This is a genomic window from Curtobacterium sp. Leaf154 (assembly GCF_001424595.1).
GTDB lineage: Bacteria > Actinomycetota > Actinomycetes > Actinomycetales > Microbacteriaceae > Curtobacterium > Curtobacterium poinsettiae.
In genome coordinates this window covers 225,977-339,577 of record NZ_LMOS01000003.1, presented here as the reverse complement: position 1 = coordinate 339,577, position 113,601 = coordinate 225,977, and the positions used below count along the sequence as shown (strand labels likewise).

Here is a 113,601-nt window from a genome sequence, read left to right as displayed (position 1 = left end):
CGCAAGGCCATCGCCACCGCGATGACGACGTCCGCGTTCACGGCACCGCACGTGTCGCTCTTCGTCGACGTCGACGCGACCCACACGATGGAGTTCGTCAAGCGGCTCAAGGCCTCGCCGACGTTCGCCGGCGTGAAGGTCTCGCCGCTGCTCATCGTCGCGAAGGCCGTCATCTGGGCCGTCCGCCGCAACCGTTCGGTGAACTCGACCTGGACCGACCGCGAGATCATCGTCCACCACTTCGTGAACCTCGGCATCGCCGCGGCGACCCCCCGCGGGCTCATCGTGCCGAACATCAAGGACGCGCAGGACATGTCGCTGCTCGAGCTGGCGCAGGCGCTCGAGGAACTCACCCTGACCGCCCGCGACGGCAAGACGACGCCGAAGCAGATGGCGAACGGCACCGTCTCGATCACGAACATCGGCGTGTTCGGCATGGACACCGGCACCCCGATCCTCAACCCCGGCGAGGTCGCGATCGTCGCCATGGGCACGATCAAGCCGAAGCCGTGGGTCGTCGACGGCGAGGTCCGCTCGCGCATGGTGACGACCATCGGTGCCTCGTTCGACCACCGGGTCGTCGACGGTGACGTGGCCTCCCGCTTCGTGCACGACGTCGCTTCGGTGCTCGAGGAGCCCGCGCTCCTGCTCGACTGAGCGCCGGTCAGCGGCTCTCTCGTCGGTCGTTCCGCTTCGTGAGCAGAAATGGTCGGGTTGCTTCGAGCCACTCGACCATTTCTGTTCCCCATCTGCGGGCTTCCGCAAACGTCGCGTGGTGTTCACACGGATGTCGGGGGTCGGCGGCATGATCAGTGCATGGTCCACCAGCTCCTGACCCCCTCGCAGGAGATCCGAACGGATCGCCTCCTGCTCGCCCCGCTGACGCCGGCCGACATCGACGACGTGCACGCGCTCTTCTCGGACGCCCGCACGTGGCAGCACCTGCCCACCGGACGGCACGTGGCGCGGAGCTCGAGTGTGGACATGGTCCAGCGCAAGATCGGCGGTCGTGCGCGGCACGGCCTCGGGTCGTGGGCTGTCCGCAGCGCCTCGGACCACGCCTTCGTCGGCGTCGGGGGGATCGACATGACCGCCGGCGGGGTCTGGAACCTCGGCTACCGCCTGGCGCCGGCCGCCTGGGGGCAGGGTTTCGCGTCCGAGATCGCGCTCGCTGCCGTCCGTGCCGCCGGCGACACCGCTCCCGACGTCCCGGTGACCGGCCGGGTGCTCACGAACAACCCTGCTTCCGCCGCTGTACTGCGTCGAGCTGGGCTGTCGCTGGTGTGGCAGGGGGCTCCCGCCGCGCAGAACCGTGCGGCCGCCGGCGTCGAGGGGCAGGTCTGGACCGATCGGCTGCTCTCCGACGAGCAGTTCGCCTGGCTCGTCGCCAACGCCTGACCCGTCAGCGAGCGGGTCCACTGAGCGTGATGCTCCGTGCGGCGCGCGCTTCGACCGATGACGAGTGTGTCGCGATCAGGACGGCCGCTCCGTCGGCCGCCAGTTCGTCCAGCAGGTCGAGCACCATCGCGGCGTTGCCGTCGTCGAGGGCACTCGTCGGCTCGTCCGCGAGGATGACCGACGGACGCTTCACCAGGAGCCGTGCCATCGCGACGCGCTGCTGCTCGCCGCCGCTGAGCTCGTGGACCCGGTCGGTTCCGCGTCCGGCCAGACCGACACGTTCCAGGGCCTCACCCGTCCGGAGGCCTCGGTGTCTCCGCCGTCCGTCCGGCAGGCGAACCACGTCGACGTTCGACTGGACCGTCATGTCGGGTACCAACCCGAAGTCCTGGAACAGGTACCCGAGGTGGCGCCGCCGGATCAGTCGTGCTCGCCGCTCGTTCGAGCCTGCCGACTCACCGTTGATCCGGATCGTGCCGCCGTCGAGCGCATCGATGTGCCCGACACAGTCGAGCAGCGTCGACTTCCCGCAGCCGCTCGGCCCGACCAAGCCGACGATCTCACCCCGTGCCACATCGAACGTCAGGTCGTGCCACAGTGCATGGCCTCCGCGACGCTTCGACGCGTTCCGTACCTCGATCATCGTGATCCGTTCCCTCGGTTGCGTGCAGTCCTCCGTGCCGTGACGGCCATGACGACGAGGCTGGTGGCGCTCACCGCCGCGAGTGTCACGAGGGCGAGCGCCGCGGCGACTCCGGCCGACTGCACGACCGGGTCGAGTGCCGATCTGAGCCCGCTTCCGTCCGGCCGTTGCGACCACCAGGTGTTGACGACGGCGATGACGGCGATCGATACCAGGCCGGCTTCGATCGTCAACAGGCCAGCATCGGTGCGGACGGGCGAGACGCCACTGGTGAACTTCGCGAACATCGCGCGGCCGTGACGGCGTCGGTGCGCGATCGTGGCGACCATACCGAGCATGACGCTGACGGCGAGGGTGCTGACCAGGGTGCCCGTCCCGATCGCCACGGTCATCGCTGCATGCCGTGCCTGTTCCGCCGCAGACTGACCCACCGCGACGACCGCGCTGAACTCGGTGCGGAGGCCCGATGCGCCGATCGACCGCTCGGCGGCAGCACGGGATGTGAAGACGACGTCTCCGGTCGACAACCACGATCCGAGTTCATCGGCCGAGAAGACGTCGCCCGGTGTGGGGACGACCACGATCACGGCGTCTTCGAGCCACGCGCGCGACGACGCGTCGTCCGGGTACGAGTAGACCTGCTGACGTGCCAGCGTGCCACCGGTGACGTGCTCGAGGAGGGCCGCGGGTGCGTCCCGCAACTGCCATTCGGTCAAGCCCTCGACGAGCCGCTCGCGGGAGAGGCCACTGTCGGCGGGCATCCACACGGCGATCTCCGCGCCGTCGGTGGTGATGCGGGCCCCGTCCTCGGAACGGACGTCCTGCAGGTCGAGGTAGCCCTGGTCGACGACGAGCGCAGGGACCGTGGACTTCCCGCTGCCACTCGACACCTCGACCGCAGCGGCGAGGAACGCATCACGCCGTTCGAGTGCCCCGCCGGCGAAGTCACCGATGCTGTCCCAGTAGGCCTGCTCCTCGACCGGGCGCGGATCCGGGGTGACCCAGAGCTGGACGGTTTCGCCGGCCGCCCGCAGATCCCGTTCAGCCGTCCCCTGTCGTGCGGTGGTCACCGCGCCGGTCAGTTCGAAGACGGCCGCGACGAGCACCAGCAGCGCGGGCACCCGCGCGATCTGTGCGACGAGCAGGAGCGCGCCCGCTGGTCGAGCGCCTCGCAGTGCGCCGACCAACGGCTGTCGGCACGCGACCACCGTGCCCATCGTGTGCGCGACGACGACCGGTACGAGCAGCCCCACGCAGAACGCGGAGATCGCGACGGCGAGGGTCGCCGCCGAAGCGAGCCCGTTGTAGAACCAGAGCCCGATGGCGGCGACGGGTACCCCGATGGCGGTGACGAGCACGGCGGTCCGGAGCTCAGCCAGTTCCTGGATGACGATGGCGGCTGTGGTGTCTCCGTGCAGTCGGCGGACTGCGCTGCGGCGAGGGGCCCCGACGGTCGTCATCAGACAGAGCGCCACGCATCCCGAGACGAGTGCTCCGACCAGGGCCAGGGTCTGATCCAGGCCGTCGGTGACGCCGATGCGTTGCAGGAGCGGCACGCGCTCCACGCTGACCTCGTACCCGGCGTCGGCCAGTGCGCGCACGGTGGCTCGCCGAGCGTCGTCGTCCCCGAATACCGAGTACGAGCCGGTCGGGTCGAACTGGTCGAGTTCCGACATCGGACGGACGGTGGTGACCATCGACCTCGTGAAGTCCTCGTACCCGTCGAGGAGCCAGCCGGCACCGCGGCTCGAAGGCGCGTCGGTGACGAGCGCCACGCGGCGCGTCGTCGGAGCCGCGCGGTCCGCCACCATCCGCGCGATCGTCGCGTGCTCGGCCTCGGCGACCTGCTCGAGTGCGGTCGCGACCCGCTGGTTCGATCCGGTCTCGGCACCGGCGGCAGCGGTCACCACGGACGAGGCGCCCACGATGCCGGCTTCGCTGACCTGCACCAGGCCGACGAAGCCCAGGACGGAAGCCAGGAGGGGTGGGACGAGGTAGGCGAGCGTCACCGAGCGGATGTTCATGGTCCCCCTTGCGGCGAGCGTGAGCCGGAGCGGACGGTCGCTCGGGACCGCCCGCTCCCGGTCTCAGCAGTTGTGGTAGTACGCCTTGTTGCCGCTGCGTGCCTTCGGTGTCATCGCCATCGCGTACCGGCCGCCTGGCACGTTCGTGACGCGCTTCGACTTCTTGCCGACCGCAGTCGCGCCGTGGCACCGCTTCTCGCGGAAGTAGTTCGACCAGGTGTCGTCCTTGCCGACGCCCCACTGCCAGAAGCTCCCGCCCCCGCCGTCGTTGTTGGTACCGATGCCGCTGGTCTCACCGCTTGCACTCCCGCCGGATGCAGCGACGGCCACTCCGCCGGCTTCCGACCCTGATCCCATGACCTCGAACTGCGCAGCTGAGGCCGCCGTCGCAGTGCCCGTGATCAGGCCGACGGTGAGACCGAGGCCGACGAGCATCTTCGTTCTGGACTTGCGCACGACTGTTTCCTCCCATGTGCCCCCCGATGAGGCTCGACCGATCGTGGCAGCCATGCACAACTGATGTCAAGAATCTGAAATGCATGTGTCACCGAGACCGGGTTGGCTGACGTTGGTCTTCCCGGCCTGACTCGCTACTGTGATGGGGACTGGTCATGTCCGCGCATGACCACCGCCCAGGACCAGCAACGGAGCACGAGGGACGCATGACGAGCCGCATCACCGAGGGTGCCGAACCGAAGCACCAGCAGCTGCGGCGCATCCTGCTCGACCTCGTCACCACGCGGCTGGCTCCCGGTGCTGCGATCCCGTCCGAACGGCAGCTCATCGCCGAGTACGGCGTCTCACGGATCACCGTGCGTGAGGCCCTCGGGCAGCTGGTCAACGAGGGCTACCTGGAGCGCGTCCGTGGCAAGGGCACCTTCGTGGCGCACCGGCCCGTGCAGTCGACGCTGCACCTCGCCTCGTTCACCGAGGAGATGCGGGCGATGGGACACGAGCCGACCACCGTCGTGCTCGTGCGCGAGGAGCGGGTGCCGCCGGCCGACACTGCGGCGGCCCTGCGGATCGACCCCGACGTGCCGGCCTTCCACGTGAAGCGCCTGCGGATGGCCGATGGTGCCCCGGTGTCGATCGACGACGCCTGGCTCGTGGCCGATGCGTTCCCGGGCCTGCTCGACCACGACCTGTCGGGGTCGGTGTACTCGATCATCGCCACGGAGTACGGCACCCCGATCGACCGCGCGCAGCAGACCGTCGCGGCGAACCCGGCGGCCGACGACGTCGCGACGCTGCTCGGCACGAAGACCGGAGCGCCGGTGCTCGAGTTCGACCGGGTGTCGTACGCGGGGGAGCGGCCCGTGGAGCACACCCGCAGCTGGTACCGCTCGGACCGCTACCGCGTGCAGATGGAGGTCACCGCGACCCCCGCGGTCGCGTAGTCCGCCCGACAACGCGAAAGCGACTGTGTGCTGCGGGTGTTCCGCAGTACCCAGTCGCTCTGGCGAGGAAGAACCCCTAGACCTCGTACAGGGTGTCGCCGTCGAGCACCGTGGTGCCGACGGTTCCCTGGTCGATGCTGTCCGGCGTCGAACCGAGCACGACGACCGGGCAGATCGGCGAGTACCCGGCAGCCGAGATCACCGAGGGGGTGAACCGGACGACGGGGTCGCCGGCGGTGACGGTGTCGCCCTCGGTCGCGAGGAGCTCGAAGCCCTCGCCGGCGAGCTTCACTGTGTCGATGCCGACGTGCACCAGGACGTCGGCACCAGCGGCACCCTGCAGGGCGAATGCGTGCGGGTGCAGCTTGACGATGGTGCCGTCGACGGGGGCCACCGCGGTGACCGCACCCTCGACACCCGTCGGGTCGACCGCGACGCCGGCGCCGACGAGCTGCCCGGCGAACACGGGGTCGGGCACGTCGGCGAGGGCGACGACCGGTCCGCCGAAGGGGGTGCGGACGACGGTCACAGTTCGTCCTGGATGTCCTGCGCGAGGTTGTCGGCGACCGTGCCGACGATGACCTGCCAGCCGGTGCCGCCACCGACGACGGCCTGGGCTCCGGCTGCCTGCAGGGCGGCCTTGTCGACCAGGTCCCCGTCCTCGACCTCGACGCGGAGGCGCGTGATGCAGCCCTCGACCTCTTCGATGTTCTCGGCGCCGCCGAGTGCGGCGATGATGTCGGCTGCCTTGATGTCGGCCATCGTTTCCTCCTCGTTAAGGGTTTGCGTCGCAGGTTGACACCGGACCGCTCTCGGATCAGACTACGGAACTGGTCATGACCGGACAGGACCGGACCTGGCGACACCGCCGAGGTTACCTGCGCTGGCTGCACGACTCAACTCACCCCGACAGCTCCACCCAATGACGAGAGGACCTCCGATGAGCGCCACCACTGCCGCGGATGTGCCGGAGAAGAAGAAGCCGAAGAAGCAGTCACGGCTGTTCGCACAAGCCCAGCGCCTCGGACGGAGCCTGCTCCTGCCGATCGCGGTCATGCCCGCCGCGGGCATCCTGCTCCGCATCGGCCAGCCAGACCTCCTCGGGGCGATCCCCGGCTTCGGCAAGTGGGCCGGAGTCATCTCGGCTGCTGGCAACGGTGTCTTCAACTGGCTGCCGTTGCTCTTCGCGGTGGGCATCGCGATCGGCTGGGCGAAGAAGTCGGACGGCACCACCGCCCTCGCCGCGGTCGTCGGCTACATGGTCATGTTCGAGGTCTGGAAGGTGATGTCGCCGATCGTCCTCGACGGCGTGAAGGACGCCAACGGCGACCAGGCGATGATCAACTTCGGGGTGCTCGGCGGCATCGTGATGGGGCTCGTCTCCGCGGTCATGTGGGAGAAGTTCCACCGTACGAAGATGCCCGACTTCCTGGGGTTCTTCTCGGGCCGCCGCCTCGTCCCCATCCTCACCGCGGTCGCGGGTCTCGTCATCGCCGTCGCGATGTCGTTCGTCTACCGCTACTTCGACATCGCGCTGACCGCGGCGGGGACGGCCGTGGCCGACAACGCCGTCATCGGCGGCGGCATCTTCGGCTTCGTGAACCGCATGCTCATCCCGATCGGGCTGCACCAGCTGCTCAACTTCTTCCCGTGGTTCCAGCTCGGCAGCTTCACGGGCGCGGACGGCGTGATCTACCACGGCGACATCGCTCGGTTCCTCAACGGCGACCCGACCGCCGGCATCTTCCAGACCGGCTTCTTCCCGATCATGATGTTCGCGCTGCCCGCCGGTGCCCTGGCGATCTGGCGCAACGCCAAGCCGCAGAACCGCAAGCTCGTCGGCGGCATCATGATCTCCGCCGCACTGACCTCGTTCGTGACGGGCATCACCGAGCCGCTCGAGTACTCGTTCATGTTCGTCGCGTTCCCGCTCTACGTGATCCACGCGGTGCTCACGGGTACGTCCCTCGCCCTGGTGAACGCCCTGGGGATCCACGACGGCTTCTCGTTCTCGGCCGGTGCGATCGACTACGTGCTGAACTTCGGCAAGGCGGACGGTGCGATCTGGCTCATCCCGATCGGCCTCGGCTACGCGGTCGTCTACTACTTCCTGTTCAGTTTCGTGATCAAGAAGTGGAACCTCCGCACGCCCGGGCGTGAAGAGGACACGATCGCCGAGAACACGATCGACGCGGCCACCAAGCCGTAGACGCGAGCGTCTCTGAAACGGGAGGCCCGGTGCCAGCTGGCACCGGGCCTCCCGTCCGTCTCGCGGTCGCGCTGAGAGCCCTCATAGCGGTTTTGACAATCGTTATCAGTAGGCGTTAGCGTCGTGCCATGCACAACCGCCTCCTCGCCCTCCCGCTCGTCGCCGGCGCCGCCGCGCTCGCCCTGACCGGGTGCGCCACCTCATCTGCCTCGGGGGAGGCCACCAGCAGCGACGGCACGATCAACGTCGTCGCCTCCACGAACGTCTACGGCTCGATCGTCAAGAGCATCGGTGGCGACGCCGTCACCGTCACGAGCATCCTGAGTGACCCGTCGCAGGACCCGCACTCCTTCGAGTCGAGTGCCCGCACGCAGCTCTCCGTGTCGAAGGCCGACCTGCTCATCGAGAACGGTGGCGGCTACGACGACTTCATGACGACGCTCGCGAACGCCTCGGACACCAAGGCCGACACGATCAACGTCGTGAAGCTCTCCGGCCTCGACAAGGGCGGGAGTGCCGAGTTCAACGAGCACGTCTTCTACAGCTACCCCACGATGGTGAAGCTGGTCGAGGCGGTCACGAAGGACCTCAGCGCACTCGACGAGAGCGGCAAGGACGCGTTCCAGAAGAACGCCGCCACGCTCACCACCAAGCTCCAGGACCTCGAGTCCCAGACCGACGCCGTCAAGAAGCAGGACGCCGGCGACAAGGTGGCGTACACCGAGCCGGTGCCCGGGTACCTGTTCGACGCGATGGGCCTCGAGAACGAGACCCCGCCCGCCTTCTCCGAGGCCATCGAGGAAGGCGACGACGTCCCGCCGGCGGCCCTCCGCGACACCCTCGCGCTGTTCACCGGCAAGCGCGTGCAGCTCCTCGCCTACAACAACCAGGCGTCGAGCCCCGAGACCGAACAGGTCCAGAAGGCCGCCGAGCAGAACGACATCCCCGTCGTCGGTGTCACGGAGACGCTCCCCAAGGGGCAGGATTACGTCTCGTGGCAGCAGGCGAACATCGACGCGGTGAAGGCAGCGCTCCAGAAGTGACGACCTCGACCGCAGCAGCGGCGACCCACGGCCCGGCGACCACCTCGGTGGACGACCGGGCTGCGGCTCGTCCGGTCCTCGCGCTCCGCGACGCCGGGTTGTCCTACGGCGCCCGGAAGCTCTGGGCAGGCCTCGACCTCGACCTCGCGCCGGGGGAGTTCGTCGCGGTCCTCGGGCCGAACGGCGCCGGCAAGACCTCACTGCTCCGAACGGTCCTCGGGCAGCAGCGGCTGACGAGCGGGACGATGTCGTTCCTCGGGCAGCCCGTGCACCGCGGCCACCGGAAGATCGGCTACATCCCGCAGCAGCGCCTGATGGAAGCCGGGACACCCCTGCGCGCACGGGACATGGTCGCCCAGGGCGTGACCGGACACCGATGGGGCATCCGGCGGGCCTCGAAGGCCGACCGGGCACGCATCGACCGGGTCCTCGACGAGGTCGGCGCCACCGCGTTCGCGGACGCCCCCGTCGCCGAGCTCTCCGGTGGCGAGCAGCAGCGCACGCGTGTCGGGCAGGCCATCGCCGCCGACCCCGCCCTGCTGCTCTGCGACGAACCCCTCATCTCCCTCGACCTGCGGCACCAGCGCGGGATCACCGAGCTCATCGACCGCGAGCGCCGGCAGCGCCAGGCCGCCGTGCTCTTCGTGACCCACGACGTGAACCCGATCCTCGACGTCGTCGACCGCGTGCTCTACATCGCCGGGGGCCGGTTCCGGATCGGTTCGCCCGACGAGGTCCTGCGCGCCGACGTCCTGAGCGACCTGTACGGCACGCCCGTCGACGTCGTCCGCACCATGGGGCGCATCGTCATCGTCGGGGCGAACGAGGCCCACGAGCACCACCCGGGCGAGGTCGACCCGCACGCCGACCAGCCCGACGACGGGCGGATCTGATGGACCTGCTGTCGACCGTCTTCTCGTTCCAGGACTACGGCCAGCTCCTCGTGCTGGTGCAGAACTCGATCTGGGCCGGCGCGGTGCTCGGCATCGTCGGCGGGCTCATCGGCCCGTTCGTCGTCGCCCGGAACATGCCGTTCGCCGTGCACGGCATCTCGGAGCTCTCGTTCGCCGGAGCCAGTGCGTCGCTGCTGCTCGGGGTGAACGTCGTCTCCGGCTCGCTCGTCGGCTCGGTCGTCGCCGCCCTGCTCATCGGTCTGCTGGGCTCCAGGGCCCGGGAACGCAACTCGATCATCGCCGTCCTCATGCCGTTCGGGCTCGGGCTCGGCATCCTCTGCCTGGCGCTCTACAAGGGCCGTGCCGCGAACAAGTTCGGGTTGCTCACCGGGCAGATCGTCTCGGTCGACAACCCGCAGCTGACGGTCCTGATCGTGGTCGCCGCGATCGTCGTCGCGACGCTGCTCGTCATCTGGCGTCCGCTGATGTTTGCCTCGGTCGACCCCGACGTGGCTGCGGCCGCGGGGATCCCGGTCCGCACCCTGGCGATCGTGTTCATGCTCGTGCTCGGACTGGCCACCGCCGTGTCGGTGCAGATCGTCGGGGCGCTGCTCGTGCTGTCCCTGCTCGTCACCCCGGCCGCCGCGGCGCTGCGCCTCAGCTCGCACCCGGTCGTCGTGCCGGTGCTGTCGACGGTGTTCGCGGTGACGTCGGTCGTCGGTGGCATCCTGCTCGCACTGGGCGGCGGACTGCCGATCAGCCCCTACGTGACGACCATCTCGTTCGCGATCTGGGTGGTCTGCCGGATCATCGGGTCGCGACGCGACAAGCGGGGACGCAACCGTGTCGCCGGCCGGGGCCAGCGTGGCGGGGACGAGCCGGGCCTCCCGGCAGGGACGACGTCGACAGCCGGTCGGAAGGAAGAGGTGCCAGCATGAACGCCGTGCAGAAGACGAAGCGGAACACGTGGCAACGCGAAGCGGTGCGCGGCGCCCTCGACTCCACCGAGGGGTTCGTCAGCGCGCAGGCGCTGCACCAGCACCTGCGGGACGAGGGCTCGACCATCGGCCTGGCCACCGTCTACCGGGCGCTCGCCGACCTGGCGACCGAGGGCGGTGCCGACTCGCTGCAGCAGGACGGCGAATCGCTGTACCGGGCCTGCACGACGGCCACGCACCACCACCACCTGATCTGCCGGAACTGCGGTCGGACCGTCGAGATCGAGGCGGACCCGGTGGAGCAGTGGGCGCAGGACGTCGCCGCCGCCAACGGGTTCACCAACGCCAGCCACGTGGTCGACATCTTCGGCGACTGCGCCGTGTGCACGGCCGCCCGCGCGACGGACCCGACCGGCGAGTAACCTGCCCCGCATGCACGTCATCCTGGTCCCGGGGTTCTGGCTCGACGCGAGCGCGTGGGACGACGTCGCCCCGGTGCTCCGCGAAGCCGGGCACTCGGTGCAGGCCGTCACCCGCGACGGTGACACGCTCGACGAACAGGTGGCTGCCCTGGTCGCGATCCTCGACGACGTCGCGTCGGCCGACGAACCCGTCGTCCTGGCCGGGCACTCCGGCGCCGGACCGATCGCGTACATGGCTGCCGACCAGCGCCCGTCGCTCGTCGCGCACCTGCTCTACGTCGACACGTTCCCGGGGCCCGAGGGCGGGTGCGTCAACGACGAGCTGCCCGTGGTCGACGGGGCCGTGCCGCTGCCGTCGTGGGACATCTGGGAGCCCGCCACGGTCCGGGGCATGACGCCCGAGGTGCGGCAGGACGTCGAACACCGGGCGATCCCCGAGCCTGCCTCGGTGCCGTCGGACCGGTTCCACTACGCCGACACCGCACGGCACACGATCCCGGCGACGATCATCACCTGCGAGATCCCCGCCGCCGAGCTGCTCGCGATGGTGGCGGACCACCAGGCCTGGGCGGCCGAGCTCGTCGCGACCGAGGAGCTCTCCATCGTCGGGCTCGAGACCGGCCACTGGCCGATGTTCACAGCGCCGCAGCAGCTCGGTGAGCTCATGGTGCAGGCGCTCGCGCCGAAGCCGACGCAGGCCCCGTAGGGCCGCGGGGCCGGGCGCCGGGCGCACTCGAACGCCGTGGGCGCGACCAACGCGGCCACGTGAACGGCCCTGTCCAGCCGCCACGGGCCTCCAGGCCTGGAGGCCCGGCTTGCGACACGCCCGGTCGTCGCGTAACGTGGACCCCTGGTTCTCCGCGTCCGCGCGGCGGACCCGTTGTTCCAAGCCCTCCGACCGTCGCGAACGCCGCGGTCGCGCGGTGTCCGGCTCTCCTTCGACAGGGGATGCGGACCTGGGCGGTGCACACAACCCCCTCGCACGGCCACTCCGGTGGCACTGCGCGTGTGCACCAGGCAAGTGAACTTGGGTGCGGCCGTCCGGTCGCACGGTACTCAGGAGGAAACCATGGCAGCAGTGTGCCAGGTGACCGGCGCCGTTCCCGGCTTCGGTCACAACATCTCGCACTCGCACCGCCGGACGAAGCGTCGCTTCGACCCGAACGTGCAGAAGAAGACGTACTACGTGCCGTCGCTTCGTCGTAACGTCACGCTCACGCTCAGCGCGAAGGGCATCAAGGTGATCGACGCACGTGGCATCGAGTCCGTCGTCAAGGATCTCCTTGCCCGTGGGGAGAAGATCTGATGGCGAAAAAGGGTCAGGACATCCGTCCGATCATCAAGCTCCGCTCGACGGCGGGCACCGGGTTCACCTACGTGACCAAGAAGAACCGTCGGAACAACCCCGACCGACTCGTGCTGAAGAAGTACGACCCGGTGATCCGCAAGCACGTCGACTTCCGTGAGGAGCGCTAAGCATGGCGAAGAAGAGCAAGATCGCGAAGAACAACCAGCGTGCCGTCATCATCGCGCGCTACGCCGAGCGTCGTCTCGAGCTGAAGAAGGCCCTCGTGGACCCGAACGGCACCGACGAGTCGCGTGAGGCCGCCCGCGTGGGCCTGCAGAAGCTGCCCCGCGACGCATCGCCCATCCGCTACCGCAACCGTGACGCCATCGACGGCCGCCCCCGCGGCCACCTCGGTGAGTTCGGCATCAGCCGTGTCCGTTTCCGTGACATGGCCCACCGCGGCGAGCTCCCCGGCATCACGAAGAGCTCCTGGTAAGCACTCGCAGTACCCGACGCCCCGTCACCTCCAGGTGGCGGGGCGTTCGCTGTGTACGGGGTACACGCGACCGTTCATTCGTCACATCTGCCCCTCCCGCACCCCCTCGGAGCCCCGACAACCCCGGAAATCCGGGCGAGTCGGCGGTTTTCATCCCCTGCGGCTGGTAGGTTCAACTCCGGTTCCGCCGGGCCCTCGGCCCACTGGCACCGTGGCACGGGGCACCCGCTCCGGGCGCCGGACGACATGTGCGTCCGACCGATACTGCAAGAAGTCCGAGGAGGACATCCATGGCTGACAAGTCACTGAACCGCACCGAGCTCGTCGCTGCCGTCGCCGCTGAGTCCGGCCAGAGCCAGGCCACCGTCAACGGCGTCGTCGACGCGCTCTTCAGCGTCGTCTCGTCGTCCGTCGCCGACGGCACGAAGGTCACGATCCCCGGTTGGATCGCCTTCGAGAAGACGCACCGCGCCGCCCGCACCGGCCGCAACCCGCAGACGGGTGACGCCATCGAGATCGCCGCGAGCGACTCGGTCAAGGTCAGCGCCGGCTCGAAGCTCAAGGCTGCGGTCAAGTAAGACTGCTCCGCACATCGAGAGGGACGGCTTCGGCCGTCCCTTTCGTCGTTCCCGGGGCCGTCACGGCCTGGAGGCCCGTTGCGGTTTGCACAGATCGGCCCGCCCCGTTCGGTGGCAGGGTGGGCACCGCCTAGGCTTGACGGGTGAATCGGATCGCGCGCATCGCCGGTCCCGCCGTGCTCCTGCTCGTCGGGTTCGTGGCGCTGCTCACGGCACTCGTCATCGGCGGGGGAGCGAACCCCGCGCTCATCGCCGACCCCGGGCCCGTCGTCCGCTTCGGGCTGCCGATCGCTCGGCTCGTCGTCGACCTGTCCGCGGCCACGACGATCGGCGGGCTCGCGCTGGCGACCGTCGGGCTGTCGCGTTCCGGACCCGAGTGGAACCGTGCGATCGACGTCGCGGCCGGGGCGAGTGGCATCTGGACGGTCGCGTCGGCCGTCGCCACGTTCTGCACGTTCCTCAGCGTCGCCGGTTCGCGCATCAGCATCGACGAGCAGTTCGGGCAGTCGATGGGGGTCTTCCTCACCGGCACCGAGCTCGGGTTGGCCTGGCTCGTGACCGTCCTCGTCGCCGCGGCCGTCACGGTGCTCTGCTTCGCAGTCCGTTCGCGGGGCATGGTCGCCCTGACCGCCGCGGTCTCGATGATCGGCCTGATCCCGCTCGCACAGCAGGGGCACGCCGCCGGCACCGCGAGCCACGACGCCGCCGTCACGGCACTGGGGCTGCACCTGGTCGGTGCGGCGCTGTGGGTCGGTGGGCTCGTCATGCTCGTGCTGCTGCGCGGGGTGCTGCCCGGCGACCGGTTGGCCGCGGTCGTGGCCCGGTACTCGAGCATCGCCCTCGGGTGCTTCGTGCTCGTCGCCGTCTCCGGCACCGCGTCGGCGCAGATCCGCGTCGGGGCGCTGTCGAACCTGTTCACCCCGTACGGCACGCTCGTCCTGGTGAAGATCGGCGCGATCGTCGCCATGGGGGTCCTCGGCGCCGTGCAGCGTCGTCGGGCCATCCGCGCCCTGACCACCTCGCCCGGTCGGCAGCGGCCCTTCTGGACCCTGATCGTCGTCGAGCTCGCGGTGATGGGCGTCGCCTCGGGCTTCGCGGCGGCACTCGGGCGCACGGCCACCCCCGTTGACCAGATCGCCCTGAGCAAGACCACCGACCCGAGCCCGGCGGAGCTCCTGACCGACGACCTGCTGCCGCACGCACCCGGTGCGTGGGGCTGGCTGACCCAGTGGAACATCGACCTGTTCTGGCTGATGGCCGCCGTGCTGCTCGCTGCGACCTACGTGGCCGGCGTCGTGCGACTGCGGCGGAGCGGCGTGCGGTGGCCGGCACGACGCTCGATCGCCGCAGCCCTGGCGATCGTGTCCCTGGTGGTCGCGACCTCGGGCTCGCTGCACCAGTACGACCGGTTCCTCATCTCGGCCAACGTCGGTGCCCACGTGCTGCTCGGCCTGGTGGTCCCCGCCCTGGTGTGGGCGGCGGCACCCGTCGCGCTCATCCGTGCGGCCGTGCACCCCCGGCACGACGACAGCACAGGGGTGCGCGAGTGGACGGACGTCATCGTCGAGCACCCGTCCGTCCGGTACCTGGCGCAGCCGTTCCCCGCGTTCCTGCTCGCGGCGGCGGTGTGGTGGGCCTTCTTCGCCACCGATGCCGTCCGGTGGTCGGTGAGCGACCCCACCGGTCGCACCGTCAGCGACGCCGTGTTCCTGCTCGTCGGGCTGCTGGCCGTCCCCACGCTCTGCACCCCGGTCCCGGTCGGGCAGCGGCGTCCGACCACGGCTGCCGCGGTCGTCCGGATCGTCGGGGCCGTGGTGATCGCGGCGGGCACGGTGTCGCTCGGCATCGCGATGCGCGGCCCGCTCGGGCTGCTGCAGGCCTCGTGGTTCGGCGCGATGGGCCGGACGTGGGGGCCGGGTCCGCTCGTCGACCAGGCCCGGGCCGGCCTCGTGTTGATCGTCGCCGGCACGCTGCTCCTGGCGACCGTCGTCGTGGTGGTGCTCGTGCGGCTCCGGCGAGACGGAGCGGCCCCGGGGGATGCGGCCGCCCCCGCTGCCACTGGCGCTGGCACTGGCACTGGCACTGGCACTGGCACTGGCGCTGCCGTCGCCGCTGGCGATGCTGTCGCCGCCGACGCTCCTGACGCCGGGGCGACCGTGCCCGACGTCCCCGCTGCCCGCGCCGACCAGGACGACCTGGACTTCGACGACGGCAGCGACGACCTCGAACCCTCGCCCGGAGCGGACGCCCGATGAGCATCGAGCTGAGCGACGAACAGCGCGCGGTCTTCGAGTACATCGAGCACACCCGCGACCACGTGTTCATCACCGGCCGGGCCGGCACGGGCAAGTCCACGCTGCTCAACCACCTGTCGTGGAACACCGAGAAGCAGGTCGTCATCTGTGCCCCGACGGGGGTCGCCGCGCTCAACGTCGGCGGCCAGACGATCCACTCGCTGTTCCGGCTGCCGATCGGGCTCATCGCCGACGCCGAGCTGCGGCAGGGCCCGGACACCCGCAAGCTCCTCAACACGATCGACACCCTGGTCATCGACGAGGTCTCGATGGTCAACGCCGACCTGCTCGACGGCATGGACCGATCGCTCCGCAAGGCCCGTGGTCGGCAGCTCGAGCCGTTCGGCGGTGTGCAGGTCGTGATGTTCGGCGACCCGTACCAGCTGCCCCCGGTGCCCGGCGATGCCGATGAGCGCGCCTACTTCACCGACCACTACCGGTCGATGTGGTTCTTCGACGCCAAGGTGTGGCTCGAGGCCGAGCTCAACATCATCGAGCTCGCCACCGTCCACCGGCAGCGCGACGACGCCTTCGCCGCGATGCTCACCGCCGTCCGGCACGGTCGGGTCACCGCGGACATCGCCGAGCAGCTCAACACCGCCGGAGCGCGCCCGGCTCCGGACGACGCCATCACCCTGGCGACCCGCAACGACACCGTGGCGCGGATCAACAAGGCGGCCCTCGAGCGGCTGCCCGGCAAGGTGAAGACCGCCAAGGCCGACGTCAACGGCGACTTCGGCGGACGGAACTTCCCCGCCGACGAAGCCCTCGAGCTGAAGCCCGGCGCGCACGTGATGTTCCTGCGCAACGACGCCGACCAGCGCTGGGTCAACGGCACCCTCGGCATCGTGACCGCCATCCGCGACACCGTGTGGGTCGACGTCGACGGGGAGTCGTTCGAGGTCCAGCCGTCGGTGTGGGAGAAGTTCAAGTACTCGTACGACGCGGACAAGAAGGAACTCAAGAAGGACACGGTCGGGGAGTTCCAGCAGTTCCCGCTCCGGCTCGCCTGGGCCGTGACCATCCACAAGTCCCAGGGCAGCACGTACGACCGCGCCGTGGTCGACCTCGGCAACCGGGTGTTCAGCGCCGGCCAGACCTACGTGGCGTTGTCGCGGCTGACCTCGCTCGAGGGGCTGTTCCTGACGCGCCCGCTCCGCCCGCAGGACATCATCGTCGACCTGGACGTCCGACGCTTCATGTCCGAGGCACCGCGCATCGTCGCCACCGAGCTCGAAGCCCCGAAGGCGAAGCCCGACGCCGACGTTGACGCCGACGCCGACGCGGACTGACCGGAAGCTGACCAGCGCGTCGGACTGACCCGGTCGGTCTTCTGCATCGGCTTCGCGCCGAGGAACGTCGGTGCGGGCATGCCTGCGTGCTTGTCGCACGCTGCCGGGCGGTCACGACTCCCCGTTGGTCCTGCGTCGAGTGGTCACTCGTCGTCGCCTGGACGCTCCGCATCCGACAGTTCGTGACCGACCGGCGCACCTGAGCGGGGAGTCGTGACCGGCCCGCGCGCCCGCACCGGCCCCCACACGCGATGCCCGCACCGGCCCCGCACACGCGACGACGCCCGCCTGCCGGAGCGGCAGACGGGCGTCGGGAAGTGCAGTCGAGCGGAGGCGTCAGGCGCGCGCGGCACGCAGCGCGCGGAGGTTCTCCTTGTCGGCACCGAGTGCGGTGAGCAGCAGGATCACACCGACGATCGCGTGGAAGACGTTGTCCGTGGTGTTGAGCGCGAAGACGTTGGCCGAGGTGTCCACGAAGACGAAGCCGTACACCGCGAAGACCACGAGCAGGACCCCGACGAGCAGGTTGCCGTTGCGGGAGCCGATGGTGTTGCCGAGGCCGGTGATGAGCAGGACCACGGCGAGCAGCACCCACACCAGGCAGAGCGCCGGGTTCACGCCGAACGCGTTCCACAGCATGCCGCCCTGGCGGTTGAAGAAGCCGGGGTCGCCGTCGGCGGCGAAGAAGAAGCCCAGGACGCCCCAGAGTGCGAGGACGCCGCCGGCCGTGAGTGCGAGCCCCCGGTTCGGCGAGGCGGTGATGCCCGGTTCCTTGATGGCCACTTCGGTTTCCTCCTCGTACACTGCCGACGCGACGTGCGTCGGTCCCGCGTGGTGCGACGGCCCGGCGGGGATCACCGATCCCGTCGTCGTGGCGCGGAGTGCGCGGCCGACAGGGGTGCGGTTCCCAGCCTCCGGCCGGTGCTCCAACGGTATCGTGTCGGACCCCGACCGACCCAATCGCAGCGCCGCTGCCAGTCGTGCGAGGAGCCCGACGACGACCACTCCGAGGAGGACCAGCCCGGTGACCTTGACACCCGAGCGCAGCGCATCCGAATCGCGTGGACCGTTGGTCTCGCGGCGGGTGCGGTGGGCTGCGCTTGCGGCTCTGGGGTTCGTGATCGTGCCTCTCGTCTACGGGGTCGCGGTGCTGACCCCGGTCGGTCAGAAAGCGGAGGACGCCGCGCTCGGCGGGGTCCGGGAGTCCGACCTGTTCAGCTCGGACACTGCCCTCAACGTCATCTCGGTGCCGGTGATCCTGTTGCTCGTCGTCGTGATCGTCGCCGTGGCGTTCGCCAGACGGCGGCTCTCGGTGGGGCTCGGCGCGGGGGTCGTGGTGCTCGCGTCGGCGGCCACCTCGACGCTCGTCAAGCGTATCGCCGTGCGCCCGGAGATCGCCCAGTCGACGACGCCGAACTCGTTCCCGTCGGGGCACGCGACGATCGCGCTGGCGGCGCTGTTCGCGGTCCTGATGGTCACGCCTCGTCGGTTCCGCCCCTTGGTGACCATCGTCGGCGCGGGCTACGCGGTGTTCGTGGCGAACCAGACCGTGGTCTACGGCTGGCACCGGGTCAGCGACATCATCGGTGCCTGCGCGATCGCGGTGTTCTGGCTCGGGATCGTCCGCGCGGTGGGCCCCCGGGTCGACCGCGGGCTCCGGGGTGACCGTGACGGTCGACGAGGCCCGCGGCGGGTGGTGAGCGTCGTGCTCCTCGTGGTGACCGGGGCCACGCTGGCGATCGGTGTCGCGGCGCTCGTGGTCGGGCTGGCCGGTGACGGCGCGTACGACCATGCCGCGATTCTGCTCGCGGGGCGGCTGGCGTCCAGTGCGAGCGTCCTGGCGGTGGTCACCGCGGTCTGGTTCCTGGACGGGATGCACCACGCCGCGCGCACCGACCCGGCCACGTTGCGGTCCGCCGGCTGACCCGGGGAGCCGAGCCGGGCCTCCAGGCCGCGCGACAGTAACGACCGACGGGCGCGAGCATGGCGGGAATGCCACGCCGTGCGCTACGTTGTACCGAGCAAGTCGATGCAAACGCATCGATATCGCGAAAGGCGGCGCAACATGCAGTTCGGCATCTTCACGGTCAGTGACGTCACGACCGACCCCACGACCGGCACCACGCCGGACGACACCCAGCGCGTCCGCGACATCCTGACGATCGCCGAGCACGCCGACCAGGCCGGCCTCGACGTCTTCGCGACCGGTGAGCACCACAACCCGCCGTTCGTGGCCTCGTCGCCGACCACGTTGCTCGCCTACCTGGCCGCGAAGACGAAGGACATCACCCTGTCCACGTCGACCACGCTGATCACCACGAACGACCCGGTTCGCATCGCCGAGGAGTACGCGATGCTCCAGGTCGTGTCCGACGGCCGCATGGACCTCATGATGGGGCGCGGCAACACCGGCCCGGTCTACCCGTGGTTCGGGCAGGACATCCGTCAGGGCGTCAACCTGGCGATCGAGAACTACGCGCTCGTCCGCCAGCTGTGGGAGAACGACGTCGTCAACTGGCAGGGCAAGTTCCGCACGCCGCTGCAGGGCTTCACCTCGACCCCGCGTCCGCTCGACGGTGTCCCGCCGTTCGTCTGGCACGGCTCGATCCGCACGCCGGAGATCGCCGAGCAGGCCGCGTACTACGGCGACGGTTTCTTCCACAACAACATCTTCTGGCCGATCCAGCACACCGAGCAGATGGTCGGCCTGTACCGCCAGCGCTTCGAGCACTACGGGCACGGCCGCGCCGACCAGGCGATCGTCGGGCTCGGTGGGCAGTTCTTCGCGCGGAAGAACTCGCAGGACGCGATCGACGAGTTCCGGCCCTACTTCGACAACGCCCCGGTCTACGGCCACGGCCCCTCGATGGAGGACTTCACCGCCCAGACCCCGCTCACCGTCGGTTCGCCGCAGCAGGTCATCGACCGGTACGCCGCGATGAAGGACCACGTCGGGCACTACCAGCGCCAGCTGTTCCTCATCGACCACGCCGGCCTGCCGCTCAAGACGGTGCTCGAGCAGATCGACATCCTGGCCGGCGAGATCGTGCCCGAGCTCCGGAAGCTCAACGACGAGGGGCGGCCCGAGGGCGTGCCCTCGAACCCGCCGAGCCACACGGAGCGTGCGGCCGCGGCGCTCGCCGCCGGAACGGTCGGCAGCGACCACGTCGCCGCCGAGGACGAGTGGACGGGCGCGTCCGTCTGATCGCCTGACCACCTGACGGACGGGAGGCTGGGTGCCAGCTGGCACCGGGCCTCCCGTCCGTCCCGGCGCGCGTCCAGGGCGCTGCGTCGTGAAAGCGACAGCCCTGCGGATGGCGCTGCCGTCACCTTCGCGAGAGCGACAGTTGCCCGCGGATCATCCGCGGAGATCTGTCGCTTCCACGAGGGGAGTGGCGCGCTCCGCGGCGGGGCGTGCCGGAACCAGCTTGAGGCCGACGACGCAGCCGACGATCCCGGCGATGAACAGCAGACGCAGCACGGTGACGGGTTCGGCGCCCGTCGCCATGCCCCAGAGCACCGTGAGGGCGGCGCCGGTCCCGGTCCACACCGCGTAGGCCGTGCTGATCGGGATGTGCTTGAGCACGTAGCCGAACGCGACGAGGCTGATCACGATCGTGACGCCGAACACGATCGTCGGTCGGAGCTCGGTGAACCCGTCGCTCTCGCCGAGGGCGGTCGCCCAGACGGTCTCGAGTGCTGCGCTGACGAACAGGACGATCCACGCCACGTCAGCTCACCACCTTGAGGCCGATGACGCACGCCACGAGACCGAAGACCAGGGAGAGTCGGGCGAAGGACGCGGCTTCCTGGCGGCGGAGGATCGCGACGACCACGGTCAGGGATGCGCCGATGCCGACCCAGACGGCGTACGCGGTGCCGACCGGGATGGTCTTCATCGCGAACGCCAGCCCCACCATGCTCAGGGCCATCCCGGCGACGAACACGATCGTCGGGACGACCTTCTTGAAGCCGTTCGAGGCGCTGAGGGCGGTGGCCCAGACGGCTTCGAGCACGCCGCTGAGCACGAGGATTGCCCATGCCATGACGATGTCCTTTCCTGCGGGGGTCGTTGTGGTTCCCGTTGTCGTACGACTGTGCGACAACGACCTCGACGGTAGCACGAGTTGGTACGACTGTGCGAGTATGGCGTCGTGGCCAGGAGCATGGACGTCGACGAACGGCGCCGCACCGTGTCCGAGGCGGCGTGCCGGGTCCTCGCCCGCGACGGCCTCGGGGCACTGAGCGTCCGGAACGTCGCCGCCGAGGCCGGGCTGCCGCCGAGCACGGTCCGCTACACGTTCCCGACCCAGGCGAGTGTCCGGTCGCACGCGCTCGAGCTGGTGTTCGACGCGACCGCGGCCCGGGTCGACTCCGTGCCGCGGGACCTGCGCGGGACCGCCTACGCGCACGCGGTCCTGCTCGAGCTGCTGCCCCTCGACGAGGAGCGGCGCATCGAGCTCGACGTCTACCTCGGCCTCGGCACCGCCGCCCTGACCGACGCCGAACTCCGGCCGTTCCACGACCGGGTCGTCGACGAGATGCGCCAGTGGTGCGCGCAGATCCTCCGCGCGGTCGGCGTGCCGGACGCTGCCGTGCCGTACGAGACCCGGCGGTTGCACGCCCTGGTGGACGGGCTCGCGATGCACATCGTGCGGGTCGACCCCGGTGGTGACGCCTCGTGGGCGATCGACACGCTGGACCGACACGTGGCAGGGATCGCCCGGGTCTGACCGCTGCCCGGAGCGCGTGCACGGTGCCGGGTCCGCGAACCCGTGCGGCGTTGGTGGCTCCGTGCGGCGCTCCATACCTGCACCGAGCCGGCAACCCTGCACGGGGTGACCAGACTCGCACGGTGCGAGGGGCGCGCAGCCCCGGGCAGGACGCGTCGCCTATCCTGTCCCGGTGACGACGACCACGCGGCCGCCGCAGCGCACCCGGAGCCTCACCGGCCCCGGCCTGGTGCTGCTCGCCGTCGTCGTCCTGCTGGGCATCCGGCTGTTCTCCCCGAGCATCGGGACGACCGGGCTGCCCGACGTCGTGCAGGACTTCCTGACGCTGGCGATCAGCGTCGTCGTCGAGTCCCTGCCCTTCGTGGTGCTCGGCATCGTGCTGTCGATCGTCGTCGAGGTCTGGGTACCGGTCGGTGCGCTCGAGAAGGTCCTGCCGCAGAACGCCTTCGGTCGTCGGGCCGTGATCTCCCTGATCGGGATGCTGTTCCCGGTGTGCGAGTGCGGCAACGTCCCGCTGGCCCGCGGTCTGATGATGCGCGGATTCACGCCGGCCGAGGCGGTCACGTTCCTGGTCGCTGCCCCGATCCTCAACCCGCTCGTCATCATCAGCACCGCGCAGGCGTTCGGTTGGTCGGGGTGGATCCTCCCGGTGCGCATCGTCGGTGGCTTCGTCGTCGCGAACCTCGTCGGCTGGATCGTCGCCGCGCACCGCCGTCCGGCCGACCTGCTGCTCCCCGCCTTCGAGGCCCGGTGCCGTGCGGCCGTGGGAGCGCCCCGGGGCCTGCACCGCTGGCGGCAGAGCGCCGCGCAGTTCGGCGGCGAGACTGCGACGATGATGCCGGCACTGTTCGTCGGTGCCGGGCTGGCCGCCGCGATCCAGGTCGCCGTGCCCCGCTCGACCCTGGTCGCGATCGGCTCGAACCCGGTGCTGTCCGTCGCGGCGATGATGCTGCTGGCGATGACCGTGTCGCTCTGCTCGAACGTCGACGCCTTCTTCGCGCTGTCCTTCGCCTCGACGTTCCTGCCGGGGTCGATCACGGCGTTCCTGATCATCGGGCCGATCATCGACGTCAAGATGATCGCCCTGCTGCGCACGACGTTCCGGGTCCGCTTCCTGGTGCTGCTGTCCGTCGTGTGCGTCCTGTTCGCCGGAGCCGTCGGGTTGGTGATGAATGTCCTCGTCTGATGCACGCAGCAACGCGCCCGCGTACCTGGGCCTCGGGTCGGTGCTGGCCGTTGCGCTCTGCACGCTGTGGCTGGCGCTGGTCGGGCAACTCGACCTGTACATCAACCCGCGCTACTCGGTGTTCACGGTCGTGCTCGCCGCCGTCGGGGTGCCCGCGTCGATCGCCGGCCTGGTGGTCATCGCCCGCGGGCACGGCCACACGCACGGCGATGACGCGGACGAGCACGAGCACGAGCCAGATGGCGATCGGGGGCGGCGCGGACTCGGCCGTCGTCGCGCCGTCCGCGTCGTGCTCGGCAGTGCAGCCGCCATCGTCACCGTCGGTGTCACCGTCGCGATGCTCGTCCTGCCCCCGACGACGCTGTCCGCCCGCACCGCACAGCAGCGGAGCGTCGACTCGGCGACCCTGTCGAACGCCACCGGTTCCGAGGCAGCGGTGTCCCTGCTCGGCAGCGAGGGCGTCGACACCTCGGAGTACGGCGTCAAGGACTGGGCTGCCCTGATCCGGCAGACCACCGACACCACGGCACTCGTCGGCAAGCAGGTCGAACTGACGGGCTTCGTGGTGCCCGGTGACGACGGGTCGTTCACCCTGACCCGCTTCGTGATCAGCTGCTGCGCCGTGGACGCGCAACCCGTCGGCCTCAGCGTCGTGCCCGGCGACGACGACGGTAGTGGTGGCGGCAGTGGCACCGTCCCCGACGAGGGGAAGTGGGTCACCGTCCGCGGCGCCCTCGCAGCGAACCCGGACCAGTCCGCCGACGCCCGCATCGTCGTCAAGGCCGCGAAGGTCACCGAGGTCGCGCAGCCCAAGGACCCGTATGAGTACTGAGACGGGCGCGAGCTCCGAGGGGCGCCGCGAGCGCCGCCCGGTCGCGCACCGGTTCCACCGCCGGTACGTGGCCGTCGTGGTCGTCCTCGCCGTGGTCGCCGCGCTCGCCGCGGTCGTCGGCTCGCAGCAGGGTCCGCGGCTCCGCGACGTGTCCTACGACGCGACCGGGCTCGTCACGAGGCCGGCCCAGCGGATCATCCTGACGGCGAACCAGGCACTGCAGAAGGTCGACGCCGCCGACGTCCGGGTCAGCCCGGCTGCGGCGCACACCGTGACCTCGAGCGGCAACACCATCGCGGTCGAGTTCGCCGGGCCCCTGGCCTACGACCGCGACTACACCGTCACGGTCGCGGGTGTCCGGGCACCGGGACAACGTGCCACGTCCGACCTGACGGCGGCGATCCGCACCGGCAGCACCGACGTGCTCGCCCTGGTCCCCGGGCAGGCCGGCGCGAAGGACCGCATCGTCCGGCGATCCCTCGACGCGGGCGGCGCCACCACGGTCTACGAGGGCACCGCGATCTCCGAGTACGCCCGGCTCGGCCGCTCCCTGGTCGTCGTGAGCGGCACGGACGCCAGCTCGTCCGTGGACATCGTGGCGTTGAGCGGTGGCGTGCAGGACGCCGATGCCCCCGTCGAACACCTCACCCTGCCGACCGCCGAGGGCCGCGTCACGGCGCTCCACGTCGCCGACGACGGTGCCTCGTTCGGGTTCGAGTACGCCGACACCTCGACCGGGCAGTCCCGGAACACCGGTCTGTACGTGGTCGACATGACGGGCACCCACATGCCCACGGCGATCGCGGCGAACGGCAAGCCGAAGACGGGCGCCGTGCCGATGACGGTCGGGCAGTGGGCCTACGTCCCGCGCACCGAGAGCGCGCTGGTCCGGACGGGCAGCGACGACCTGGTGCTCGTCGACATGAGCGGGCGTGCCGACCCGGTCCGGCTCGGCAGCGCCACCTACCTGCACGGCTTCGTCGGCACCGGCACCACCGCCGTCGTCGAGACGGGCACCGGGATCGAGCGGCTTGACCTGACCGACGGGTCGAAGTCGGCGCTGCAGGCGCCCGCCGCGAGCACCGATGCGGCCGTCCTCGGCCGCATCGCCCAGCTGTCCGACGACACGTACCTGCGGGTGCTGGGGGACGTGCGGTCGGACGGCACCATCGCGGCACGGATCGTGCGTGTGGACGGGGGACGGGCCTCCCGGCTGCCGGTGACGATCCCGGACGACGCGAGCGTCACCGCGGTCTGCCCGTCCCCGAACAGCCAGTTCGTCGCGGTCGCGACGAAGTCGGCGACCGGCGAGCTCGTGAGCATCGTCGACGCGGCCTCCGGCGCGCTCGAGGCGAGCATCGACGCGGGCTCCGTCGACTGGTGCGGCGCGCTGCCGTCCGGTGACGAGGTCGGCTGACGGTCCCGAGACGACAGACTGGAGGCCCGGTACCAGCTGGTACCGGGCCTCCAGTCGTTCAGGTGGTGACGACTACGCCAGCGTGGCCGCGTCGATCACGAAGCGGTAGCGGACGTCCGAGGACAGCACGCGCTCGTAGGCCTCGTTGATCTGGTCGGCGCTGATGAGCTCGGTCTCCGGGAGGATCCCGTGCTCGGCGCAGAAGTCGAGCATCTCCTGGGTCTCCTGGATGCCGCCGATGGCGGAACCGGCCCAGCTGAGCCGACGCGGGATGAGCGCGAAGGCCGGCACCTCGAGCGGCTCGGACGGAGCGCCCACGTTGACGAGCGTGCCGTCGACCTTGAGCAGGCCGAGGTAGGCGCCCATCGGGATCTTCGCCGAGACGGTGTTGATGATGAGCTCGAAGGAGTTCGCGAGCTTCTCGAACGTCTCCGGGTCCTTCGTCGCGTAATGGGCCTTCGCGCCGTAGCGGAGCGAGTCGGCTTCCTTCGAGGTGGTCTGCGACAGGACGGTGACCTCGGCGCCGAGCGCGACGGCGATCTTGACGGCCATGTGGCCGAGCCCGCCCATGCCGACGACGGCGACCTTGGTGCCGGGGCCGGCGTTCCAGTGGTGCAGCGGCGAGTAGGTGGTGATGCCGGCGCAGAGCAGCGGCGCGACCTTCTCGATGTCGAGCGACTCGGGGACACGGAGGACGAAGTCCTCGTTCACCACGACGGCCTGCGAGTAGCCGCCCTGGGTGATCGAGCCGTCGGCCGGGTCGACGCTGGCGTAGGTGCCGATGTTGCCCTTGAGGCAGTACTGCTCCTGGCCGGCGACGCAGTTCTCGCACTCGCCGCACGAGTTCACCATGCAGCCGACGCCGACGCGGTCGCCGACCTTGTGCTTGGTGACGTTCTCGCCGACCTCGGTGACGTGGCCGACGATCTCGTGGCCGACGACCTGCGGGTACTGGATGGGGCCCCACTCACCGCGGACGGTGTGGATGTCCGAGTGGCAGATGCCGGCGTAGGCGATGTCGATCGCGACGTCGTCCGGGCCGACGTCCCGACGGGTGATGGTGGTCTTGACGAGCGGCTCGGTCGCTGACGGTGCCGCGTACGCGTTGACGGTGCGCAATGATCTCCTCGTGGGGGTGGTGCGTTGCGGGCCGGTTCCGGCCCGGAACCAGTCTGCGCGCCCCCGCGGCCGTGTGGGAGGTACAACCAGGACACCCCTGGTGCCGTCGGACGGGCGCGTCGCGGCGGCGTGGGGGTGCTCACGCCGTTCTGCTCCCGACCTTCTGCTCGCGGCGTTCTGCTCGCTCAGGCGAGCCAGGCCAGCCGGGCCAGCCGCTGCCCGGCGATCGTCGCGAAGCGCAGGGGGTCGGCGAGGGCGTCGTCGGGTTCGCCGGTGGTCTGCGTCGCGAGCACGGTCAGCGACGCGGCGGCCGCGTAGTCGTCGAGCGGGGCCTCGATCGCGCCGGCGACGAGCATCGAGCGGGCACCGGGAGCGTGCGCCGCGGTCAGGTCGCGGACCACCGAGGGCACCTTGCCGACGGCGCTCTGTCCGTCGAAGCGTCCCTCGCCGCTGATCACGACGTCGGCGGCGTTCACGTCGGTACCGTTCACGATGTCGTTGCCCCCGAGCAGTGCCGGCAGCCCGAGGACCTCGGCGACGGCCGCTGCCCCACCCGCGAGCGTGGCGCCCCACACCAGCAGGCCGAACCCCACCCCACCCGCGGCTCCGGCGCCCGGGGTGCTCGGGTCGACGTCGGGGAAGCGCGCGGCCCAGATGGCGAGCCGGTCGTCGAAGGACGCCACACGGTCGGGCGTGATGCCCTTCTGCGGGCCGAAGACGGCGGCGGCACCGGTCGGGCCGAGCAGCGGAGAGGTGACGTCGGTGAGCACGGTGACCCCGAGCGGCGGGAGCAGCCGGAGACCGCCGGTGCCGGTGCCGCTCTGCTCTTCGTCGAGGCCGAGCGCCTCGAGCACCGGACGCCCGCCGTCGGTGGACGCGCTGCCGCCGATGCCGAGCACGAGCCCCGTCGCACCGGCGTCGAGCGCGGCGGCGATCGCCTCGCCGAACCCACGGCTCGTCGCCGTGTCCGGCATCGGTGCATCGAGCAGGGGCAGGCCGCTCGTCGCCGCGAGCTCCACCACGGCACGGCCGTCGGGCAGTCGCAGCCAGTGGGTGTCGACCGGGGCCCCGGCCGGCCCGGTCACGGTGACGGGGACCCGGACGGATCCGGGGACGGCGGACTCGAAGGCGTCGAGGGTGCCCTCGCCACCGTCGGCCATCGGGACGAGCACCACGTCGTCGTCAGGGCGTTCGGCCAGCCAACCGTCGCGGACCGCCGCAGCGATCGACGCCGCCGTCGCGGTGCCCTTGAACGAGTCCGGAGCCACGATGATGCGCACGGTTCCACCGTAGTGGCCGGTCGCGGGACGCCGGCGTGCGCGCGTGTGTGAGACGCCGGCGTCTGTGCGTGTGTGAGACGCCGGTGTGTGCGCAGAACGCCTCGTTGTCCGCGAGACGCCTCCGTATTCGGCGGCGTCTCGAGGCCATGGCGGCGTCGAACGAACACGACGGCGTCCATCGACCGCGCCGGCGTGCGTCGAACGAACACGCCGGCGTGCGTCGAACGAACACGCCGGCGTCTCGCGAACGACCGCGCCCCGACGCGTCAGGGCGCGGGCACCGGCTCCGGCAGGGCGAAGCGCGGGTGCGGCACTCCGCCCGTCGCGAGGTCCGCGAGCATCTCGCCCAGCAACGGCGCGAACTTGAAGCCGTGCCCGGAAAACCCCGTCGCCACGGTGAGCGGCCCCACGCGGTCGATGACGAAGTCCTCGTCGGGGGAGTTGTCGTACAGGCAGCTGATGAACGTCGGCTTCGTTGCGTCGACCCCCGGCACGTACCGCGCGACGTACGCCTGCAGCCGCTCGGCTTCGGCGGGTACGGGCGTGAAGTCGCGGTCGTCCGGGTCGACCACGGGCCCGGTGCCGTGGAACCCGACCTTGACGCCCTCGCCGGGCGTCAGCAGCCCGTAGACGTCGTCGCCGTCGGCCCAGTGCACGAAGCTCGGCCAGGCCTCGTCCGGCAGGTGGCTGGGGAAGTGGGCGGGCTGCTCCTGGGTGACGCGGATGGCCGGGAGGCCCGTCCCGCGTCCGGTAAGCAGCCCGCCGACGAGCGTGGGGGCCCACGAGCCCACCGCGGCCACCACGGACGCGGTGCGGACCGCGGTGCCGTCGGACAGTGTCACGGTGACGTCGTCACCGTGGTCGTCGAGCCCGGTGACCCGGGTGTCGAAGCGCAGGTCGGCGAGGCCGGTCCGTTCGGCCAGGGTCAGGAAGGCCTCGACCGTCCGGTCGGAGCGGATCCGCCCCGCCGACGCATGGGTCAGCACGTGCCCCTCGAACGCGATGCCGGGCCAACGTGCTGCCGCCTGCTCCGGCGTCAGCGACTCGTGGGGGATGTCCGCGTCGGCCAGGGTGGCGGCGATCGCGTCGACGACCTCGGGCCGCCCGTGGTCGACCGCGCCCGTGCGGACGATGAGCTCCTCGCCGGCGGCCTTCTCGAGCCCTTCCCACAGCGCCAGTGTGCGGGTGGTCAGCGCGACGTACTCCGGGTCGGCGTAGCCCTGCCGGAAGATCCGGGTCGCACCGTGCGAGGAACCGAGGTGGTGGCCGCGGGCGTGCTGCTCGACGAGCAGGACGCGCTCGCCGCGGGCCGTCAGGGCGTACGCGGTCGCAGCACCGACGACCCCGGCGCCGATGACGACGTGCGTCGCCGGTGCGGGGATGGTCATGTCGAGAGCGTAGTTGGGTGCGCCGACCCCGACACGACCGTCCCCGTCAGCGGCCCGAGGTCGGCACCGTGGTCCCGAGGCCTCGTTCGCGAGCGACTTCGAGCACCAGGGCGGCGACCGCCAGGTCCTGCGCACCGAGCCCGACCGAGTCGAACACCGTGACCTGGTCGTCGTCGACCCGGCCGGCAGCACGTCCGACGATGACCTCGCCGAGTTCGGCCGGGTGCAGGTCCTGCGGGACCGCGCCCTCGATGACGGCCTCGAGCAGGTCGCCCGACTTCGACCAGGCTGTGGCCCGGCTGTCGACGAACACCGTCCCACGCGCCATCGCGGGGCCGTCGAGCTCGCGGTGGGTGGGGCGCGGACGGGCGCCGACGGCGTTCACGTGCTGGCCCGCGTGCAGCCAACCGCCCTCCACGACCGGGCGTACCGACGGCGTGAGCGTGCACAGGACGTCGCACTCCTCGGCCACCTGGCGGGGACCACCCACCACGGTGCACCGTCGTGCGAGGTCGTCACCGACGGTCTCGAGGAACCGACCGGTCGTCGCCGCGGAACGCGACCAGAGGAGCACCCGTTCGAAGGACCGGACCTTCGCGAACGCACGCAGGTGCTCGACGGCGAGGTTCCCGGCGCCCACGAACCCCAGCGTCGTGCTGTGCGATCGAGCGAGGTGCTGCGTGGCGACGACCGAGGCTGCCGCCGTCCGCGCGCGGGTGATGTCCTTGCCGTCGAGGACGCCCAGGCACTCGCCGGTCATCGCAGACGACACCAAGATGCTGGACCGCTGGGTCGGCAGACCGCGGGAGGCGTCGTGCGGGATGTCGGCCATGAGCTTCACCGCCACCAGACCCAGCCGGTCGGACCGCACCGCCATCGGCAGGAAGAGCGCATCGTCGGCACCCGTCAGGGCGACCGGGGCCGGCTGCTGCATCCGGCCTGCTCCGAGGTCGGCGTGGACGGCTTCGACGGCTTCGAGCACATCGACGTCCTCGAGCGCAGCAGCGACGTCGGACGCCCCGAGGACGAGCGTCACGAGACGGCGACGGCGCTCGGCGAACCGAGGAGTTCGTCGGACGACGGGATGTGCGTCGTGAGTCCGCCGTCGAACAGGATCCGCATCCACCGGTCGGACGCATCACGGTCCACGACGGCGGAGTCCCACACGCCGCCCGCCGCCATCTCGTCGGCGGCTCGTCGGAGCAGCGACTGGTCCTTGTCCGGCCAGCGGGCTGCGAGCACGGCGGTGATCTCCGCGTCGGCGTCGCCAGCGGTGATCCGCTGCATGGCCGCAGCGATGCCGTCCATGAACCGTGGCACGCGGTCACCGAGTTCCTCGATACGGTCGGTGCGGGTGTAGTAGACGCTGTTCGGCATCACCCCGCCGGCATCGAGGTGCCGGAAGACGATCGACCCGCCGCCAGCCGCCACGAGTTCCTCGGCGGACACGAGGTCGAGGATGATGGCGTCGCCGAGGCCGCCTCGGTAGAGCTCCACGAGCATGCCGGTCGACAGGTCGCGGACGAAGCGGGTCGCTGCGACGTCGAGACCGGCTTCGCGGACGAGCCCCGCCGTGAACTCGTAGGGCGCGCTGCCTCCCGCACCCGGCGCGAGCACGACCTTCCCCGCGAGCCAGTCCAGGGTGATCGGGGCGGTCTCGTTCCGCGCCACGATGGTCATCGGGAAGGCGTGGTTCAGCTGGCCGACGACGGACAGTGCGCGAGCGGTGCCGGCGTACATCGCCGGCACCCAGAGGCCCCCGAGCGCGAGGTGGGCTGCACCCGAGTCGATGTCGTCGAGGACGCCAGTCCACGGGTCGCAAGCGGTGGCGGTCACGGTGAGTCCGCGTTCGGCGAAGAGGCCGCCCAGGTCGGCGACGTACTCGGGCAGGTAGTTGAGGCCGTTCGCGGTCGCCGAGATCTGCAGGGTGTCCATGGTGGTGCTCCGTTCGTGGGGTGCGGCGTGCCGGGCGTTGCGCGGCACGCCGCTGGATCGTGTGGGTGGATCGGGTGGATCGAGTGGTTCAGGTGGACCTGGCGGTGAGGACGTTCTCGTTCACGTCCTCGAGGGAACGACCGCGCGTCTCGGGGGCGAACCGCGACGCGATCACGAGCACCGCGTACATGGCTGCCGCGAGTCCGAAGACACCGGCGAAGGCCCAGGCACCGTAGAGCGCGATCGCGGCGAAGGGCATCACGGCGCCGGCGATGTTGCCGATCCCGTTCACGATCGAGGCGCCGGACGCTCGGATCGCCGTGGGGTAGACCTCGGCGGTCCAGGCTGCGAGTGTGGTGTTCGTCAGCATCGTGAAGAACTGGAACAGTGCGCCGAGGGCGAGGATCGCGCCGGTGTCGTTCCCGAACGCTGCGAACGCCAGTGCGGTCAGACAGCCCAGGACCCCCGCGGTGGCGACCAACGGTCGACGCCCGATGCGGTTCGCGAGCAGGGCGGCGGCGGTGCACCCGAGGAGCGAGCCGACGTTCATGATCATCGTGTACAGCAGGCTCTGCGAGACGGAGTACCCGCGTTCGACGAGCAGCGTGGGCATGAGGAAGTTCAGCGTGACCTGCACCCCGAAGGCCATCCACGACGCGACCCCGATGGCGATCGTCCGGCGCAGGACCAGCCGGTGGAACACCGCTGCGGGTGAGGCGTGCAAGGACACCGGCGGGAGATCTGCGGGGCTGAGCCGGACGGGGCCGACGGCGTCCGCGGGCGGCGTCAAGGTGTTCGAGGCGAGGACCGCGAGCGAGCGGTTCGCGTCGTCGATCCGCCCCTTCGAGAGGAGCCAGCGCGGCGTCTCGGGCAACTTGCGCCGGTACAGGACGACGAACAGCGCGGGGAGCGCCAGGATCACGAAGCTCCAGCGCCAGACGTGGTCGTCGCCACCGAGCGGGACGGCCAACGGGCCGAGGAGGAGCAGGAAGAGGCCGTAGGAGATGAAGTTCCCGATGCCGCCTGCACCGACGTTGATCGTGGCGATGAGTCCGCCCCGGTACCGGGTCGCGACCATCTCGGACAGCATCGCGATGCCGATCATGAACTCACCGCCGACGCCGATGCCGACGATGAAGCGGCTGACCAGCAGCATCTCGAAGTTCGGGGAGACAGCGCTCAGCAGGCCGCCCAGCGTGTAGACGAGCAGGTTCAGGCCGAGCGAGAACCGGCGGCCGTAGCGGTCGGCGAGCCAACCGGCGAGGAGCCTGCCGACCAACCCGCCGACGACGGTCGCGGTGTTGATGGTGGAGAGCTGGACGTCGCCGATCGCGAGGGAGGCCTTGATGTTGGTGGCCATCGCGCCGACGGAGTTCTGCTCGAGGGTGTCGAAGAACTCACCGGCGAGGATGAGCATGAGGACCCAGAACTGGGCTCGTGTGAACCCGATCGAGTCGAGTGCGGAGCCGACGCCTCCGGAAGGCTGGTCGGTGGTGGTGCGTGTTGGTGCGGTGGAGCGCGTTACAGCAGACATTCGTAACTCCAGCGGGGAAGAGTGAGCGGTGCACCGTGCGGTCACTCTTTTGTATACGAAAAGCTGTTTCGGGCTGGTTTCGACTTCGAGACGTTTCGTGACGCATCCGGCTCCAACCGCACCGGATCAGACATGCGGTCGAAGTCGCCGACTGCGCGCGAACTGCGGTCGTATACGTTCTACGCGCTGAGTTCGCGGTAGATCGCTTCGTCGCGACGCAGGTGCTCGTCCATCAGCAGCCCTGCCTGAACCGATGCTCCCCGCAGGATCGCGTTCGCGACGGCGGCGTGGTCCCCGCTGCTCGCGGCGACCTCTTCACGCGTCACGCGCTCGAAGGCCCAGGCGGTCTGGTGGATCAGCTGTTCGATCATCGTCTCGAGTCGGGTGTTCCCGGACGCTCGGGCCACCAGGCCGTGGAATGCGAACCGGGGCGACTGGGCCTCGACCTCCTGGTCGGAGCGGCCCTCGTGGCCGACTGCCCGGAGCAGGGCCGCGCAGTCGCCGCCCGTCCGGTCGGCCGCGAGCTCGGCGGCCAGGACCTCGAGCCCGCGCCGGATCTGCATCAATTCGATGACGACCTCGGTTGAGGAATCCGCGACCCGGACGCCCTTGAACTTCTCGGCGACGACGAAGCCCTCGGTCTCCAGCTGTCGGAGGGCTTCGCGGACAGGGACCCGGGAGACGCCGAAACGCTCCGCGAGCACGTCTTCCTTGAGTCTCGAGCCACGTGCGAGCGAGCCGCTGATGATCTCGGCCCTGATGGCCTTGAGGACCGATGCCGGCTTGGACTCCACGGCTTGATCGTAGTTGGAGCGAGTGACGGGAATCGAACCCGCGCTACCAGCTTGGGAAGCTGGAGTTCTACCATTGAACTACACTCGCGCGCCCCGCAGAACGGGACTCGGCAAGCCTAGCGGATTCTCGCCTGGAAGCCAGCCGACCGCGCACCGTACGCCGTCTGCCGGGCGCGTGTCGTGCCTCCCGAGTCTCCGCTGTGAGGGTGCCGACTCGACGGACAGGTGTCGGACCCGTGTGTACCGTCCAGGGAGTTCCAGCCCCGAACCGAGGAGGACCCGGATGGTCAGGCATCCCCTCATCGACGACGTGGTCGGCCCGGCGATCGTGGTCGAGTCGGCCTCGCCCGTCGTGTGGCTGACCGACGCGCTCGCCTCGTTGCTCCGCCGGTCGGCGGACGCCGGGCGGACGGTCGTGCTCCGCACCGGACGGTCTGCGGCGATCACCCCGGCGCTCCGGCACGCACTCGGCGCGTACGGTGCCGCGTGGGCCGTGTCCGACTTCGACGGGACGCTGCGTGACGGCCGGACCGGTGTCGCTGCCTCGGACATCGAGGACTTCGTGCACCGCGGCCCCGAACTCGTGGGCACACCGTCGCCCGAGCACCCGGTCTCGGCCGACTCGGTCCGTCAGATCAGCATCGACCTGACCCTCCGGCACCATCCTGGCCGCGCGGTCGACATGGGCTCGGCGATCGAGGCCCTGTGCCACACCGTCGGCACCTGCCCGACCCGGTGGGGCACCGCAGAACCGCTCACCGTGCCGTGGGACCGCTGGGTCGTGACGCAGTACGCGAAGCACGAGGCACCCGGCATCTCGACCTCGTACGCCGTCGGCGAGGGCTTCTCGGCGACGATGACCGCGCACCTGGTCGGCGGGGTCGTCGTGGAGACGATGTCCGCCGTGCTCACCGTGCCCGAGGAGAACACCGACCCGGGCCTGGCGAACCGCATGTTCGACGCCGTGCAGCGGGTCGCCGACCAGGTCGTCCCCGTCTTCGGCGTCGTCATGCAGCGCCGCGGTGACGCCGACCACCTGGTCCGTGCCGTCTCGCACGGAGAACCGTCGCCGCTCGCCGTCGTCGTCGGGCCCGAGGCCGCCGGCTTCCTGGACCGTGACGGTGTCTGGCCGCCGCCGCGCACCACGACCGCGACGTTCGCCGCCGGAACCGGCTCGTCCGGTCGCCCGGACGCCGACACCGACGGCGGCATGATCGTCCGCTTCGAGGACGGCTGGGAAGCGCTCGAGTCGTTCCTCGACCGCATCGACGAGGACCGCTTCCTGCAGCTGGTCGGCGGTGCGCCGCTCGACCCCGCCCACGACGAGGGCACACTCGACGGCCACGTCCGCGACGACCGGATGGTGGGCGGCCAGGGTGCCGCGTGACGTCACGATCCTGTGCCGGCAGCCGGTCGAGCCGCGCGAGGTCGCCGAGGCGCTCCTGCTGCACGACGAGACCTGGGGCGTCCGCGCACTCGACGACGGCCCGATGGTCCAGGTCTGCCGTGACGCCACCCACCCGGTGATCACCGTGCTGGGCGTGCGGCGCGTGGACTCCTTCGACGAGGTGGAGCGGATCCTGCCGGACGCGCCGACCCTGGCGACGCCGCTGTGGTGGGTCGACACGGTCACCCCAGCCGGCCCCGACGGGGAATCGGGGATCTCGGCCGCGCTCGAGGCCGCCATGAACCTCGACGCGGTCTGCATCGTCCACGGGGACTGAGCGCCCGCGGCACCCCCGGGTGATCGGTGCGGCGGCTCAGTCCCGCTTGCTCATCGCCGCCAGGCGCTCGTTGTAGGCCTTGAGGTCGGCGTCGCCGTCGCGCTCGGCCTTGCGGTCGAGGCGCTTCGCGTCGCGCTTGTCCGAGCGCATCCAGTTGCGGACCACGAGCAGGGCCACGAACACCATCGGGAGCTCCGACGCACCCCAGGCGATGCCGCCGCCGGTGTGCTGGTCGTCGAGCAGTCCGGCGTCGTTCGTCTGTCCGAGCGCGTGGAACCAGTCGATCGCGAACACCGACTGCGACGTCATGACCGCGACACCGAAGAACGCGTGGAACGCCAGGGTGGCCAGGAGCGTGATGATGAGCATCGGGTACGGCGGACGCTTCGGGCCCGGGTCGACACCGACGAACACCCAGAAGAACAGGTACCCGCTCAGGACGAAGTGGACGATCATCGCGACGTGCCACTCGTGCGACTGCATCGCGGCCTGGTACGCCGGGGTGAAGTAGAACACCACGAGGGACCCGGCGAAGATGATCCCGGCGACGGCGGGCTTGCCGAGGAACTGCATCCAGCGGGAGTGCACGAAGAGCATGAGCCACTCGCGGGCGCCGCGGGAGCCGTCGTTGCGGACCGGCAGCGTGCGGAGCGCGAGCAGCACCGGGCCGCCGAGCACGAGCGGCAGCGGCACGAACATCATCAGCAGCATGTGCTGGAGCATGTGCGACGAGAAGTGGATCATGCCGTAGACCGCGGGGCCGGCCGACGTGGTCCAGATGAACAGGGCGCAGCCGATCAGCCAGGCGATGGTGCGGCCGACGGGCCAGGAGTCACCGCGCTTCCGGAGCTTGCGGACCGCCAGCAGGTACCAGACGGCTCCGACGACGGCCAGGCCGAGCCAGACCCAGTCGATGTGCCACTGCGTCAGGTAGGTCTGCGCGGTCTGCGTCGGCGGGAACGGGAAGCCGATCAGACCAGAGCGGGTGTCCTCGCCCGTCGCCGGGGTCTGCGGGATCGGCGGCTGCGACCGGGACACGGCGACCGAGACGCCGATGGCCACGGCCATGAACACGATCTCGGCCAGGGCGAACCGGGTGAACAGGCGACGGTCGAGCGGCGCACGGAGGAGTCCGGGCACGAGCTTCCGGCGCTGCACGACACCGGCGACGCCGAGCAGGACGAGGATGACCGCCTTGACCGTGATGAGCCAGCCGTAGGTCGTCGTGAGCAGGTCGAGCGGACCGGTCAGCCGGAGCGACGCGTTCACGATGCCGGAGAACGCCACGGCGCCGAAGGACCAGCCGGCGAGCGTCGAGTACCGGGCGATGACCCGGCCCGTCGCACCCTTGGTGCGCGTGCGGAGCAGGACCACGGCGACCAGGCCACCGGCCCACACGCACACCCCGACCAGGTGGATCGCGAGCGAGTTCACCGCGTTCGCGTGCTCGAGCGACCCGGCGGCGTGGCCGGACAGCGCCAGGGGGAGCAGGGCGAACAAGCCGATGACGGTGGCGAACGCCAGGGTCGTCACCCGGGTGGCGAAGGCGGCCACCACCGTGGCGATGAGGATCGCGGCCGCGGACACGACGAGGGCCTGACCGATCTCGACCTGGAACGCGAAGAGCATGAAGTTGCGCGCGAACACCGGGCTGGTGAGCGGGACGCCCAGCGTGTTCGCGCCGGTGAGGACGATGCTCACCGCCGCGGCGAGGAACCAGACGGCGCCGGTCGCTGCGGCCCACCGGGTGGCCCGGTGCTGCACGCTGGACAGCGCGCCGTGGTCCTTCTTCTGCGCGGGAAGAGCGAAGGCGGCGACGATGAGGAGCCCGATCGTGAGCGCCGCCATCGTGTCGTGCACGACGCGGGCGATCGGCAGGCCGTACTCGACGAGCTCGCCGGCGGACACCAGCTGCTGACTCGTGCTGAAGGCGCCGGTGATCGTCAGCCCGAGGAGCGAGCACGCGACGGCCAGGGGGATCGCGATGACCAGGACCGTCGCGACGGTGGACGAGCGCCCGGTGGTGGGGGCGGCGTCCGGTGCTGACCCGGTGGGCTGGGTTTCGGGTGACGTGACGGTCATGACCGTCCAATGGTAGGCGTGTCGGCTGGCAACCGGCCCCTCGGATGCGCGCTCAGACCCGCCGTTCCCAGACGCCCTCGCAACCGACGCCGACGAACCCCACGGCCTCGTTCACGTCGAGCATGTGGCGGTTCTCCTCCGCGTTGAACGTGATGATCGAGGGGTGCCCAGGATGTTCCTGTTGGACCATCTCGATCCCGACCGCCTTCAGGAGCCAGCCGAGCCGGTGCCCGCGGTGTTCCCGGACCACCAGGGTGTCGCCCTGCATCACCGGCTGGGTGCGGGGACCGGGTACGGCGAGCTGGGTGAACCCGACGAGTGACCCGGTCGACGTGTCCTCGACCACGACGGTGCGCATCGTCCGGGGTCCCTCCTCGAGGTGCTGCTCGTGCGTCCGGAGCCGCTCGAGGGTCCAGGCGTCCTCGGGCTCCGTCATGTCGCCCGACGGGGCGTCGGTGCTCATCCGGGTCAGCAGGAGTGCGAGGTCCGACTGCCACCGATCGGGTGTCGGTCCTGTCCAGGTGTGCACGCGGTAGTGGTCACCCGACGCGGCGTCCGCAGCCGCACGGACGTCGGCCACCGCGGCCTCGGCGGCCGGGAGCGCGAGACGGCTGATCCGGTCGACCTGTCCGAGCCGCCAGCCTCGACGGGTCAGGAACCGGACCGCTGCCTCGTCCTCCGGCACGGCCCCGAACCCGGTGGGCGACTGTCGGTACCCGGGGCCGGACGCCGGGCCGACCTGCCGTGAGACTGCGTAGGCCTTCCACTGCGTGCGTCCCTGACCCCGGGCGACGTCCTCCAGGTGCTCGGCCAGGAGCGTGCCCACGCCGCGACCTCGGTGCTCGGGTGCGACGCTGACCGCGATCCAGCAGTTCGGGGCGTCCGCAGTCGCCTTCGAGTCGTACGAACCGGCTCCGACCGCGGTCCCCTCGTGGTCGCGGACCAGGAACAGTCGGCTGGGGGCATCCGGGTCGATCAGGTAGGGCAGCTGTTCCTCGGGGGTCCAGAGCAGCTCGGGCAGGTGCGTGGTCGCGACCTCGGCCCGGTTCTGCACGTCGACCCACTCGCGGAACACCGAGACGACCGCCGGGTCGTCGTCCATCGAGGCGGGGACCGTGATCTCGTCGACGGTGTACGTGGTCATCACTGCTCCGAACGCCGCCCGCCCGGGTGGTGGGCAGCCTGGCAGCATACCGGCGGGACGTGCGCTGCCGCTAGGATTCGTCCGTGCTGCTCTCCGACCGCGACATCACCGCCCAGCTCGCCGAAGGCCGGATCGGCCTCGACCCGTACGACGCCTCGCTCGTGCAGCCGTCGAGCATCGACGTCCGGCTCGACAAGTTCTTCCGGTTGTTCGACAACCACAAGTACCCGCACATCGACCCCGCCGTGGACCAGCCCGACCTGACCCGCCTGGTCGAGACCGACCCGGACGAGGCGTTCGTGCTGCACCCCGGCGAGTTCGTCCTCGGTTCCACGTTCGAGGTCGTCACGCTGCCCGACGACATCGCCGCGCGGCTCGAGGGCAAGAGCTCGCTCGGCCGGCTCGGACTCCTGACCCACTCGACCGCGGGCTTCATCGACCCCGGGTTCTCGGGGCACGTGACGCTCGAGCTGTCGAACGTGGCGACGCTGCCGATCAAGCTGTGGCCGGGGATGAAGATCGGCCAGCTCTGCTTCTTCCAGCTGTCGAGCCCGGCCGAGAAGCCCTACGGCTCGGCCGAGTACCAGTCCCGCTACCAGGGCCAGCGCGGCCCGACCGCGTCCCGCTCGTCGCAGAACTTCCACCGCGCGGACGTCTCCGACCCGCGCTGACCCGCGCTGGTCCGTACCGTCCCTCGCGCCCCCCGTCGATCACACCGGCGGACGAAATGTCGCATGCTGTGTATCGTTGCAGCATGTCCGCTGAACCTCCTCGGCCTGCGACGCCGCTGTCCGCCGCCGTGCTCATCCGCGACGCCCGCGAGCGGGCCGAACTGACCCAGGTCCAGCTCGCCCGACGTGCCGGCGTCACACAGAGCGTCATCAGCACGTACGAGAACGGTCGGCGCGAACCGTCCCTCGCGGCGCTGCAGCGGATGCTCCGCGCCGCGGGCTTCACGACGAGCATCGACCTGCAGCCCGTCGAGGAACCACCGCCCCTGCGTGACCGTGTCACCGTCGCTCGGCAGGACCTCATCGCGATCGTCGAACAGTTCGGCGGTCACCGTCCGCGGCTCTTCGGCAGCGTCGCCAGGGGCGAGGACGGCCCGGGCAGCGACGTCGACCTGATGATCGACCTCGACCCGGGGCTCGGCATCTTCGCGCTCATGCGGATCCAGGACGCCGCCGAGCGGCTCCTCGGTGTCCGCGTCGACGTCGTCGACGCGGCGGGCATGAGCGGCGAGGTCGTCCGGGCCGCGGTGCCCCTGTGAGCCATGGGCCGACCACCCGTCGCGACGTCCGCGACCGACTCGATGACGTCATCGGCGCCTGTGCCGCGATCCGGCGCTACGTCGACGACCGCCGCTTGCCCGAGGACCTGGTGCACGATGCCGTGCGGATGCGACTGGTCGAGATCGGTGAGGCGGTGCGGACGCTCCCCGCCTGGGTCACCGCGAGCGAGCCCGGCATCCCCTGGTCGCGGGTGTCCGACCTGGGGGAACGGCTCACACGCCGGTACTTCGACACCACCCGTGCACTGGTGGTCGGCACCGCGCGGACGGATGTCCCGCACCTCGCCGACGCCGCGAGGCGGCTGCGCGCCGCCCAGCCCTGACAGCAGGTGCAGCGCGAGACGCCGGCGTCTTGCGCCGACGCCGTCATGTGCCGTGAGACGCCGCCGGATTCCGCGGCGTCTTGCCGGGACGCCGGCGTCTCGCGTCCACGGACCACCCACCGGACTGGAGGCACGGATCGCCACCGGCGCCGCGCCTCCCGGCCGCCGTGTGGTCGGCCCCCGGACGGAGCAGGACGGCCCCGTCTCGCCGAGGCGAGACGGGGCCGTCCGTGGTGCTGGGGAGATCAGCCCTTCTTGGCGAGCTCCTCGAGGGTGTCGTTGCCCTTGTAGGCCTCGACGGCGTTGTCCTTGGTGACGAGGACCGGTGCGAGCTCGATCGCGGGGACCGTCTTCACACCGTTGTAGTTGTTCGTCTTGTCCATCTTGGTGTCGGGCTTGTCGCCCTTCGACAGGGTGGAGACGAGGTCGACGGCAGCCTGGGCTTCCTTCGTGGTGTCCTTGAAGATCGTCGAGTACTGCGTGCCCTGCATGATGAGCGGGATCGACGCGGTCTCGGAGTCCTGACCGGTCACGACGGGGTTGTCCTTGCCGGCGGCCTTGGTCGCGGTGAGGATCGCACGGGCGAGGGTGTCGTTCGGCGACAGGACGCCGTCGAGCTCGGTGTCACCCGTGTAGTACTGCGCGAGCAGGTCGGTCATGCGCGACTGGGCCTTCTGCGCGAGCCAGCCCTGCGTGACGACCTTCTGGAACGTGGTCTGACCGGAGACGACCTTGATCGTGCCGTCGTCGATCTTCGGCTGGAGGACGTCCATCGCACCGTTGAAGAACACGGTGGCGTTGGCGTCGTCCGGCGAACCGGCGAAGAGCTCGACGTTGTACGGCTTGTCGCCCTTCTTCTCCTCGAGGCCCTTGAGCAGCGCCTCGGCCTGGAGCTGGCCGACCTTGAAGTTGTTGAACGCCACGTAGTAGTCGACGTTCTTCGTGTTCAGGATGTTGCGGTCCCAGGCGATGACGACGGCGCCCGAAGCCTTGGCCGACTTGACCTGTGCCGTCAGCTGCGAACCGTCGGCGGCACCGATGATGACGGCCTTGGCGCCCTTGGTGATCATGGTCGCGATCTGGCCCTGCTGGTCCGGAACCGGTCCATCTGCCTTCGCGTACTGGATGTCGGCCTTGAAGCCGGCGTCCTCGATCGACTTCTTGAACGCTGCGCCCGCGAGGACCCAGTTCTGCGAGGTCTTGGCCGGCAGGGCGACACCGATGAGGTCGCCCTTCTTGATGGTGCTGCTGCTGCCGGCGTCGTCGGACGAGCCGCGTGCCGAGCAACCGCTGAGGGCGAGGCCCGCGATGAGCGCCAGGCTGAGGCCGGCGACGATCTTCTTGCGCATGTGAGTGCTTTCTCTTCGTTGAGGAGGTGTGGGGCCGAGGCCCCAGTGTGGGGAGTTTGGGACTAGGGGAGGGTCGGCTTGTCGGGCTGATCGTCGATCGACCGCGGCTGCTGGGCGGCCACCGTGTTCTCCTCGGTGTCCTTCCGCTGGAACTGCCGCATCATGCCCCCGATGAGGGACGGACGACCCTGCGACTTCGAGTAGACGTCGAAGGCGACGGCGACGAGCAGGACGAGACCGCGGATGATCTGCACCTTGTTGGACTCGAGGCCCATCAGCTGCAGGCCGTTCGACAGCAGCGCCATCACGAGACCGCCGATGATCGAGCCGGAGATCGTGCCGACACCACCGGCGACGGCTGCACCACCGACGAACACGGCGGCGATCGCGTCGAGCTCCCAGCCGGTGCCGTCCGCGGGGCCCGAGGCGCCGGAGTAGGCGACGAACACCATGCCGGCGATCGCGGCGAGGACCGACATGTTCATCATGACGAAGAAGTTGACCTTCTTCGCCGAGACGCCGGACAGGATCGCGGCGTTGGCGTTGCCACCGACGGCGTAGACCTGGCGACCGAAGATCGTGTTCTTCGTGACGAAGCCGTAGACGATGGTCAGGACACCGAGGATGATCGCGACGATCGGGACCGAGGTGCCGACCGGACCGGCGCCGAACAGGTACGTGGCGACGAGCGTGACGGCGACCAGGATGCCGGTGCGGACGATCGAGACCCACAGCGGCGGGACCTCGGCCTGCATCTTCCGGCGGCGGGCACGGCCACGGGCCTCGATGATGATGAGCGCGAGGATCGTGACGAGCCCGATGAGCAGGGTGCCGTTGCTGTAGCCGAAGTCGGGGCCGAAGTCACCGAGGAAGCCGGCGCCGATCGGGGTGAAGTCGTTCGGCACGGGGACGGACGTCGAGTTGCCGATGATCTGGTTCACGCCACGGAAGATGAGCTGACCGGCCAGCGTCACGATGAAGGCCGGGACCTTCACGAACGCCACCCAGAAGCCCTGCCAGGCGCCGATCGCGGCACCGCAGGCCAGGCCCAGGATGATCGCGGCCCACACCGGGAAGTTCCACACGGACATCGACTGCGCCACGACGATGCCGACGACGGCCGCGACCGAACCCACCGACAGGTCGATGTGCCCCGCGATGATGACCATGACCATGCCGAGCGCCAGGATCAGGATGTAGGAGTACTGCAGGAACAGGTTGATGACGTTGGTCGGCTCGAGGATGAGCCCCTTGGTCGTGACCGCGAAGAACGCGAGCAGCACGATGAGGGCGATGATCATGCCGTACTGGCCGATCGAGTTGCCCTTGCCGAAGAGCAGTTTCAGGTTGTTCATGAGGCGGTGGCGCCCTTCCGCGCGGAGGTCATGCTGCGCATGAGCGATTCGGGATCGGCCTGGTCGGCCGGGAGGTCAGCGGTGATCTGGCCCTCGAAGATGGTGTAGATCCGGTCGGAGAGACCGAGGAGTTCGGGCAGCTCGGACGAGATGAGGATGATGCCCTTCCCCTCGGCCGCGAGCTGCTGGATGATCCCGTAGATCTCGAACTTGGCGCCCACGTCGATGCCGCGGGTGGGCTCGTCGAGGATCAGGATGTCCGGGTCGGTGAACATCCACTTGGACAGGACGACCTTCTGCTGGTTGCCACCAGAGAGCTTGCCGACGTTGTCCTCGACGCTCGGCACCTTGGTGCGGAGCATCTTGCGGTACTTCTCGGCGACCGAGTACTCCTCGAGCGAGTCGACGACACCGGCCTTCGAGATCTTCTGCAGGTCGGCGGCGACCGTCGAGCGCTTCACGGTGTCGAGCAGGTTCAGGCCGAGCGCCTTGCGGTCCTCGGAGACGTAGCCGATGCCGTTCTCGATCGCCTGCTGGACGTTCGTGACCTTGATCTCGCGGCCGTCCTTGATGATCTGGCCGTCGAGCCAGGTGCCGTAGGAGCGACCGAACAGGCTCATCGCCAGCTCGGTGCGTCCGGCGCCCATCAGGCCGGCGAAGCCGACGATCTCGCCCTTGCGGACGTGGAAGTTCGACGCCTTGCAGACCAGACGCGACGGGTCGATCGGGTGCTGCACGGTCCAGTTGCGGACCTCGAAGAAGGTCTCGCCGATCTTCGGGGTGCGGTCGGGGAAACGCGACTCGAGCGAGCGGCCGACCATGCCGCGGATGATGCGGTCCTCGTTGACGCCGTCCGCCTTGACGTTGAGCGTCTCGATGGCCTTGCCGTCGCGGATGATCGTGATCTCGTCCGCGATCTGCTCGATCTCGTTGAGCTTGTGGCTGATGATGATGCTCGCGATGCCCTTGGCCTTCAGCCCGACGATCAGGTCGAGCAGGTGCTGCGAGTCGTTCTCGTTGAGCGCGGCGGTCGGCTCGTCGAGGATCAGCAGCTTGACGTCCTTGTGCAGGGCCTTCGCGATCTCGACGAGCTGCTGCTTGCCGACACCGATGTTCTTGATCTGCGTGTCCGGGTCGTCGGCCAGGCCGACGCGGGCGAGCAGGTCCTGCGCACGGAGCTGCGCGGCGGTCCAGTTGATGACGCCAGCGCGGCTCGGCTCGTTGCCCAGGAACAGGTTCTCGGTGATCGAGAGCTCCGGGACGAGCGCCAGCTCCTGGTGGATGATGACGATGCCGGCCTGCTCGGACTGCTTGATGTTCGAGAAGCGGACTTCCTCGCCCTCGTAGACGATCTCGCCGCTGTAGGTGCCGTACGGGTAGACGCCCGACAGGACCTTCATCAGGGTCGACTTGCCGGCGCCGTTCTCGCCGCAGATCGCGTGGATCTCGCCGGCGCGGACGCTGAGGGAGACGTCGGCCAGCGCCTTCACACCAGGGAACTCCTTGGTGATCGAGCGCATCTCGAGGATGGTCTCGGGTGCGGTGATCGACCGGGTCTCGAGGCCGGTGTCGATCGGGGTTGACGCCACAGTGCATCTCCTTCTGCCGCTTCGGTGCGGCAGTGTGTTCGGGTGGTTCTGCTGCGGCAGCGAAAGCACAGGGGGCCTGTGTGGACTTCGTTGTCGCGTCCGGATCCGGCGCGGTGTGACGCTCATGTGAACGGTCACATCGGCTGGACGGAGGCAATTTACGCACAGCCTCGGTGCGGCTGTCAATTCGGATTGGTCGCGTTTTCGTAACGGCGTGCGTGATCCGGAGGGAACGTCCCCCGGGTTGGGGCCAGGGGTCTCCGGAGCACGCGTTTCGTTGCGTGGATCCGCATGCTGCGGACGGGAGGCGCGTGGCGGCGCCGCCACGGGCCTCCCGTCCGGTTCGTGGGCGCGTCCGGAGCCGCGCTCGCCGTGTCGGAGCGGGCGTCCCTGGTGCTTCCGGGCGTCCCTGGTCGGAAGTTCGTGCCAGGGATGCCCGTTTGCGGCAGGTGCTCCTCCGCCGCCGGCCCCGAGCGCGTCAGCGCGTGCGGGGTGCGCTCGTCGAAGCGCGCACGACCAGCTGCGGGACGATGTCGATCGGGCGGAGGAGCTCGCCCTCACTCGGCAGCAGCAGGTCCACGCAGCGACGCCCGAGCTCGGCGAAGTCGACCTGCACCGTGGTGAGCGGCGGCCAGAAGTGCTTCGCCTCGGGGATGTCGTCGTAGCCGACCACGGACAGGTCACCCGGGACGTCGAGCCCGTACGAGCGCGCCGCGTGCATGACGCCGAGCGCCATCTGGTCGTTCGAGCAGAAGATCGCGGTGCAGTCCCGCCACCGCAGCAGCTCGCGGCCGGCGTGGTAGCCGAAGTCGGCGGTCCAGTCGCCCAGGATCGGCGGGGCGACGGCCATGTCGCGGTCGGACATCTCGCGCAGGAACCCCTGCATGCGGGCGTCGGCCTCGATCCAGTCCTGTGGGCCGGCGATGTGCCGCACGTACTCGTGCCCCAGGTCGAGCAGGTGCGCGGTCGCGAGCCGGGCCCCCTCCATCTGGTCCACCCACAGGGCCGTCGGGTCCTCGCCGACGCTGGCACGCATGGTGACGTAGGGGGTGCGGATTCCGAGCTCGGCGATCAGGTCGAAGACCCGCTGCTGGGGCGCGATGACGACGATGCCCTCGACGTCCAGGTCGAGCAGGTGTCCGAGCCCTTCACGCACGGCGGCGTCGGTCGCCTCGGCGATGTTCGCCGTCGTGACGGAGTAGCCGCGCAGCATCGCGGCGTCCTCGATCGCCTGCAGTGCGACCGCGGGACCGTAGTGGGCGCGACGGGCCGTCAGGACGCCGATCGTGTGCGTCCGGCTCGTCACCAGGGCGCGCGCGGCCCGGTTCGGCCGGTACTGCAGCTGCTCCATGGCCGCCAGGACCTTGTCCCGCGTCTCGGCCCGGATCGCGTCCGAGTTGTTCAGCACCCGCGAGACGGTCTGGTGCGAGACGCCCGCGATCCGTGCGACGTCACGGATGCTGGGCGAACGCGGTTGCTGTGTCCGCGATGACGCCATTGCTGCTCGTTTCCGCCCGGGTGTCGTGGCACATCGATGTGCACGTTCACATCCGGGCCAGATCATTATGCACGTCCAGCGGATCGGCGCCACCTGTGCGCCGATCCGCCGTCCGCTCAGAGCCAGTTGCGCTTGCGGAAGATCGCCCAGAGCACGCCCATCAGCAGGAGCATGCCGAGGATCGCGACCGGGTAGCCGTAGTGCCAGTGCAGCTCGGGCATGTGGTCGAAGTTCATCCCGTAGACACCGGCGATCAGGCCGGGCGCGAACAGGATCGCCGCCCACGACGAGATCTTCTTGACCTCCTCGCCCTGGCGGTGTGCTGCCCGGGCGAGTTGCCGGCTCTCCTCGCCCTGCGCCAGGCTCGCGCTGGTCATCCGCCGCATCGCCTCGTTCTGCTCCTGCGACACCAGGGTGGCGTGCAGGGTCAGGGCGTTCTCGAGCAGGGCGCGGAACGAGTCGACCCGCTCGGTGACGCGGAGCGCGTGGTCGTGCACGTTGCGGAGCCGGTGCTGTACGTCGTCGTCCACGCCGTACTTGTCGGCACCGCGGAGCAGCCCGGTCACCATCGCGGGCACCGGGGTGGTCGCGCGCTGGAACGCCAGGACCTCGCTGAGCAGCTGGTAGATGCGCTTCGAGACCCCGGGGTCGACCTGCCCGGCGAACAGCTGGTCCTCGATGGCGTCGATCTGCTCCTGCAGCACCTGGACGACGGGGCCGTACCCGTCGACGACCTCGTCGAGCACCGCCGCGGTGACCGCCTCGGACCCCTTCGCCAGGAACTCCGGGTCCGCCTCGACCTGTGCCCGCAGTGCCGCCAGGTCGGGTCGAGCGGCGTGCCGGACGCTGACGACGAAGTGGTCGCCGACGAACAGGTGGACCTCGCCGAACTCCACGGTGCCCTCGGACGGGTCGAACCAGGCCGGCCGGAGCACCAGGAACAGGGTGTCGCCGTACCGCTCGAGCTTGGCGCGCTGGTGCCCCTTGCGGGCGTCCTCGACGGCGTTCTCGTGCAGGTCGAACTCGGTGGCGACGGCCTCGAGCTCGTGCGGGTCGGGCCGGAGCAGCCCGATCCAGGTCAGGTCACCACGAGCCGGGCGCGACAGGGTCGACGGAGACTCCACGCGGCGTCCCCGGACGTAGATCGCGTTGTCGATCAGTGCCATGTGCGTGCTCCTTCGGTGGGGAGCAGGCGGGCGCGATGGCACCCCGGAGTCGATCCGGGGCGGGGCAGGGTCAGCGAACGGGCGCGACGACCGACACGGGCGGCCGGCCCGATCGAGGATGGTCACCCGACATCGCGCCTCACCTGCCCTTCTCGTCTCGTCGTGGCGGCGCCCAGAGCGCTGCCGAGCGTCGAGCGTACGCCTGCGGCGCAGGTCGGACAACTTCGATCTCGGCTTTCCACATCGGTCATGAGAACCCTTGCTGCACCCCGAACCGGACGCTAGTGTCCTGATATCCAGCACACTGGATGTCAACACGAAGGAGTGTCATGGTCAAGAAGCAGTCGCCCACCATCGGGATCATCCTGGCGTCGATCGGGTGCGTCGCCTTGTCGTTCGCCCCGGGGTTCCGCGATGTCGCCGTCGTGTGGTGGCTCCTGGGCGCCGCCGGCATCGGCACAGCGTCGATCCGTGAGATGCGACCGAGGCGCCCCCGTCAGAAGCGCACGCTGGCACTCTCGGGGGTGGCGTTCGTCGCCGCGGCCGCCGCAGCGATCGCGCTCGTCGGCGTCGTGGCGCCGGCACGAGCCGACGCGTCGAGTGCCGTGACGGTCACGGACCCCTCCGGCACAGGACGGCTCGTCCAGCTCGCTTCGCAGCTCCGAGTCGAAGGGCGCAACCGGAGTTCGAACGCGGTCTCGGCGGCTCGGGAAGCGGGGTACTCCGCACGCTCAGGACTGCGACCTGACTGGGCTGGTGCCACTGCCTACACCTACGAGGGCGCCGACGTCGTCTCGGTCCCGCTCCTCGGGACCGACGTCCCGGAGATGACGAAGCTCTCGTTCGTGACCGTGGACGGTGAGACGACCATCACCGAGATGGCCTCCGCGATGACGTCCGCAACCGTGGTGCACTTCGCGATGTGGCAGGACGGTCAGCTGACCAAGAACGTGGACCTCACACAGGGAACCGAAGCGGAGCAGGCATCGTCCGTCGGGACGTACGGCCTCGACTGGAAGCGACTGAACAACTGCCTCAACAGCATCGGGATCAGCTGGGCGGTGATCGCAGTCCTCGGCGTCGCGTGCGGCGCAGCCTGCGCGACCATGGTGCTCTGCGTTCCGTGTCTCGCCGCGGCGGCTGGCTTCACGACGGGCGCGATCGCGAAGTGCGTGTCGAACGCCTGGTCCTGAGCAGCCCGGTAGGGGCCTGGCAGGCGTCGCTGTCCACCCTGCCAGGCCGCAACGGCCGGCTCCGCGCAGCGCCGGCGCGCATTCGCGCAGTCGCTCAGGCGCAGGTGCACACGCGTCAGCGCGTGACGTGCAACCCAGCGGTCTCGAGCTCGGCCAGCTGCCACCCGAGCCACGGGCTCCAGGCGAACGGCGCACCGGCGACGGCCTGCCTGAGAGAATCCTCGGACAGCCAGGCCCACTCGGCGACCTCGTCGTCCGCGGGCGCCGGGGTGTCGTCGGTCACGGCACGGAAGACGGGGCAGACCTCGTTCTCCACGATGCCCGACGCGTCGACCGCGCGGTACCGGAACTCCGGCAGCACGACCTCGACGTCACGGATGGTGATGCCGAGTTCGCGAGCGGCGCGACGGGCGATCGCGTCCTCGAAGGACTCGTCCGGACCGGGGTGACCGCAGAAGGTGTTCGTCCACACCCCCGGCCAGGTCTTCTTCGACAGCGCTCGTCGGGTCACCAGGACGTCGCCGTCGGTGTTCCGGACGTGGCACGAGAAGGCCAGGTGCAGGGGCGTGTGGGCAGTGTGGACCGTGAACTTGTCCGCCGTGCCGATCGGGGTACGGTCGTCGGACAGGAGCACCACGGATTCAGGGAAAGCGTTCATCTGAGTCGATAGGTTAGGCCAATGAGCGAGGAAGCGACCACCGTGCCGCACATCGACCTCGCGCTCGTCGACGACTGCCTCGAGCGCTTCTTCGCCGTGTCGTCGGCGCGCGCCGAGCGCTACGGCCGACCGTCGGAAGAGCTGTGGCGCGTGCTCCGCAAGGCGAGCATGGGCGGCAAGCGCTTCCGGCCCCGCATGGTCATGACCGCGTACGCCGGCATGGGCGGCACCGACGCGCACGCCGCCGCCAACGTCGCGGCGGCCTACGAACTCCTGCACACCGCGCTGGTGGTGCACGACGACGTCATCGACCGTGACTGGTCGCGCCGCGGGCAGCCGAACGTCGCCGGGTCGTTCCGTGACAACGGGACGACGGGTGGACTGCCGTTGCCGACCGCCGAGCACCGGGGGATGAGTGCCGCTGTGATCGCCGGTGACCTGGCGCTCGCCGGGGCACCTCGGTTCATCGAGGCCGCGGGCGTCGACGGCACCCGGCGTGAGCGGTTGCTCGAGCTGTTCGACGAGGCCGTGTTCGCCAGCGCCGCCGGCGAGATGACCGACGTCGACCTGGCACTCGGGGTGATGCCGACGGTGGACGAGGTCCTGGCGATGGAGCGGGCGAAGACGAGCGTGTACTCGTTCGAGGCGCCGCTGCAGTCCGGTGCGGTACTGGCCGGCGCCGACGAGGAGATCGTCACCGCCCTCGGTGCCTTCGGCCGCGAGATCGGCATCGCCTACCAGATCGTCGACGACCTGCTCGGGGTGTTCGGCGACGAGACCATGACCGGCAAGACCGTGCTCGGCGACCTGCGCGAGGGCAAGCGCACCATGCTCATCGCGTACGCGGCGACCACCGACTGCTGGCCCGACCTCGAGCCGTACCTGGGTGACCCGGACCTGACCGAGGCCCGCGCGGACGAGGTCCGTGCGACCCTGGTGTCCTGCGGTGCGCGCGGCGCCGCGGAAGCACGTGTCGCTGACCACACCGCACTCGCCCGGGCCGAACTCGCCCGGCTGCCGTACGAACTCGCCGACCGCCTGGAGGCCCTCGTGACCGAACTCGTGGAGCGCGCCCGGTGACCCACAGCACCACCACGGCGACCGGATCCCGTCCGGCTCGCCTCCAGCTCTACGACGCGACGGCCGAGGCCGCGTCGGGTGTCGTCATCGACCGGTACTCCACGTCCTTCGGCCTGGCGAGCCGCATGCTCGCCCGCGACACGCGCGAGCACATCCGCAACGTCTACGCGCTGGTCCGCGTCGCGGACGAGGTCGTCGACGGCCCCGCGACCGAGGCCGGGCTCGACCGCGAGCTCGCCCGGACCGTGCTCGACGAGCTCGAGGCCGACACCGAACGGGCCATCGCGCTCGGCTTCTCGGTGAACCCGGTGGTCCACGCCTTCGCCCGCACCGCCCGCACCACCGGCTTCGGCGCCGAGCTCACCGCCCCGTTCTTCGCCTCGATGCGCATGGACCTCGAGCGCACCGAGCACGACGACGCCTCGTTCGACGCGTACGTGTACGGCTCGGCCGAGGTCGTGGGCCTGATGTGCCTGCGTGCGTTCGTGTACCGCGCGGGCAAGCCGACGTTCGACCAGGCCGAGCTCGTAGCCGGGGCGCGTGCGCTCGGTGCGGCGTTCCAGAAGGTGAACTTCCTGCGTGACCTGCACGCCGACTTCGAGGTGCTCGGTCGCTCGTACTTCCCGGGCGTCGACATCCGTTCCTTCGACGAGGCCACGAAGCACCGCCTGGTCGCCGACGTGCAGGCCGACCTCGACCACGCCGCGCGGACGATCCGCCTGCTGCCGGCCGATGCCCGCAACGCCGTCGGGCTCGCACACGCGCTCTTCCAGGAACTCAACGACCGACTCGCGCGCACCCCGGCGAGCCGTCTCGTCACGACGCGCGTGCGCGTCCCCAACCCGGTGAAGGTCCGCCTCGCGGCACAGGTCCTCGCCGGACGCGGACCGCTCCGGTCGCGCGCAACCACCCACCGGCCAGGAGGCTCGTCATGACCCCGCCCCGCGCCTCCCGACCGAAGACGGTCGCCCCCACCACCCGGCGCAAGGTGCCGGCACGTCGTGCCGTCGTCATCGGCGGCGGCATCAGCGGCCTGGCGGCCGCTGCGCTGCTCGCCCGCGACGGCTTCTCGGTGACGGTGCTCGAGCAGCGCACGCAGCTCGGCGGCCGTGCCGGTTCGTGGGAGCAGGACGGGTTCCGGTTCGACACCGGGCCGTCGTGGTACCTCATGCCCGAGGTGTTCGACCACTTCTTCCAGCTGCTCGGCACGTCAGCCGAGGCCGAGCTCGACCTGGTGAAGCTCGACCCCGGCTACCGCGTCTACAGCGAGGGCCACGACGAGCCGATCGACCTGCGCGCCGACGCCGAGGCCAACATCGAGCTGTTCGAGTCCATCGAGCCCGGTGCCGGCGAGCGGATGCGGAAGTACCTGGCGTCGGCCGAGGACACCTACCGGATGGCCGTCCGCCGGTTCCTGTACACGACGTTCCAGGACCTCACGAAGCTCGCGGCACCCGACGTGCTCCGGCGCCTGCCGAAGCTCGCGCGCCTGCTGCTCGAGCCGCTCTCGACCTTCGCCGAGACCGCCGTGCGCGATCGCCGCCTGTGGCAGATCCTCGGCTACCCGGCGGTGTTCCTCGGCACGAGCCCGTACGCGGCGCCGAGCATGTACCACCTGATGAGCCACCTGGACCTGTCCGACGGCGTGCTCTACCCGAAGGGCGGCATCACCGAGGTGATCTCCGCCGTCGAGCGGGTCGCCCGTGCCGAGGGCGCGAAGATCATCGCCGGCGCGAAGGTCGAACGGATCGTCGTCGAGGACGGCGTCGCCACCGGTGTCGTCCACCGCGACCGCGACGGCGTGCAGCACACGGCCCCCGCGGACCTCGTGGTCAGCGCGGCCGACCTGCAGCACACCGAGATGCAGCTGCTCGAGCGGGAGCACCGCACCCACGGTGCCGACCACTGGAAGAAGCGCGACCCGGGGCCGAGCGCGGTGCTCGTGTACCTGGGCATCGACGGTCCGACGCCGGGGCTGCTGCACCACACCCTGATGTTCACCGCGGACTGGAAGGCCAACTTCGGCGCGATCTTCGGGGACGACCGGCACGTGCCGGACCCCGCGTCGATCTACGTCTGCGCCCCGTCCGAGACCGACCCGAGCGTCTCCCCGCCCGGCACCAGCAACCTGTTCATCCTGGTGCCCCTGCCCGCCGACCTGTCGATCGGCAAGGGCGGCATCGACGGCGCCGGTGACTACCAGGTCGAGCAGATCGCCGACCGTGCGATCGACGTGCTGGCCGAGCGTGCCGGGGTGCCGGACCTGCGCGACCGCATCCGGGTCCGTCGCACCATCGGGCCCCGCGACTTCGCCGACGACCTGAACGCCTGGAGCGGCTCGATGCTCGGTCCGGCGCACACGCTGAAGCAGAGCGCGTTCTTCCGCGAGAAGAACGCGTCGAAGAAGGTCGAGGGGCTGTACTACGTCGGCGCCTCGACGATCCCGGGCATCGGTCTGCCGATGTGCCTGATCAGCGCCGAGGTCCTGCTCAAGCGCATCCACGGCGACCGGAGCACCGAGCCGCTGCCGACACCCCTCGGGGCCCCGAGGGACCGGACCGAGACCGCCTGATGCCCGGGCTGTACCTCGCCGGCCTGGTGGTGTCCCTGGTCGGCATGACCGTGCTGGACGCCCGCTTCCGGTTGTTCTTCTGGCGGGCGCCGTGGCGGGCGGCGGCCGTGACGGTCGTCGGGGTCGCGTTCTTCATGGTGTGGGACATCGCCGGTGTCGCGGCCGGCATCTTCTTCATCGGGCCGCAGAACCTGCTCACCGGGGTGCTCCTGGCGCCCGAGGTCCCGCTCGAGGAGCTCTTCTTCCTGCTGCTGCTCTGCTACTCGACGATGGACCTGGTCGGGTTCGTCCGGCCGCTCGTCCAGCGGGCGACCGACCGGCGGCAGGCGTGAACGGCGCCGGGGCGTACGCGCTCCTGGCCCTGCCGTTCTTCGGCGTCACGGCCGCCGTCGGCGTCATCGCCGGGGTCGTCGCCGCGCGCCGTGCACGCGCCGCGGGTCGGCTGCCCGCGGTGGGCCGCCGGGTCGCGGTGCTCACGTCCGTGATCGCGGGCATCGCGCTGCTGGTGATGACGATGGTGTTCGACAACGTCATCGTCACGCTGCGCATCGTCGCCTACGACCCCTCGCTCATCAGCGGTGCGAAGATCGGTGCGATCCCGGTCGAAGACCTCGCCTACGCGATGTCCGCCATCGTGCTGCTGCCCAGCCTGTGGGTCCTGTTCGACCGGACCGGCGCGCGCCCCGCGCCCCACCCGACCCCAGCACCAGCACCAGCGGAGCCAGCACCAGCAGAGGACACGAAGTGAACGCCAGCACCGCCTCCAGGCCGTCGACCCTGCGCGCCCTGTTCGTGTCGTCGCGGCCGATCAGCTGGGTGAACACCGCGTACCCGTTCGGCGCGGCGTACCTGCTCGGCAGCGGGGTCGGCGTCGAGGGCGGCGGCGGGTTCTCGCTGATGGCGTTCCTGGTCGGTGTCGTGTACTTCCTGGTGCCCTACAACCTGGCGATGTACGGCATCAACGACGTCTTCGACTACGAGTCCGACCTGCGCAACCCGCGGAAGGGCGGCGTCGAGGGCGCCCTGCTCGACAGGAGCGTGCACCGTGCCACGCTGTGGGCCGTCGTCGTCACGAACGTCCCCTTCCTCGTCGCGCTCGTGGTGCTCGGCGCGGTCAGCGGCAACGGTCCGTGGTCGTGGCTCGTCCTGGCGATCAGCGTCTTCGCGGTCATCGCGTACTCGGCGCCGGGGCTGCGGTTCAAGGAGAAGCCGTTCCTCGACTCGCTCACGTCGAGCACGCACTTCGTCTCGCCGGCGATCTTCGGTCTCGCCCTCGCTGGGCCGCACTGGACCGGCGAGCTCGTCGCCGTGTGCATCGCGTTCTTCCTGTGGGGCGTGGCCTCGCACGCGTTCGGTGCCGTGCAGGACGTCCTGGCCGACCGGGCCGGCGGCATCGGCTCGGTCGCCACCGTCATCGGTGCGCGGGCGACCGTGCGGCTGGCCTTCGTCGCGTACCTGGTCGCCGGCGTCGCCCTGCTGTTCTCGGCGTTCCCCGGGCCGATCGCCGCGATCGTGGTCCTCCCGTACGCGCTCAACGTGCTGCCGTGGTGGAACATCACCGACCAGGGCGCCGAGGCCGCGAACGCCGGCTGGAAGCGGTTCCTCTGGATCAACTACCTGGCGGGCTTCATCGTCACGATGGCACTCATCGCGTACGCCTACACGCACTGACAGACTGGACGCACGCACCGCGGCGACCGTGGTGCGACACCAGCCACGACGGCAGCCACGAAGGAGTGCACGTATGAGCGTCCGGATCATCCACGTCGGTCTCGGAGGGTGGGGCGGCAACTGGGCCCGCACCGCCATCCCAGAGGTGTCGGAAGTGCAGGTGGTCGGGATCGTCGACCCGTCGGCGCCGACGCTCGAGGCCGTGCGGACCGACCTCGGGCTCCCGGCCTCCGCCGCGTTCGCGTCCCTGACCGAGGCGCTCGCCACGGTCGAGGCCGATGCCGTCGTCATCACCGCCCCGGCCGTGACGCACGTGCCGCTCGCGCTCGAGGCGCTCGAGGCCGGCAAGCACGTCCTGGTCGAGAAGCCGTTCGCGAACACCACCGACGAGGCCGTCACCGCGGTCCGCCGCGCCGAGGAGCTCGGCCTGGTGCTGCAGGTCAGCCAGAACTACCGCTGGTACCCGGCACCGCGGGTCGTGCAGGAGATGCTCGAGGCCGACGTCGTCGGTGAGGTCTCCGCGATCAACGTCGACTTCCGGCAGTGGGACAACGACCAGCCCGCCGAGACGTACCCGCACTACCGGTTCCCGCACGCGATGATCAACGACATGGCGATCCACCACTTCGACCTGCTCCGGATGATCACCGGGCAAGAGGCCGTCCGCGTCTTCGCCAAGGCCAGCTACCCCGCCTACAGCAAGTACCAGGACGAAGCGGTCGCCTCGATGATCATCGAGCTCGACGGCGGCACGGTCGTCAACTACCGCGGCAGCTGGCTGAGCCGCGGCCCGCGCACCGCGTGGGCCGGCGAGTGGAGCATCGAGGGTGAGGACGGCGAAGTCTGGTTCACGAGCCGCGACGGCGAGCCGAACGCCGTTGCCGGCGACCGGGTGACCGTCCGCCGCACCCAGGACGACGAGGCCGAAGTGGTCGAGCTCCCCGTGCTCGCACACACCGACCGCCAGGGCGGCCTGCAGGCGTTCGCCCGCTCGGTGCAGGGCGGTCCCGCCCCGGAGACGAGTGGGCGCGACAACCTGCGGAGCCTCGCGCTGATGGAGGCCGCCGGCCGCTCCGCGGCGTCCGGCCTGCCCGAGGACGTCGTCGTCCCGTCCTGACCGCACCCACCGACGGCCTGGAGGCACGGGGCGGGCCCGCACCGCGCCTCCAGGCCGTCGTCGGTCGCTCCACCGCGTCGGTGACCTTTCGCGGTCACCGACAGTCCACGCGTCGGAGCGCCCGTGACGTGTCGCTGCGCGCGTGGACTCGCGAGCTGGTCTCGCGTCAGGCGGCGCCCGCCGCCCGCCGCGCCTGCGCGACGGCGCGCCGCACGCCGAGCGACCAGGCTGGCCCGTGGCCCGGCAGCACGTGCTTCGCCTCGGTGTCCGCCAGCAGCTCGAGCGACGCGACCGCCGTGTCGACGTCCGACGTCGCCGCAGGTGCGACGATCCGCGGTCCGATCCCGCCGGTGTACGGGTCGAAGGTGACGAGCGCGTCCCCGGCGATCACGGCGTCGCGGTCGGCGAAGTGCAGGGCCACGTGCCCGTCGGTGTGCCCGGGTGTCTCGATGATCCACGGGGTGCCCGGCACGTCGGCGCGGTTCTCCAGCGGCTCGGTGTCGGCGATGCCGTCGACCGTGGCCGCACCGGCGAGCAGCATCCGACCCAGGGGACGCAGGCCGCCCGGGTGCAGCGCCACGAACCCGAAGCGGTTCGCCTGGGGCCGGTACGAGTACGGGTGCGCGGCGAGGTGCCGGTCGCCCGGGTGCACGAAGACGGGCGTGCCCCAGTCGCGGTGCATCCGCGCAGCGGTTCCGACGTGGTCGAAGTGCCCGTGCGTGAGCAGCAGGCCCTCGACCCGATCGGGCGTGTAGCCCAGGTCGTGCACGGCGAGCTGCAGGTGCGGCCACGCGGCGGGCAACCCCGCGTCGATGACGAGCAACCGGTCGCCGGTCTCGACGAGGTACGTGTTGGTGTGAGCGATCTCGAGGCGGTGGATCCCCTCGGCGGTGTCCCGGAAGAGCATGTGCGGCACGGTAGGCGCGGGCTGCTGGGCAGCATCCCGGGTGGGACGTGTACGAAATGGGGAATGGCCAAGGACAGTCTGCCCGAGCTCGAACTCGCCAACGTGCGCACGCGCGAGCGCATCACGGACACCGTGACGGAGCTGAAGCGGCGCGCGGACCTGCCCGCCCGCACCCGTCTGGCGGTCGCCAAGACGAAGCAGCGGTGGCACCGCGACCCCACGCCCCTGGTGGCGATGGGGCTGACCGGCCTGACCGGTGTCGCGGCGATCGTCCTCGGCATCGCGCTCCGGAACAAGCCCGCCGGGCACCTGGCGCAGCCACCGGCGAGCTCGGCCTTCACCGCGCTGCTGCCGTTCGGCGCTCGGGGCGACGCCCCGTCGGCGCAGGAGCGGTCGCAGGGCGGTCGGAAGGGTCGCAAGGCACGGGCGAAGGCCGCCGAGGAAGCCCTCGAGCGTGACCCGGCGCACCGGGGCCGCGTGAAGCAGCAGGTCGGCATCGCCGCGGTGCAGCGACGCGCGAACAAGAACCGCAAGCAGGCGGTCAAGCGGTCGAAGGCGGCCGTGAAGGCGAGAGGCTAGTCCCATGGCGCACGAAGAGCAGAAGCCGGACCCGGACGACTCCCGGAAGCCCGGCAACCCCACCGACCTGAAGAAGCCGACGCTCGTCTACACGCTGAAGAAGACGCTGCGCGAGTTCACGAGCGACCAGTGCACCGACCTGGCCGCGAGCCTGACGTACTACTCGGTGCTCGCGCTGTTCCCCGGGCTGCTGGCGGTCGTGTCGATCCTGGGCCTGGTGTCGGACCCGGCGAAGACCATCGACACCCTGCTCCAGGTCATCCGCAACATCGGCGGCGGTGACGTCGCGAACCTGCTCAAGGACCCGGTGAACGGCCTCGTCCGCTCGCCCGCCGCCCCCGTGACCTTCATCGTCGGTCTGCTCGGTGCGCTCTGGTCGGCCTCCGGCTACGTCGGCGCCTTCGGTCGCTCGATGAACCGGATCTACAACGTCCGCGAGGGCCGGCCGATCTGGAAGCTCCGCCCGACCATGCTGGGCGTCACGGTGACCACCGTCGTCCTGCTCGTGGTCGGCCTGCTCGTGCTGGTGAGCGGGCCGCTCGCCCGGAGCTTCGGCGACGTCATCGGCCTGGGCGACGTCGCCGCGACGGTGCTCCTCATCGTGCAGTGGCCGATCCTGCTCGTCATCGCGATCATCGTCGTCGCGGTGCTCTACTACTGGTCGCCGAACGTCAAGCAGCCGAAGTTCCGCTGGGTCAGCGGCGGGTCGATCCTGGCGATCCTCATCTGGGTCATCGCGAGCGTCGGGTTCGGGTTCTACGTCGGGAACTTCTCGAACTACAACGCCACGTACGGCTCCCTGGGTGGGGTCATCGTGTTCCTGCTGTGGATCTGGATCACGAACAACGCCCTGCTCTTCGGTGCCGAGTTCGACGCCGAGATCGAGCGGGGCCGCGAGCTGCAGGCCGGCATCCGTGCAGAGGAGGACATCCAGCTCCCCGAGCGCGACACCCGCCAGATCGAGAAGCAGGACGAGCAGCGCGCGCAGGACGTGCTCGAGGGCATCCGCATCCGCCAGAGCGTCGACAACGACTGACCGTCGCGCGACCGAGCGGCGCTGACGGGCGCTCTCCGGTTCGGGACGCTACGGTGCGAGCGTGCCGTCCTTCCTCGAGGGGCTCCCGTTCCGGTGGCTCGTCCTCGCGCTCTTCGCGATCGTGTTCTGCCGTGCGCAGGCCACGTACTGGGTCGCGCGGCTCGCTGTGACGGGTGCGTCCCGCTCGCGGTGGGGCGGGTGGCTGCGGTCGCCGGCGGTCCGTCGTGGTTCGGCGCTGCTCGACCGCTGGGGCCTGCCCGTCGTCACGGTGAGCTTCGTTGTGGTCGGCCTGCAGACGGTGATGAACGCCGCGGCGGGGCTGGCGCGGGTCGCCTGGTGGCGGTACACGATCGCGATGGTGCCGGGGTGCGTGGCATGGGCATTCCTGTACGCGACCGTCGGGCTCGCCGTGTTCTGGGCGGTCGTCGCGGCGCTCGCCGGCTCGCCGTGGGGCATCGCGGCGCTCGTGGGCCTGGTGGTCGTCGCCGGCGTCGCGCTGACGGTCCTGCGTCGTCGTCGCGATCGCACAGGAGGCCCGGCCCGGCTTCCGTAGGCTGGCCTCCGTGACGACAGACCAGCTCCAGAACCGTCCGGTCGCCCTGGTGACCGGAGCCACCCGCGGCATCGGCCGCGCGATCGCCGCCGACCTCGGCCGCACCCACCACGTGCTCGTGGGCGGCCGGTCCACCGACGCCGTGGACGCCCTCGTCCAGGAGCTGCCGAGCGCGGCGCCGTTCGTCGGTGACCTGGGCGCGGGCGAAGTCCCGGCGCTGCCGGATCGGCTCGACGTGCTCGTGCACTCGGCCGGTGTCGAGCAGGGCACCACCGTCGCCGACACCCCGCGCGCGGTGTGGGAGCAGGTCTTCGCGACGAACGTGTTCGCGGTCGCCGAGCTCACCCGGCTGGCGCTGCCGGCACTGCGGGCGGCCCGGGGCATCGTCGTGCCGATCAACAGCGGCTCCGGGTTCCACTCGGGCCCCGGCGGTGGCGTGTACGCGGCGTCGAAGTTCGCGCTGCGGGCCTTCGCCGACGCCCTGCGCGAAGAGGAGCGGGCGAACGGCGTGCGGGTGTCGAGCGTGCACCCGGGCCGGACCGACTCGGACATGCAGCGGCAGCTCGTGGCGAAGCTCGGGGAGTCCTACGACACCGACTACTACCTGGCGCCGGAGGACGTGGCCGCCGCGGTCCGCACCGTCGTCGACCTGCCCGAGCGCGGCACCGTCGAGTCACTCGCGATCCGGCCGACCCGACGGCGCTGACGTCCGTCCCTCGACGGGTCACCGCAGCTCGATCCGTTCGTCGAGCTCGAGCCGTTCCAGGAACGTCTCGTCGTGGCTCACCACGACGAGGGCTCCCCGGTAGGCCCGCAGCGCGTCGACGAGCTGGTCGACGCTCGTCAGGTCGAGGTCGTTCGTCGGCTCGTCGAGCACGAGCAGCTGCGGTGGTGGGTCGGCGAGCACCAGGGCCGCCAGCGCCACCCGGAACCGCTCCCCGCCGGACAGGTCCCCGGCCGGGCGGTCGACGGTGTCCCCGCGCACCAGGAACTTCGCGAGCCGGTTGCGGACCTCGGCGACGGGCACGTGCGGGGCATCCCGGCGCACGTTGTCGAGCACCGTGGCGGTGTCGTCCAGGCTGTCCTTCCGCTGCGGCAGGTACGCGATCCGGTCGACGTGTGCGACGGCCGTGGTCGCCGGCAGCGGGTGCTCCCGGGCCGCGGGGTCGCCGACGAGCTGCTCGAGCAGGGTGGACTTGCCGACGCCGTTGTCCCCGGTGACGGCGATCCGTTCCGGCCCCTGCACGATGACGTCCCGTCCGCGGACGGTCACGGTGGCGATCCGACGCGATGCCGGCACGTCCGGGTCGGGCAGGGTGACGTGGATCGACTCGTCGTCGCGCAGACGGAGCTCGGCCTCGCGCTTGGACGCGAGTGCGGCGGCTTCGTCGTCCGCGTACCCGACGCGCAGTCGACCGGCGGTCTCCTGCGCCTTCTTCCGCTGCTCGTTCGCCAGGATCTTCGGCATCGAGCGTCCCGCTTTCTCGCCGGCCTTCGCCCGTCGGGCGATCTTCGTCTCCGCCTCGATGCGCTGTCGCTTCTCGGTACGGTGCCGCTGTTCGGCGACGCGGACCTCGCGCTCGACGGCTGCCTGCTGCACGGCGAGGTGCTCCTCGAACGCGCTGAACGTCCCGCCGAACACCGTCATCGCCCCGGCGCGGAGCTCCACGGTCTCGTCGACGTGTTCCAGGAGTTCCCGGTCGTGGCTGACGAGCACCAGGGTGCCGCGCCAGTCGTCGACCAGGTCGAGGAGCAGCCCGCGGGCCCGGCGGTCCAGGTTGTTCGTCGGCTCGTCCAGGAACACGATCGGCCGGGCGCGCAACCGTACCCCAGCGACGGCGACGAGCACGGACTGCCCGCCGGACAGCGTCGACACCGGCCGGTCGAGGTCGGTGCCGTCGAGCCCGACCCGGTCGAGCACCGCGGCGGCCCGTTCCTCCAGGTCCCAGTCGTCGCCGACTGCCTCGAGCTGTGCGGCCGTGGCGTCGCCGGCCAGGACGGCCCGGAGTGCGGTGAGTGTGGGCCGGACGCCGAGCAGGTCGGCGACGGTGTCGTCCTCGCCTGCGTGGGCCCACGCCGCCGGTTCCTGATCGACGCGCCAGCGGCGATCAGGCCGTGCCGGTGGGGAGAGGCGTTGCGGCAGGTGGTCGACGGGACCCGACGTCGTGATGCTGCCCGACGTGGGGTGGAGCCGGCCGGTCGCGAGCCGGACCAGCGTGGACTTGCCGGCCCCGTTCCTCCCGACCAGGCCGGTCCGGCCACGTCCGAAGGCGGCGGTGAGGTGGTCGAGCGCGACGGTGCCGTCGGGCCAGGCGAAGGTGACGTCGTGCAGGACGACGGACGGACTGGTGGGCATGGGGGTGTCTCCCGGTGTCGATGCTGGGCGCACGACACCGAAGCCACCGCGGTGCGGTGGAGCGCCCGACGGGGCGCGCGATCACGGTGTCAGCGCGTGGGCTGAGCGGTACCGGTGATCGACAGCAATCCGTCTGCTTCCGTCGGGGGACCCCCGTGTCCGCCATCCGTTCCGCCGGTCGGTCTCCCGCCCCGGCGGCCCCGCGATGACGACGAGGTGACCTCCACGGTAATCCCGTGACACGGGCACCCGCAAGGGATGACAGGCTGGGGGCATGCCGGAGAACCTGTTGCCGACCCCGTCGTCGAACCCCGAGACCCTGCTGCCCGCCGAGCCGGAGGTGACCGCCGCGATCGAGGCGGAGGCTCCCGTCGCCAGCGTGGTGGTGTCCTACCCGTCGTCGAGCCTGGCGTGGGCGCTGCTCGCCGACGAGGCGTGGGCGCGCGGCGCGACCCTCGAGTCCTATGCGTACGCCCGTGTCGGGTACCACCGTGGGCTCGATGCCCTGCGCAAGGCCGGCTGGCGCGGTGTCGGCCCGGTGCCGTGGTCGCACGGCCCCAACCGTGGCGTGCTGCGGGCGTTGTTCGCCCTGCGCCGTGCGGCCGAGGCGATCGAGGAGCCGGGCGAGGCTGAGCGCCTGACCGACTTCCTGAACGCGAGCGACCCCGAGGCGCTGCGCGCCCTGTCCGCCGGCGCGTAGCGCCCGCACGCAAAACACCGGTGTTCACACTGCACGCCGCGGGATGCGGGTGTGCAGAGTGCGAACACCGGTGTTTTGCGAGAGCCGACCCCGCCTAGCCCAGCAGCACGCTCCAACTGAACGCCTGCGGCCAGAGCTGGTGCTCCGGCAGCACGTCGAGTCCGCACGCCCGGCTGCCGAGCCCGTGCTGCGCGGCGTCGAGGTACAGGTACAGGTGGTCCGACGTCGGCAGCTCGTACGGGTGCTCGGCGCGGTCGATCTGCTGCGCGGTCCACGGCGACAGGGTGAACCCCGCACGGTGCGACCCCGCCGTCGTCACGGTGAACGGCCCGACGGACAACGAACGCAGGTCGGGCCGGTGCCCGGTCTCCTGCGGCCGCGAGTACTCCACCCCGAGTGACCGCACCGGCGCGGTGAACCGCCCGACCCGGGCAGCGTGCGACGAGTCGGCGTACGACTCGAGCGGTCCGGTCCCGAACCAGGTTGCGTCCCCGTCCGCCAGCGACGCCGGCAGGTCGAACCGCACCCCGATCCGCGGCCACGTGACGTCCCACGCGCCGAACGGCACGGCGTCGGTCTGCAGCACGAGCCCGTCGGACGTCAGGGTCCAGCGGTGCGTGACCTCGAGGCCCCACCCGCTGTTCGCCGCCGCGACGCGCACGCGTTGTTCCAGGCCGGAGTCGGTGCGCGACACCGACACCAGCCGGTGCGTCAGCCGGTCCAGCCCGCGATCGCGCCAGCGCGTCGCCGACGGGGGAGCCGTCGGGTCGCCGACCCCGCGCGTGAGCACCGGGTCCGCGGTCTCGTAGCCGCCCTGTGACGCCAGGCTGTCGTTGTCGGTCGGTGCGCGCCAGAGTTCCAGGCGGGGCCCGACCACCTCGTGGCCCTTCCAGGACGCCAGGTCACCGCGCGCGTTGAACGTGCCGTCGCCCAGGTGGTCGCCGTCCCACCCTTGCCTGGAGGCCCGTGGTGCGTCCGCCGCGCGCGCCGCGACGAGCCGCTGGGTGCGTGCGACGACGTGGCCGGTGTCCGCCCACGCGGTCGGCCCCGCCAGTTCCACGGTCAGGTCGAACCAGAGCTCGTCGCCGGGTGCGAGTTCGGACGTGGCCGCGTCGAGCACCTCCGCGGGCACCGGGACCGTCGCCGACGCACGTGCGGCGACGATGCCCGTGGACAGGCGCCCCGAGGCCTCGACGACGCCGTTCCGCGACAGGGTCCAGCAGAGCCGGAGCCCGGCGGTCGAGGCCGAGTGGTACCGGTTCTCGACCAGCACCGTGGTGTCCGAGACCGCCAGGCGGATCGGGGCCACGACGGCCGCGAACTCGGCGAGCCCCGGGGTCGGGGTGTCGTCGGGCAGCACCAGGCCGTCCATCACGAAGTTGCCGTCGTGCACGACCTCGCCGAAGTCGCCGCCGTACGCGTAGTAGTCCTCGCCGGTGGGTGTCTTCGCGAGCAGGCCGTGGTCCCGCCACTCCCACACGAACCCGCCGTGCAGCCGCGGGTACCGGTCGACCAGGGCTTCGTACTCGGCGATCTGCCCGGGGCCGTTGCCCATGGCGTGCACGTACTCGCAGTGGATGAAGGGCTTCGACTTCTGGCGCGCCGCCTCGGCCGGGCCGCAGCCGAGCAGGGGCGTCGGGGTGCCGCCGCCGATCGACTCGGTCTCCTGCAGCGTCGGGTACATCCGCGAGTAGACGTCGGTGTACTCGCCCGTGTAGTCGCCCTCGTAGTGCACGGGGCGCTCCGCGTCGCGGTCGTGCACCCACTGCGACATCGCCGCGAGGTTCCGGCCGGTGCCGGACTCGTTGCCGAGCGACCACATCACGATCGACGCGTGGTTCTTGTCGCGCTCGACGGTGCGGGCGATGCGGTCGAGGTAGGCCTCGGCCCACGCCGGGTCGTCGGAGGGGTTGCCGACCCAGTCGGTGAACAGGAACCCGTGGGTCTCCAGGTCGCACTCCAGCACCACCCAGAACCCGAGCTCGTCGGCCAGGTCGAGCACGCGGGGGTGCGGCGGGTAGTGCGAGGTGCGGATGGCGTTGACGTTGTGCCGCTTCATCAGCGCCATGTCGGCGCGGGCGTGCTCCTCGTCGAACACCCGGCCGCGCACGGGGTGGGTCTCGTGCCGGTTCACGCCGTGGAACACCACGCGCTCATCGTTCACCAGGAACCGGTCGCCGACGATCGACACGGTGCGGAACCCGAGCCGGAGCGAGACGGCCTCGCCGCCGGCGGTACCGCCGGCGTCGGTGCCCGTCGACAGCGTCGCGTCGTACAGCTTCGGCAGCTCGGCGCTCCACGGCTCGACGCCCTCGACCTCGATCGGTGCGACGTCGTCGGCCGTTGCCCAGGTCACGTCGAGGCCCAGGTCGGGCACCGCGAACCGCACCGGGAACACCGCGTCGAGCGTCGGGAACGTGATCGTGCCGGTCCCCGTCTCCGGGCGCCCCGACGCCGCGGTGCCCGCCGATGCAGCCGTGCCGAGCGTCGCCTGCCAGCCGGCCTGGACGAACACGTCGTCGATCGCCGCCGTGGGGCGGGCGAGCAGCGTGACGTCGCGGAAGATGCCGGGCAGCCACCACTGGTCCTGGTCCTCCAGGTAGGACGCCGCCGACCACTGGTGCACCCGGACCGCGAGCTCGTTCGCTCCCGGCCGCACCAGTTCGGTGACGTCGAACTCGGTCGCCAGGCGCGAGCCCGTCGACCACCCCACGAGCGTCCCGTTCAGCCACACCCGGAAGTGCGACTCGACCCCGTCGAACCGCAGCAGCACCCGGCCGGCACCGTCGAACGACGACGGCAGCTCGAACGTGCGGCGGTGGTCACCGGTCGGGTTCTCCTCCGGCGGGTGCGGCGGGTCGATCGGGAACGGGTACTGCAGGTTCGTGTAGCTCGGAGCGCCGTGCCCGTGCAGCACCCAGTGCGACGGCACCGGGAGCTCACCCCAGGCCGGGTCGTCGTCCTCCCCACCCTCGGTCGCGAAGTCCTCGGAGACCGAGGCGACGGGCGACCACCGGAACCGCCAGTCCCCGTTCAGCGACAGGGACGGGGCGTCGGTGTGCAGCCAGGCACGGGGTGCAAGCCGCGAGTCGGAGCCGGGTGCGGTGGACGAGAGTGCGGAGTGGGTCAACCCTTGACCGATCCTTCCGTGAGGCCTCCACGCCAGAAGCGCTGGAGGACGATGATGGCGATGACGAGCGGGATGACCGAGACGAGCACCCCGCCGGTGGTGAGCTGGTAGAACTCCGGCAGGCGGTCGACCTGCGAGCGCCAGTTGTTCAGCCCCAGTGTTATCGGGTACAGCTTCTGGTCTGCCAGCATGATGAGCGGCAGGAAGAAGTTGTTCCAGATCCCGACCACCTGGAACAGGAACACGGTGACGAGCGCCGGGGTCATCTGCCGGAGCACCACGGTGTGGAAGATCCGCAGCTCACCGGCACCGTCGATGCGTGCCTGTTCGAGCAGGGTGGTGTCCACCGATGCGGCGGCGTACACCCGGCACAGGAACAGCCCGAACGGTGACACCAGGCTCGGGATGAGCACGCTCCAGTACGTGTCGGTCAGGCCCATCGACGAGAACAGCAGGAACAGCGGCAGTGCGGTCGCGGTCCCCGGCACGAGCACGCCGCCGAGGATCGTGCCGAACACGAACTGTCGTCCCCGGAAGTCGTACTTCGCCAGCGCGTACCCGCCGGCCGCGGCGAAGTAGGTCGCCAGGACGGCACCGACGCCGGAGTACAGGATGCTGTTCGCGATCCACCGGACGAAGATGCCGCCGTCGTAGGTGAACACCTGCTGCAGGTTGTTCCAGAGCGCGAACTCGCCGCCGAACCAGAACCCGTTGGTCGAGAACAGCGCGCCCGTGGTCTTCGTCGCGGCGATGACGACCCAGTACAGCGGGACGATGAAGTACAGCGCGACGACGACGAGGATCCCCGTGACGACGATCTGCGAGCGCGGCGACCGGTCGAGCTTGCGGCGCTGGTGCGCACTGATCGACGTAGTGTCGACCGGGACGGCGGTCTTCGCCGTGGCCGGCGCTTCGATGGCTTCACTGGTCATCGGTCAGTCCCTTCGGTGGTCGCGACGCGACCGGCCTGGAGGCCCGGGTCGGCTTGGGTGGTGACCGTGCTGCCCGCCGCAGCGCGCGTCTGGAGCGCGGTGCGGGCCTCCCGGCCGTCGCGCCGTGCGCGCTTGCGTCGGTCGCGTTCGTCCTTGGGCGGTCGGTTCGTCAGCGCGAGGAACGTGAACGACAGGATGAACGCGGCCAGCGCGATGATGACCGCCTGCGCACTCGCGACGCCGTACTCGTTGAACGCGAACGCGTTCGTGTAGGCGGCGTAGTTCGGCGTGTACTCGGTGTCGATCGCCGGGGCGACCGTCGACAGGATCTGCGGCTCCGCGAAGAGCTGCAGCGTGCCGATGATCGAGAACACCGTCGTGAGCACCAGGGCCGGCGCGATGAGCGGGATCTGGATCCGCCACGCGACCTGGAACGCGTTCGCACCGTCGACCTTGGCGGCCTCGTAGACCTCGCCGGGGATGGACTTCAGCTGCGCCACGATGATGAGCATGTTGTAGCCGGTGTAGGTCCACGTGACGATGTTCGCGATCGACCACAGCACACTGTTCGCGCCGAGGAAGTCCGGCTGCAGCCCCATCGACTGGAGCAGCGACACGATCGGTGACAGGCCCGGCACGTACAGGAACGACCACAGGATCGTGGCGATGACGCCGGGGACGCCGTAGGGCATGAAGTAGATCGCCCGGAAGAAGCCCGGCCAGCGGGCGCTCGCCGACTCGAGCAACAGCGCGAGGATCGTGCAGGCGATGATCATCACCGGGACCTGGACGATGCCGAACAGCAGCATGCGGCCGATCGAGGCGACGAACCCGCTGTCCTGCAGGGCGATCGCGTAGTTGTCGAACCCGGCGAACCGGCCGACCACACCGTCCTCACCGAACAGGCCCTCACGGTCGACGGTCGTGAACGACTGGAACAGGGCGCTGATGATCGGGATGACGAACGTCAGCAGGAACAGGGCCAGGAACGGGGCGAGCAGGATCCACGGGGCACGCTTCTGCGCGCTCGTGGCCTTCGTGCTGGTGCGGAACGCGGGGGTGCCGCCGGCCGGTCGGCCGGTGGACTGCCTGGTCGTGGTCTGCTGGGTCATCGTGCCGTCCTGACGCTGAGGCCCTTGTCCTTGAAGGACTGGACGATCTCCCGCTGTGCGAGCTCCACCGCGTCACTGAGCTTCAGGCCCGAGGTGAGCTTGCGGCGGAACTGGTTCTGCAGGCTGGTGAAGGCCGACTGGGTCACCGGGGACCACGACCAGTCGATGTTCTGTTCCTTCGAGGCCGGCACGAAGACGTCCTCGTTGTAGTTCTGCCCGGAGAACCACTTCGACGGCTTCTCGCGCTGCGCCCCGATGTAGTCGACGGCGGGCGACCAGCCGATGCCGCAGTACTTGATCATCGCGTCGATGCCCTCCTTCGAGGTGGTCATCCACGTGATGAACTCGAGCGCCTCCTTCGGGTGCTTCGCGTTCGCCAGCACCGCGGCCGTCGAGCCGCCGATGGCGCTCGAGCCGAAGCCGTCGGCGCCCCACTTCTGCATCGGGGCGACCTTCCACTTGCCCTCGCCGCCCTGCACCGACTCGATCAGGGCGTCACCCCAGCTCGCGCTGGTGACCGCGGCGATCTTGCCGCTCGCGGCCGCGGCGTACCACCCGGGGGAGTACGCACCGGCACTCGTGTCGACGAGCTTGTCGTCGATGACCCCGTCGAAGAAGTCCGCGACCATCAGGGTCTTGTCGTCGGTCATGTCGACGACCCACTCGTCGCCGTCGACCTTGAACCAGCGCGCGCCGGCCTGCTGTGCGTACGCGGCGAACGGTGAGGCGTCGGCGACCGGGAACACCTCGAGGTAGTTCTGCTTCCCGGTGCTCCGGACCTTGTCGGCCAGGTCACGCCACTCGTCCCACGTCGTCGGGGGTTCACCGCCGGCCTGCTCGAGGATCGCGGTCTGGTAGTAGAACCCCATCGGGCCGGTGTCCTGCGGGATGCCGTAGATGCCGTCGACGAACGACACCTGCGCCCACGCGGCCTCGTCGTACTTCGACTCGAAGTCCTTCGCGCCGTACCGGGCCAGGTCGACCAGGCCGTTCGCGAGCATGAACTCGGGGATCTGCCGGAGCTCGACCTGCCCGATGTCCGGGCCGCCGCCGGCCGCGAGCGCGGAGTACATCTTCTGGTACCCGCCGCTGTTGCCGCCGGGGATCCAGTTCGCCGACACCTGGATGTCCGGATGCGTCTTGTTCCAGACGTCGCAGACCTTCTGCAGGTCCTTGAGCCAGGCCCAGTAGGTGAGCTGGACGGTCTCACCCGAGGCCGCGGCGGGCACGAGGGCCGCCTTGTTGACGTTGGTCGAGCCCGGGACCGCACAGCCGGCGAGGAGTCCCGCCGCCGCGGTGCCGAGGCCGAAGCCCAACAGGTGTCGTCTCGTGATGGGTCGTGGTCGTGGCGCCATTGCCGCACTCCGTTCGTCGTTGATCGGGGTTGCCCACACCCAACCACAGAACCGAACGCCGGTGTGGTTTCGTGGCCGACTCGTTGCCGTGGATGCGGGGTCGAGGCCGGCTCAGGGCCGCCTGGGTGTTCCCTCACGACTGCGGACGGGATCAGGTCGTCGGGTGGAGTGTGGTCGCACGTGAGAGCGCCGGGGCTCGTCGGCTCCGGCATCCGTCCGAGAGGAGCTGCCATGACGTCGACCAACGCGACGAGCGAACTGCACCGGATCCTGGGAGAGCGGCTGGAGGGCGGAGGCTCCTGGGCCTGGGCGTACGCCGACGTCTCCGGCAACGTCGAGGACCCCCGACGCCAGGCCGCGTTGAAGCTCCGGGCGGTCGAGGAAGCGCTCCGGGCGCGGGGCGCCGGTGACGTCGTCGTCGACCTGGTCGCGGCCGAGTTCGAGCAGGAGCCGGGCGTCCCGTCTCCCGTCACCCGGTACGTCCTCGTGCACGACGACATGGTCGTGCTGAGCGAGGTGCTGCCCGGCACACTGCACGGTCCCGAGTCGGTCGGGGTCGGCGCGGTGCCGGACCTCGTGCCGCTCGTCGCGCACCGGCCTGTCGACCTGCCGTTCCTGGTGGTCCACGCCGGCAAGGAGGGCGGGGCGTTCCGCGCCTACCGCCTCGGGCACGCGCCGGTCGCAGAGAACACGACCGAGCAGCAGGTCCAGGGGCGGAACGACACTCTGCACTACGCGAAGGCCGGCACCGGGTGGAAGCAGCCGCACTGGCAGCAGCACACCGAGGAGATCTGGAAGCAGAACTCGTCGGAGACCGCGGCCGCCGTCGACGAGGCCGTTCGGACGATCCGCCCCGGGCTGGTCGTCGTCGCGGGTGACGTCACCGCCCGGGAGCTGCTGGTGAAGGCGCTGTCGGCGGAGACCCGGGCGCTCGTGTCGGTGTTCCCGGGCGACCCGCGTGCCGACACGGGGTCGAAGCAGGCGTTCGTCGAACACGTCGAGACCGCACTCGCCCGTGTCGTCGCCACCCGTCGCCACGACCTCGAGGACGCGCTGCGGACCCACGTCGGCCGCGGTGACAACCAGGTCGTGACCGGACTCGGGCCGGTCGTCGAGGCGCTCCAGCAGGCCCAGGGTGCCACGGTCGCGCTCGACGCCGTCGCCGTCGGGGACCGGACGCTGCTCGCCCTCGCGGGTGCACCCTGGGTGGCCACCGCGCCGGAGCAGGCCGCGGGCGTGCCGGTGATCGCAGCCGTCCCCGCCGTCTGTGCGCTCGTGCGCGCGTCGGTGCTGACGGACGCCGAGCTGGTGCTCGTCAACGCGGCGTCCCTGCCCGGAGGCGCCCCCGCGGCTGCGCTGCTCCGTTGGCCGGTCGGGCCCGTGGTCCCCGCGTGATCCTGGGCACGAGCTGACCAGGTCGAAACGGGCGTACCCGGTCGGAACGGGCGTACCCGGTCAGATCTTTCGACCAGGTACGCCCGTTCCTGCAGTGCATCGCACGTGACCTGGGAAGGAACGAACGGGGCGAACGGTCAGTCGTGCGAACGGTCGCGTCGGGGAACCAGCGGCACGGCCAGCAGCGGGAGCACCGCCACGATGCCGAACGACGCCGCGAACCCGAGCACACCGACCAGCGCCCCGATGCCCGGACCGACGGCGCTCGCCGCGATGAACTGCCCGGTGTTCTGCGCCCCGAGCGCCCGGCCGGACCAGAACGGCCCCGCCGCCTCAGCGACCGACGTGTACGCCAACCCGTTGTCGGCGACCGTCACGCTCGTCGCGAGCACCAGGAACACCGCGGCCCCGGCCAGGTGCGTCGCGTCGACGACCGCGAGCACCGCCATCACCACCGCGGCGCTCACCGCGACGATGCGCAGGGGGCCGACGCGCGATCCGGCCCGGTCGCTCCAGCCACCGACCAGGATCCGGCCGATCGCCCCGACGAACTGCGCGGCGCCGACGAGCAGGCCGGCCGCCGGTGTCGACCAGCCGAGGCCCACGAGCCAGACGAGCCCGTACGTCGACAGGGTGAACTGCGGCACCACGAGCAGGACCGACACCGCGTGCACCCGCCACAGGAACCCGCTGGACCGGTAGGGGTTCGCGGTCGTCGTCGTCGCCACCGTGGCTCGGGCCGGGCGTGGCGGGTCGGTGATCCCGATCGCGCAGCAGACGGCGAGCACCGCGCACAGCACGATCGGCAGGACCAGGGCCGCGCGGATCCCGGAGCCCTCGGCGAGCTGCGGCACCGTGACCGCCGCGAGCGTCACCCCGAGCGGCTGCGACATCTGCCGGATGCCCATCGCGAGCCCGCGGCGCTCCTTCGGGAACCACCCCACCACGACCCGGCCGCTCGCGGCGTTCGTCGAGGCACTCGTCATGCCGCCGGCCAGGAACGCCAGCCCGAGCAGCACCGGGTCGCCCGCGGCCAGCCAGGCGCCGACGACGGTCAGTGTGGTGAGCACGAGCCCACCGGCGATGACGATGCGCTCGCCGAACCGGTCGGTGATCGCACCCCACGCGATGAGTGTCAGGACCATGCCGAACGTCGGAGCGGCGGCGAGCAGCCCGGCGGCCGGCAGGGACGTCCCGCGGCTGAGCAGGTGCGGGATGAGGAGCGCCGGCGCGGACACCACGAGCGTCCCCGCCGCCTGGGCCGCGACCCCGAGGGCGAGCATCGTCCAGGCGCGGGCGGAGACCGGTGGCGTCGTGGTGCATCGCTGCGGGGCGTCGGTCGTGGGCATGCGTCTCGGCCGTTCGTCGTCGTTCCAGCACGGAACGAATTGGTATACCACAACGGTATACCATTCCGGCCGCTCCGCCGCTAGGCTTGTCCGCCGTGACCGACCCGACCGACGACGCACCCGTGTCGCAGACGGCCCAGCTCTACGACAACCTGCGCGCAGCCATCCTGACCCTCGACATCGCACCGGGGGAGCGCATCTCGGAGCGTGGGCTCGAAGCACGGTTCCACGCCTCGCGCACGCCCGTCCGCGCCGCACTGTCGCGGCTCGAGCGTGAGGGGCTCATCCTGCACGAGGGCCGTTCGTGGACGGTCACCCCGATCGACCTCGACGAGATCGCCTCGCTCGCCGAACTCCGCGGCATCCTCGAACCCGCCGCCGCACGGCTCGCCGTCGAGCGCGCCACCGCCGAGCAGCTCGCCGAGGTCCGCGGGCGCCTCGACACCCTCCGTCCCACCCCCGACCAGCAGGCCGGCATCCGGATGGGGTCGACGTTCCACCTGGACCTCGCCGCGCTCGGCGGCAACCGGTTCGTCACCGATGCGATCGCCGATGCCCTGACCCGACTCGAGCGCACGCGCTGGATCGAGGTCCGCACGCCCGAGGCGCGCGACGCCGCATGGGACGAGCACAGCGCCATCATCGACGCCGTGCGCGACGGCGACGCCGACCGTGCAGCGGAGCTCGTGGCCGCCCACGTCGCCGGCACCAACGACCGACTGCTGAGCTGGATCGCGCAGGAGCGCCGACGCCTGCGCGGGGCGGGCATGACGATCGTGGGCGCGACCGAGCGCTGACGCGGGCTGCGCTTGGGCGGCGCGCCGGGCCTCCTGGCCGTGGCGGGGGAGACCCGGCGTGGGCCGCTAGGGTCGGTCCGCCGACTCGGGCGACGCGTCGGCGTCGTCGAACGTGCGGATCGAATCCGTGCGTTCGAGCAGCGCGTCGCGCACCTCGGCCTCGTCGTGGCTCGCGCGGAGTGCGAGCTTGCTCCCGGAACGTGTCGACTGTGACATGTCGTGTCCTTCCCCTGCGTGTGGGCAACCTGGTCGGTGCGGGCCCGCGGCCCGCCGGTGCGCTTCCTCACGGGACGTACTGAGGTCGGAACAGTGTCGCGCGACACCCGCTGTCCCGCAAGCGTTTCCGGCACCGTGTGGAGAACTCCCGGTACAGGGCATGCCTAGGATGGTCCGGCCGCATGGTCGAGGCGCGGCACCAGCGGACGTCGGACGGGAGGCACGGGTTGGCCGACCAGCGCACCGCACCTCCCACGGTCTACGACGTCGCCTCTGCAGCCGGCGTCTCCATCGCCACCGTCTCGCGCGTGCTCCGCACGCCCGACGCCGTCCGCGAGGGCACCCGGGACCGCGTGCAGGCAGCGATCCGGAGCCTCGGGTACGTCCCGTCCGGCAACGCCCGGGCCCTCGCCGGCAAACGCACCGGCGTCGTCGGACTGCTGCTGCCCGGCTTCGACGTGGTGCCCGACGAGCGGCCGGACCTGGTCACCGACGGTGGCGTCCGCGTGGTCGACGACCGACGCCACGTGACCCAGCCGTTCTCGTCCAACCTGTACTTCGACGAGGTCCTGCGCGGCGCCGAGACCGAGGCCTGGCAGCGTGGTCTCGCGCTCATGGTCGCCGCCGGCCGGGGGTCGTCGCGCGACGTCATCGTGAACGACGTCGCCGGCCGGGTCGACGGGCTCGCCGTGCTGGCGCAGACGGTGCCCGACGACCTGCTCGAGCACGTCGCCCGACGCATCCCGGTGGTGGTGCTCGCCGACGACCGGCGCTCGCACGGGTTCGACTCGGTGAGCGTGGACAACGCCGCGGGCATGCGGACCCTGGCGTCGCACGTGATCGGGCGTCTGGGGATCCGGTCCCTCGCGTACGTCGCGGGCCCGATCGACTCGCCCGACGACATGGAGCGCTCGGCGGGGTTCCGGGCAGCGCTGGCCGACCACGGGGTGCCGGCCTCGGCGGTGCGCACGGTGCACGGTGACTTCGGCAGGGCCCGGGCGCGGGAGCTCGCGGTGTCGCTGCTGTCCGACGTCGTCCCCCGCGCCGTCGTCTGCTCGAACGACCAGTCCGCGCTCGGGGTGCTCGACGCCGCCGCTGCCCGCGGGCTCCGCGTGCCGGAGGACCTCGTCGTGACGGGGTTCGACGGCATCGACGCCGGTCGGTTCTCGTCGCCGCGCCTGACCACGGTGCACCAGCCGATGGGGGCGCTCGGTCGTGCTGCGGTCCTGGCGATCGTCGACCGGCTGGAGCGCCGCGAGGGGCCGCCGCGCGCCGTGCGCCTGCCCGTCGAGGTGCTGCTGCGCGAGAGCTGCCCGCCCGCGCTGTAGCGTGCGTGCCGTCGCGAGGTCGCGAGGTCGCACCGTGCGGCGTTGCGCATCCCGTGCGACCTTCGGTGCCCCGTGCGAGCCCGGAGCAGTGCACGGAGCGGGCAACCTCGCACCGGTCGGCGCACCTCGCACCGTGCGCCGCCCCGCGAAACAACACCTGCGGTTGCACGCCGCGATGTAAGCGCATACATTGAGCACGTACCGAATCGACATGGAGGTCGACCGAGCAATGACGCTTCCCCCACAGCGCACGCGCGGCACGCGTGACCCAGGCCCACGCCGCCGAGGCCGCCTCGTCGCGGCCATCGCCGGCCTCGCCGCAGTGGCCCTCGTGGCCACCGGCTGCAGCATCCAGGTCCGATCCGAACCCGATCCCACCATCGGCAAGGACACGATGCTCATCAACGCGGACCGCGGCAACCCGCTGTTCGACCGCAACTTCAACCCGTACATCGCGAACGCCCGCACGGCCTCCAAGTGGATGTACGAGCCCCTCATCGAGGTGAACCCCCTCGACGGCAAGCGCAACCCGTGGCTCGCCAGCGCGTGGAGCCAGCCCGACGCGAAGACCATCGACATGACGATCCGCTCGGGTGTCGAGTGGTCCGACGGTTCGCCCTTCAGCGCGAAGGACGTCGTCTTCACCTTCGACCTGCTCAAGAAGTTCCCCGCCATGGACGTCAAGGGCGCCTGGCAGCACATCAAGAGCATCGAGCAGGACGGTGACCACGTCGTCTTCCACCTCAAGAGCGAGGACGTCCCGAGCCTGACGATCATCGGCCAGACGTACATCCTGGGCGAGGACCACTGGGGCGGCGTGAAGGACCCGACGACCTGGCGTGACCCGAACCCGGTCGGCACCGGTCCGTTCGTCCTCGGCAACTACACCGACCAGCAGTACTCGATGAACAAGAACCCGAAGTACTGGCAGGCCGACAAGATCGCCATCAAGCACCTCATCCTGCCGGCGACGAACACCCAGCTCGACACCGTCACCCGCGGCTACGACTGGGCGTACTCGTTCATCTCCGACGTCAAGGGCACCTGGGGTGCCGCGTCGAAGACGAACGAGTGGTGGTTCCCGGCCGGCGGTGTGATCGGCCTCATCCCGAACCTCACGAAGGCGCCGTACAGCGACGTCAACGTCCGCCGGGGCATCTCGCTCGCGCTGGACCGTGACGCCATCGCCGAGACCGCGTCCGAGGGCAACCTGTCGGCGGCGGGCCAGACCGGCCTGATCCTGCCGAACCAGGAGCGCTACCTCAACCCGGACATCCCCGACAAGGGCATGATCACCCAGGACACGAAGGCGGCGCTCGCCAGCTTCGAGAAGTCCGGCTACTCGGTGCAGGGCGGCAAGGTCGTCAAGGACGGCAAGCAGCTCGCGATCACGATCATGACCGCGAACGGCTACTCCGACTGGCTCCGCGCCGCGCAGGAGGTCCGCCGCGAACTCACCGCCATCGGCATCAAGGTGACGATCCAGGCGCCGCAGCCCGCCGGCTACCAGCAGAACATCAACAACGGCGAGTTCGACATGGCGATGGGCGGCATGGGCAACGGTGACGTCTACCAGGCGTTCAATTCCCTGCTCAGCACCGAGTTCTACCAGCCGGTCGGCAAGTCGACCGTCAACAACTACGAGCGCTACAAGAACGCCGACACCCAGAAGCTCCTCGACGAGTACAAGGCGACGACGGACACCGCGAAGCAGCAGGAGATCCTCGACCAGCTGCAGCAGACCGTGTACGACGAGCTCCCCGTCATCGGCATGTACTACGGCGGGCTCTGGGGCCTGTTCAACACCGGCAAGTTCGTCGGCTGGCCGAGTGCGAAGGACCCCTACATGGCACCGCAGAACTACGACTCGGCACCGCTGCTCATCTTCACGAAGCTCCGGCTGCGCGACAGCGCCGCCGGCAAGCAGATCCTGCAGGAGCAGAAGGCGCAGGAGGACCAGAAGTGAAGTACATCCTCCAGAAACTCGTCCTCTTCGTCCTGACCCTCTGGGCCGCGGTGACGCTGAACTTCGTGCTCCCGCGCCTGATGCCCGGCAGCCCGGCCGACGCCGCACTCGCCAAGCTCAGCCAGAACGGTCCGGTCACCGACGCCACCAAGAAGGCCATCGAGGCCCAGCTCGGGGTACCGACCGGCAACCTGTGGGACCAGTACGTCAGCTACCTGCACCAGGTCATCACCCTCGACTTCGGGACGAGCTACACCTTCTACCCGCAGCCCGTCGGCGACCTCGTGTCGAAGGCCCTGCCGTACACGCTGATCCTCGTCGGGGTCGTCACGATCCTGGCGTTCGTCCTCGGCACCCTGATCGGTGTCGCGGCCGCGTGGAAGCGCGGCACCTGGCTCGACTCGCTCCCGACCCTGTCCGGCAGCTTCATGTCGACGTTCCCGTACTTCTGGACCGCCCTGCTGCTGCTGTTCTTCCTCGGCTACGTGCTGCACTGGTTCCCGACCACGGGTGCCTACTCGGCCACGACGACGCCCGGCCTGAACGGTGCCTTCTTCGGCGACGCCCTGCAACACGCGGTGCTGCCGGCGGTCACGATCCTGGTGACGAGCCTCGGCGGCTGGATCATCGGCATGCGCAACGCGATGATCAACACCCTCGGTGACGACTACGTGACCTTCGCCGAGGCCAACGGCCTGCGCGGACGCACCGTCGCCATCCGCTACGCGGCCCGCAACGCGATCCTGCCGAACCTGACCGGCTTCGGTCTGGCGCTCGGTGGCGTGGTCGGCGGTTCCGTCCTGGTCGAGCAGGTCTTCGGCTACCCGGGCATCGGCTACCTGCTGTTCAACGCCGTGATCGGGCAGGACTACCCGCTCATGCAGGCCCTCTTCCTGATGATCACCGTGTCGGTGCTCATCGCCAACTTCATCGTGGACGTCATGTACGGCGTTCTGGACCCGAGGACGCGTCGATGACCAACGCAACCGTGTCGGTGCGCACACAAGAGAACGCACCCAACGAAGAACAGCAGGCGCCGAGCAAGCTCCGCGCCGCCGCCCGCCAGTTCGGCGTCGTCTGGTCGAACAAGAAGGCCCGGATCGGCATCATCATCCTCGGCGTCTTCGTGTTCGTGGCGGTCTTCGCCCCGCTCCTGGCCCCGTACGGCGCCAGCCAGAACGGCTTCGCCCGGTCCGCCGACGCGACGCCCGACCACTGGATGGGCACCACCGCCGCCGGCGAGGACGTCCTGTCCCAGATCATCTACGGCGCTCGCATCTCGGTCATGGTCGGCGCGGTCGCGGGCATCCTGTCCACGCTCGTCGCCGTCGCGATCGGCCTCAGCTGGGGCTACGTCCGCGGCTGGATCGCCGAGGTCATCGGGTTCGTCGTGAACCTGTTCCTCGTCATCCCGGGTCTGCCCCTGATGATCGTCATCGCCGCCTACCTGCAGAACGGCGGCATCGCGGTGATCATCGCGGTCATCGTCGTGACCGGTTGGGCGTGGGGTGCGCGTGTGCTCCGTTCGCAGACGCAGTCGCTGCGCGGCCGGGACTTCGTCACCGCCGCCCAGTTCTCCGGTGACGGCGCGACCCGCATCGTGTTCCGCGAGATCCTGCCGAACATGACGAGCCTGATCGTCGGCAGCTTCTTCGGCGCCGCCACCAGCGCCATCCTCGCCGAGGCGGGCCTCGAGTTCCTCGGACTCGGCGACTCGTCGATCGTCAGCTGGGGCACGATCCTCTACTGGGCGCAGAACTCGAATGCGCTCCTCACGGGGCAGTGGATCCTGCTCTTCGCGCCGGGTCTCTGCATCGCCTTGCTGGCGATGAGCCTCACCCTGATCAACTTCGGCGTCGACGCCGTGTCCAACCCGCGGCTGCGCGACGGCGCACGGCCCCGTAAGGAGAAGCGCGCATGAGCGGCTTGCCAGAAACGCACCCGGCAGACGGCCTGGAGGCGCCCACCGGCGCCGCCACGGGCCTCCGGTCCGACGCCCGTCACGACCAAGGCGATGCCTCCGTCCTGCTCGACGTCCGCGACCTGTCGGTCGTCTACGAATCGGCCGGCCAGAGCGCCGTCCAGGCCGTCGACCATGTGTCGTTCCAGCTGCAGAAGGGCGAGTTCGTCGGCCTGGTCGGCGAGTCCGGTTCCGGCAAGTCGACGCTCGGCTACGCGCTGACCCGGCTGCAGAAGCCGCCGGCGCGTACGAACGGCGGCAGCATCGTCTTCGCGGGCAAGGACATCCGCGACCTCGACGACGAAGCCCTGCGCCAGCAGCGGCAGGGCGGCTTCGCCATGGTGCTGCAGTCCGGCATGAACGCGCTCAACCCGGTGCGCACGATCCGGAACCACTTCATCGACGTCTTCAGGGCGCACGGCCACGTGTCACGCGACCGCTGGGACGCCCGGATGAAGGAGCTCATCGAGAAGGTGAAGCTGCCGACCTCGATGCTCGCCCGGTTCCCCGGGGAGCTCTCCGGCGGCATGCGGCAGCGCGTGTCCATCGCCCTGGCGCTCTCGCTCGAGCCGCAGCTCATGGTGTTCGACGAGCCGACGACGGCGCTCGACGTGCTCGTGCAGCACGCCGTGATGGACACCATCATCGAGCTGCAGCGCACCGAGGGCTTCACGGCGATCCTGATCAGCCACGACCTCGGCATCGTCCTCGAGGCCACCGAGCGCGTCCTCGTCATGCACGAGGGCCGCATCGTCGAGGACGGCGGCTCCCGCGAGATCCTCCGCGACCCGCAGGACGAGTACACGCAGATGCTCCTGTCGCACTACGCCGACCCCCGCGCCGAGGTGGTGTCGCTGCCGGGCTTCCCGGACCGCTCGCTCCGCGCCGAGGCCGGCGAGAAGCGCCAGGAGACGACCTCGTCGTTCAGCACCGTCGGGTCCCGCGAGCGCAGCGCTGCCCGCAACCCGATCGTCGTCGACCACATCGTGAAGACCTACCCGGCGCCCCGCCGCGGTGAGCAGCCGGTGCAGGCCGTGCGCGACGTGTCGTTCACCCTCGAACCCGGGCAGTCGCTCGCCCTGGTCGGCCAGTCCGGTTCGGGCAAGTCGACCATCGCGAAGCTGCTCACCGGGGTCGAGAAGCCGACCAGCGGCACGGTCCGGTTCGGTGACCTCGACGTCGCCCGCCTCGGCAAGCGCGGCCTGCGGGACCTGCGTTCCGAGGTGCAGATGGTGTTCCAGGACCCGTACTCGGCGCTCAACCCGCTGCACACGGTGGAGTACACGCTGTCCCGGCCGATCGCGAACTACACCGGGCTGACCGGCCGCGATGCCCGGCGCCGGGTGCTCGAGCTGCTCGAGACGGTGGGGCTCACCCCGGTCGAGCAGTTCGCCCAGAAGCTCCCGCACCAGCTCTCCGGCGGGCAGCGGCAGCGCGTGGTGATCGCTCGGGCACTCGCGAGCGACCCGCAGGTGATCATCGCCGACGAGCCGGTGTCGATGCTCGACGTGACGCTGCGTGCCGGGGTGCTCGCACTGCTCGAGGACCTCCGCGAGCAGTGGGGCGTCTCGCTCCTCTACATCACGCACGACCTGCTCAGCGCGCGGCTCATCACGGACGACATCATGGTGCTCCACGAGGGCGCCGTGGTCGAGCGGGGTCACACGGCCCAGGTGCTGCAGGACCCGCAGGACCCGTACACGATCGCCCTCCTCGACGCCGTGCCGAACCCGCGCCGCACGCTCTCGGAAGGACGACCATGACCACCCTGCACGACTTCCCGACGGTCCCGCCGTTCGGGCACCTGCCCACCCCGGACGGCGTCGACGTCGTCGGGATCGACGTCCCGGTCGGGCGGCTCACGGCCTACCGGATCGTGCCCGAGGGGGTGTCGAAGGGCACTGTGCTCATCGTCCCCGGGTACACCGGCTCGAAGGAGGACTGGCGCACGTTCCTGCCCGTCCTCCGCGACGCCGGGTGGACCGCCGTCGCGATCAGCCGGCGTGGTCAGGCCGACTCGGCCGCGCCGACCGAGCCGCGGGACTACTCCCTCGACGAAGAAGCGGCCGACGTCGTCCGGGTCGCGCGCCTGCTCGACGACGGCGCCCCCGTGCACCTGGTCGGGCACTCGCTCGGTGGTGTGATCGTCCGGGCGTCCGCGCTGCAGGACCCGACGGCGTTCCGCGACGTCGTGCAGTTCTGCTCCGGCCCGCACGGGTGGCCGTACCGCAAGGTCGCCGAGCTGACGATCCTGCACGACACCGGCGGGAACCTCCGGCAGCTGTTCGACTCGACGAACCCGCTCTGGGCGTACCGGCCCGATGAGGAGTTGCCCGACGACGTCCGGATGGTGCGCGACCGCTTCGACGCGACGAGCCCGCTCAGCGTCGTCGCCGGTGGCCACATCCTCGAGGACCACACCGACGCCTCCGACGCCCTGCGCGCCACGGGCCTGCCGGTCCTCGTCGCCCACGGCGAGTGGGACAACGCCTGGCCGATCCCGTGGCAGCGGGCGATGGCCGAGCAGACCGGCGCCGAGTACGTCGTCATCCCCGCGAGCTACCACGGCCCCCAGGTCGAGAACCCGCTCGGGACGGTCGCCGTCTTCGACGCCTTCCTGAGCCAGCACTGACTCGAACACGCACTGAAAGGCACCATCATCTCCACGCTGCAGTTCCCCGACGGCTTCCTCTGGGGCGCCGCCACCGCCGCCCACCAGATCGAGGGCAACAACGTCAACAGCAACTGGTGGGTGCACGAGCACGAGCCGGACACCACCATCGTCGAGCCCTCGGGCGACGCGGCGGACAGCTACCACCGGTACCGCGAGGACATCCGCATCGCCGCCGAGCTCGGGTTGAACTCGTACCGGTTCAGCATCGAGTGGGCCCGCATCGAGCCCGAGCGCGGGTTCGTCAGCCGCGCCGAGGTCGACCACTACCGCCGCATGGTCGACGCCTGCCACGAGTTCGGCATCGAGCCGATCGTCACCCTCATGCACTTCACCGTGCCGCGCTGGTTCGAACGCGACGGCTTCTGGCGCGCCCCCGATGCCGCCGACCTGTTCGCCCGCTACACCGAGGCCGCGCTCCCCGTGGTGCAGGACGGCGTCCGCTACGTCTGCACGATCAACGAGCCGAACATCGCGGCCATGCTCGCCGGCGGCGAGGACGCGGCCAACCTGGTGGCCTTCGGCCTGCCGAACCCGGACCTGGGCGTCGCCGATGCCCTGCTGGCCAGCCACAAGCGGTCGCGCGAGGTCCTGTCACAGGTGTCGGGCCTCCGGTCGGGGTGGACCATCGCGACGCAGGCGTTCAAGTCCAACGGTGAGCCGGGCGCGGACACGATGCTCCGCGAGTACGGGTACCCGCGCGACGACTGGTACCTCGAGAACGCCGCCGGCGACGACTTCCTGGGCGTGCAGGCCTACACGCGCACGTTCATCGGTCCGGACGGGCCCCTGCCCGTGTCCGACGACGTCGAGACGACCCTCACCGGCTGGGAGTTCTACCCCGAAGCCTCGGCCGACGGGCTCCGCAGCGCGTGGGAGCTCTCCGGCGGCGTCCCGCTGATGATCACCGAGAACGGCATCGCCACCGCCGACGACTCCCGCCGGCAGGCGTACACGCAGGGAGCCCTCGAGGGCATCCACCGCTGCATCGAGGACGGCATCGAGGTCCTCGGCTACCAGCACTGGTCGCTCCTCGACAACTACGAGTGGGCGTCGGGCTTCCGGCCGACGTTCGGGCTGGTCGCGTGGGACCGTGAGACCTTCGAGCGCACGCCGAAGGACTCCGCCCGCTGGTACGGGCGCGTCGCGCAGGCGAACGCCATCGAGCAGGTCACCGTCTAGGACGGTCGACCCGCGAGCGCGCGGCGGACGGGAGGCCCTGCTCCCGTCCGCCGCGCTTCGTCACGTCCGGCGCGGGTCGGCCCACGGGCCGTGGCGCGGACGGCGATCAGGCAGCGGCGAGCAGGTCGGCCACGGCCGTCTCGCGGAGCAACTCCGCGCGGTCGGCAGCGGTCGAGCCCTCGTCGTCCACGGCATCGCGGTCGACGCCCTGCGCCAGCACCGCACGGACGGTCTCGACGTCGCCGGAGTCGACGGCCGCGATCAGCAGTGTCGCGCCCCGTGAGCCGCGCGCCGCGGTGTCCGCACCCGCGGCGGCGAGGGCACGCACGATCGCGGCGTGCCCGCCCCACGCGGCGCGGATGATCGGGGTGTTGCCGTCGCCGTCACGGGCCTCCAGGTCGGCACCCGCTGCCACCAGCACGTCGACCGCCCGTCGCGCGTCGCGGTCGATCGCCAGCGTCAGCGGTGTGCGCCCCTCGGTGTCCTCGAGCTGCAGGGTCGCACCGCGGCGCAGGAGCTCCTCGAGCATCTCGGGGTGGTCGAACCACGCGGCGGCGTGCAGCGGGGCGAAGCCCCAGCGGGGGTCGACGTCGTCGACGTCGCTCGCGTCGTCGGCCAGGTGCAGCCCGCCGAGGTCGCCGTAGGCCGCGGCCCGGACCACCTCGGTCGTCCACTCCACCCAGCCGTCCGGCACCGGGCCGTGCCAGCCGCGTGCCGGCCGCGACTCCAGGCCCGAGTAGACGGACTCGGCGACGCTCCGGATCGCCACCCGGACACCACGGAACCGGATCGCGACCTCGCCGACGGGGGAGATCAGCAGCCGGAGTTCCCAGGCGTCGTGCTCGTTCAGGTACTCGAGCTCGCCCCGGGCGACGTGCGCGTCACCGGCGAGCAGCGCTGCGGGATCGACCCCGGGCGGGTCGATGACGGCATCCCGGAGCCGGAGCGACACCCTGGCGTGGTTCCAGCGGCGCCACAGGCCGCTCGGGGTGTCGAGGACCTCGTCGTTGCGGACCACGATGTCCGCGTGCACGACGACCGGGTCGGGCACACCGTGGCCCGGCAGGTCGACGGGGGTCGTCACGTCGTCCTCGTCGGCGTCCGGGTCGACGACGGCGTCGGCGGACTCCACGATCCAGCGTTCGATCCGCGAGTCGGTCCACTTGACCGTCAGGAGCGCGGCGACCGTGGGAGGGGCGTCCTCGAGCAACCGGGTCACGTGTTCGCGCTGGCCGTCGAAGTCCTCGAGGGAGACGTAGCCAACGGAGGGCCAGTTCACTCGACTCCATCGCACGGGACGACACTACCCGGCGGGTAGCCGGTGCCTCGCGGCGCGTGGGGTCGGTGGTGGTGCGGTCCGACGACGCTGGAGCCGCCGGATCACCGGACGGTCGACCGCGAACCACACCACGACCGAGGCGGCCACGGCGGCGACCGGCGCGGCGATGCCCGCGACGATCGGCGCTGCGGGGCCGGAGACGACCGCGGCGACCACGGCCACCGTCGCCGGTGCGAGGATCGGGTGCGTCAGGTACAGCGCGTACGAGGCATCGCCCAGCGTCCGCCCGACGGTGCCGGTGCACCGACGCAGGAGCGGCTCACCCACCACCGTCGTCGCCAGCGCCGCGGCCGCGAGCGGCAACAGCAGCAGGCTCGGCACGGACGCACCCGCGACGGTGCCCACCACGAGCCAGATCGCGGTGATCGCCGCGGTCCGGAGCAGTGCCAGCCGGGTGCGGCGGTCGAGCGCCCACCGGCCGATCACCATGCCGACCAGGAAGCACAACACGATGCGGTTCGCGTGGAACTGCCAGGTCGGCCACCCGTCCGGCCCGCGGAACGCCGAGGCGACCGCGAGCCCGACGAAGACGACGGACGCCAGCCGCAGGGGGTCGGAGCGGGTGGCGAGCGCGATCGTGACGACCACGTAGAACAGCAGCTCGAACGACAGCGTCCAGGTGACCGTGAAGAACGGCTCGACCACGCCGTTCGGGCCGCGGCCGGGCAGGAACAGGTACGACGACACGATGTACGTCGGTGACGTGGCCGCGCGTTCCAGGGCCTGTGGGGCCACCAGCAGCGTGACGAGCTTGATCGTCATCACCGCCCACGCGAGCGGCAGGATGCGGACCAGCCGACGGCGGAGGAACCCGCGCCAGGTCGGCCTCGGGGTCCGCTGTGTCACGAGCACCGCGACGAACCCGCTGATCGCGAAGAACACCGTCACCCCGACCTGGCCGACGGGGATGTCGACCAGGGGTGTGCCGAGACGGGCGTGCAGGTACGTCGGCAGGTGCGAGAACACGACGAGGAGCGCGGCGACGAACCGCAGCACCTGGACGCCGGTGAAGGTCGGTCGTTCGGCTGGCATCGAGCAACTGTGGGCGGGCGGGTTCGCCGATCGCCAGCAGTTCGTACTCCGAGTTCCGTGTTTCGCAGCGTGGTCGAGCCGATCGCATCGCATCGCAGGTGCCGTGCATTCCGATTGCTCGCCAGCACCCGTCCGTGCTGTCGATGATGGCCCGATGGAACACGTCGGGCCCTCCGTTGGCCGCCCCGCTCCCCGTCCCCCCTCCACCCGCCGCCGTGGCCTCACCGCAGCTGCCGTCACGGGCGTCCTCCTCGCGGCGATCCTGTCCGAGCACGCCCAGCCCTCGTCCGCACGGGGCACCACGTCGACGGCCTCGACGACGCCGACGATCCGACCGGTCGGCGGGAGCGGTCTGTTCGGACCCGACGATCGCCCCCGGTTCACGGTCGACGGCGTGGAGCGTGCGGCGGACGTCACCTGGCGGGTCAACGACACCACGGGGACGATCGTCGACTCGGGGACCGGTCGGGCGGGGACCCGATCGGTCGAGGTGCACCCCACGAGCGCCCTGCCGTCCGGCACCTACCGGCTGACCGTGCAGACGCCGGGCGCGACCTCCGCGTCGACCCGGTTCGTGCGGACCATCGCCGGTCCGGTCGGCTCGGACCCGTACTTCGGTCTCGGCGTCAACCCCGTGGCGAGCGCGCTGCCCTCACTCGCCGCACTCGGTGCCGGCAGCTACCGACAGGACCTGCAGTGGAGCGCGGTCGAGAAGGTCGCCGGACGGTTCGACTTCACGGCGACGGACGCCCGCATCGACCCGGTCGTGCGCGACATGGGGGTCAGTCCGCTCTTCGTCCTCGACTACGGCAACGTCGCGTACACGAACGACCCGATGGCACCACCGGACGTCTCGAAACCCGCCCAGGCCGCCGCGTGGAAGCGGTACGTCAAGGAGACCGTTTCCCACATGCGGGACCGGCACCCGGACACCGATCTGTCCTACGAGGTCTGGAACGAGTGGACCAACAACCACGGTGTGCTGCCCGCGACGCCCGCGGCCTACATTGAGCTCGCACGGGTCACAGCACAGGTCATCCGTGCCACCGACCCGGCGGCGACGATCGTCGGGCCGACCCAGAACGCGGTGTCCGACGACGAGCGCGCCTGGATCGGCGAGTGGTTCCGCCTCGGTGGTGCCGACCACGTCGACGCGGTCAGCATCCACCCCTACAACAACCCGTGGGGGCCCGAACTCTGCGTCCCGACCAACCCGTGCATCGAGGATGCGCTCGCGTGGCTCCGGACGACGGCCGACCGGTACCCGCGCTCCGACGGCAGCGCCTTGCCGATCTGGATCACCGAGGTCGGGTGGCCGACCCAGTTCGCCGGTCCGGGGTGGGTCCAGCCGGAGGACCAGACCGCGTACGTCCTGCGCACCTACGCCATCGCCGCGCAGTACGGCGTCGAGCGGCTCTTCCTGTTCGAGATGGCCGAGCCCACCATCGCGAACGGCACCGCACGGACGTTCGGGCTGGTCGGCAACGCCGACGGCGGCTACGAGCCGAAGCCCTCCGCGGCGGCCTGGGCGACCATGCAGCGGGTCCTCGCCGGCAAGCGGTACGTGGCGGAGCACCGGATCGGTCCGGTCCGCCACATGCGGTTCACCTCGCCGGACGGCAAGCACCACGCCCGTGTCGTCTGGCAGTCGGAGGCGCAGCACCTGTCGACGCCCGTGCGCGTCTCACTCCGCGGAACCGGGCGGATCGTCGAACCCACCGGGTCCGAGAAGACCGTGCGGGGCACCGCCGGGAAGCTCGACATGTCCGCGAAGTGGATCCCGCGGTTCGTCGTCTGGGACGAGTGACTCCGAGTGGCCCCGCGGTGCACCTGGTGCGCCGCGGGGCCACTCGCGTCACCCGTGCTGCGGCGTCGTGCCCCGGTCGAACGCGTGGTGCACGCCGTGGTCGTCCGTTCCGTGCCACCCCTGCCACCGGCCACGGAGCTGTGCCTGCTGGAACCGGGTCGCATCGTGGTCCCGCTTCACCCGGGCCACGAGGACGGCCACCATCGAGCGAGTGACCCAGTAGGCCGCCTGGCCGCGGAGCCGGTGCTTCCGGAGCACCCGGCCGAACCCCCGGTTGTACCGCAGCACCTTAGCCAGGGTCTCGTCCGTCATGCCGTCGTGCCGGAAGTCGCCGTGCCGCACGGTCACGTCCGGCATGTAGGCGATGCGGGCGCCGCAACGGAGTGCACGGATGACGAGGTCGTTCTCCTCGCCGGAGCCGAACGGCGTCGCCGAACCGGTCCCGAGGGCGACGTCGAAGAGCCCGTGCGTCTCGAGCAGTTCTCGCCGCAGGAAGATGCCTGCGGCGACGATCGTCCGGGGAACCCGCCAGCTCGTGACCCGGCATGCTCGTCGACGCCAGCGGAGCATCGTGCCGCTGTCGTCACTCGCACGGCAGGGGATCGCTGCTCCGTCGAGGTCCCGACCGTCCATCCGCTCGGACAGGAGTTCGAGGACGCCGTCGTCGAACCAGCAGTCGTCGTCGGGGAACGCCACGATGTCCCCGCGGATCGTGGCGAGCCCGCGGTTCCGGCCACGGCTGACACCACGGACGACGGGCTCGTGCACGTGTTCGGCGTGACCGGCCTCGATCAGGTCCCGCAGGAGCGGCAGCGCGTCCGGCTTCGGGCGCTGCTCGACCACGGTCACGAAGACCGGCACACGTGCTCGGCGGATCGAGTCGAGGCAGCGTTCGATGTGTTCGGGCGAGCGGATCGTCGAGATGACCAGGTGGAAGCGGTGGTCGGGCCCGGTGACGGCGTTCACATCGACACCGTGCTCGTCGTCAGCAGGTCCGACGTCGAGCACGTCCCCGACTTCCAGGCGAGCAGCTCGCCCCGGATCCGTTGCAAGCGGTCCTGCAGTTCGCGGACCCGTTCGGCGATGCCCGCACGCTCCTGTTCGGCCGCGCGCATCGCGTCGACCAGGTCGTCCGCCGAGTGGCCCACCGTGACGGGGGCGGCACGGCCGGTGACGCTCGACCAGAAGTCGTCGCACTTCGAGGCGTAGGACAGCGGGACCGTCGCGATGCCGAGCGACACCGCGGCGACGGCTCCGTGCAGCCGTTCCGACACCACGAGGTCGCAACCGCCGATCGCGGCCATCGTCGCAGCGACGTCCGTGGAGGCGTGGACGACCGACGCCGTCGTCAGACGGCCTGCGAGCTGGCGTGCGGCGTCCTGGTCGGCTGCCGACAGGGCGAACGCGACCACCTCGGTCGCACCGGTGTCACGTGCGTGTTCGTCGACGGCCGCGGCGACGGTGGCGACGTCGAAGCGGGAGCGTGGATCGGACCCGAGGCTCACGCCGATGCGCGGAGCAGCCCGGGTGGGCCTGGGCACGTGCCGGACGAGGGGGTAGAGCAGCGCCGGGTCACCGCTGATGTCGACGGGCATCAGGTGCGCGGAGACCTCGTCCCGGGTGAGGGGACCGCGAACGCCGGCGATGTGCAGCCGCTGGAGCGTGCGCCAGGCTTCCCAGCGTTGCCGCTGCTGCGCCAGCGAGTACGTGTCCGATGCCGATGCCGACGCCGCTCCGAGACCCACACCGATCAGCCCGTCCGCTCCGAAGTTGCGGATCGCCAGCCGTGCGTGCTCGGCCCACGACGCGAACCCGACGGACGTCCCGCCGCCGAGCAGGACGACCCGTTCCGTGCCGAGCGTGCGGAGCCGGTCGACCCCGAATCGTGGCGCCGTCCGGAGGTAGTCGCGTGCGTTGAGCGGTGCCTGGACCGTGAGGGGGTCGTCGAGCGCAGCGCGCCAGGTCTCGTACAGCAGGTCGTCGCCGAAGTTGGCGTTCCCCTGCCACCCGAGGTAGACGAGGGAACGGCGTGTGGGCGGCTTCATCAGTGGTCCTCCGCGGTGCGACGAGCTCGCGACGATCGACGAGGGCTCTCGCTGACCGGTGCCGACGGCTCGTAGTTGTAGTAGGTCTTCGCGCGACGCTGCACCGGTAGACGGTTCACGACGAGGCCGAGCAGGCGGGCGCCGACCTGGGTCACGGTGCGCTCTGCCGCCGTGAAGTCCGCGCGTCTGGTCCGCCCGTCCACGCTCACCACGAGCAGGACACCGCTGCAGATCGCGCCCAGCACAGCGGGGTCGGTCACCGGGAGCATCGGAGGTGCGTCGACGATGACGTACTCGTATCGGGACTCGAGTTCGCGGACCAGCTCGACCATGCGGCTCGAGCTCAGGAGTTCGCTCGGGTTCGGCGGAACGCGCCCCGCGGCGAGGACGTGGAGGGGGGTGTCCGCGCCGACTTCTTGGACGGCGTCGTCGAGGGCGACCTGCCGGGTCAGGACCGTGGAGAGTCCGACGCGGCTCTCGATGCCCAGGTAGGTGCCGGTGGTCGGTCGTCGGAGATCGGCGTCGACGAGGACGACGCGCGAGCCGTTCTGGGCGAGCATGAGCGCGAGGTTCACGGCGGTCGAGGACTTCCCCTCGCCCGGCGTCGCGCTGGTCACGACGATGCTCTGCGCGTCCCCGTCGAGGTTCGTGTAGGTCAGGTGGGTCCGGAGCTGGCGGAACGCCTCGGCTCGCGTGCTGTAGCGGTTGCCGAATGACACGAGCGGTTCGTTCGCGATGGTCTCGTCCAGGGGGAACTCGCCCAGCACGCTCGCGTGGGTGAGCCGGCGCAGTGCCTCGAACGAGCGGAGGCGGGTGTCGAGGACCTCGCGGAGGACGGCTTGGGCGATGCCGAGCGCGAGTCCGGCGAGCACACCGATGGCGGTGTTGACCGCCAGTCGGGGCGAGAACGGCGTGCTCGGAGCGGTGGCGGGCTGGAAGACGCTGAGGTGGACGAGGCCGTCGGTGGCGGCCGCTTCGTTCTCGACCTGTTCGACCACCTTCACCAGCTGAGCCGTGACGGCGTTCGCGATGGCGGCGGCCTGCGTCGGGGACTCGTCGGTGGCGCTGATCGCGATGAGCACGGTGTCGCGTTTCGACTCCGCCGTGACCACCCGCCCGAGGCCGCCGCCACCCGGCAACCCGAGCTGCTTCGCGGCCTGCCCGAGCACCTGGGGCGTGACCGCCAGCTCCTCGTACGACTTGACCCGGGCGGCCGAGAAGGTGTTTCCCTGACTGAGGTCGGTGACCGAGGCCCCGCCCGCCACGGACACGAACACCTCGCTCGTCGCCCGGTACTGCGGTGCCTGGACCGCGGAGAAGGCCGCCGCGAGTCCGGTCGCGAGCAGCAGCACCGCAGCGATGGAGATCCAGCGGTGCCGGAGCACGTCGATGAACTGCGCGAGTGTCATCCGAGCCTTTCCTTCGGGTTTCGATGTGTGATACTCATAGTAGTTGATATGAAATATTACGCAACCAAGTGGAGGAAGCGCGGATGACCGTCCTCGGAGCCGTGCTCCTCGTCGCGCTCGGCGTCGGACTGACGGTGCGTCGCGAGTGGTTGCCGGTGATCATCGGGGTGGCCGCCGGGTTGCCGTACTCCGCGGGCGTCGTCCTCGGGGGGAACGGCGTGCCGCTGTTCACCGTCGCGGCAGCAGCCAGCGCCTGCGCACTCCTCGGGACGCGTCGGCTGGGGACCTCGCACTGGACAGCGAACGCGTTCGCCGTCTTCCTCGCGTGGACGACGGTGATCACCGCGGTGGCTCCGTGGATGTTCGGCGGCATCCGGGTCCTCGTCTCGCGCGGGGGAGTCGATCACCAGGTGGCCGACCCCGGTGTGCTCGCCTACACGGTGAGCAACGGGGCACAGCTCGCCTACCTGCTCCTCGCCGCCTGCTGCGCGCTCTACCTGGTGCGCGTCCGGGGTGCCGTCCTCGCGGTCGGTGTCGCGCTGGTCGTGGGGACGGTGACGACGAGCATCCGGGGCTTCCTCCTGCTGTTCCGAGCGGACGTGACGGCTCCCCTCTTCGACACCCTGCCGAACGTGGCGTACGCCTGGACCACGACGGAGGACCGGTTGCGCGGGGTCTTCAGCGAACCGAGCGAGCTCGCCGCGTTCTCCCTGCCCGCGGTCGCGTTCTTCGTCGTTGCGGCGCTGCGCTCCACCGGGCGGACCCGGTTCCTCTGGTCCGCGGCGGCAGCCCTCGCGTGCTCCAACCTGCTGCAGGCGTCCTCGGGCACGGCCGTCGTCGCATCCGCCGTCGTGATCGGGTTGGGCATCGTCGTCCTGGCCGTCCGGTACGTCGTCCGCGGTGGCGTCGGCACCCCGTGGCTCGTCATCGGCGTGCTCACTGCGGCCGTGGTCGCCCTGGTCGCCGGTGACCACCTGCTCGCGCCGATCCGGGAACTCGTCGTCGACAAGGTGGACAGCAAGTCGTACGACTCCCGGACGGGCGCGGACACGTTCAGCTGGGGCGTCCTCGCGGACACGCTCGGGATGGGCGCCGGCATCGGCAGCAACCGACCGTCGTCGTTCGGCATGTCCCTGTTGTCCACCGTCGGCATCCCGGGCACCGCGGCGTTCGCGGCACTCGTCACGGGCATCGTCGCGACCGCGATCCGGCGTCCGGGCACGGTCGCGGCGGCCACGGCACTCGTCGCGCTGGTCGTCGCCAAGGTCGTCGGGACGCCCGACTTCTCGACCCCGGTCCTCTGGGTCCTCATCGCGGCCTGCGCGACCCCGACGTGGGTCCCGACCGCCGTCCCCACCCTCCGGCCCACGATTCCCACCCGCCGGCCCACCGTCCCCGCACTGACAGGAACTCGATCGTGATCGCCATCCTCATCGTCTGCGAAGGGAACGTCTGTCGTTCCCCCTACGTCGAACGCGTGCTCCGGGCCCGCCTGGACGCCGTCGCCCCGGGAGCGTTCCAGGTGTTCAGCGCAGGGACCGCCGCCGAGCCCGGTGCGGCGATGTTCCCGCGCTCGTCCGACGCCGTCCTGCGCCACGGCGCCGATCCCTCCGGCTTCGCAGGGACGCCCCTGACGGCACGCGTGCTCGACGGCCCCGCGCTCGTGCTCACCCTGGAACGCCAGCACCGTGCCGCGGTGCTCGACATCGCTCCCGCGCTGTTGCGGCGGACGTTCACGCTGCGCGAGTTCGAACGGCTCGTCCGTCCGCTCCTCGGTCAGGACGCCGTCGGCGCGGGGTTCTGGGATGACTTCCCCAGGTTGGTCGCACGTTCCCGACTCGGCACCGCCCCCACCGAGCCGGAGGCGGACGACATCGCCGACCCGGTCCGTGGGGACGACGCCGACCACGCCCGGATGTGCGCGCTGGCCGACGAAGCGATCGACGCCGTCGTCGCCTGTGCCGCACGAGCGACGGAAGGAGCTCGCGATGCGCGGACTGCTCGTGCATGAGTGGATCGAAGCGGTCGGCGGCGCCGAACGTGTCCTCGACGCCATGGCGGACGAGTACCCGGACGCCGATCTCTTCGGCCTCTGGTTCGACGCCCCTGGCCGGTACCCCGGCCGGCGGGTGATCGAGAGCGCCCTCGCGCCGACGCCGCTGCGGGGTCGCAAGGCCCTGGCCGTCCCCTTCCTCCCCGCGCTGTGGTCGCACGGGCTGCGCGACCTCGGACCGTACGACTGGGCGCTCGTCAGTTCGCACCTGTTCGCGCACCAGGCCCGTGTGCCCGGTGTCGATCCCGAGCGCCAGTTCACCTACGTGCACACACCGGCGCGGTACCTCTGGAACCCGGAGCTCGATGCCCGCGGCTCGTCCGTCGCCGCACGGGTCGCGGGTCCCGCGCTCCGTGCAGTGGACCGCCGTCGGGGTGGGGCGCTCCGGCACGTCGCGGCCAACAGTCGTTTCGTGCAGCAGCGCATCCGAGCGTGCTGGGACGTCGATGCGGTCGTGATCCACCCGCCCGTCGGGGTCGAACGACTCACCGCTGTCGACGACTGGGCGCAGGTGCTCGACGACCGTGAGCGTGCGCTGCTCGAGTCATTGCCCGCGGGCTTCCTGCTGGGTGCGTCCCGGTTCGTGCCGTACAAGCGACTCGACGTGGTGATCGAGGCCGGCCGGGCATCTGCGCGGCCGGTGGTGCTCGCCGGTGACGGACCCGACCTCGAACGGCTCCGGGCGCTCGCCGCTGACTCGGACGTCGACGTCCGCATCGTCGTCCGGCCGTCCGACGCGCTCCTGGCGGCACTGCTGCAGCGTGCAGCCGTCTACGTGTTCCCACCGGTGGAGGACTTCGGCATCATGCCGGTCGAGGCCATGGCGCTCGGCACGCCGGTCGTCGTGAACGCCGTCGGCGGCGCGTGCGACTCGGTGGAGCCCGGTCGGAGCGGTGTCGTCCTGCACGACTTCGCCCCGTCGACGATCCGGTCGGCCGTCGAGGCGGCTGCGGGACTCGACGGTGCGGACTGCCGAGCGCGGGCCGACACGTTCTCCACCACACGCTTCCGGCGCGAGATCGGCGCGTGGACCGGGATCCCGAGCGCGGTCCGTTCCTGACGCGCCCGGCCAGGAGGCCCGCCAGTCGTCGCCGGGTCGGCCCGCGGCAGGCGCCGCGCACGTGCAGTGCCGCCGTCCCGCGTCAGCGGGCGGCCGCCACCAGGATCGCTTCGAGCTGCGCGACGACGCGCGGGAGGTCGAACCGCCTGGCGGTCCGACGGCCGTTGTCGGCGAGCCGATCCCGGGCCTCCTGGCCGTCTGCCAGTCGCACCATGGCGGACGCGAGCGCTGCGACGTCGCCGGGTGGGACGAGGAGGCCGTCCTGATCGTGGGTGATGATCTCGGCGGGGCCACCCGCATCGCTGGCGATCACGGCCCGGCCCAGCGCCATGGCCTCGATGACGACCTGTCCGAACGGCTCCGCGCGTGTGCTGGCGTGGACGACGAAGTCACACGCGGCCATCTCGGCGGCGACGTCGTGCTGGTGCCCACGGAAGTCGACGGAGTCCCGCACGTCGAGTTCGGACGCGAGCGTGTGGAGCGACCGGGCGAACGCGTCGTCGGCGCCGAACAGCGGTGCGCCCACGAGACGGAGTCGTGCGTCGGGGTCGAGACCGGACGCGCGGGCGGCCGCGAAGGCGCGGAGGGCGACGTCCTGACCCTTCCACGGCGTGAGGCGTCCGACCATGCCGATCGTGCACACCGGAGCGGTGTGCGGCGTTGGTTCCGCCGGGACGGACACGGGGCAGGCGACGACGGTGACGGGCCGGGGCAGGCGACCGAGCGTCCGGGCCGTGGTCCGCGAGTTCGCGACCACCGTCCGGGGGAGGACCGCGAACGCGAGCCGGAGCAGCGCTGCGTTCACTCGCGACGACTCATCGGCACCGACGAGGTCGTGTGCGTGGGCGACCACGGGGATCCCGGCCCGCCGCCCGGCGAGTCCACCCCAGATGTGTGCCTTCGCCGAGTGGGTCGTCAGCACGTCGACACCGAGGGCGCGCAGGACGCGGGTGAGTTCGTGGGTGGCGCGGAGCGTGCTGACCGTCTTCGCGAGGAGCCCAGCTCCCGTGGTGGCGGTGTGGTGCCGGACGGTCGCATCGAGGGGAACGACCTGGCAGCGCACCCCGGAGTCGGCGAGGCGTTCCTCGAGCGGGCCGTGTTCGCCGAGGACCACGATCGGTTCGATCCTCGTGCACGAGGCGGTCACCCGGGCGACGAGCAGTTCTGCCCCGGAGAGGGCTGCGGAGTGGCTGAGGAAGGCCACCAGAGGCAACCGATCAGTTGTCATGCATTCAGCATATCAAGTATTGTATAGAACGTGACATACAAATGTCCGCGGGTCCGATGACGCGCCCGACACCTCCCGCTCCAGATCGGAACACACCATGGCCCTGAGCTCCCATCCTCCCGTCCGCCGCTTGCTCGTCACCGGACTGACCGCCGTCGGCATCCTCGCTGCAGTGACCGCGTGCTCCGGCACCGGCGACGACAAGCCGACCCCGAAGCCGAGTGCGAGCGCGACGGCCCAGGCGGACGAGCAGGTCTTCTCGAACCCGCCTGCCGACATCGGGAAGGTCCGGGCCGGGTGCAAGGACGGCAAGGCCGTCGTCGACCAGGCCAACAAGGACGTCACCGTCGGGGACTGCGCGTCGGTGGAGATCACCGCGGGCAACGCGGTCGTGCACCTCGGGAACGTCGAGGAACTCGTCGTCTCCGGTTCCATCAACGACATCGCCGCGAAGCAGGTCGGCTCGGTGCGGGTGACCACCGACGGCAACCGCCTGACCAGTGACAACGAGCCGAAGATCAGCGACGACGGCAAGGACAACGTGTTCCGCACGCGCTGATCGACACACACGCAGAACGACGAATGCCGCCGGCCCCAGGCCGGCGGCATTCGTCGTTCTGTCCCGCTGTTCTCCTCCCGCATCGCGGTTGACGCACGGGAACGGGCGCCCCTCCTGGTGGAGGGGCGCCCGTCGCGTGGTGCTGGTGGTGTTACCGGATGACGTTGATGGTGCGCTGGTCAGCAGGGCCGTTGAGGTTGCCCTTGGTGATCTGCTTGGTGAACAGCGTGTACGCCTGCGGGGTGAGGGTGCGCTCGACGGAGATCGTCCAGGCGCCCTGACCGTTCACCGTCGCGGAGCCCAGGCGGCTCACGGTGCCGTTCAGGACGACCTTGGCGCCGGGGGCACCGGTCCCCGTGAAGACGACCTGGTCGCCGCGGAGGGTCCCACCGTTGCCGGGGGTCTCGATGACGAGGTCCGCGGGCGTGCCGTAGTCGAGCGTCGCCGTCTTGGGCGCCGAGACCGTGCCGTTGACCGTCTGGGTGACGGTGAAGGTGCGGACGCCGGCGACCGTGGCGGGGATCGTGACGGAGTACTTCCCGTCGACGGCCTTGACGCTCTCGATGATCGTCGTGCCTTCGCGGACGATGACGTCCGCCCCGGTCTGGGCGTTGCCCGAGACGACGGCGTTCTGCTCGACGTCACGGTCGAAGACCCCGTTGGCCGTCAGCGCCGTGATCTGCTCGTTGCGGACGGTGACGGTGATGTTGACGCGCTGGGTGAGGCCGCCCTTGCTGGTCTGGAGTGCGTGGAGGTCGTAGACCGCCGGGTTGAGCTGGCGGGTGACGTCCACGGTCCAGGCGCCGTCGGCGATCTTGGTGTCACCGACGGAGGAGCTGTTGCCGCGCATGTCGAGCTTGGCGCCGGTGGCTCCGGTGCCGGTGAAGCGGATGGAGCCGTTGGTGACGGTGGCGCCGTTGGCCGGGGTCTGGATGACCGGGGCTGCGGGGTTGCCGTAGTCGAGGGAACGGTCCAGTGGTGCGGAGACCTGGCCTCGGACGGTCTGGGTGACGGTGAAGTCGTTGACGCCGAAGTGGGCCTTGTTCGCGGGGATCGTGATCGTGTAGCGGCCGTTGGTGGCGATGGCGGTGCCGATGGTGTCGCCGTTGCTGTCCTTCACGGTGACGGTTGCGCCGGGGTTGGCGGAGCCGGTGATCGCGGCGGGCAGGTTCTCGTCCGTGGCGTTGAACGCGGCGGTCGCGGTCAACGGAGCAACCGGAGCCTCGTCGGTGATCGTGATCGTGATCGGGACCTGCGTCGTGAGTCCGCCCTTGGTGGTCTGCACGGCGCGCAGGTTGTAGACGTTGTTCGCCAGGTCGATCGTCACCGGTGCGTTCCAGACACCGTCGGTGACGGTACCGGTCGCGATGGCTCGGACGGAACCGCGGACGTCGATGCGGGCGCCCTCGTCACCGGTACCGGTGAAGGTCAGGCCGTCCTTCTGGACCGTCGAGCCGTTCGCCGGGCTGGTGATGCGGATCGGTGCCGGCATCCCGTAGTCGAGCGAGACGTCCTTCTCGGGCGAGGTCGTGTCGTTCTTCGTCTGGGTCACGGTGAAGTCGTTGACGCCGGTGTGGGCGAACGACGGCGGGACCGGGATCGAGTACTTCCCGTCGACGGCCTCGGTGCGGCCGACCTCGTTGCCGAGGCTGTCCTTGACGATCACGGTCGCGCCCGTGGTGGCGTCGCCGGAGATCGTCGCGGGCTTGGTGACGTCGTCATCGAATGCGCCGACCGCGGTGAGCTCGGTCGTGAGCGGGTTCGTCGCGACCGTGAACGAGACCTTCTCGGTGCTCGGCGCCCCGGCGAGCGGGGTCTGGGTCACGTCGAACTCGTAGGAACCGTCCGCGAGGTCCGCGGTCGCGGGGACGCTCCAGGCGCCGTCCTTCACGACGGTGGTCGCGACGAGGTTGTCCTCGGCGTCGCGGATCTCGATCGTGGCACCCTCGTCGCCGGTACCCGAGAACACCGGGCGCTTCGAGTCGACCGTGGAGCCGTCGGCCGGCGTGGTGACGACGAGCGCGTCCGGTGCGGGAACCTCGGCGGCTTCGACCGTGGCCTGCGTGGTGCTGGTGGTGTTGAACGCTCCCTCGGTGGCGGTACCGCTGAGCACGGTGCGCATCGGGAAGGTGCCGGCCTCGGCGTCCTCGGGCGTGTTCACGTCGATGTTCCAGCGCATCAGGGACGCGTCGGGAAGGTTCCAGGTCGTGGTGGTCGTCGCGAAGTCGTAGGTGTACTTCGTGCCGTCCGCGGAACGGACCCCGTTGGTCAGGGTCATGGCCGAGTTCGTCCAGGCGTCGTCACCCGGCTTCTTGAACGAACCCTCGATCGTGCTCTGGTCCGCGGCGAAGGTGGTGCCCTCGGGAGCGGTGAACTCGACCTTGCCCTGCGGGCGGCTGATCGAACCGTTCGTCTTGAAAAGGGATTCCACCGAGGTGACCTCGCCACGTTCGAGCGTGACTGCGGTGCCGGCCTGGCCAGAGATCGCGGCGTCGTTGATCACGACGTCGAGGTCCTTCGAGTCGTGCTCCTCGCCTTCGATCTCCTGCACCACGTGTAGTGCGTTCGTGCCGCGCTCGAGGCCGTCGACCGTGATGCTCCACGCACCGGTCTCGGCGTCGGCCTCGGTGCTCTCGTCGCCGATCGTGATCGTCGCGCCCGGAGTTGCGGTACCCGAGATCACGGCGGACTTGCCTGCGTGGTCGATCGAAGCGATGTCGGCCACGAGGTCGACGACGTTCGTCTCGATCGTCGTGGTCGTCGTACCCTCGGCCAGGAAGTCACCCTTGCTGCTGGTACCCGGCATGGAGAAGTCCATTGCGTCGGAACCGGCGGGGGCGTCATCGGCAGCGGTGACACCGACCATGAAGCGGTACTGCTCGTTCGCGCCGTGGTTGGCGGCCCAGTCAACGTCGAACGTGATGGTCTTGCCGTCGCTCGAGGGCGAGCCGTTCGTCAGCGGAATCGAGGAGGAGTCCGACCAGTCCGTGTCACCGACCTTCCGCCACTGGCCCGACACCGTGGTCTGGTCATCGAACGTGGTGCCCTCGGGTGCGGTGAGCGTTACCGTGGCCTTGGTGTTCGTGCGTGCTTCGCGGTTCTCGATGGTGAAGGGCACCTTCGTGCTCTCGCCACGCTCGAGCTCGATCGGGCCCTGGTCGACGCCGACGAGCGTGCCACCCTCGACGATCTCGGGCGACACCGTCTTGCGGTCGAACTCGGTGCCGTTGACCTTCTGGATCACGACGAGGTCGTTCTTGCCCACGGCGAGCCCGGTCACCGTGATCGACCACGCACCGGAAGCGTTTGCGTCGACTTCCTGCGAACCGATCGACACCTTCGCACCCGGCGTCGCCGTCCCCGAGACCACCGCACTCTTCGCGATGTTGTTCACCTTCGTGACGTTCGCCGTCAACGAGCGCGTGTCCGTGATCGGACCAGCATCGCCAACGAACTCAAAGTTTCCGTTCCCGATTCCAATACCGGAGAACCTGTTGTTGGAAGGGGCGGTGCGAATCGCACCCAGCCCTGACCCGTTTGCTTTGAGCAGTCCATTTTCCAATTTGAAGCTCGCGCAGGTGCTACTCAGGGTGAGAATGCCATCCCAGGAGTCCACGCAGTAGCTCCGAGTGGACAGCGTGTAGCGGCCGTCCCGCCCACTGACCGTGAGATGTGTTGCATTCGCCTTTGCGGTCGCAAGGGACGACGTGGTCGACGCGAAGACGTAGCTGTTGGCAGCGAAATCTTGCCAATAGGTGTACTGGCTGCCGTTCTTCAGGATCAATTGGATGGTCGAATTCGTACTGGAGGAGGGGGTCGCTGAGGCGGGTGCGGCGCCGAAGGACAGGCCAGAGACGATGGTGGCTGCGGCCAGACCGGTGGCACCCATGGACTTGAGGGCAGTCGAGGCCCTCTTCTTGTGAGACATGTGCATCTTTCAGGACAGGCCGCATCGTGCGCGGCTTGCGGTAAGGGGCAGATGCGCCACCCATGGCGCAACGTGTGTATCAAGAATATCATGTGAAATACGAACGCACAGCCACGCCAGCCTTCGATAAAACTGAGAGTTGAGCCTGACTGACGCAACTTCGGCCCCACGACTTGACGCCCAGGCGGTCCCGAGTAGGGTTGAGTCCATCGGACGCAAGTCCAACGACTTACCCCCAAGCAAGAGGAGCAACACATGGGACGTGCAGTAGGCATCGACCTCGGAACCACCAACTCCGTCGTCTCCGTTCTCGAAGGTGGCGAGCCCACCGTCATCGCCAACGCCGAGGGCATGCGCACCACGCCGTCGATCGTGGCGTTCACGAAGGACGGCGAGGTCCTGGTCGGCGAGACCGCGAAGCGCCAGGCCGTGACGAACGTCGACCGCACCATCGCGTCGGTCAAGCGTCACGTCGGCACCGACTGGACCACCGAGATCGACGGCAAGAAGTACACGCCGCAGGAGATCTCGGCCCGCACCCTCGGCAAGCTCAAGCGCGACGCCGAGCAGTACCTCGGCGAAGACGTCACGGACGCGGTCATCACCGTGCCGGCGTACTTCAACGACGCCGAGCGCCAGGCCACGAAGGACGCCGGTGAGATCGCCGGCCTCAACGTCCTCCGCATCATCAACGAGCCGACCGCCGCCGCTCTGGCCTACGGCCTCGACAAGGGCAAGGAAGACGAGCTCATCCTGGTCTTCGACCTCGGTGGTGGCACGTTCGACGTCTCCCTGCTCGAGGTGGGCAAGGACGACGACTTCTCGACGATCCAGGTCCGCGCGACCTCCGGTGACAACCGCCTCGGCGGCGACGACTGGGACCAGCGCATCGTCGACTACCTGGTCAAGAAGTTCAAGGACGAGCACGGCGTCGACCTGTCCACGGACAAGATCGCCAAGCAGCGCCTGAAGGAAGCGGCTGAGCAGGCCAAGAAGGAGCTGTCGTCGCAGATGTCGGCGAACATCCAGCTCCCGTACCTGACGCTCACCGCCGAGGGCCCGCTGAACCTGGACGAGACCATCTCGCGCGCACAGTTCGAGCAGATGACCTCCGACCTGCTCGACCGCACCAAGAAGCCGTTCAACGACGTCATCAAGGAAGCCGGTGTCTCGGTCAACGACATCGCGCACGTGGTGCTCGTCGGTGGCTCGACCCGTATGCCCGCCGTGGCCGAGGTCGTCAAGTCGCTGACCGGTGGCAAGTCCCCGAACCAGGGCGTCAACCCGGACGAGGTCGTCGCAGTCGGTGCCGCGCTGCAGGCCGGTGTGCTGAAGGGCGAGCGCAAGGACGTCCTGCTCATCGACGTCACGCCGCTGTCGCTCGGCATCGAGACCAAGGGCGGCCTGATGACGAAGCTCATCGACCGCAACACCGCGATCCCGACCAAGCGGAGCGAGACCTTCACGACCGCTGACGACAACCAGCCGTCGGTCGCGATCCAGGTGTTCCAGGGCGAGCGCGAGTTCACCCGCGACAACAAGCCGCTCGGCACCTTCGAGCTCACCGGCATCGCCCCGGCTCCCCGTGGCGTGCCGCAGGTCGAGGTCACCTTCGACATCGACGCCAACGGCATCGTGCACGTGTCCGCCAAGGACAAGGGCACCGGCAAGGAGCAGTCGATGGTCATCTCCGGCGGCTCGTCGCTGCCGAAGGAGGACATCGAGCGCATGGTCCGCGAAGCCGAGGAGCACGCCGCCGAGGACAAGGCACGTCGCGAGGCCAACGAGCGTCGCAACCAGGCCGAGCAGCTCGTCTACTCGATCGAGAAGCTCATCAAGGAGAACGACGAGAAGCTCCCCGCGGACGTCAAGTCCGAGGTGCAGGCCGATGTCGACGCGCTCAAGTCCGCTCTTGCGGGCGAGGACGACGACGCCGTGAAGACCGCCTTCGACAAGCTCAACGAGTCGCAGGGCAAGCTCGGCCAGGCCATCTACAGCCAGCAGGACGCAGCAGCCGGCGCCGCCGGTGGCGAGCAGCCCGCGGGCGAGCAGCCGGCCGACGACGAGGACATCGTCGACGCCGAGGTCGTGGACGACGAGGACGACAAGGACAAGAAGTAACGATGACGGATCCCAAGGACAACGCGCCCCACGAGGACGAGCCCCAGGTCGAGGGCGACGCCACGAACGCGGCCGAGCCCGAGGACCTCATCGAGGCGGAGGGGCCCGACGTCGAAGTACCGACGGACGGCCCCGCCGCCGGGGGGCCGGCGGCCGATGCAGCGAACGACCTCTCCCCGGAGGACGAAGCGCTGCTCGCCGACGCAGCCCGCGGCATCGCCGAGGACAAGCTCAGCACCGAGGACCGTGACCTCGTCGCCGAGATGCGTGCGGACATGCTCCGTGCGCAGGCCGAGCTGGTGAACTTCCGGAAGCGCGTCGAGCGTGACCGGGAGGCCAACCGCGAGGTCGCCATCGCCGAAGTGGTGCGGGCCCTGCTGCCGGCGCTCGACGACCTCACCCGGGCCGAGGCCCACGGTGACCTCGCCGAGGGGCCGATGCAGGTCATCGGCCAGAAGATCCGCGGGGGCTTCGAGAAGTTCAAGCTCGTGCAGATCGGCGAGAAGGGCGAGGCGTTCGACCCGAACATCCACGAGGCGATCGTCCAGCTCCCCACCCCGGGTGCCACCGGACAGACCGTCGCGGACGTCGTCGAGCCGGGCTACAAGCTCGGTGAGCGCGTCCTCCGCGCGGCCAAGGTCGCGGTGGCGGTCCCGGCCTGAGCCGGGTCCCCACGGTGACGACAGAAGAAGGCAGGTGATCCATGGCCAGTCAGGATTGGTTCGACAAGGACTTCTACAAGGTCCTCGGCGTGTCCAAGGACGCCTCCGACGCCGAGCTGAAGAAGACGTACCGGAAGCTCGCGCGGCAGTTCCACCCGGACTCCAACCCGGGTGACGCCGCCGCCGAGAACCGCTTCAAGGAGATCAGCGAGGCGTACTCGGTGCTCTCCGACAAGGAGCAGCGCCAGGAGTACGACCAGGTCCGCGCCATGGGCTCCGGCGCCCGCTTCACAGCGGGCGGCGGGGGCCAGGGCGGGTTCGAGGACGTCTTCGGCGGGATGTTCGGGCAGCAGGGCGGCGGCGGACAGCGTGTCCGCTTCGGCCAGGGTGGCCCCGGCGGTGCCGGTGGATTCGAGGATATCCTCGGCGGGATGTTCGGCGGAGGTGGCGGCTTCGGCCAGACCTCCGGCGGCTACCGCGGCTTCGGTGGGCCGACGAAGGGCCGCGACGTCACGGCGTCGACGACCCTCGACTTCACGACGGCCATCGCCGGTGAGACCGTCAAGCTGTCGCAGGGCAACGGTCGACCGGTGAACGTCCGCATCCCCGCGGGCGTTGCCGACGGCCAGAAGATCCGTCTGCGCGGCCGCGGCGAGCCCTCGCCCGACGGGGGTGAGGCCGGCGACCTCGTGGTCGCCGTGTCGGTGCGGAAGCACCCGGTGTTCGAGCGCGACGGGCTGAACCTGCGCGTGGACGTCCCCGTGACGTTCACCGAGGCGGCGCTCGGCGCGACGATCGAGGTCCCGACGCTCGGCGGTTCGCCGGTGAAGCTCAAGGTCGCATCCGGCACGCCGTCGGGTCGCGTCCTGCGCGTCAAGGGTCGCGGTGTCACGACGAAGAACGGCACGGGCGACCTGCTCGCGACCGTCCAGGTCGCGGTGCCGTCGCACCTGTCGGACAAGCAGCGCGAGGCCGTCGAGGCACTTGCGGCTGCGCTGCCCGACGAGAACCCCCGCGAGGACCTCCTCGCCAAGGCGCGCGACTAGCGTCGCGGACGTAATGCAGGAAACCGGCCTGGAGGCTCGGCGCGGCTTCCCGGCGGACGCTCGCCGTGCCTTCAGGCTGGTTTCTACCCCACGCGGACGACGGAAAGGAACGCGCCATGACCGACATGGACGAGAACTCGCCCGTCTTCGCGATCGCGGTCGCTGCGGAGCTCGCCGAGATGCACCCGCAGACGCTGCGGCAGTACGACCGGCTCGGCCTGGTCGTGCCGGGCCGCACCCGGGGTGGGTCGCGGCGGTACTCGATGCGCGATGTCGTGCAGTTGCGCGAGATCGCGCGACTCGGCTCCGAGGGGGTGTCGCTGGAGGGGATCCGGCGGGTGCTCGACCTGGAGAACGAGAACAAGGCGCTGCGCGACCGGGTGCGTGAACTCGAGTCGGCGTTGGCCGACCAGCTCATCAACCGGCCCGGTGCGCGGGTCTTCGCCGCCACCGCGAGTGGTGCGGCGATCTCGCTCAAGGCGGGGTCGCGGCCGCAGCGGAACACGCAGATCGTCCTGTACCGCGGACCGCGCTGAAAGGCAGCGACAGGCGAACGCCCCCGGTGACCGAGTGGTCACCGGGGGCGTTCTGTGTGGGCTGTGTGGCTTACTTGACGGTGAAGCGGACGGGGAGCTCGCTGGCGGCGTTGCCGGGCGTGGTCTGCTTCGCGGTGAGGGCGTAGCTGCCACGGCCGAGGTTGATGTTCGACGCCACGCTCCACTTGCCGTCGGCGTTGACCTCGGCGGTCGCGACGACGCGGGAGGTGCCGCGGATCTCGATCGTCGAGCCGGCCTGGCCGGTGCCGGTGAAGGTGGGGCGGGGTCCGGTGGTGGTGCCGTTCATCCCGGGGGACGTGACCGTCAACGGCGCTGCCGTGGCGGTGACGGAGAAGCGGACGGGGGCTTCGCTGGTGGCGTTGCCGGTGGTGGTCTGCTTCGCGGTGAGGGCGTAGCTGCCACGGCCGAGGTCGATGCTCGACGTGGCGCTCCACTTGCCGTCGGCGTTGACCTCGGCGGTCCCGACGACGCGCGAGGTGCCGCGGATCTCGATCGTGGACCCGGCCTGGCCCGTGCCGGTGAAGGTGGGGCGGGGGCCGGTGGCGGTGCCGTTCATCCCGGGGGACGTGACCACGAGCGGTGCGACGGCGTCGTCTTCGGTGGTGAAGGCGATGTCGCGCATCACCGAGGAGCGTCCGTCGGCGGTGGTCTGCGTGAACGTGACCTCGTACCCGTCCTTGCTGGTCAGGTCCGCGGTGGCGTCCCAGGTGCCCACGCCCGACCGGGCACCGTCTGCCTTCGTCTCGAAGAGTCGCTGGCCGCGCTGGTCGGTCGCGGTGATCGTCGCGCCCGCCTCGGCGGTGCCGGCGAACGCCCGCTTGCCCGGTGTGTAGTCGTTCTCGTCCGCGAGGCCCTCGACCCGCAGGAGGCGGGGGAGCGCCACGCGCTCGGACGTCCCGCTGAAGTCGCGGCCGTCGAAGACCAGGTTGACCATGTCGAGCTGCTTGCCGGTCGCGGCGGCGGCGATCGTGTAGCTCCACACGGCATCGGCGCTGGTGGCGTGCCCGACGACCCGGTCGCCGTCGAGGATCCAGAGTCCAGGAGCGTCGTCGTGCTCCCCGACCACCTGGACGCGCCCGTCCGGGTGGACGAACACGGACCGGAGGGACGGTGCGGCGGCAGTCGGGTCGATCGGCAGCTGCTCGAGTGCGACGGGCACACGGGGCGACGAGGTGCCGTCGGCAGTGCGTCCGACGACGTAGACCGTGGAGCCGACGCGGTCCTGCGGGAGCCGAGCAGAGTAGCCGGTCTCGCCGAGGCGGGCGTCGGCGATGGTGGAGCCGGCTTCGTCCTGCACGACGACCGAGTCCACGTCCTCAGCGACGGAACCCGCCACGACGAACGACCCGTCGAGGACGCGCCCCTTCTGCACGACCGTGGGTGCGGTCGGCGCGTCCGATGCCGCCGGCGAGAACCGGACGTCGCGGAGCTCGTTCGTCCGGCCGTCGGTCGTCGTCTGGGTGAGGGTGATCACGTGGTCGGCGTCGGTGAGGTCGGCGTCGGCGCTCCAGGTGCCGGTCCCGTTGCGGGCTCCGCTCACCTCGGTCGTGAACAGGGTGGCGCCCGACGTGGTGTCCTTCGCCACGATGGTCGCGCCGGCAGTCGCGCTGCCGGCGAAGTGGTTGGTGCCGGGCGTGAACGTGTTCTGCTCCTGCTGCAGTCCGTCGACCTTGATGGTGCGCGGGATCGGGATGCGCTCGCCGCGGGTCTGGGTGCCGTCGGCAGCGGTGTGGACCCGGATCACTTCGAGACCGGCGTCCTGCAGCCGGTTCCGCACGGTGATGAAGAACGCGCCGCCGCCGGTCGAGCGGTCGTACACCGTGTCACCGAGGACCAGCCAGAGGTCGTCGCCCCCGGCATCGCCGGCCAGGATCCGGGATCCGTACGGTGTGCTCCAGTCCTGGTGGAACTTCGGCGCCGGCAGCGCGGGGTCGACGGGCAGCGCGTCGAAGTCAGGGGTGTCGGCGCGCACCGCGGAGTCCGAGGTGGAAGGCGCGGCGGCCGTCGGGGCAGCGGTCGCGACGCTCGGCGTCAGCAGGCCGAAGCCGAGGGAGGCGGTGAGGACGCCGCAGACGACTGCGGCGCTCCGGAACGAGGTGGATGCCATTGAGGGCTCCTTCTGGTGGGGGACCTCCAGAGTACTGACATGTGAAATACACAGCCTGTTCACATCGTGAGTGCGATGACGACGTGCTCCGGGGTCGACCGCCTCCGGGTACGCTGACGCGGTGCCAGACTTCGCCGACTTCTTCCGCCGACGCGACGACGCCGCGCCGGACCTCATCGCGATCGACGGCACGGACCGGTTCCTCATCGACGAGGCACCGCACGTGCACGGCGACGCGCTCCGGCAGCCGGGCGAGGTCGCGGTCGTCGATGATCGGCACGGGGTGCTGACGCTCGGCCTCATCACGCAGTACGGCGCGAGCGACATCCGGGTCGTCCAGGACTCCCTGGTGGGGGAGCGCGCACTCGAGGCCAACGCCGGCACCTTCGGACTCCGTGGGTTCCACCACCCCGACTCGTTCGAGGCTGCGTTCCGCGACGTCCGGCTGGTCGTGCTGCGGCTGTCGAAGTCGCACGACCGACTGGACGAGATCGCCCGCGCCGTCGCCCGCTTCGCCGCGCCCGACGTCGTGTTGCTCTGCGGCGGCAACGTCAAGTACATGAACCTGTCGCAGAACGACGTGCTGCGCCGGTCGTTCGGCGACGTCACTGCCTCGCGTGGCCGGGGCAAGTCGCGGCTGCTCATCGCGCAGGACCCGCTCCGCGCCCAGGCCACCCGTGCCGCGACCACGAACCCCTGGCCCCGGTCGGTGCACGTCGACGACCTCGGCATGACCCTGGTCGCGCACGGTGGCGTGTTCGCGGGGACGTCGCTCGACCAGGGCACGCGGGTGCTCCTCGACGCGATGGACCGAGCGGTCCCCACCGCGCGCACGGTCGTGGACCTGGGGAGTGGCAACGGCGTGATCGCAGCGGCGACCGCGCTGCGCCGACCGAACGTCCGCGTGGTCGCCACCGACGTGTCGCGGATCGCGGTGGAGTCGACGCGCGCGACGGCGGAGGCCAACGGGGTCGCCGACCGGGTGACGGTGCTGCGGACCGACGCGGGCGACGAGCTCGCCGAGGGGTCCGCGCAGCTGGTGCTGTGCAACCCGCCGTTCCACGCGGACACGGCGGTGACCACGGACACCGCCGAGGCGATGTTCCGGAACGCGGCCACGATCCTCCAGGCCGGCGGTGAACTGTGGTGCGTCTGGAACACGCACCTGCGCTACCGGCCGGTCCTCTCGCGCCTGGTCGGGCCGACCCGCGAGGTCGTCAGGACCCCGAAGTTCACCGTGACGGCCTCGGTCGCGACGAACCGCTGACGGCCACGGACGGCGAGAGCCGCCCGGGCTGACCCGGACGGCTCTCGCGACGTGCTGCTGTGCTGGGATCGATCAGGCCGGCACGTAGTCGAACGTGTCGGGGTCGGGACCCGTGCGGTGGCCCTTGTCGAGGCCGGTGATGTCCGTCATGTCCTCGTCCGAGAGCTCGAAGTCGAAGATCGCGAAGTTCTCCTCGACGCGGGCGCGCGTGACGGACTTCGGGAACACGATGTCGCCGCGCTGGATGTGCCAACGGAGGACGACCTGCGCCGGGGACTTGCCGACCGACGAGGCGATGCGGGTGATGGTCTCGTCGTCGAGCACGAGGCCCTGCGCGATCGGGGACCACGCCTCGGTCGCGATGCCGTGCTCACGGTTGTAGGCGCGGAGTTCGTCCTGCGCCAGGTACGGGTGCACCTCGATCTGGTTCACGGCCGGGGTGATGGTCGTCTCGGCGGCGAGGCGGTTGAGGTGGTTGGTCTGGAAGTTCGAGACACCGATCGACCGGGCGGTACCGGCGGCGTAGAGCTCCTCGAAGGCCTTCCACGTCGGCACGAAGTCCGAGACGGTGGGCAGGGGCCAGTGGATCAGGAAGAGGTCGGTGTAGCCGCCGAGCAGCTCGGCCGACTTCTTGCCGTTCTCCAGCGCAGCCTCGGGGTCGTGGAAGCCGTTGTTGAGCTTCGAGGTGACGAAGATCTCCTCACGCGGGATGCCGGACGCAGCGATCGCCTCACCGACCTCCTTCTCGTTGCCGTACATCTCGGCGGTGTCGATGTGGCGGTAGCCGACCTCGAGCGCAGCCAGCGTGGCGGCCTTCGTCTCGGAGGGGTCGATCTGGAAGACACCGAAGCCGAGCTGCGGGATGGTCTTGCCGTCGTTCAGGGTGATGTTCGGAACGGTCATGGACCCATGCAACCAAACGCCCCTCAGCGCGCATTCCGCCGACACCCAGGAACGGCGAGCCCGGGCGCGCCGCGCGGGCTGCGCCGCTCGGGCTGCGCCGCGCGGGCTGCGCAGCTCAGGAGAGCGCAGCCGTGATGTACGCCTGCAGTGCCTGCCCGTACGCGATCGCGGGCACCTCGGACGCGAAGCTGCGGTCGACGCCCCCGATCGTCGCGGTCACCGTGAAGACCACGCGCCCGCCGACCGGCACCCGGGTCAGCCCGATGAACGACGGCCCGAGCAGGTCGCGCAGCTGGTCCTCGCGGGGCAGCCAGAGCGACTCCGACGCGGTGACCGAGTCGAGGGCCCACTCCGTGGTGCCGTTGAAGCCGAGGATCGTGCCGGTGGGGGAGTCGTGCCGTTCGACGGTCATCTCGGACACCGTGTAGACGTCGTCGTCGATGCCGGGCTTGTCGATCACGAACCGGTCCCCGGTCTCGGGGTGCCAGCGGAGGCCGGCGTCACGGAGGGACCTGGCGAGTTCGACGGTGATCACGTTCCCACCTTGCCCGCGCGACCCGCCCCTGTCACCACCTAGGTTGCCGAAAGCATCCCGTACTAGCATCGCCGAGCACCCCTCGCGCGAGCGCACCCCGTTCGCGCGCGCGGCGTGACGACGCCCGGGCAACCGGTGCCGCGCCTCCAGGCCGTGGGACCGGTCGTGGGCCGGGCCGCCGGCCGGCGTCCCCGACCGAGGCTGACGGACACCCTGCCGCCGAAGAGAAGGACCCGCATGACCCTCGAACGCGAGGAACTCCGCGACCACTGGACCGTGACGATGGCCGGAGGAACCGGTGCGCCGGACGGCGTCGTGGGCCGCACCATCCCGGCGACGGTGCCGGGCCAGGTCCACACCGACCTGGAGCGGGAGGGCCTGCTGCCGGACCCGACGTTCCACCTGAACGAGCAGGCCGCCAAGTGGGTCGGCCGCGCCGACTGGGCCTACCGCCGCACGGTCGACGTCGACCCGCGCGGACACGAGCGCGTCGACCTGGTCTGCGACGGCCTGGACACCGTCGCGGAGCTCAGCCTGGACGGCGTCGTCGTGGGCACGACCCGCAACATGCACCGCCGCTACCGGTTCGACGCCCGGGTGCAGACGGGGTCCGGTGGCACCACGAAGGACCTCGAGATCCTGTTCGAGTCGCCGTACCGCGAGGCCGGCCGGGTGGCCGCGAAGGCCGGCAGCATGCCGGGCCCGTACGACGAACCGTTCCCGTACATCCGCAAGATGGCGTCGAACTTCGGCTGGGACTGGGGCCTGACCGCGGTCACGAGCGGCCCCTGGCGGCCGGTCGCGATCGAGCGCTGGTCGACCGCGCGCCTGCGCGAGGTGCGTCCACTCGTCGACGTCGAGGCCGGTGAGGGCGTGCTCGACGCGCACATCACCGTCGAGCGTTCGGGGATGAACGACCTGGACCAGGACGGCGAGGACGACGACCTGGTGCTCGTCGTCACCGTGAGCGGCGAGACCGAGGACGGCGCCACCACGCGTCAGCGCTCCCGCGCGCAGCTGACCCCGAAGGACGACGAGACGGTCGTCACCGTGCGCGTTCCCGAGGCACGACGCTGGTGGCCGCGCGGCTACGGCGCGCAGCCGCAGTACGACGTCGTGGTCGAGCTGCAGACCGTCGACGGCGAGGTGCTCGACCGCGACACGTTCCGCACCGGCTTCCGGTCGACCCGGATCGAGACCCAGGTGGACGGCATCGGTCGCCCCTTCGCGGTGCACGTCAACGGCACCCTCGTCGACGTCCGTGGCGTCAACTGGATCCCCGACGACGTCATCGTCTCGCGCGTGGACCGCGCCCGGCTCGAGTCCCGGCTGGGTGCCGCGGCGTCGCTCGGCACGAACCTCGTGCGCGTCTGGGGCGGCGGCGTGTACGAATCGCGCGACTTCTACGAGGTCTGCGACGAACTCGGACTGCTCGTCTGGCAGGACTTCCCGTTCGCGTGCTCGGCTTACCCGGAGGTCGAGCCGATCCGCAGCGAGGTCATCGCCGAGGCGCGGGACAACGTCGCCCGGCTCGCCCGCCATCCCTCGCTGGTGGTCTGGAACGGCAACAACGAGAACATCTGGCTGCACGACGCCGACGGCTGGGGTGCCGAGCTGGGCGATCGGGGCTGGGGCCTCGACTACTACCTCGACCTGTTGCCGACCATCGTCGACGCCGTCGACCCGTCGCGCTTCTACACGGTCGCGTCGCCGTGGTCCGGTTCCGAGTCGCTGCCCGCGAACGAGGTCGACCACGAGACGCACCACTCCTGGGACGTCTGGAACCGGCTGCCCGACACCGCCTACCGCGAGTCGGTGCCGCGCTTCGTGTCCGAGTTCGGCTGGCAGGCGCCGCCCGCTTGGCGCACGCTGCGCGAGGCGGTCACGGACGCGCCGCTGCGGGTCGACTCGCCCGGTGTGGTCCACCACCAGAAGGCGGCGGACGGGATGGCCAAGCTGGCCCGCGGGCTGGAGCCGCGCTTCGGCACGGTCGATCCGGCAGCGTTCGACGCCTGGCACTACCTGACGCAGCTGCAGCAGGCACGGGCGATCGCGACCGGCATCGAGCACTGGCGCACGCACTGGCCGCGGAACACCGGCGTGGTGGTGTGGCAGCTGAACGACCTGTGGCCGGTGTCGTCGTGGTCCGCGATCGACTCGGCAGGGCGGCTGAAGCCGCTGGCGCACGAGCTGCGCCGCCTGTACGACGACGTGCTGCTGACGATCCGTCCGGTGTCGTCGGTGTCGGTGGCGCCTGGGGCGGCCGACGCGTCCGGTGCGGTCGTTCCGACCAGCGCGTCGGGTGCGTCGGGTGCGTCGGGTGCGGAGCGGACGGGAGGCCCGGATCACCCGGGTGCGCCGCCTGCGGTCGGCGAGACGGCCGATCTGGGTGCGCTCGCGGACACGCTCTCGCTGGGCGTCTCGCCCGGCGCCTTCGGGTCCTCGCCCGTCGAGGTGGCAGTCCGGTCGACCCGCACCGGGCACGACAGCGTCGTCCGGGTGCGCCGGATCACCACGGCCGGCACGATCCTGGCCGAGGTGTCGCTGCCGGTCCGGTTGTCCGGCGCCGGCGTCGCGGTGGTGTCGCTGCCCGAGTCGGTGGGCGTCGTCGACGACCCGGCGAACGAGCTCATCGTCGCGGACATGGACTGGCGCCGTGCGGTCTGGACCCCCGGCCCCGACGCTGCGATGCGCTGGGAGCCGGCGCGCTACCGGACCGCGTTCGCGGTGGTCGACGGCGGCGTGGACCTGACCGTCGAGGCTGACTCGCTCGTCCGCGACCTGCTCGTGCAGCCGGACCGTGTGGCGGCCGGCGGCACGGTGGACCGCGGGTTCATGACGCTGCTGCCCGGCGAACGGGTGGTGTTCCGTCTGCGCGGAGTGACCGAGGCCGACGTCCCCGCGCTCCGGGAGGCGCCCGTGCTCTGGAGTCTGGACCGCGCACTCGACCGTTGATATGCAGAACGACACGGTGATATATTTAATGGTGCGCCGCTCGATGTCGTGACCTGAGCGACTCCGGCGTCCGATCGATCTCCTCGTCGATCGGTCGACAGGAGGCCCCACATGTCGTTCGCGATGCGCCCACCCACCGGAGCGGTCCCCACCGTGCTCCACTCGACCGTGCTCCACCCGACCGCGCTGAACTCGACGGTGCCGACGTCCGCCGGGCCGGTCGGTGCCACGGCGTCACTCCGGACGGTCGCTCCGGCGGGGGCGCGCCGGGGGTTCGTCCCCGCGGTGGCGTTGCTCGACCTCGCGCTGCTGCTCACCGCGTTCGCCATCGCCCACGTCGTGCGGTTCCCCTGGGAGCTCGCATCCGTCCGACCACGCTCGGGCTGGTTCGAGTTCGTGGTGGCCCCCGCCATCGTCGTGGTCTGGATGCTCCTGCTCTCGGTGTTCCGCACCCGCGACCCCCGGATCGCGGGCATCGGCGGCGAGGAGTACCGCCGCCTCGTCACCGCGAGCCTCGTCGCCATCGCCGGGGTCGCGGTCGTCGCGTACGCGGCGCAGCTCGACCTGGCCCGCGGGTACGTCGCGATCGCGTTCCCGCTGGGGCTCGCGTTCCTGACACTCGGCCGCAAGGGTGTCCGCACAGTGCTCGCCCGGAGTCGCGCCCGGGGCGAGCACCTGCAGGACGTCCTGATCGTCGGCGACGCCGAGGACGTCCGGTACGTGGGTGCGCGGATCGCCGCTGCGCCGAGTGCCGGCTACCGCGTGCGGGCCGTCGTCACGGACTGCGCTCCGGCCGGGGCCCGTGTCGACCTGGGGGCGGCAACGGCTCCGGTCGTCGGGGGCATCGATGACGTGCTCGCGCACGCCCGGGCCGAGGGCGTCTCCGCCGTCGTCGTCGCGGGTGCCGTCCGTGGTGGGCACGCCCGCCTCCGTCGCCTCGGGTGGCAGCTCGAGGAACACGGCGTCGAGCTCGTGGTGTCCTCGCCCCTGGCCGACATCGCCGCCGGGCGGGTGCACGAGCGCCCGGTCGACGGGCTGCCGCTCATGCACGTCGAGACCCCCGACTACCGCCGCCGGATGGGCAAGCGGGCGCTCGACGTCGTCGGCGCCGTGCTCGGCCTGGCGTTGCTCTCCCCGGTCCTGGCCGCGGTCGCGCTGGCGGTCCGCGCCGACGACGGCGGGCCGGTGTTCTTCCGGCAGGTCCGCGTCGGTCGCGGTGGCGCGGAGTTCCCGATCCTGAAGTTCCGGACGATGTGCGTCGACGCCGAGGCGCGCATGGCTGCTCTGCAGTCCGAGAACCAGGGCGCCGGTCCGCTGTTCAAGATGCAGGACGACCCGCGGGTGACCCGGGTCGGTGCCTTCCTGCGACGGACCTCGCTCGACGAACTGCCGCAGCTGTGGAACGTGCTCACCGGGTCGATGAGCCTGGTCGGCCCCCGACCGGCCCTGCCCCGCGAAGTCGCGCTGTACGAGGACTTCGCCGACCGCCGACTCCTCGTGACCCCGGGGATCACCGGCCTGTGGCAGGTCAGCGGCCGATCGGACCTCGACTGGGCCGAAGGGGTGCGGCTCGACCTGCACTACGTCGAGAACTGGTCGTTCCTGCACGACCTGGTGATCCTCGCCCGCACCGTCCCGTCGGTGCTGCGGTCCCGCGGCGCGTACTGAGCGCTGCGCTTCCCTGGACGAACGGTGTCCGTTCCGGGGGCCGGCCTGGGCTTCCAGGGGCGGGGGAGTTACGATGGAGGCACACGGACTTCCGCCGCGTGGGTCGACGACGATCACCGGACGGCGACCAGTTCCACAACAAGGAGTCATGATGCTCGGAAACCTCGGCGGCATTCACCTGCTGATCATCCTCGGGATCGTCATCCTGCTGTTCGGCGCGACCAAGCTCCCGGCGCTCGCCAAGGGCCTCGGTCAGTCGATCAACATCTTCAAGAAGGAGATGTCCGACGACGAGAAGAAGGCCCAGGCCAACGGTGCGGCGCCGGACGGCACGGTGCACAACAGCACCGTCCAGAACGCTCCCGCCGAGCCCGCCGCCGGTCCGGTCCTGAACCCGGGGCCGAGCGCGCAGCCCAACACCGACTCCCGGCGTTAGGACACCCAGCCCCGTCCTGTCGGCAGCCCCCGCGACCACATCGGTCGCGGGGGCTTCGTCGTGCGGGATCGACCGCCGGGCACCCCGTGCCGCAGGATGAGCACATGACCGCTCCCGTCCCCGCGCCGCACGCCGTCGCACCGCTCCGGGACGACCGACGCATCGTGCTGGTGGTGGCGATCCTGGCGTCGTTCGTCGTCGGGCTCGACTCGAGCGTCGTGAACGTCGCACTCCCCGCGATCCGGCAGGAGCTCGGCGGCGGACTCGTCGTGCAGCAGTGGGTCGTCGACGCCTACCTCGTCACCCTGGGCTCGCTCATCCTGGTCGCCGGGAGCCTGTCCGACCTGTTCGGCCGGGTGCGGATCATCACGTGGGGGCTCGTGGTCTTCGGCATCGCGTCCGTGGCGTGCGCGATCGCCCCGACCGGCGAGGTGCTCATCGTCGCCCGCGCGCTGCAGGGCGTCGGCGGGGCGCTCGTCATGCCGAGTGCGCTCGCGCTGATCGTGGCGGCGTTCCGCGGGGCGGCGCAGGCGAAGGCGATCGGCACGTGGACAGCCTGGTCGAGTGCAGCCACCATCCTCGGGCCCGTGGCCGGCGGGCTGGTGGTGGACGGGATCGGGTGGCGGTGGATCTTCGTGCTCACCGCGGTGCCGATCGCCGTGACGATCCCCCTGGTCCTGCGCATCACCGGCGAGGTGCACCCAGTCGTCCGCCCACGCATCGACGTCGTCGGGGCGCTGCTCGCCGTGGTCGGGGTCGGCGGTGTCGTGCTCGGGCTCATCGAGCAGGAGCGGCTGGGGTGGGGTTCCCCGGTGGTGGTCGCCGCGCTCGTGCTCGGTGCCGCTGCCCTCGTGGCGTTCGTGCCGTGGGAACTGCGGGTGACCCGGACGGCCGGGTCGCCGCTCGTGCCGCTCGAACTGTTCCGGGCGCGCAACTTCACCGTCGGCAACCTCGCGACGCTGTCCATCTACGGCGCACTCGGCATGGTCTTCTTCGTCGTCACGCTCTTCCTGCAGGAGGTCTGGCGGTTCCCGGCCTGGCTCGCCGGCCTCGCGACGCTGCCGCCGACGATCATGTTGCTCGTGCTCTCCACCGCCGTCGGGTCGTTCGCCGGTCGGTACGGCCCGCGCTGGTTCATGGCCGCGGGGCCGGCGGTCGGTGCGGTCGGGGCGCTCCTGCTGCTGTTCGCCGGCGACGACCCGGACGGCTACTGGTGGTCGGTGTTCCCCGGACTGGTGCTGATCGGCGTGGGCATCGCGCTGATGGTCACACCCCTGACGAGTGCGGTGCTCGGTTCGGTCCCGCAGTCCGAGGCCGGCTCCGGGTCGGCGGTCAACAACGCCTTCGCCCGGATCGCCGGCCTGGTCACGGTGGCACTCGCTGGCGTCGTGCTCGGCGGCGAGGTGAGTGTCGAGGGGCTGCACCGGGCCATGGTGGTGATGGCGCTCCTGCTGCTGGCCGGTGCCGTCGTCTGCGCGGTCGGGATCCGGAATACGCCCGCGCGGACGTAAGTTGAGTGGAGTAGACTCAAGTCCAGGACCACCGCAACGAAAGGACGGAACGCATGGCGAACCTCCAGGGCGCTCCTGACTCGCAAGAACGACAGAAGACCGCCCTCGAGCAGTACGGCATCGACCTCACGGCGATCGCCCGCAGCGGCAAGCTCGACCCCGTGATCGGACGTGACTCCGAGATCCGGCGCGTGTCCCAGGTGCTCACGCGCCGCACCAAGAACAACCCGGTGCTCATCGGCGAGCCCGGCGTCGGCAAGACCGCCGTCGTCGAGGGGCTCGCGCAGCGCATCGTCGCCGGCGACGTCGCCGACTCCCTCAAGGACAAGCGGCTCATCTCGCTCGACATCTCCGCCCTGATCGCCGGCGCCAAGTACCGCGGCGAGTTCGAGGAGCGGCTGAAGGCCGTGCTCAAGGAGATCAACGACTCCGACGGGCAGGTCATCACGTTCATCGACGAGCTGCACACGCTGATGGGGGCCGGTGGCGGCGAGGGGTCCGTCGCGGCGTCGAACATGCTCAAGCCGATGCTCGCCCGCGGTGAGCTCCGGCTCATCGGTGCGACGACCCTCGACGAGTACCGCGAGTACATCGAGAAGGACGCCGCCCTCGAGCGTCGCTTCCAGCAGGTCTACGTCGGTGAGCCCAGCGTCGAGGACGCCGTGGCGATCCTCCGCGGGCTCAAGGAACGCTACGAGGCGCACCACAAGGTGACGATCAACGACTCCGCACTGGTCGCCGCCGCGAGCCTGTCGAACCGGTACATCTCCGGCCGCCAGCTGCCCGACAAGGCCATCGACCTGATCGACGAGGCCGCCAGTCGACTCCGCATGGAGATCGACTCCAGCCCCGTCGAGATCGACGAGCTGAAGCGGAACGTCGACCGTCTGCGCGTCGAGGAGTT

The 113,601-nt window shown here is 70.5% G+C and carries 104 protein-coding genes and 1 tRNA gene (2 of these 105 only partly in view); 63 read left to right on the top strand and 42 right to left on the bottom strand.

Annotation, left to right across the window (positions count from 1 at the left end; all coding sequences use genetic code 11):
• Together ASF75_RS06280 and ASF75_RS06275 are read left to right on the top strand one after the other, a co-directional pair.
• Nucleotides 1–657, top strand: the 3' portion of a protein-coding gene (locus ASF75_RS06280; RefSeq protein ID WP_056069699.1) for a dihydrolipoamide acetyltransferase family protein. Its footprint begins 960 nt before the window's first position; the window shows 657 of its 1,617 coding nt (coding positions 961–1,617); its start codon lies off the left edge, out of view; its stop codon occupies nucleotides 655–657.
• 159 nt (nucleotides 658–816) lie between these two features.
• Entirely contained in the window at nucleotides 817–1,398 is a 582-nt protein-coding gene (locus ASF75_RS06275) for a GNAT family N-acetyltransferase (protein WP_056069697.1), read from the top strand.
• Nucleotides 1,399–1,402: 4 nt separating this feature from the next.
• Here the strand turns inward: ASF75_RS06275 and ASF75_RS06270 are convergent, their stop codons facing one another.
• The 3 genes from ASF75_RS06270 to ASF75_RS06260 form a co-directional block, all read right to left on the bottom strand.
• Nucleotides 1,403–2,041 (bottom strand): ABC transporter ATP-binding protein, encoded by a 639-nt coding sequence (locus ASF75_RS06270; RefSeq protein WP_017886469.1) that lies wholly within the window; start codon nucleotides 2,039–2,041, stop codon nucleotides 1,403–1,405.
• Nucleotides 2,038–4,065, bottom strand: coding sequence for a hypothetical protein (locus ASF75_RS06265; RefSeq protein ID WP_056069694.1), 2,028 nt, complete (start codon nucleotides 4,063–4,065; stop codon nucleotides 2,038–2,040). The genes ASF75_RS06270 and ASF75_RS06265 overlap by 4 nt, the downstream gene beginning before the upstream one ends.
• A gap of 63 nt (nucleotides 4,066–4,128) precedes the next feature.
• A complete protein-coding gene (locus tag ASF75_RS06260) occupies nucleotides 4,129–4,521 on the bottom strand; it encodes a lactococcin 972 family bacteriocin (RefSeq protein ID WP_162243008.1) in 393 nt (130 codons plus the stop codon).
• 206 nt (nucleotides 4,522–4,727) lie between these two features.
• On the opposite strand from ASF75_RS06260, the gene ASF75_RS06255 reads away from it, so the two are divergent.
• The gene (locus tag ASF75_RS06255; RefSeq protein ID WP_017886466.1) at nucleotides 4,728–5,462 is read left to right on the top strand and encodes a GntR family transcriptional regulator; all 735 of its coding nucleotides are present in this window, start codon (nucleotides 4,728–4,730) and stop codon (nucleotides 5,460–5,462) included.
• Between the two features lie 76 nt (nucleotides 5,463–5,538).
• Here the strand turns inward: ASF75_RS06255 and ASF75_RS06250 are convergent, their stop codons facing one another.
• A complete protein-coding gene (locus tag ASF75_RS06250) occupies nucleotides 5,539–5,991 on the bottom strand; it encodes a PTS glucose transporter subunit IIA (RefSeq protein WP_017886465.1) in 453 nt (150 codons plus the stop codon).
• On the bottom strand, nucleotides 5,988–6,224 hold the full coding sequence (locus ASF75_RS06245) for a PTS transporter subunit EIIB (protein WP_017886464.1): 237 nt from the start codon (nucleotides 6,222–6,224) through the stop codon (nucleotides 5,988–5,990). The genes ASF75_RS06250 and ASF75_RS06245 overlap by 4 nt, the downstream gene beginning before the upstream one ends.
• 178 nt (nucleotides 6,225–6,402) lie before the next feature.
• Here ASF75_RS06245 and ASF75_RS06240 point away from each other — a divergent pair, with 178 nt between their 5' ends.
• The 12 genes from ASF75_RS06240 (at nucleotide 6,403) to ASF75_RS06185 (ending at nucleotide 16,915) form a co-directional block, all read left to right on the top strand.
• Nucleotides 6,403–7,671 (top strand): PTS transporter subunit EIIC, encoded by a 1,269-nt coding sequence (locus tag ASF75_RS06240; RefSeq protein ID WP_017886463.1) that lies wholly within the window; start codon nucleotides 6,403–6,405, stop codon nucleotides 7,669–7,671.
• Between the two features lie 128 nt (nucleotides 7,672–7,799).
• Nucleotides 7,800–8,714, top strand: coding sequence for a metal ABC transporter solute-binding protein, Zn/Mn family (locus ASF75_RS06235; protein ID WP_017886462.1), 915 nt, complete (start codon nucleotides 7,800–7,802; stop codon nucleotides 8,712–8,714).
• A 47-nt stretch (nucleotides 8,715–8,761) separates the two neighbouring features.
• Nucleotides 8,762–9,607, top strand: a complete 846-nt coding sequence (locus ASF75_RS06230) for a metal ABC transporter ATP-binding protein (RefSeq protein WP_042538396.1) — start codon at nucleotides 8,762–8,764, stop codon at nucleotides 9,605–9,607.
• A complete protein-coding gene (locus ASF75_RS06225) occupies nucleotides 9,607–10,545 on the top strand; it encodes a metal ABC transporter permease (RefSeq protein WP_017886460.1) in 939 nt (312 codons plus the stop codon). Before ASF75_RS06230 ends, ASF75_RS06225 begins: the two co-directional genes overlap by 1 nt.
• Nucleotides 10,542–10,967, top strand: coding sequence for a Fur family transcriptional regulator (locus ASF75_RS06220; protein ID WP_056069692.1), 426 nt, complete (start codon nucleotides 10,542–10,544; stop codon nucleotides 10,965–10,967). Before ASF75_RS06225 ends, ASF75_RS06220 begins: the two co-directional genes overlap by 4 nt.
• Before the next feature lie 10 nt (nucleotides 10,968–10,977).
• On the top strand, nucleotides 10,978–11,673 hold the full coding sequence (locus ASF75_RS06215) for an alpha/beta fold hydrolase (RefSeq protein WP_042538370.1): 696 nt from the start codon (nucleotides 10,978–10,980) through the stop codon (nucleotides 11,671–11,673).
• Nucleotides 11,674–12,036: 363 nt separating this feature from the next.
• Entirely contained in the window at nucleotides 12,037–12,273 is a 237-nt protein-coding gene (gene rpmB, locus ASF75_RS06210) for a 50S ribosomal protein L28 (protein ID WP_027464952.1), read from the top strand.
• Complete coding sequence (gene rpmG, locus ASF75_RS06205) at nucleotides 12,273–12,443, top strand: 50S ribosomal protein L33 (protein WP_017886456.1); 171 nt, start codon at nucleotides 12,273–12,275, stop codon at nucleotides 12,441–12,443. Before rpmB ends, rpmG begins: the two co-directional genes overlap by 1 nt.
• A gap of 2 nt (nucleotides 12,444–12,445) precedes the next feature.
• Nucleotides 12,446–12,751, top strand: a complete 306-nt coding sequence (gene rpsN, locus ASF75_RS06200) for a 30S ribosomal protein S14 (protein ID WP_017886455.1) — start codon at nucleotides 12,446–12,448, stop codon at nucleotides 12,749–12,751.
• Between the two features lie 290 nt (nucleotides 12,752–13,041).
• Nucleotides 13,042–13,329, top strand: coding sequence for an HU family DNA-binding protein (locus tag ASF75_RS06195; protein WP_017886454.1), 288 nt, complete (start codon nucleotides 13,042–13,044; stop codon nucleotides 13,327–13,329).
• Nucleotides 13,330–13,472: 143 nt separating this feature from the next.
• Nucleotides 13,473–15,584: a cytochrome c oxidase assembly protein gene (locus ASF75_RS06190; RefSeq protein WP_056069689.1), complete on the top strand. Its 2,112-nt coding sequence runs from the start codon at nucleotides 13,473–13,475 to the stop codon at nucleotides 15,582–15,584.
• A complete protein-coding gene (locus ASF75_RS06185; RefSeq protein ID WP_042538372.1) occupies nucleotides 15,581–16,915 on the top strand; it encodes an ATP-dependent DNA helicase in 1,335 nt (444 codons plus the stop codon). Before ASF75_RS06190 ends, ASF75_RS06185 begins: the two co-directional genes overlap by 4 nt.
• Nucleotides 16,916–17,251: 336 nt before the next feature.
• On the opposite strand, the gene ASF75_RS17865 is transcribed toward ASF75_RS06185, so the two are convergent.
• Nucleotides 17,252–17,698, bottom strand: a complete 447-nt coding sequence (locus ASF75_RS17865; protein ID WP_159557184.1) for a DUF4383 domain-containing protein — start codon at nucleotides 17,696–17,698, stop codon at nucleotides 17,252–17,254.
• 340 nt (nucleotides 17,699–18,038) lie between these two features.
• Here ASF75_RS17865 and ASF75_RS17860 point away from each other — a divergent pair, with 340 nt between their 5' ends.
• Both ASF75_RS17860 and ASF75_RS06170 read left to right on the top strand, forming a co-directional pair.
• Nucleotides 18,039–18,839, top strand: coding sequence for a phosphatase PAP2 family protein (locus ASF75_RS17860; protein ID WP_140448242.1), 801 nt, complete (start codon nucleotides 18,039–18,041; stop codon nucleotides 18,837–18,839).
• Between the two features lie 141 nt (nucleotides 18,840–18,980).
• Entirely contained in the window at nucleotides 18,981–20,120 is a 1,140-nt protein-coding gene (locus tag ASF75_RS06170) for a CE1758 family FMN-dependent luciferase-like monooxygenase (RefSeq protein WP_056069684.1), read from the top strand.
• A 153-nt stretch (nucleotides 20,121–20,273) separates the two neighbouring features.
• Here the strand turns inward: ASF75_RS06170 and ASF75_RS06165 are convergent, their stop codons facing one another.
• Nucleotides 20,274–20,645 (bottom strand): DMT family transporter, encoded by a 372-nt coding sequence (locus tag ASF75_RS06165; protein ID WP_042538378.1) that lies wholly within the window; start codon nucleotides 20,643–20,645, stop codon nucleotides 20,274–20,276.
• 1 nt (nucleotide 20,646) lies between these two features.
• Nucleotides 20,647–20,961, bottom strand: a complete 315-nt coding sequence (locus ASF75_RS06160) for a DMT family transporter (protein ID WP_056069681.1) — start codon at nucleotides 20,959–20,961, stop codon at nucleotides 20,647–20,649.
• 108 nt (nucleotides 20,962–21,069) lie between these two features.
• Between ASF75_RS06160 and ASF75_RS06155 the strand changes: the two genes are divergently transcribed.
• The 4 genes from ASF75_RS06155 (at nucleotide 21,070) to ASF75_RS06140 (ending at nucleotide 25,083) form a co-directional block, all read left to right on the top strand.
• Nucleotides 21,070–21,648 carry a TetR/AcrR family transcriptional regulator gene (locus ASF75_RS06155; RefSeq protein WP_031259380.1) on the top strand — a complete coding sequence of 193 codons (579 nt, stop codon included), beginning with the start codon at nucleotides 21,070–21,072 and terminating at the stop codon, nucleotides 21,646–21,648.
• A 172-nt stretch (nucleotides 21,649–21,820) separates the two neighbouring features.
• Complete coding sequence (locus ASF75_RS06150) at nucleotides 21,821–22,834, top strand: permease (protein ID WP_042538379.1); 1,014 nt, start codon at nucleotides 21,821–21,823, stop codon at nucleotides 22,832–22,834.
• Nucleotides 22,821–23,666 (top strand): TIGR03943 family putative permease subunit, encoded by an 846-nt coding sequence (locus ASF75_RS06145; RefSeq protein ID WP_052481720.1) that lies wholly within the window; start codon nucleotides 22,821–22,823, stop codon nucleotides 23,664–23,666. The genes ASF75_RS06150 and ASF75_RS06145 overlap by 14 nt, the downstream gene beginning before the upstream one ends.
• On the top strand, nucleotides 23,656–25,083 hold the full coding sequence (locus ASF75_RS06140) for a hypothetical protein (protein ID WP_056069678.1): 1,428 nt from the start codon (nucleotides 23,656–23,658) through the stop codon (nucleotides 25,081–25,083). Before ASF75_RS06145 ends, ASF75_RS06140 begins: the two co-directional genes overlap by 11 nt.
• Nucleotides 25,084–25,155: 72 nt before the next feature.
• Here ASF75_RS06140 and ASF75_RS06135 read toward each other — a convergent pair whose 3' ends face one another.
• From ASF75_RS06135 to ASF75_RS06100, 8 genes are all read right to left on the bottom strand, one after another.
• Nucleotides 25,156–26,202: an NAD(P)-dependent alcohol dehydrogenase gene (locus ASF75_RS06135; RefSeq protein WP_056069675.1), complete on the bottom strand. Its 1,047-nt coding sequence runs from the start codon at nucleotides 26,200–26,202 to the stop codon at nucleotides 25,156–25,158.
• Between the two features lie 185 nt (nucleotides 26,203–26,387).
• Nucleotides 26,388–27,482, bottom strand: coding sequence for a glycerate kinase (locus tag ASF75_RS06130; RefSeq protein ID WP_056069673.1), 1,095 nt, complete (start codon nucleotides 27,480–27,482; stop codon nucleotides 26,388–26,390).
• A 266-nt stretch (nucleotides 27,483–27,748) separates the two neighbouring features.
• Complete coding sequence (locus ASF75_RS06125; protein WP_056069669.1) at nucleotides 27,749–28,870, bottom strand: FAD-dependent oxidoreductase; 1,122 nt, start codon at nucleotides 28,868–28,870, stop codon at nucleotides 27,749–27,751.
• Nucleotides 28,871–28,916: 46 nt separating this feature from the next.
• Complete coding sequence (locus ASF75_RS06120) at nucleotides 28,917–29,906, bottom strand: ornithine cyclodeaminase family protein (protein WP_056069667.1); 990 nt, start codon at nucleotides 29,904–29,906, stop codon at nucleotides 28,917–28,919.
• The gene (locus ASF75_RS06115) at nucleotides 29,903–30,805 is read right to left on the bottom strand and encodes an ABC transporter substrate-binding protein (RefSeq protein ID WP_156463802.1); all 903 of its coding nucleotides are present in this window, start codon (nucleotides 30,803–30,805) and stop codon (nucleotides 29,903–29,905) included. The genes ASF75_RS06120 and ASF75_RS06115 overlap by 4 nt, the downstream gene beginning before the upstream one ends.
• A gap of 88 nt (nucleotides 30,806–30,893) precedes the next feature.
• Nucleotides 30,894–32,339: an MFS transporter gene (locus ASF75_RS06110; protein ID WP_228499459.1), complete on the bottom strand. Its 1,446-nt coding sequence runs from the start codon at nucleotides 32,337–32,339 to the stop codon at nucleotides 30,894–30,896.
• 179 nt (nucleotides 32,340–32,518) lie between these two features.
• Entirely contained in the window at nucleotides 32,519–33,133 is a 615-nt protein-coding gene (locus ASF75_RS06105; protein WP_052481746.1) for a GntR family transcriptional regulator, read from the bottom strand.
• Nucleotides 33,134–33,147: 14 nt separating this feature from the next.
• A tRNA-Gly gene (locus ASF75_RS06100) sits at nucleotides 33,148–33,221 on the bottom strand.
• A 195-nt stretch (nucleotides 33,222–33,416) separates the two neighbouring features.
• Here ASF75_RS06100 and ASF75_RS06095 point away from each other — a divergent pair.
• Both ASF75_RS06095 and ASF75_RS06090 read left to right on the top strand, forming a co-directional pair.
• Nucleotides 33,417–34,520: a DUF6177 family protein gene (locus ASF75_RS06095; RefSeq protein WP_017886435.1), complete on the top strand. Its 1,104-nt coding sequence runs from the start codon at nucleotides 33,417–33,419 to the stop codon at nucleotides 34,518–34,520.
• Nucleotides 34,510–34,857 carry a hypothetical protein gene (locus ASF75_RS06090; RefSeq protein WP_056069659.1) on the top strand — a complete coding sequence of 116 codons (348 nt, stop codon included), beginning with the start codon at nucleotides 34,510–34,512 and terminating at the stop codon, nucleotides 34,855–34,857. Before ASF75_RS06095 ends, ASF75_RS06090 begins: the two co-directional genes overlap by 11 nt.
• 36 nt (nucleotides 34,858–34,893) lie before the next feature.
• Here ASF75_RS06090 and ASF75_RS06085 read toward each other — a convergent pair whose 3' ends face one another.
• Together ASF75_RS06085 and ASF75_RS06080 are read right to left on the bottom strand one after the other, a co-directional pair.
• Nucleotides 34,894–36,939, bottom strand: a complete 2,046-nt coding sequence (locus ASF75_RS06085; RefSeq protein WP_056069656.1) for a cytochrome c oxidase assembly protein — start codon at nucleotides 36,937–36,939, stop codon at nucleotides 34,894–34,896.
• A 52-nt stretch (nucleotides 36,940–36,991) separates the two neighbouring features.
• Nucleotides 36,992–38,083 carry a GNAT family N-acetyltransferase gene (locus ASF75_RS06080; protein WP_056069655.1) on the bottom strand — a complete coding sequence of 364 codons (1,092 nt, stop codon included), beginning with the start codon at nucleotides 38,081–38,083 and terminating at the stop codon, nucleotides 36,992–36,994.
• A gap of 83 nt (nucleotides 38,084–38,166) precedes the next feature.
• Here ASF75_RS06080 and dcd point away from each other — a divergent pair, with 83 nt between their 5' ends.
• The 3 genes from dcd to ASF75_RS06065 all read left to right on the top strand — a co-directional run bounded on the left by dcd (nucleotide 38,167) and on the right by ASF75_RS06065 (nucleotide 39,697).
• Nucleotides 38,167–38,754 carry a dCTP deaminase gene (gene dcd / locus ASF75_RS06075; protein ID WP_056069652.1) on the top strand — a complete coding sequence of 196 codons (588 nt, stop codon included), beginning with the start codon at nucleotides 38,167–38,169 and terminating at the stop codon, nucleotides 38,752–38,754.
• An 83-nt stretch (nucleotides 38,755–38,837) separates the two neighbouring features.
• On the top strand, nucleotides 38,838–39,353 hold the full coding sequence (locus ASF75_RS06070; protein WP_056069649.1) for a helix-turn-helix domain-containing protein: 516 nt from the start codon (nucleotides 38,838–38,840) through the stop codon (nucleotides 39,351–39,353).
• Nucleotides 39,350–39,697 (top strand): DUF86 domain-containing protein, encoded by a 348-nt coding sequence (locus tag ASF75_RS06065; protein WP_056069646.1) that lies wholly within the window; start codon nucleotides 39,350–39,352, stop codon nucleotides 39,695–39,697. Before ASF75_RS06070 ends, ASF75_RS06065 begins: the two co-directional genes overlap by 4 nt.
• A gap of 245 nt (nucleotides 39,698–39,942) precedes the next feature.
• Here ASF75_RS06065 and ASF75_RS06060 read toward each other — a convergent pair whose 3' ends face one another.
• The 5 genes from ASF75_RS06060 to ASF75_RS06040 form a co-directional block, all read right to left on the bottom strand.
• Nucleotides 39,943–41,046: a sugar-binding protein gene (locus ASF75_RS06060; RefSeq protein ID WP_056069643.1), complete on the bottom strand. Its 1,104-nt coding sequence runs from the start codon at nucleotides 41,044–41,046 to the stop codon at nucleotides 39,943–39,945.
• Between the two features lie 62 nt (nucleotides 41,047–41,108).
• On the bottom strand, nucleotides 41,109–42,401 hold the full coding sequence (gene mmsB, locus ASF75_RS06055; protein WP_056069640.1) for a multiple monosaccharide ABC transporter permease: 1,293 nt from the start codon (nucleotides 42,399–42,401) through the stop codon (nucleotides 41,109–41,111).
• The gene (gene mmsA / locus ASF75_RS06050) at nucleotides 42,398–43,921 is read right to left on the bottom strand and encodes a multiple monosaccharide ABC transporter ATP-binding protein (protein ID WP_042538695.1); all 1,524 of its coding nucleotides are present in this window, start codon (nucleotides 43,919–43,921) and stop codon (nucleotides 42,398–42,400) included. Before mmsA ends, mmsB begins: the two co-directional genes overlap by 4 nt.
• 547 nt (nucleotides 43,922–44,468) lie before the next feature.
• On the bottom strand, nucleotides 44,469–45,488 hold the full coding sequence (locus tag ASF75_RS06045; protein WP_017886425.1) for a LacI family DNA-binding transcriptional regulator: 1,020 nt from the start codon (nucleotides 45,486–45,488) through the stop codon (nucleotides 44,469–44,471).
• A 116-nt stretch (nucleotides 45,489–45,604) separates the two neighbouring features.
• Complete coding sequence (locus ASF75_RS06040) at nucleotides 45,605–46,654, bottom strand: magnesium and cobalt transport protein CorA (RefSeq protein WP_056069638.1); 1,050 nt, start codon at nucleotides 46,652–46,654, stop codon at nucleotides 45,605–45,607.
• A gap of 329 nt (nucleotides 46,655–46,983) precedes the next feature.
• Between ASF75_RS06040 and ASF75_RS06035 the strand changes: the two genes are divergently transcribed.
• Entirely contained in the window at nucleotides 46,984–47,847 is an 864-nt protein-coding gene (locus tag ASF75_RS06035) for a hypothetical protein (protein ID WP_056069636.1), read from the top strand.
• 115 nt (nucleotides 47,848–47,962) lie between these two features.
• Here ASF75_RS06035 and idi read toward each other — a convergent pair whose 3' ends face one another.
• Nucleotides 47,963–48,505, bottom strand: coding sequence for an isopentenyl-diphosphate Delta-isomerase (idi, locus tag ASF75_RS06030; RefSeq protein ID WP_056069633.1), 543 nt, complete (start codon nucleotides 48,503–48,505; stop codon nucleotides 47,963–47,965).
• Between the two features lie 21 nt (nucleotides 48,506–48,526).
• Between idi and ASF75_RS06025 the strand changes: the two genes are divergently transcribed.
• The 7 genes from ASF75_RS06025 (at nucleotide 48,527) to ASF75_RS05995 (ending at nucleotide 54,945) form a co-directional block, all read left to right on the top strand.
• Nucleotides 48,527–49,585, top strand: coding sequence for a polyprenyl synthetase family protein (locus tag ASF75_RS06025; protein WP_017886421.1), 1,059 nt, complete (start codon nucleotides 48,527–48,529; stop codon nucleotides 49,583–49,585).
• Complete coding sequence (locus ASF75_RS06020; protein WP_017886420.1) at nucleotides 49,582–50,520, top strand: phytoene/squalene synthase family protein; 939 nt, start codon at nucleotides 49,582–49,584, stop codon at nucleotides 50,518–50,520. The genes ASF75_RS06025 and ASF75_RS06020 overlap by 4 nt, the downstream gene beginning before the upstream one ends.
• Nucleotides 50,517–52,157: a phytoene desaturase family protein gene (crtI, locus tag ASF75_RS06015; protein WP_082509494.1), complete on the top strand. Its 1,641-nt coding sequence runs from the start codon at nucleotides 50,517–50,519 to the stop codon at nucleotides 52,155–52,157. Before ASF75_RS06020 ends, crtI begins: the two co-directional genes overlap by 4 nt.
• The gene (locus tag ASF75_RS06010; protein ID WP_017886418.1) at nucleotides 52,157–52,489 is read left to right on the top strand and encodes a lycopene cyclase domain-containing protein; all 333 of its coding nucleotides are present in this window, start codon (nucleotides 52,157–52,159) and stop codon (nucleotides 52,487–52,489) included. The genes crtI and ASF75_RS06010 overlap by 1 nt, the downstream gene beginning before the upstream one ends.
• Entirely contained in the window at nucleotides 52,486–52,905 is a 420-nt protein-coding gene (locus ASF75_RS06005) for a lycopene cyclase domain-containing protein (protein ID WP_017886417.1), read from the top strand. The genes ASF75_RS06010 and ASF75_RS06005 overlap by 4 nt, the downstream gene beginning before the upstream one ends.
• Nucleotides 52,902–53,828 (top strand): prenyltransferase, encoded by a 927-nt coding sequence (locus ASF75_RS06000; protein WP_056069630.1) that lies wholly within the window; start codon nucleotides 52,902–52,904, stop codon nucleotides 53,826–53,828. The genes ASF75_RS06005 and ASF75_RS06000 overlap by 4 nt, the downstream gene beginning before the upstream one ends.
• A 73-nt stretch (nucleotides 53,829–53,901) precedes the next feature.
• Nucleotides 53,902–54,945 (top strand): Gfo/Idh/MocA family protein, encoded by a 1,044-nt coding sequence (locus ASF75_RS05995; RefSeq protein WP_017886415.1) that lies wholly within the window; start codon nucleotides 53,902–53,904, stop codon nucleotides 54,943–54,945.
• A gap of 166 nt (nucleotides 54,946–55,111) precedes the next feature.
• On the opposite strand, the gene ASF75_RS05990 is transcribed toward ASF75_RS05995, so the two are convergent.
• Nucleotides 55,112–55,852 (bottom strand): MBL fold metallo-hydrolase, encoded by a 741-nt coding sequence (locus tag ASF75_RS05990; RefSeq protein WP_042538661.1) that lies wholly within the window; start codon nucleotides 55,850–55,852, stop codon nucleotides 55,112–55,114.
• Between the two features lie 63 nt (nucleotides 55,853–55,915).
• Here ASF75_RS05990 and ASF75_RS05985 point away from each other — a divergent pair, with 63 nt between their 5' ends.
• From ASF75_RS05985 to ASF75_RS05970, 4 genes are all read left to right on the top strand, one after another.
• On the top strand, nucleotides 55,916–56,431 hold the full coding sequence (locus ASF75_RS05985; RefSeq protein ID WP_056069626.1) for a hypothetical protein: 516 nt from the start codon (nucleotides 55,916–55,918) through the stop codon (nucleotides 56,429–56,431).
• Nucleotides 56,432–56,435: 4 nt separating this feature from the next.
• Nucleotides 56,436–57,467 (top strand): YihY/virulence factor BrkB family protein, encoded by a 1,032-nt coding sequence (locus ASF75_RS05980; protein WP_056069624.1) that lies wholly within the window; start codon nucleotides 56,436–56,438, stop codon nucleotides 57,465–57,467.
• 61 nt (nucleotides 57,468–57,528) lie between these two features.
• On the top strand, nucleotides 57,529–58,020 hold the full coding sequence (locus ASF75_RS05975; protein WP_056069621.1) for a VTT domain-containing protein: 492 nt from the start codon (nucleotides 57,529–57,531) through the stop codon (nucleotides 58,018–58,020).
• Nucleotides 58,021–58,030: 10 nt separating this feature from the next.
• Entirely contained in the window at nucleotides 58,031–58,726 is a 696-nt protein-coding gene (locus ASF75_RS05970) for an SDR family oxidoreductase (RefSeq protein WP_056069618.1), read from the top strand.
• An 18-nt stretch (nucleotides 58,727–58,744) separates the two neighbouring features.
• On the opposite strand, the gene ASF75_RS05965 is transcribed toward ASF75_RS05970, so the two are convergent.
• A complete protein-coding gene (locus ASF75_RS05965; protein WP_056069616.1) occupies nucleotides 58,745–60,376 on the bottom strand; it encodes an ABC-F family ATP-binding cassette domain-containing protein in 1,632 nt (543 codons plus the stop codon).
• A gap of 274 nt (nucleotides 60,377–60,650) precedes the next feature.
• Here ASF75_RS05965 and ASF75_RS05960 point away from each other — a divergent pair, with 274 nt between their 5' ends.
• Nucleotides 60,651–61,076: a DUF3151 domain-containing protein gene (locus tag ASF75_RS05960; protein WP_056069613.1), complete on the top strand. Its 426-nt coding sequence runs from the start codon at nucleotides 60,651–60,653 to the stop codon at nucleotides 61,074–61,076.
• Nucleotides 61,077–61,170: 94 nt separating this feature from the next.
• On the opposite strand, the gene ASF75_RS05955 is transcribed toward ASF75_RS05960, so the two are convergent.
• Genes ASF75_RS05955 through ASF75_RS05940 form a run of 4 tightly spaced genes read right to left on the bottom strand, consistent with a single transcriptional unit; the run spans nucleotide 61,171 to nucleotide 67,605 of the window.
• The gene (locus ASF75_RS05955) at nucleotides 61,171–64,206 is read right to left on the bottom strand and encodes a glycoside hydrolase family 2 TIM barrel-domain containing protein (RefSeq protein ID WP_056069610.1); all 3,036 of its coding nucleotides are present in this window, start codon (nucleotides 64,204–64,206) and stop codon (nucleotides 61,171–61,173) included.
• Nucleotides 64,203–65,138, bottom strand: coding sequence for a carbohydrate ABC transporter permease (locus ASF75_RS05950; RefSeq protein WP_156463801.1), 936 nt, complete (start codon nucleotides 65,136–65,138; stop codon nucleotides 64,203–64,205). The genes ASF75_RS05955 and ASF75_RS05950 overlap by 4 nt, the downstream gene beginning before the upstream one ends.
• Complete coding sequence (locus ASF75_RS05945; RefSeq protein WP_056069609.1) at nucleotides 65,135–66,250, bottom strand: carbohydrate ABC transporter permease; 1,116 nt, start codon at nucleotides 66,248–66,250, stop codon at nucleotides 65,135–65,137. The genes ASF75_RS05950 and ASF75_RS05945 overlap by 4 nt, the downstream gene beginning before the upstream one ends.
• Nucleotides 66,247–67,605: an extracellular solute-binding protein gene (locus ASF75_RS05940; protein WP_056069606.1), complete on the bottom strand. Its 1,359-nt coding sequence runs from the start codon at nucleotides 67,603–67,605 to the stop codon at nucleotides 66,247–66,249. The genes ASF75_RS05945 and ASF75_RS05940 overlap by 4 nt, the downstream gene beginning before the upstream one ends.
• A 231-nt stretch (nucleotides 67,606–67,836) precedes the next feature.
• Here ASF75_RS05940 and ASF75_RS05935 point away from each other — a divergent pair, with 231 nt between their 5' ends.
• Complete coding sequence (locus ASF75_RS05935) at nucleotides 67,837–69,000, top strand: Vms1/Ankzf1 family peptidyl-tRNA hydrolase (protein WP_056069603.1); 1,164 nt, start codon at nucleotides 67,837–67,839, stop codon at nucleotides 68,998–69,000.
• A 137-nt stretch (nucleotides 69,001–69,137) separates the two neighbouring features.
• Here ASF75_RS05935 and ASF75_RS05930 read toward each other — a convergent pair whose 3' ends face one another.
• A complete protein-coding gene (locus ASF75_RS05930; protein ID WP_056069598.1) occupies nucleotides 69,138–70,349 on the bottom strand; it encodes an MFS transporter in 1,212 nt (403 codons plus the stop codon).
• Nucleotides 70,350–70,444: 95 nt separating this feature from the next.
• On the opposite strand from ASF75_RS05930, the gene ASF75_RS05925 reads away from it, so the two are divergent.
• Entirely contained in the window at nucleotides 70,445–71,146 is a 702-nt protein-coding gene (locus ASF75_RS05925; RefSeq protein WP_235517555.1) for a GntR family transcriptional regulator, read from the top strand.
• A gap of 66 nt (nucleotides 71,147–71,212) precedes the next feature.
• Here ASF75_RS05925 and ASF75_RS17600 read toward each other — a convergent pair whose 3' ends face one another.
• Nucleotides 71,213–71,362 (bottom strand): hypothetical protein, encoded by a 150-nt coding sequence (locus ASF75_RS17600; protein ID WP_017886398.1) that lies wholly within the window; start codon nucleotides 71,360–71,362, stop codon nucleotides 71,213–71,215.
• A gap of 182 nt (nucleotides 71,363–71,544) precedes the next feature.
• Here ASF75_RS17600 and ASF75_RS05920 point away from each other — a divergent pair, with 182 nt between their 5' ends.
• The 7 genes from ASF75_RS05920 (at nucleotide 71,545) to ASF75_RS05890 (ending at nucleotide 80,469) form a co-directional block, all read left to right on the top strand.
• The gene (locus ASF75_RS05920; RefSeq protein WP_017886397.1) at nucleotides 71,545–72,690 is read left to right on the top strand and encodes a LacI family DNA-binding transcriptional regulator; all 1,146 of its coding nucleotides are present in this window, start codon (nucleotides 71,545–71,547) and stop codon (nucleotides 72,688–72,690) included.
• A gap of 229 nt (nucleotides 72,691–72,919) precedes the next feature.
• Complete coding sequence (locus ASF75_RS05915; protein ID WP_140448470.1) at nucleotides 72,920–74,656, top strand: ABC transporter substrate-binding protein; 1,737 nt, start codon at nucleotides 72,920–72,922, stop codon at nucleotides 74,654–74,656.
• A complete protein-coding gene (locus tag ASF75_RS05910) occupies nucleotides 74,653–75,633 on the top strand; it encodes an ABC transporter permease (RefSeq protein WP_017886395.1) in 981 nt (326 codons plus the stop codon). The genes ASF75_RS05915 and ASF75_RS05910 overlap by 4 nt, the downstream gene beginning before the upstream one ends.
• Entirely contained in the window at nucleotides 75,630–76,577 is a 948-nt protein-coding gene (locus ASF75_RS05905; protein WP_056069594.1) for an ABC transporter permease, read from the top strand. The genes ASF75_RS05910 and ASF75_RS05905 overlap by 4 nt, the downstream gene beginning before the upstream one ends.
• Nucleotides 76,574–78,379, top strand: coding sequence for an ABC transporter ATP-binding protein (locus ASF75_RS05900; protein ID WP_056069591.1), 1,806 nt, complete (start codon nucleotides 76,574–76,576; stop codon nucleotides 78,377–78,379). Before ASF75_RS05905 ends, ASF75_RS05900 begins: the two co-directional genes overlap by 4 nt.
• The gene (locus ASF75_RS05895; RefSeq protein WP_056069588.1) at nucleotides 78,376–79,248 is read left to right on the top strand and encodes an alpha/beta fold hydrolase; all 873 of its coding nucleotides are present in this window, start codon (nucleotides 78,376–78,378) and stop codon (nucleotides 79,246–79,248) included. The genes ASF75_RS05900 and ASF75_RS05895 overlap by 4 nt, the downstream gene beginning before the upstream one ends.
• A gap of 24 nt (nucleotides 79,249–79,272) precedes the next feature.
• Nucleotides 79,273–80,469 carry a glycoside hydrolase family 1 protein gene (locus ASF75_RS05890; RefSeq protein WP_156463800.1) on the top strand — a complete coding sequence of 399 codons (1,197 nt, stop codon included), beginning with the start codon at nucleotides 79,273–79,275 and terminating at the stop codon, nucleotides 80,467–80,469.
• A 106-nt stretch (nucleotides 80,470–80,575) separates the two neighbouring features.
• On the opposite strand, the gene ASF75_RS05885 is transcribed toward ASF75_RS05890, so the two are convergent.
• Nucleotides 80,576–81,763, bottom strand: coding sequence for an ankyrin repeat domain-containing protein (locus ASF75_RS05885; RefSeq protein ID WP_082509490.1), 1,188 nt, complete (start codon nucleotides 81,761–81,763; stop codon nucleotides 80,576–80,578).
• A gap of 9 nt (nucleotides 81,764–81,772) precedes the next feature.
• On the bottom strand, nucleotides 81,773–82,840 hold the full coding sequence (locus tag ASF75_RS05880; protein WP_056069578.1) for an acyltransferase family protein: 1,068 nt from the start codon (nucleotides 82,838–82,840) through the stop codon (nucleotides 81,773–81,775).
• A 154-nt stretch (nucleotides 82,841–82,994) separates the two neighbouring features.
• Here ASF75_RS05880 and ASF75_RS05875 point away from each other — a divergent pair, with 154 nt between their 5' ends.
• Complete coding sequence (locus tag ASF75_RS05875; RefSeq protein ID WP_056069575.1) at nucleotides 82,995–84,647, top strand: GH39 family glycosyl hydrolase; 1,653 nt, start codon at nucleotides 82,995–82,997, stop codon at nucleotides 84,645–84,647.
• A 48-nt stretch (nucleotides 84,648–84,695) separates the two neighbouring features.
• Here ASF75_RS05875 and ASF75_RS05870 read toward each other — a convergent pair whose 3' ends face one another.
• From ASF75_RS05870 to ASF75_RS05860, 3 genes are read right to left on the bottom strand one after another with little or no spacing between them, the layout of a single operon-like run.
• Complete coding sequence (locus ASF75_RS05870) at nucleotides 84,696–85,613, bottom strand: glycosyltransferase family 2 protein (RefSeq protein WP_056069572.1); 918 nt, start codon at nucleotides 85,611–85,613, stop codon at nucleotides 84,696–84,698.
• Entirely contained in the window at nucleotides 85,610–86,692 is a 1,083-nt protein-coding gene (locus tag ASF75_RS05865) for a polysaccharide pyruvyl transferase family protein (protein WP_056069569.1), read from the bottom strand. Before ASF75_RS05865 ends, ASF75_RS05870 begins: the two co-directional genes overlap by 4 nt.
• A complete protein-coding gene (locus ASF75_RS05860) occupies nucleotides 86,692–88,101 on the bottom strand; it encodes a polysaccharide biosynthesis tyrosine autokinase (protein WP_056069566.1) in 1,410 nt (469 codons plus the stop codon). The genes ASF75_RS05865 and ASF75_RS05860 overlap by 1 nt, the downstream gene beginning before the upstream one ends.
• A gap of 83 nt (nucleotides 88,102–88,184) precedes the next feature.
• Here ASF75_RS05860 and ASF75_RS17855 point away from each other — a divergent pair, with 83 nt between their 5' ends.
• Genes ASF75_RS17855 through ASF75_RS05845 form a run of 3 tightly spaced genes read left to right on the top strand, consistent with a single transcriptional unit; the run spans nucleotide 88,185 to nucleotide 91,214 of the window.
• A complete protein-coding gene (locus ASF75_RS17855; protein ID WP_056069563.1) occupies nucleotides 88,185–89,522 on the top strand; it encodes a hypothetical protein in 1,338 nt (445 codons plus the stop codon).
• Nucleotides 89,519–90,112 (top strand): hypothetical protein, encoded by a 594-nt coding sequence (locus tag ASF75_RS17850; RefSeq protein ID WP_056069560.1) that lies wholly within the window; start codon nucleotides 89,519–89,521, stop codon nucleotides 90,110–90,112. The genes ASF75_RS17855 and ASF75_RS17850 overlap by 4 nt, the downstream gene beginning before the upstream one ends.
• Nucleotides 90,090–91,214, top strand: coding sequence for a glycosyltransferase (locus ASF75_RS05845; RefSeq protein WP_056069787.1), 1,125 nt, complete (start codon nucleotides 90,090–90,092; stop codon nucleotides 91,212–91,214). The genes ASF75_RS17850 and ASF75_RS05845 overlap by 23 nt, the downstream gene beginning before the upstream one ends.
• A gap of 82 nt (nucleotides 91,215–91,296) precedes the next feature.
• On the opposite strand, the gene ASF75_RS05840 is transcribed toward ASF75_RS05845, so the two are convergent.
• Nucleotides 91,297–92,442, bottom strand: coding sequence for a glycosyltransferase (locus ASF75_RS05840; RefSeq protein WP_082509481.1), 1,146 nt, complete (start codon nucleotides 92,440–92,442; stop codon nucleotides 91,297–91,299).
• A gap of 97 nt (nucleotides 92,443–92,539) precedes the next feature.
• Between ASF75_RS05840 and ASF75_RS05835 the strand changes: the two genes are divergently transcribed.
• Nucleotides 92,540–93,001 carry a DUF3060 domain-containing protein gene (locus tag ASF75_RS05835; RefSeq protein WP_156155317.1) on the top strand — a complete coding sequence of 154 codons (462 nt, stop codon included), beginning with the start codon at nucleotides 92,540–92,542 and terminating at the stop codon, nucleotides 92,999–93,001.
• A gap of 151 nt (nucleotides 93,002–93,152) precedes the next feature.
• Here the strand turns inward: ASF75_RS05835 and ASF75_RS05830 are convergent, their stop codons facing one another.
• On the bottom strand, nucleotides 93,153–96,395 hold the full coding sequence (locus ASF75_RS05830; protein ID WP_235517553.1) for an Ig-like domain-containing protein: 3,243 nt from the start codon (nucleotides 96,393–96,395) through the stop codon (nucleotides 93,153–93,155).
• A gap of 789 nt (nucleotides 96,396–97,184) precedes the next feature.
• Between ASF75_RS05830 and dnaK the strand changes: the two genes are divergently transcribed.
• The 4 genes from dnaK to ASF75_RS05810 all read left to right on the top strand — a co-directional run bounded on the left by dnaK (nucleotide 97,185) and on the right by ASF75_RS05810 (nucleotide 101,294).
• On the top strand, nucleotides 97,185–99,050 hold the full coding sequence (gene dnaK / locus ASF75_RS05825; RefSeq protein WP_017886379.1) for a molecular chaperone DnaK: 1,866 nt from the start codon (nucleotides 97,185–97,187) through the stop codon (nucleotides 99,048–99,050).
• Between the two features lie 2 nt (nucleotides 99,051–99,052).
• Entirely contained in the window at nucleotides 99,053–99,712 is a 660-nt protein-coding gene (locus tag ASF75_RS05820) for a nucleotide exchange factor GrpE (protein WP_082046895.1), read from the top strand.
• Nucleotides 99,713–99,753: 41 nt separating this feature from the next.
• Nucleotides 99,754–100,758, top strand: a complete 1,005-nt coding sequence (locus tag ASF75_RS05815) for a DnaJ C-terminal domain-containing protein (RefSeq protein WP_056069551.1) — start codon at nucleotides 99,754–99,756, stop codon at nucleotides 100,756–100,758.
• A gap of 125 nt (nucleotides 100,759–100,883) precedes the next feature.
• The gene (locus ASF75_RS05810; protein WP_027464889.1) at nucleotides 100,884–101,294 is read left to right on the top strand and encodes a heat shock protein transcriptional repressor HspR; all 411 of its coding nucleotides are present in this window, start codon (nucleotides 100,884–100,886) and stop codon (nucleotides 101,292–101,294) included.
• A 70-nt stretch (nucleotides 101,295–101,364) separates the two neighbouring features.
• On the opposite strand, the gene ASF75_RS05805 is transcribed toward ASF75_RS05810, so the two are convergent.
• Nucleotides 101,365–103,422, bottom strand: a complete 2,058-nt coding sequence (locus ASF75_RS05805) for an Ig-like domain-containing protein (protein ID WP_056069546.1) — start codon at nucleotides 103,420–103,422, stop codon at nucleotides 101,365–101,367.
• Between the two features lie 121 nt (nucleotides 103,423–103,543).
• Here ASF75_RS05805 and ASF75_RS05800 point away from each other — a divergent pair, with 121 nt between their 5' ends.
• Nucleotides 103,544–104,689: a class I SAM-dependent methyltransferase gene (locus tag ASF75_RS05800; RefSeq protein ID WP_056069543.1), complete on the top strand. Its 1,146-nt coding sequence runs from the start codon at nucleotides 103,544–103,546 to the stop codon at nucleotides 104,687–104,689.
• A 72-nt stretch (nucleotides 104,690–104,761) separates the two neighbouring features.
• Here the strand turns inward: ASF75_RS05800 and ASF75_RS05795 are convergent, their stop codons facing one another.
• Together ASF75_RS05795 and ASF75_RS05790 are read right to left on the bottom strand one after the other, a co-directional pair.
• Nucleotides 104,762–105,592, bottom strand: coding sequence for an aldo/keto reductase (locus ASF75_RS05795; protein ID WP_017886373.1), 831 nt, complete (start codon nucleotides 105,590–105,592; stop codon nucleotides 104,762–104,764).
• Nucleotides 105,593–105,707: 115 nt separating this feature from the next.
• Complete coding sequence (locus ASF75_RS05790) at nucleotides 105,708–106,127, bottom strand: hypothetical protein (RefSeq protein ID WP_017886372.1); 420 nt, start codon at nucleotides 106,125–106,127, stop codon at nucleotides 105,708–105,710.
• Between the two features lie 237 nt (nucleotides 106,128–106,364).
• On the opposite strand from ASF75_RS05790, the gene ASF75_RS05785 reads away from it, so the two are divergent.
• The 5 genes from ASF75_RS05785 to ASF75_RS05765 all read left to right on the top strand — a co-directional run.
• Nucleotides 106,365–109,082 carry a glycoside hydrolase family 2 protein gene (locus ASF75_RS05785; protein WP_056069539.1) on the top strand — a complete coding sequence of 906 codons (2,718 nt, stop codon included), beginning with the start codon at nucleotides 106,365–106,367 and terminating at the stop codon, nucleotides 109,080–109,082.
• Between the two features lie 111 nt (nucleotides 109,083–109,193).
• Complete coding sequence (locus ASF75_RS05780; protein WP_017886370.1) at nucleotides 109,194–110,750, top strand: sugar transferase; 1,557 nt, start codon at nucleotides 109,194–109,196, stop codon at nucleotides 110,748–110,750.
• 148 nt (nucleotides 110,751–110,898) lie between these two features.
• The gene (gene tatA / locus ASF75_RS05775; protein ID WP_017886369.1) at nucleotides 110,899–111,186 is read left to right on the top strand and encodes a twin-arginine translocase TatA/TatE family subunit; all 288 of its coding nucleotides are present in this window, start codon (nucleotides 110,899–110,901) and stop codon (nucleotides 111,184–111,186) included.
• A gap of 104 nt (nucleotides 111,187–111,290) precedes the next feature.
• The gene (locus tag ASF75_RS05770) at nucleotides 111,291–112,697 is read left to right on the top strand and encodes an MFS transporter (protein ID WP_056069536.1); all 1,407 of its coding nucleotides are present in this window, start codon (nucleotides 111,291–111,293) and stop codon (nucleotides 112,695–112,697) included.
• A 53-nt stretch (nucleotides 112,698–112,750) separates the two neighbouring features.
• A protein-coding gene (locus tag ASF75_RS05765; RefSeq protein WP_082509472.1) for an ATP-dependent Clp protease ATP-binding subunit crosses the window boundary here: on the top strand, nucleotides 112,751–113,601 show its 5' end (the start). Its footprint extends 1,318 nt past the window's final position; the window shows 851 of its 2,169 coding nt (coding positions 1–851); its start codon is at nucleotides 112,751–112,753; the stop codon falls past the right edge of the window.

Bases quoted from the DNA above. Each gene is read 5' to 3' on its own strand.
- ASF75_RS06125 (WP_056069669.1), bottom strand. From the start codon at position 28,870: ATGACCATCCCCGCACCGGCGACGCACGTCGTCATCGGCGCCGGGGTC.
- ASF75_RS05770 (WP_056069536.1), top strand. From the start codon at position 111,291: ATGACCGCTCCCGTCCCCGCGCCGCACGCCGTCGCACCGCTCCGGGAC.
- ASF75_RS05820 (WP_082046895.1), top strand. From the start codon at position 99,053: ATGACGGATCCCAAGGACAACGCGCCCCACGAGGACGAGCCCCAGGTC.
- ASF75_RS05935 (WP_056069603.1), top strand. From the start codon at position 67,837: ATGACGTCGACCAACGCGACGAGCGAACTGCACCGGATCCTGGGAGAG.
- idi (WP_056069633.1), bottom strand. From the start codon at position 48,505: ATGAACGCTTTCCCTGAATCCGTGGTGCTCCTGTCCGACGACCGTACC.
- ASF75_RS06095 (WP_017886435.1), top strand. From the start codon at position 33,417: ATGGTCAGGCATCCCCTCATCGACGACGTGGTCGGCCCGGCGATCGTG.
- ASF75_RS06035 (WP_056069636.1), top strand. From the start codon at position 46,984: ATGGTCAAGAAGCAGTCGCCCACCATCGGGATCATCCTGGCGTCGATC.
- ASF75_RS06010 (WP_017886418.1), top strand. From the start codon at position 52,157: ATGCCCGGGCTGTACCTCGCCGGCCTGGTGGTGTCCCTGGTCGGCATG.
- ASF75_RS06070 (WP_056069649.1), top strand. From the start codon at position 38,838: ATGTCCGCTGAACCTCCTCGGCCTGCGACGCCGCTGTCCGCCGCCGTG.
- ASF75_RS06225 (WP_017886460.1), top strand. From the start codon at position 9,607: ATGGACCTGCTGTCGACCGTCTTCTCGTTCCAGGACTACGGCCAGCTC.
- ASF75_RS05880 (WP_056069578.1), bottom strand. From the start codon at position 82,840: ATGCCAGCCGAACGACCGACCTTCACCGGCGTCCAGGTGCTGCGGTTC.
- ASF75_RS05865 (WP_056069569.1), bottom strand. From the start codon at position 86,692: ATGAAGCCGCCCACACGCCGTTCCCTCGTCTACCTCGGGTGGCAGGGG.
- ASF75_RS06115 (WP_156463802.1), bottom strand. From the start codon at position 30,805: ATGGACACCCTGCAGATCTCGGCGACCGCGAACGGCCTCAACTACCTG.
- ASF75_RS05960 (WP_056069613.1), top strand. From the start codon at position 60,651: ATGCCGGAGAACCTGTTGCCGACCCCGTCGTCGAACCCCGAGACCCTG.
- ASF75_RS06160 (WP_056069681.1), bottom strand. From the start codon at position 20,961: ATGGCATGGGCAATCCTCGTGCTCAGCGGCGTGCTCGAAGCCGTCTGG.
- ASF75_RS05945 (WP_056069609.1), bottom strand. From the start codon at position 66,250: ATGACCCAGCAGACCACGACCAGGCAGTCCACCGGCCGACCGGCCGGC.
- ASF75_RS05965 (WP_056069616.1), bottom strand. From the start codon at position 60,376: ATGCCCACCAGTCCGTCCGTCGTCCTGCACGACGTCACCTTCGCCTGG.
- tatA (WP_017886369.1), top strand. From the start codon at position 110,899: ATGATGCTCGGAAACCTCGGCGGCATTCACCTGCTGATCATCCTCGGG.
- ASF75_RS06270 (WP_017886469.1), bottom strand. From the start codon at position 2,041: ATGATCGAGGTACGGAACGCGTCGAAGCGTCGCGGAGGCCATGCACTG.
- ASF75_RS05810 (WP_027464889.1), top strand. From the start codon at position 100,884: ATGGACGAGAACTCGCCCGTCTTCGCGATCGCGGTCGCTGCGGAGCTC.
- ASF75_RS06170 (WP_056069684.1), top strand. From the start codon at position 18,981: ATGCAGTTCGGCATCTTCACGGTCAGTGACGTCACGACCGACCCCACG.
- ASF75_RS05840 (WP_082509481.1), bottom strand. From the start codon at position 92,442: ATGACAACTGATCGGTTGCCTCTGGTGGCCTTCCTCAGCCACTCCGCA.
- ASF75_RS06245 (WP_017886464.1), bottom strand. From the start codon at position 6,224: ATGGCCGACATCAAGGCAGCCGACATCATCGCCGCACTCGGCGGCGCC.
- mmsA (WP_042538695.1), bottom strand. From the start codon at position 43,921: ATGCGCTCGATCACCAAGGAGTTCCCTGGTGTGAAGGCGCTGGCCGAC.
- ASF75_RS06240 (WP_017886463.1), top strand. From the start codon at position 6,403: ATGAGCGCCACCACTGCCGCGGATGTGCCGGAGAAGAAGAAGCCGAAG.
- ASF75_RS06145 (WP_052481720.1), top strand. From the start codon at position 22,821: ATGTCCTCGTCTGATGCACGCAGCAACGCGCCCGCGTACCTGGGCCTC.
- ASF75_RS05900 (WP_056069591.1), top strand. From the start codon at position 76,574: ATGAGCGGCTTGCCAGAAACGCACCCGGCAGACGGCCTGGAGGCGCCC.
- ASF75_RS06255 (WP_017886466.1), top strand. From the start codon at position 4,728: ATGACGAGCCGCATCACCGAGGGTGCCGAACCGAAGCACCAGCAGCTG.
- ASF75_RS06215 (WP_042538370.1), top strand. From the start codon at position 10,978: ATGCACGTCATCCTGGTCCCGGGGTTCTGGCTCGACGCGAGCGCGTGG.
- ASF75_RS05905 (WP_056069594.1), top strand. From the start codon at position 75,630: ATGACCAACGCAACCGTGTCGGTGCGCACACAAGAGAACGCACCCAAC.
- ASF75_RS05795 (WP_017886373.1), bottom strand. From the start codon at position 105,592: ATGACCGTTCCGAACATCACCCTGAACGACGGCAAGACCATCCCGCAG.
- rpsN (WP_017886455.1), top strand. From the start codon at position 12,446: ATGGCGAAGAAGAGCAAGATCGCGAAGAACAACCAGCGTGCCGTCATC.
- ASF75_RS06235 (WP_017886462.1), top strand. From the start codon at position 7,800: ATGCACAACCGCCTCCTCGCCCTCCCGCTCGTCGCCGGCGCCGCCGCG.
- ASF75_RS05785 (WP_056069539.1), top strand. From the start codon at position 106,365: ATGACCCTCGAACGCGAGGAACTCCGCGACCACTGGACCGTGACGATG.
- mmsB (WP_056069640.1), bottom strand. From the start codon at position 42,401: ATGAACAACCTGAAACTGCTCTTCGGCAAGGGCAACTCGATCGGCCAG.
- ASF75_RS06265 (WP_056069694.1), bottom strand. From the start codon at position 4,065: ATGAACATCCGCTCGGTGACGCTCGCCTACCTCGTCCCACCCCTCCTG.
- ASF75_RS06060 (WP_056069643.1), bottom strand. From the start codon at position 41,046: ATGCGCAAGAAGATCGTCGCCGGCCTCAGCCTGGCGCTCATCGCGGGC.
- ASF75_RS06040 (WP_056069638.1), bottom strand. From the start codon at position 46,654: ATGGCACTGATCGACAACGCGATCTACGTCCGGGGACGCCGCGTGGAG.
- ASF75_RS05940 (WP_056069606.1), bottom strand. From the start codon at position 67,605: ATGGCGCCACGACCACGACCCATCACGAGACGACACCTGTTGGGCTTC.
- rpmB (WP_027464952.1), top strand. From the start codon at position 12,037: ATGGCAGCAGTGTGCCAGGTGACCGGCGCCGTTCCCGGCTTCGGTCAC.
- ASF75_RS05930 (WP_056069598.1), bottom strand. From the start codon at position 70,349: ATGCCCACGACCGACGCCCCGCAGCGATGCACCACGACGCCACCGGTC.
- ASF75_RS06080 (WP_056069655.1), bottom strand. From the start codon at position 38,083: ATGACCACGTACACCGTCGACGAGATCACGGTCCCCGCCTCGATGGAC.
- ASF75_RS06025 (WP_017886421.1), top strand. From the start codon at position 48,527: ATGAGCGAGGAAGCGACCACCGTGCCGCACATCGACCTCGCGCTCGTC.
- ASF75_RS05990 (WP_042538661.1), bottom strand. From the start codon at position 55,852: ATGCTCTTCCGGGACACCGCCGAGGGGATCCACCGCCTCGAGATCGCT.
- ASF75_RS17855 (WP_056069563.1), top strand. From the start codon at position 88,185: ATGACCGTCCTCGGAGCCGTGCTCCTCGTCGCGCTCGGCGTCGGACTG.
- ASF75_RS05805 (WP_056069546.1), bottom strand. From the start codon at position 103,422: ATGGCATCCACCTCGTTCCGGAGCGCCGCAGTCGTCTGCGGCGTCCTC.
- ASF75_RS06220 (WP_056069692.1), top strand. From the start codon at position 10,542: ATGAACGCCGTGCAGAAGACGAAGCGGAACACGTGGCAACGCGAAGCG.
- ASF75_RS05875 (WP_056069575.1), top strand. From the start codon at position 82,995: ATGGAACACGTCGGGCCCTCCGTTGGCCGCCCCGCTCCCCGTCCCCCC.
- ASF75_RS05860 (WP_056069566.1), bottom strand. From the start codon at position 88,101: ATGACACTCGCGCAGTTCATCGACGTGCTCCGGCACCGCTGGATCTCC.
- ASF75_RS06085 (WP_056069656.1), bottom strand. From the start codon at position 36,939: ATGACCGTCACGTCACCCGAAACCCAGCCCACCGGGTCAGCACCGGAC.
- ASF75_RS05980 (WP_056069624.1), top strand. From the start codon at position 56,436: ATGGCGCACGAAGAGCAGAAGCCGGACCCGGACGACTCCCGGAAGCCC.
- ASF75_RS06185 (WP_042538372.1), top strand. From the start codon at position 15,581: ATGAGCATCGAGCTGAGCGACGAACAGCGCGCGGTCTTCGAGTACATC.
- ASF75_RS06045 (WP_017886425.1), bottom strand. From the start codon at position 45,488: ATGGCGTCATCGCGGACACAGCAACCGCGTTCGCCCAGCATCCGTGAC.
- ASF75_RS05815 (WP_056069551.1), top strand. From the start codon at position 99,754: ATGGCCAGTCAGGATTGGTTCGACAAGGACTTCTACAAGGTCCTCGGC.
- ASF75_RS06275 (WP_056069697.1), top strand. From the start codon at position 817: ATGGTCCACCAGCTCCTGACCCCCTCGCAGGAGATCCGAACGGATCGC.
- ASF75_RS05985 (WP_056069626.1), top strand. From the start codon at position 55,916: ATGGCCAAGGACAGTCTGCCCGAGCTCGAACTCGCCAACGTGCGCACG.
- dnaK (WP_017886379.1), top strand. From the start codon at position 97,185: ATGGGACGTGCAGTAGGCATCGACCTCGGAACCACCAACTCCGTCGTC.
- ASF75_RS05845 (WP_056069787.1), top strand. From the start codon at position 90,090: ATGCGCGGACTGCTCGTGCATGAGTGGATCGAAGCGGTCGGCGGCGCC.
- ASF75_RS05895 (WP_056069588.1), top strand. From the start codon at position 78,376: ATGACCACCCTGCACGACTTCCCGACGGTCCCGCCGTTCGGGCACCTG.
- ASF75_RS05780 (WP_017886370.1), top strand. From the start codon at position 109,194: ATGTCGTTCGCGATGCGCCCACCCACCGGAGCGGTCCCCACCGTGCTC.
- ASF75_RS17600 (WP_017886398.1), bottom strand. From the start codon at position 71,362: ATGTCACAGTCGACACGTTCCGGGAGCAAGCTCGCACTCCGCGCGAGC.
- rpmG (WP_017886456.1), top strand. From the start codon at position 12,273: ATGGCGAAAAAGGGTCAGGACATCCGTCCGATCATCAAGCTCCGCTCG.
- ASF75_RS05915 (WP_140448470.1), top strand. From the start codon at position 72,920: ATGACGCTTCCCCCACAGCGCACGCGCGGCACGCGTGACCCAGGCCCA.
- ASF75_RS05995 (WP_017886415.1), top strand. From the start codon at position 53,902: ATGAGCGTCCGGATCATCCACGTCGGTCTCGGAGGGTGGGGCGGCAAC.
- ASF75_RS06195 (WP_017886454.1), top strand. From the start codon at position 13,042: ATGGCTGACAAGTCACTGAACCGCACCGAGCTCGTCGCTGCCGTCGCC.
- ASF75_RS06140 (WP_056069678.1), top strand. From the start codon at position 23,656: ATGAGTACTGAGACGGGCGCGAGCTCCGAGGGGCGCCGCGAGCGCCGC.
- ASF75_RS05950 (WP_156463801.1), bottom strand. From the start codon at position 65,138: ATGACCAGTGAAGCCATCGAAGCGCCGGCCACGGCGAAGACCGCCGTC.
- crtI (WP_082509494.1), top strand. From the start codon at position 50,517: ATGACCCCGCCCCGCGCCTCCCGACCGAAGACGGTCGCCCCCACCACC.
- ASF75_RS05920 (WP_017886397.1), top strand. From the start codon at position 71,545: ATGGTCGAGGCGCGGCACCAGCGGACGTCGGACGGGAGGCACGGGTTG.
- ASF75_RS06110 (WP_228499459.1), bottom strand. From the start codon at position 32,339: ATGTCTGCTGTAACGCGCTCCACCGCACCAACACGCACCACCACCGAC.
- ASF75_RS05835 (WP_156155317.1), top strand. From the start codon at position 92,540: ATGGCCCTGAGCTCCCATCCTCCCGTCCGCCGCTTGCTCGTCACCGGA.